At 71.7% G+C, this 110,896-nt stretch carries 107 protein-coding genes and 1 riboswitch (1 of these 108 cut by a window edge); of the genes, 58 read left to right on the top strand and 49 right to left on the bottom strand.

Annotation, left to right across the window (positions count from 1 at the left end; translation table 11 throughout):
• Positions 1-3,154 carry the 3' portion of an AfsR/SARP family transcriptional regulator gene (locus tag ACZ7LU_RS15320; RefSeq protein ID WP_471916908.1) on the top strand. The gene continues 185 nt to the left of window position 1, outside the view, so only the last 3,154 of its 3,339 coding nucleotides appear in the window; the start codon falls outside the window, past its left edge; the stop codon is at positions 3,152-3,154.
• Positions 3,155-3,190: 36 nt separating this feature from the next.
• On the opposite strand, the gene ACZ7LU_RS15315 is transcribed toward ACZ7LU_RS15320, so the two are convergent.
• Together ACZ7LU_RS15315 and rocD are read right to left on the bottom strand one after the other, a co-directional pair.
• Positions 3,191-4,426 (bottom strand): serine hydrolase domain-containing protein, encoded by a 1,236-nt coding sequence (locus ACZ7LU_RS15315; RefSeq protein ID WP_471916907.1) that lies wholly within the window; start codon positions 4,424-4,426, stop codon positions 3,191-3,193.
• A gap of 157 nt (positions 4,427-4,583) precedes the next feature.
• Positions 4,584-5,765 (bottom strand): ornithine--oxo-acid transaminase, encoded by a 1,182-nt coding sequence (rocD, locus tag ACZ7LU_RS15310; protein WP_471917080.1) that lies wholly within the window; start codon positions 5,763-5,765, stop codon positions 4,584-4,586.
• Here rocD and ACZ7LU_RS15305 point away from each other — a divergent pair.
• Together ACZ7LU_RS15305 and ACZ7LU_RS15300 are read left to right on the top strand one after the other, a co-directional pair.
• Complete coding sequence (locus ACZ7LU_RS15305) at positions 5,764-6,009, top strand: hypothetical protein (RefSeq protein WP_471917087.1); 246 nt, start codon at positions 5,764-5,766, stop codon at positions 6,007-6,009. The genes rocD and ACZ7LU_RS15305 overlap by 2 nt on opposite strands.
• 8 nt (positions 6,010-6,017) lie before the next feature.
• Positions 6,018-6,108: riboswitch (ZMP/ZTP riboswitch) on the top strand.
• Positions 6,109-6,148: 40 nt separating this feature from the next.
• Entirely contained in the window at positions 6,149-7,477 is a 1,329-nt protein-coding gene (locus ACZ7LU_RS15300) for a serine hydroxymethyltransferase (protein WP_470978574.1), read from the top strand.
• 30 nt (positions 7,478-7,507) lie between these two features.
• Here the strand turns inward: ACZ7LU_RS15300 and ACZ7LU_RS15295 are convergent, their stop codons facing one another.
• The 3 genes from ACZ7LU_RS15295 to ACZ7LU_RS15285 all read right to left on the bottom strand — a co-directional run bounded on the left by ACZ7LU_RS15295 (position 7,508) and on the right by ACZ7LU_RS15285 (position 9,784).
• Complete coding sequence (locus tag ACZ7LU_RS15295; RefSeq protein WP_471916906.1) at positions 7,508-8,281, bottom strand: hypothetical protein; 774 nt, start codon at positions 8,279-8,281, stop codon at positions 7,508-7,510.
• 71 nt (positions 8,282-8,352) lie between these two features.
• Positions 8,353-9,189: a hypothetical protein gene (locus ACZ7LU_RS15290; RefSeq protein ID WP_471916905.1), complete on the bottom strand. Its 837-nt coding sequence runs from the start codon at positions 9,187-9,189 to the stop codon at positions 8,353-8,355.
• The gene (locus ACZ7LU_RS15285) at positions 9,182-9,784 is read right to left on the bottom strand and encodes an RNA polymerase sigma factor (RefSeq protein WP_471916904.1); all 603 of its coding nucleotides are present in this window, start codon (positions 9,782-9,784) and stop codon (positions 9,182-9,184) included. The genes ACZ7LU_RS15290 and ACZ7LU_RS15285 overlap by 8 nt, the downstream gene beginning before the upstream one ends.
• Positions 9,785-9,873: 89 nt before the next feature.
• Here ACZ7LU_RS15285 and trpS point away from each other — a divergent pair, with 89 nt between their 5' ends.
• The 4 genes from trpS to ACZ7LU_RS15265 all read left to right on the top strand — a co-directional run bounded on the left by trpS (position 9,874) and on the right by ACZ7LU_RS15265 (position 14,018).
• Positions 9,874-10,887, top strand: a complete 1,014-nt coding sequence (gene trpS, locus ACZ7LU_RS15280; RefSeq protein WP_398300400.1) for a tryptophan--tRNA ligase — start codon at positions 9,874-9,876, stop codon at positions 10,885-10,887.
• 88 nt (positions 10,888-10,975) lie between these two features.
• Positions 10,976-11,557, top strand: a complete 582-nt coding sequence (locus ACZ7LU_RS15275; protein ID WP_398300402.1) for a 2'-5' RNA ligase family protein — start codon at positions 10,976-10,978, stop codon at positions 11,555-11,557.
• Between the two features lie 34 nt (positions 11,558-11,591).
• Positions 11,592-12,782: a hypothetical protein gene (locus ACZ7LU_RS15270; RefSeq protein ID WP_471916903.1), complete on the top strand. Its 1,191-nt coding sequence runs from the start codon at positions 11,592-11,594 to the stop codon at positions 12,780-12,782.
• 9 nt (positions 12,783-12,791) lie between these two features.
• On the top strand, positions 12,792-14,018 hold the full coding sequence (locus ACZ7LU_RS15265; protein ID WP_471916902.1) for a hypothetical protein: 1,227 nt from the start codon (positions 12,792-12,794) through the stop codon (positions 14,016-14,018).
• A gap of 53 nt (positions 14,019-14,071) precedes the next feature.
• Here ACZ7LU_RS15265 and ACZ7LU_RS15260 read toward each other — a convergent pair whose 3' ends face one another.
• Positions 14,072-14,827, bottom strand: a complete 756-nt coding sequence (locus tag ACZ7LU_RS15260) for a decaprenylphospho-beta-D-erythro-pentofuranosid-2-ulose 2-reductase (RefSeq protein WP_398300408.1) — start codon at positions 14,825-14,827, stop codon at positions 14,072-14,074.
• A gap of 13 nt (positions 14,828-14,840) precedes the next feature.
• Positions 14,841-16,241 carry an FAD-binding protein gene (locus ACZ7LU_RS15255; protein WP_471916901.1) on the bottom strand — a complete coding sequence of 467 codons (1,401 nt, stop codon included), beginning with the start codon at positions 16,239-16,241 and terminating at the stop codon, positions 14,841-14,843.
• Between the two features lie 165 nt (positions 16,242-16,406).
• Here ACZ7LU_RS15255 and ACZ7LU_RS15250 point away from each other — a divergent pair, with 165 nt between their 5' ends.
• Genes ACZ7LU_RS15250 through ACZ7LU_RS15235 form a run of 4 tightly spaced genes read left to right on the top strand, consistent with a single transcriptional unit; the run spans position 16,407 to position 19,276 of the window.
• Positions 16,407-16,925 carry a phosphatase PAP2 family protein gene (locus ACZ7LU_RS15250; RefSeq protein WP_468315840.1) on the top strand — a complete coding sequence of 173 codons (519 nt, stop codon included), beginning with the start codon at positions 16,407-16,409 and terminating at the stop codon, positions 16,923-16,925.
• Positions 16,918-17,868, top strand: coding sequence for a decaprenyl-phosphate phosphoribosyltransferase (locus tag ACZ7LU_RS15245; protein WP_471916900.1), 951 nt, complete (start codon positions 16,918-16,920; stop codon positions 17,866-17,868). The genes ACZ7LU_RS15250 and ACZ7LU_RS15245 overlap by 8 nt, the downstream gene beginning before the upstream one ends.
• A gap of 23 nt (positions 17,869-17,891) precedes the next feature.
• Positions 17,892-18,389, top strand: a complete 498-nt coding sequence (locus tag ACZ7LU_RS15240) for a GtrA family protein (protein ID WP_471916899.1) — start codon at positions 17,892-17,894, stop codon at positions 18,387-18,389.
• Complete coding sequence (locus ACZ7LU_RS15235; RefSeq protein ID WP_468315833.1) at positions 18,377-19,276, top strand: YihY/virulence factor BrkB family protein; 900 nt, start codon at positions 18,377-18,379, stop codon at positions 19,274-19,276. The genes ACZ7LU_RS15240 and ACZ7LU_RS15235 overlap by 13 nt, the downstream gene beginning before the upstream one ends.
• On the opposite strand, the gene ACZ7LU_RS15230 is transcribed toward ACZ7LU_RS15235, so the two are convergent.
• Positions 19,266-19,676 (bottom strand): SgcJ/EcaC family oxidoreductase, encoded by a 411-nt coding sequence (locus ACZ7LU_RS15230; RefSeq protein WP_471916898.1) that lies wholly within the window; start codon positions 19,674-19,676, stop codon positions 19,266-19,268. The two genes, ACZ7LU_RS15235 and ACZ7LU_RS15230, sit on opposite strands and share 11 nt — an antisense overlap.
• 115 nt (positions 19,677-19,791) lie before the next feature.
• Here ACZ7LU_RS15230 and ACZ7LU_RS15225 point away from each other — a divergent pair, with 115 nt between their 5' ends.
• Positions 19,792-20,451 carry a TetR/AcrR family transcriptional regulator gene (locus tag ACZ7LU_RS15225; RefSeq protein ID WP_398300420.1) on the top strand — a complete coding sequence of 220 codons (660 nt, stop codon included), beginning with the start codon at positions 19,792-19,794 and terminating at the stop codon, positions 20,449-20,451.
• Between the two features lie 141 nt (positions 20,452-20,592).
• Here the strand turns inward: ACZ7LU_RS15225 and ACZ7LU_RS15220 are convergent, their stop codons facing one another.
• On the bottom strand, positions 20,593-21,855 hold the full coding sequence (locus ACZ7LU_RS15220; RefSeq protein ID WP_398300422.1) for a D-alanyl-D-alanine carboxypeptidase family protein: 1,263 nt from the start codon (positions 21,853-21,855) through the stop codon (positions 20,593-20,595).
• Between the two features lie 109 nt (positions 21,856-21,964).
• Here ACZ7LU_RS15220 and ACZ7LU_RS15215 point away from each other — a divergent pair, with 109 nt between their 5' ends.
• The 5 genes from ACZ7LU_RS15215 to ACZ7LU_RS15195 all read left to right on the top strand — a co-directional run bounded on the left by ACZ7LU_RS15215 (position 21,965) and on the right by ACZ7LU_RS15195 (position 27,014).
• A complete protein-coding gene (locus ACZ7LU_RS15215; protein ID WP_062778448.1) occupies positions 21,965-22,207 on the top strand; it encodes an SCO4848 family membrane protein in 243 nt (80 codons plus the stop codon).
• Between the two features lie 2 nt (positions 22,208-22,209).
• Complete coding sequence (locus ACZ7LU_RS15210) at positions 22,210-23,520, top strand: metallophosphoesterase (protein WP_471916897.1); 1,311 nt, start codon at positions 22,210-22,212, stop codon at positions 23,518-23,520.
• A 142-nt stretch (positions 23,521-23,662) separates the two neighbouring features.
• Positions 23,663-24,061 (top strand): ATP-binding protein, encoded by a 399-nt coding sequence (locus ACZ7LU_RS15205; protein WP_398300426.1) that lies wholly within the window; start codon positions 23,663-23,665, stop codon positions 24,059-24,061.
• A gap of 71 nt (positions 24,062-24,132) precedes the next feature.
• A complete protein-coding gene (locus ACZ7LU_RS15200; protein WP_471916896.1) occupies positions 24,133-24,525 on the top strand; it encodes a hypothetical protein in 393 nt (130 codons plus the stop codon).
• Complete coding sequence (locus ACZ7LU_RS15195; RefSeq protein ID WP_471916895.1) at positions 24,525-27,014, top strand: DUF4132 domain-containing protein; 2,490 nt, start codon at positions 24,525-24,527, stop codon at positions 27,012-27,014. Before ACZ7LU_RS15200 ends, ACZ7LU_RS15195 begins: the two co-directional genes overlap by 1 nt.
• A gap of 155 nt (positions 27,015-27,169) precedes the next feature.
• Here ACZ7LU_RS15195 and ACZ7LU_RS15190 read toward each other — a convergent pair whose 3' ends face one another.
• The 8 genes from ACZ7LU_RS15190 to ACZ7LU_RS15155 all read right to left on the bottom strand — a co-directional run bounded on the left by ACZ7LU_RS15190 (position 27,170) and on the right by ACZ7LU_RS15155 (position 33,892).
• Positions 27,170-27,580 carry a VOC family protein gene (locus ACZ7LU_RS15190; RefSeq protein WP_398301400.1) on the bottom strand — a complete coding sequence of 137 codons (411 nt, stop codon included), beginning with the start codon at positions 27,578-27,580 and terminating at the stop codon, positions 27,170-27,172.
• A 98-nt stretch (positions 27,581-27,678) separates the two neighbouring features.
• Positions 27,679-28,764 carry a hypothetical protein gene (locus tag ACZ7LU_RS15185; RefSeq protein WP_471916894.1) on the bottom strand — a complete coding sequence of 362 codons (1,086 nt, stop codon included), beginning with the start codon at positions 28,762-28,764 and terminating at the stop codon, positions 27,679-27,681.
• Complete coding sequence (locus ACZ7LU_RS15180; protein WP_471916893.1) at positions 28,752-29,393, bottom strand: hypothetical protein; 642 nt, start codon at positions 29,391-29,393, stop codon at positions 28,752-28,754. The genes ACZ7LU_RS15185 and ACZ7LU_RS15180 overlap by 13 nt, the downstream gene beginning before the upstream one ends.
• Positions 29,394-29,708: 315 nt before the next feature.
• Positions 29,709-30,479, bottom strand: a complete 771-nt coding sequence (locus ACZ7LU_RS15175) for a succinate dehydrogenase iron-sulfur subunit (RefSeq protein WP_398300436.1) — start codon at positions 30,477-30,479, stop codon at positions 29,709-29,711.
• On the bottom strand, positions 30,479-32,233 hold the full coding sequence (gene sdhA / locus ACZ7LU_RS15170) for a succinate dehydrogenase flavoprotein subunit (protein WP_470978531.1): 1,755 nt from the start codon (positions 32,231-32,233) through the stop codon (positions 30,479-30,481). The genes ACZ7LU_RS15175 and sdhA overlap by 1 nt, the downstream gene beginning before the upstream one ends.
• Before the next feature lie 16 nt (positions 32,234-32,249).
• Positions 32,250-32,744, bottom strand: a complete 495-nt coding sequence (locus ACZ7LU_RS15165) for a succinate dehydrogenase hydrophobic membrane anchor subunit (RefSeq protein ID WP_398300438.1) — start codon at positions 32,742-32,744, stop codon at positions 32,250-32,252.
• An 8-nt stretch (positions 32,745-32,752) separates the two neighbouring features.
• The gene (sdhC, locus tag ACZ7LU_RS15160; RefSeq protein WP_369214962.1) at positions 32,753-33,133 is read right to left on the bottom strand and encodes a succinate dehydrogenase, cytochrome b556 subunit; all 381 of its coding nucleotides are present in this window, start codon (positions 33,131-33,133) and stop codon (positions 32,753-32,755) included.
• A 147-nt stretch (positions 33,134-33,280) separates the two neighbouring features.
• Positions 33,281-33,892: a 2-oxo-4-hydroxy-4-carboxy-5-ureidoimidazoline decarboxylase gene (locus ACZ7LU_RS15155; RefSeq protein ID WP_471917079.1), complete on the bottom strand. Its 612-nt coding sequence runs from the start codon at positions 33,890-33,892 to the stop codon at positions 33,281-33,283.
• Positions 33,893-34,126: 234 nt separating this feature from the next.
• Here ACZ7LU_RS15155 and ACZ7LU_RS15150 point away from each other — a divergent pair, with 234 nt between their 5' ends.
• The 5 genes from ACZ7LU_RS15150 to ACZ7LU_RS15130 all read left to right on the top strand — a co-directional run bounded on the left by ACZ7LU_RS15150 (position 34,127) and on the right by ACZ7LU_RS15130 (position 41,052).
• Positions 34,127-35,740 (top strand): beta-N-acetylhexosaminidase, encoded by a 1,614-nt coding sequence (locus ACZ7LU_RS15150; protein ID WP_471916892.1) that lies wholly within the window; start codon positions 34,127-34,129, stop codon positions 35,738-35,740.
• Between the two features lie 47 nt (positions 35,741-35,787).
• Positions 35,788-36,303 (top strand): hypothetical protein, encoded by a 516-nt coding sequence (locus ACZ7LU_RS15145; RefSeq protein WP_471916891.1) that lies wholly within the window; start codon positions 35,788-35,790, stop codon positions 36,301-36,303.
• A 64-nt stretch (positions 36,304-36,367) separates the two neighbouring features.
• Complete coding sequence (locus ACZ7LU_RS15140) at positions 36,368-36,952, top strand: hypothetical protein (RefSeq protein WP_471916890.1); 585 nt, start codon at positions 36,368-36,370, stop codon at positions 36,950-36,952.
• 259 nt (positions 36,953-37,211) lie between these two features.
• Complete coding sequence (locus ACZ7LU_RS15135; protein ID WP_471916889.1) at positions 37,212-39,431, top strand: hypothetical protein; 2,220 nt, start codon at positions 37,212-37,214, stop codon at positions 39,429-39,431.
• A gap of 28 nt (positions 39,432-39,459) precedes the next feature.
• Positions 39,460-41,052, top strand: coding sequence for a type 1 periplasmic-binding domain-containing protein (locus tag ACZ7LU_RS15130; protein ID WP_471916888.1), 1,593 nt, complete (start codon positions 39,460-39,462; stop codon positions 41,050-41,052).
• 55 nt (positions 41,053-41,107) lie between these two features.
• On the opposite strand, the gene ACZ7LU_RS15125 is transcribed toward ACZ7LU_RS15130, so the two are convergent.
• A complete protein-coding gene (locus tag ACZ7LU_RS15125) occupies positions 41,108-43,738 on the bottom strand; it encodes an FG-GAP-like repeat-containing protein (protein ID WP_471916887.1) in 2,631 nt (876 codons plus the stop codon).
• A 199-nt stretch (positions 43,739-43,937) separates the two neighbouring features.
• Here ACZ7LU_RS15125 and ACZ7LU_RS15120 point away from each other — a divergent pair, with 199 nt between their 5' ends.
• The 5 genes from ACZ7LU_RS15120 (at position 43,938) to ACZ7LU_RS15100 (ending at position 48,695) form a co-directional block, all read left to right on the top strand.
• Entirely contained in the window at positions 43,938-44,783 is an 846-nt protein-coding gene (locus ACZ7LU_RS15120) for a hypothetical protein (protein WP_398300450.1), read from the top strand.
• A gap of 117 nt (positions 44,784-44,900) precedes the next feature.
• Positions 44,901-45,542, top strand: coding sequence for an RNA polymerase sigma factor (locus tag ACZ7LU_RS15115; RefSeq protein WP_398300452.1), 642 nt, complete (start codon positions 44,901-44,903; stop codon positions 45,540-45,542).
• A complete protein-coding gene (locus ACZ7LU_RS15110) occupies positions 45,539-46,360 on the top strand; it encodes a hypothetical protein (protein WP_471916886.1) in 822 nt (273 codons plus the stop codon). The genes ACZ7LU_RS15115 and ACZ7LU_RS15110 overlap by 4 nt, the downstream gene beginning before the upstream one ends.
• A gap of 455 nt (positions 46,361-46,815) precedes the next feature.
• The gene (locus tag ACZ7LU_RS15105) at positions 46,816-47,481 is read left to right on the top strand and encodes an RNA polymerase sigma factor (RefSeq protein ID WP_398300456.1); all 666 of its coding nucleotides are present in this window, start codon (positions 46,816-46,818) and stop codon (positions 47,479-47,481) included.
• The gene (locus ACZ7LU_RS15100) at positions 47,481-48,695 is read left to right on the top strand and encodes a hypothetical protein (protein WP_471916885.1); all 1,215 of its coding nucleotides are present in this window, start codon (positions 47,481-47,483) and stop codon (positions 48,693-48,695) included. The genes ACZ7LU_RS15105 and ACZ7LU_RS15100 overlap by 1 nt, the downstream gene beginning before the upstream one ends.
• A 242-nt stretch (positions 48,696-48,937) precedes the next feature.
• Here ACZ7LU_RS15100 and ACZ7LU_RS15095 read toward each other — a convergent pair whose 3' ends face one another.
• Positions 48,938-49,786 carry a L,D-transpeptidase family protein gene (locus ACZ7LU_RS15095; RefSeq protein WP_471917078.1) on the bottom strand — a complete coding sequence of 283 codons (849 nt, stop codon included), beginning with the start codon at positions 49,784-49,786 and terminating at the stop codon, positions 48,938-48,940.
• A 108-nt stretch (positions 49,787-49,894) separates the two neighbouring features.
• On the opposite strand from ACZ7LU_RS15095, the gene ACZ7LU_RS15090 reads away from it, so the two are divergent.
• Both ACZ7LU_RS15090 and leuE read left to right on the top strand, forming a co-directional pair.
• Positions 49,895-51,478, top strand: a complete 1,584-nt coding sequence (locus ACZ7LU_RS15090) for an acyl-CoA mutase large subunit family protein (RefSeq protein ID WP_471151095.1) — start codon at positions 49,895-49,897, stop codon at positions 51,476-51,478.
• A gap of 111 nt (positions 51,479-51,589) precedes the next feature.
• Positions 51,590-52,252 (top strand): leucine efflux protein LeuE, encoded by a 663-nt coding sequence (gene leuE, locus ACZ7LU_RS15085; protein WP_468087775.1) that lies wholly within the window; start codon positions 51,590-51,592, stop codon positions 52,250-52,252.
• A gap of 38 nt (positions 52,253-52,290) precedes the next feature.
• On the opposite strand, the gene ACZ7LU_RS15080 is transcribed toward leuE, so the two are convergent.
• The gene (locus tag ACZ7LU_RS15080) at positions 52,291-52,692 is read right to left on the bottom strand and encodes a MerR family transcriptional regulator (RefSeq protein ID WP_398301408.1); all 402 of its coding nucleotides are present in this window, start codon (positions 52,690-52,692) and stop codon (positions 52,291-52,293) included.
• Between the two features lie 48 nt (positions 52,693-52,740).
• Between ACZ7LU_RS15080 and ACZ7LU_RS15075 the strand changes: the two genes are divergently transcribed.
• Positions 52,741-53,670, top strand: coding sequence for an NAD(P)-dependent oxidoreductase (locus tag ACZ7LU_RS15075; protein ID WP_471916884.1), 930 nt, complete (start codon positions 52,741-52,743; stop codon positions 53,668-53,670).
• 3 nt (positions 53,671-53,673) lie between these two features.
• Here ACZ7LU_RS15075 and ACZ7LU_RS15070 read toward each other — a convergent pair whose 3' ends face one another.
• Entirely contained in the window at positions 53,674-54,141 is a 468-nt protein-coding gene (locus ACZ7LU_RS15070; protein ID WP_468087771.1) for a MarR family winged helix-turn-helix transcriptional regulator, read from the bottom strand.
• 34 nt (positions 54,142-54,175) lie between these two features.
• On the bottom strand, positions 54,176-55,642 hold the full coding sequence (locus tag ACZ7LU_RS15065; RefSeq protein ID WP_471916883.1) for an FAD-dependent monooxygenase: 1,467 nt from the start codon (positions 55,640-55,642) through the stop codon (positions 54,176-54,178).
• A gap of 38 nt (positions 55,643-55,680) precedes the next feature.
• Between ACZ7LU_RS15065 and ACZ7LU_RS15060 the strand changes: the two genes are divergently transcribed.
• Positions 55,681-56,340 (top strand): TetR/AcrR family transcriptional regulator C-terminal domain-containing protein, encoded by a 660-nt coding sequence (locus ACZ7LU_RS15060; protein ID WP_468556897.1) that lies wholly within the window; start codon positions 55,681-55,683, stop codon positions 56,338-56,340.
• Here ACZ7LU_RS15060 and ACZ7LU_RS15055 read toward each other — a convergent pair.
• From ACZ7LU_RS15055 to ACZ7LU_RS15045, 3 genes are read right to left on the bottom strand one after another with little or no spacing between them, the layout of a single operon-like run.
• A complete protein-coding gene (locus ACZ7LU_RS15055; RefSeq protein ID WP_468556895.1) occupies positions 56,321-57,490 on the bottom strand; it encodes an acyltransferase family protein in 1,170 nt (389 codons plus the stop codon). The two genes, ACZ7LU_RS15060 and ACZ7LU_RS15055, sit on opposite strands and share 20 nt — an antisense overlap.
• On the bottom strand, positions 57,487-58,875 hold the full coding sequence (locus ACZ7LU_RS15050; RefSeq protein ID WP_471916882.1) for a polysialyltransferase family glycosyltransferase: 1,389 nt from the start codon (positions 58,873-58,875) through the stop codon (positions 57,487-57,489). Before ACZ7LU_RS15050 ends, ACZ7LU_RS15055 begins: the two co-directional genes overlap by 4 nt.
• A complete protein-coding gene (locus tag ACZ7LU_RS15045) occupies positions 58,875-59,852 on the bottom strand; it encodes a glycosyltransferase family 2 protein (protein ID WP_398300476.1) in 978 nt (325 codons plus the stop codon). The genes ACZ7LU_RS15050 and ACZ7LU_RS15045 overlap by 1 nt, the downstream gene beginning before the upstream one ends.
• Positions 59,853-60,050: 198 nt before the next feature.
• On the opposite strand from ACZ7LU_RS15045, the gene ACZ7LU_RS15040 reads away from it, so the two are divergent.
• From ACZ7LU_RS15040 to ACZ7LU_RS15025, 4 genes are read left to right on the top strand one after another with little or no spacing between them, the layout of a single operon-like run.
• Positions 60,051-61,382: a DUF6716 putative glycosyltransferase gene (locus ACZ7LU_RS15040; RefSeq protein WP_398300478.1), complete on the top strand. Its 1,332-nt coding sequence runs from the start codon at positions 60,051-60,053 to the stop codon at positions 61,380-61,382.
• A 44-nt stretch (positions 61,383-61,426) separates the two neighbouring features.
• Positions 61,427-62,740: a cytidylyltransferase domain-containing protein gene (locus ACZ7LU_RS15035; RefSeq protein WP_471916881.1), complete on the top strand. Its 1,314-nt coding sequence runs from the start codon at positions 61,427-61,429 to the stop codon at positions 62,738-62,740.
• Between the two features lie 13 nt (positions 62,741-62,753).
• Positions 62,754-63,707, top strand: coding sequence for an N-acetylneuraminate synthase family protein (locus ACZ7LU_RS15030; protein ID WP_398300482.1), 954 nt, complete (start codon positions 62,754-62,756; stop codon positions 63,705-63,707).
• A gap of 29 nt (positions 63,708-63,736) precedes the next feature.
• Complete coding sequence (locus ACZ7LU_RS15025; protein WP_398300484.1) at positions 63,737-64,849, top strand: hypothetical protein; 1,113 nt, start codon at positions 63,737-63,739, stop codon at positions 64,847-64,849.
• A gap of 25 nt (positions 64,850-64,874) precedes the next feature.
• On the opposite strand, the gene ACZ7LU_RS15020 is transcribed toward ACZ7LU_RS15025, so the two are convergent.
• The gene (locus ACZ7LU_RS15020; protein ID WP_471916880.1) at positions 64,875-65,327 is read right to left on the bottom strand and encodes a protein-tyrosine phosphatase family protein; all 453 of its coding nucleotides are present in this window, start codon (positions 65,325-65,327) and stop codon (positions 64,875-64,877) included.
• Positions 65,328-65,442: 115 nt separating this feature from the next.
• On the opposite strand from ACZ7LU_RS15020, the gene ACZ7LU_RS15015 reads away from it, so the two are divergent.
• Positions 65,443-66,411 carry an AraC-like ligand-binding domain-containing protein gene (locus ACZ7LU_RS15015; protein WP_471916879.1) on the top strand — a complete coding sequence of 323 codons (969 nt, stop codon included), beginning with the start codon at positions 65,443-65,445 and terminating at the stop codon, positions 66,409-66,411.
• On the opposite strand, the gene ACZ7LU_RS15010 is transcribed toward ACZ7LU_RS15015, so the two are convergent.
• Both ACZ7LU_RS15010 and ACZ7LU_RS15005 read right to left on the bottom strand, forming a co-directional pair.
• Positions 66,393-66,794: a hypothetical protein gene (locus ACZ7LU_RS15010; protein ID WP_468556883.1), complete on the bottom strand. Its 402-nt coding sequence runs from the start codon at positions 66,792-66,794 to the stop codon at positions 66,393-66,395. The genes ACZ7LU_RS15015 and ACZ7LU_RS15010 overlap by 19 nt on opposite strands.
• A gap of 178 nt (positions 66,795-66,972) precedes the next feature.
• The gene (locus tag ACZ7LU_RS15005; RefSeq protein WP_471916878.1) at positions 66,973-68,454 is read right to left on the bottom strand and encodes an MFS transporter; all 1,482 of its coding nucleotides are present in this window, start codon (positions 68,452-68,454) and stop codon (positions 66,973-66,975) included.
• A 99-nt stretch (positions 68,455-68,553) separates the two neighbouring features.
• On the opposite strand from ACZ7LU_RS15005, the gene ACZ7LU_RS15000 reads away from it, so the two are divergent.
• The 13 genes from ACZ7LU_RS15000 (at position 68,554) to ACZ7LU_RS14940 (ending at position 81,708) form a co-directional block, all read left to right on the top strand.
• Positions 68,554-69,441: a LysR family transcriptional regulator gene (locus ACZ7LU_RS15000; protein ID WP_471916877.1), complete on the top strand. Its 888-nt coding sequence runs from the start codon at positions 68,554-68,556 to the stop codon at positions 69,439-69,441.
• Between the two features lie 76 nt (positions 69,442-69,517).
• Positions 69,518-70,027 (top strand): carboxymuconolactone decarboxylase family protein, encoded by a 510-nt coding sequence (locus tag ACZ7LU_RS14995; protein ID WP_471916876.1) that lies wholly within the window; start codon positions 69,518-69,520, stop codon positions 70,025-70,027.
• 81 nt (positions 70,028-70,108) lie between these two features.
• Positions 70,109-70,630, top strand: a complete 522-nt coding sequence (locus ACZ7LU_RS14990; protein WP_471916875.1) for a hypothetical protein — start codon at positions 70,109-70,111, stop codon at positions 70,628-70,630.
• A gap of 131 nt (positions 70,631-70,761) precedes the next feature.
• Positions 70,762-72,042 carry an amidohydrolase gene (locus tag ACZ7LU_RS14985; RefSeq protein WP_398301409.1) on the top strand — a complete coding sequence of 427 codons (1,281 nt, stop codon included), beginning with the start codon at positions 70,762-70,764 and terminating at the stop codon, positions 72,040-72,042.
• Between the two features lie 200 nt (positions 72,043-72,242).
• Positions 72,243-73,343, top strand: a complete 1,101-nt coding sequence (locus ACZ7LU_RS14980; RefSeq protein ID WP_471916874.1) for a BMP family lipoprotein — start codon at positions 72,243-72,245, stop codon at positions 73,341-73,343.
• Positions 73,344-73,573: 230 nt separating this feature from the next.
• Positions 73,574-74,626, top strand: a complete 1,053-nt coding sequence (locus ACZ7LU_RS14975; protein WP_471916873.1) for a BMP family lipoprotein — start codon at positions 73,574-73,576, stop codon at positions 74,624-74,626.
• Positions 74,627-74,693: 67 nt separating this feature from the next.
• Positions 74,694-76,385: an ABC transporter ATP-binding protein gene (locus ACZ7LU_RS14970; RefSeq protein ID WP_398300503.1), complete on the top strand. Its 1,692-nt coding sequence runs from the start codon at positions 74,694-74,696 to the stop codon at positions 76,383-76,385.
• Positions 76,382-77,512 (top strand): ABC transporter permease, encoded by a 1,131-nt coding sequence (locus ACZ7LU_RS14965; protein WP_398300505.1) that lies wholly within the window; start codon positions 76,382-76,384, stop codon positions 77,510-77,512. Before ACZ7LU_RS14970 ends, ACZ7LU_RS14965 begins: the two co-directional genes overlap by 4 nt.
• Positions 77,509-78,771 carry an ABC transporter permease gene (locus tag ACZ7LU_RS14960; protein ID WP_398300507.1) on the top strand — a complete coding sequence of 421 codons (1,263 nt, stop codon included), beginning with the start codon at positions 77,509-77,511 and terminating at the stop codon, positions 78,769-78,771. The genes ACZ7LU_RS14965 and ACZ7LU_RS14960 overlap by 4 nt, the downstream gene beginning before the upstream one ends.
• Positions 78,768-79,169 (top strand): cytidine deaminase, encoded by a 402-nt coding sequence (locus ACZ7LU_RS14955; protein ID WP_471151116.1) that lies wholly within the window; start codon positions 78,768-78,770, stop codon positions 79,167-79,169. The genes ACZ7LU_RS14960 and ACZ7LU_RS14955 overlap by 4 nt, the downstream gene beginning before the upstream one ends.
• A gap of 100 nt (positions 79,170-79,269) precedes the next feature.
• Positions 79,270-80,547 carry a thymidine phosphorylase gene (locus ACZ7LU_RS14950; RefSeq protein WP_470978462.1) on the top strand — a complete coding sequence of 426 codons (1,278 nt, stop codon included), beginning with the start codon at positions 79,270-79,272 and terminating at the stop codon, positions 80,545-80,547.
• A 126-nt stretch (positions 80,548-80,673) separates the two neighbouring features.
• Positions 80,674-81,264, top strand: a complete 591-nt coding sequence (locus ACZ7LU_RS14945) for a Uma2 family endonuclease (RefSeq protein ID WP_471916872.1) — start codon at positions 80,674-80,676, stop codon at positions 81,262-81,264.
• Positions 81,265-81,327: 63 nt separating this feature from the next.
• Positions 81,328-81,708: an STAS domain-containing protein gene (locus ACZ7LU_RS14940; RefSeq protein ID WP_471916871.1), complete on the top strand. Its 381-nt coding sequence runs from the start codon at positions 81,328-81,330 to the stop codon at positions 81,706-81,708.
• Here ACZ7LU_RS14940 and ACZ7LU_RS14935 read toward each other — a convergent pair.
• Both ACZ7LU_RS14935 and ACZ7LU_RS14930 read right to left on the bottom strand, forming a co-directional pair.
• Positions 81,619-82,602, bottom strand: a complete 984-nt coding sequence (locus tag ACZ7LU_RS14935; RefSeq protein ID WP_471916870.1) for a sigma-70 family RNA polymerase sigma factor — start codon at positions 82,600-82,602, stop codon at positions 81,619-81,621. The genes ACZ7LU_RS14940 and ACZ7LU_RS14935 overlap by 90 nt on opposite strands.
• A gap of 110 nt (positions 82,603-82,712) precedes the next feature.
• Positions 82,713-83,999, bottom strand: coding sequence for an MFS transporter (locus tag ACZ7LU_RS14930; RefSeq protein ID WP_471916869.1), 1,287 nt, complete (start codon positions 83,997-83,999; stop codon positions 82,713-82,715).
• 62 nt (positions 84,000-84,061) lie between these two features.
• Between ACZ7LU_RS14930 and ACZ7LU_RS14925 the strand changes: the two genes are divergently transcribed.
• Positions 84,062-85,036 (top strand): LysR family transcriptional regulator, encoded by a 975-nt coding sequence (locus ACZ7LU_RS14925; RefSeq protein ID WP_471916868.1) that lies wholly within the window; start codon positions 84,062-84,064, stop codon positions 85,034-85,036.
• On the opposite strand, the gene ACZ7LU_RS14920 is transcribed toward ACZ7LU_RS14925, so the two are convergent.
• Entirely contained in the window at positions 85,022-85,786 is a 765-nt protein-coding gene (locus ACZ7LU_RS14920) for an alpha/beta hydrolase (RefSeq protein WP_468087731.1), read from the bottom strand. The genes ACZ7LU_RS14925 and ACZ7LU_RS14920 overlap by 15 nt on opposite strands.
• A gap of 102 nt (positions 85,787-85,888) precedes the next feature.
• On the opposite strand from ACZ7LU_RS14920, the gene ACZ7LU_RS14915 reads away from it, so the two are divergent.
• Entirely contained in the window at positions 85,889-87,058 is a 1,170-nt protein-coding gene (locus tag ACZ7LU_RS14915; RefSeq protein ID WP_468087729.1) for an adenosine deaminase, read from the top strand.
• A gap of 174 nt (positions 87,059-87,232) precedes the next feature.
• Positions 87,233-87,562, top strand: a complete 330-nt coding sequence (locus ACZ7LU_RS14910; RefSeq protein WP_468087727.1) for an ATP-binding protein — start codon at positions 87,233-87,235, stop codon at positions 87,560-87,562.
• Between the two features lie 61 nt (positions 87,563-87,623).
• Here the strand turns inward: ACZ7LU_RS14910 and ACZ7LU_RS14905 are convergent, their stop codons facing one another.
• The 5 genes from ACZ7LU_RS14905 to afsQ1 all read right to left on the bottom strand — a co-directional run bounded on the left by ACZ7LU_RS14905 (position 87,624) and on the right by afsQ1 (position 91,350).
• The gene (locus tag ACZ7LU_RS14905) at positions 87,624-87,824 is read right to left on the bottom strand and encodes a PspC domain-containing protein (RefSeq protein ID WP_268773123.1); all 201 of its coding nucleotides are present in this window, start codon (positions 87,822-87,824) and stop codon (positions 87,624-87,626) included.
• Between the two features lie 89 nt (positions 87,825-87,913).
• The gene (locus ACZ7LU_RS14900; protein ID WP_468315976.1) at positions 87,914-88,471 is read right to left on the bottom strand and encodes a VanZ family protein; all 558 of its coding nucleotides are present in this window, start codon (positions 88,469-88,471) and stop codon (positions 87,914-87,916) included.
• Between the two features lie 43 nt (positions 88,472-88,514).
• Positions 88,515-89,114: a hypothetical protein gene (locus tag ACZ7LU_RS14895; protein ID WP_471916867.1), complete on the bottom strand. Its 600-nt coding sequence runs from the start codon at positions 89,112-89,114 to the stop codon at positions 88,515-88,517.
• Positions 89,111-90,676: an ATP-binding protein gene (locus tag ACZ7LU_RS14890; RefSeq protein WP_468087724.1), complete on the bottom strand. Its 1,566-nt coding sequence runs from the start codon at positions 90,674-90,676 to the stop codon at positions 89,111-89,113. Before ACZ7LU_RS14890 ends, ACZ7LU_RS14895 begins: the two co-directional genes overlap by 4 nt.
• Positions 90,673-91,350, bottom strand: coding sequence for a two-component system response regulator AfsQ1 (gene afsQ1, locus ACZ7LU_RS14885; protein ID WP_398300534.1), 678 nt, complete (start codon positions 91,348-91,350; stop codon positions 90,673-90,675). Before afsQ1 ends, ACZ7LU_RS14890 begins: the two co-directional genes overlap by 4 nt.
• A gap of 224 nt (positions 91,351-91,574) precedes the next feature.
• Here afsQ1 and ACZ7LU_RS14880 point away from each other — a divergent pair, with 224 nt between their 5' ends.
• Positions 91,575-92,318, top strand: a complete 744-nt coding sequence (locus tag ACZ7LU_RS14880) for a SigE family RNA polymerase sigma factor (RefSeq protein WP_398300536.1) — start codon at positions 91,575-91,577, stop codon at positions 92,316-92,318.
• Between the two features lie 211 nt (positions 92,319-92,529).
• Here ACZ7LU_RS14880 and ACZ7LU_RS14875 read toward each other — a convergent pair whose 3' ends face one another.
• Positions 92,530-93,168 carry a uridine kinase family protein gene (locus tag ACZ7LU_RS14875; RefSeq protein ID WP_468087722.1) on the bottom strand — a complete coding sequence of 213 codons (639 nt, stop codon included), beginning with the start codon at positions 93,166-93,168 and terminating at the stop codon, positions 92,530-92,532.
• A gap of 193 nt (positions 93,169-93,361) precedes the next feature.
• Here ACZ7LU_RS14875 and ACZ7LU_RS14870 point away from each other — a divergent pair, with 193 nt between their 5' ends.
• Positions 93,362-93,748 carry a hypothetical protein gene (locus ACZ7LU_RS14870; protein ID WP_398300540.1) on the top strand — a complete coding sequence of 129 codons (387 nt, stop codon included), beginning with the start codon at positions 93,362-93,364 and terminating at the stop codon, positions 93,746-93,748.
• On the opposite strand, the gene ACZ7LU_RS14865 is transcribed toward ACZ7LU_RS14870, so the two are convergent.
• A complete protein-coding gene (locus tag ACZ7LU_RS14865; RefSeq protein WP_471916866.1) occupies positions 93,745-95,298 on the bottom strand; it encodes an MDR family MFS transporter in 1,554 nt (517 codons plus the stop codon). The genes ACZ7LU_RS14870 and ACZ7LU_RS14865 overlap by 4 nt on opposite strands.
• Before the next feature lie 37 nt (positions 95,299-95,335).
• The gene (locus tag ACZ7LU_RS14860) at positions 95,336-95,962 is read right to left on the bottom strand and encodes an NADPH-dependent FMN reductase (protein WP_471916865.1); all 627 of its coding nucleotides are present in this window, start codon (positions 95,960-95,962) and stop codon (positions 95,336-95,338) included.
• Positions 95,963-96,075: 113 nt separating this feature from the next.
• On the opposite strand from ACZ7LU_RS14860, the gene ACZ7LU_RS14855 reads away from it, so the two are divergent.
• Positions 96,076-96,810 carry a TetR/AcrR family transcriptional regulator gene (locus tag ACZ7LU_RS14855; RefSeq protein WP_398300546.1) on the top strand — a complete coding sequence of 245 codons (735 nt, stop codon included), beginning with the start codon at positions 96,076-96,078 and terminating at the stop codon, positions 96,808-96,810.
• A 103-nt stretch (positions 96,811-96,913) separates the two neighbouring features.
• Here ACZ7LU_RS14855 and ACZ7LU_RS14850 read toward each other — a convergent pair whose 3' ends face one another.
• From ACZ7LU_RS14850 to deoC, 3 genes are read right to left on the bottom strand one after another with little or no spacing between them, the layout of a single operon-like run.
• Positions 96,914-97,819: an aldehyde dehydrogenase family protein gene (locus tag ACZ7LU_RS14850; RefSeq protein ID WP_471916864.1), complete on the bottom strand. Its 906-nt coding sequence runs from the start codon at positions 97,817-97,819 to the stop codon at positions 96,914-96,916.
• Positions 97,812-99,251 (bottom strand): aldehyde dehydrogenase family protein, encoded by a 1,440-nt coding sequence (locus ACZ7LU_RS14845; RefSeq protein ID WP_468087713.1) that lies wholly within the window; start codon positions 99,249-99,251, stop codon positions 97,812-97,814. The genes ACZ7LU_RS14850 and ACZ7LU_RS14845 overlap by 8 nt, the downstream gene beginning before the upstream one ends.
• A 3-nt stretch (positions 99,252-99,254) precedes the next feature.
• Positions 99,255-100,193, bottom strand: coding sequence for a deoxyribose-phosphate aldolase (gene deoC, locus ACZ7LU_RS14840; protein ID WP_398301411.1), 939 nt, complete (start codon positions 100,191-100,193; stop codon positions 99,255-99,257).
• Positions 100,194-100,281: 88 nt separating this feature from the next.
• Between deoC and ACZ7LU_RS14835 the strand changes: the two genes are divergently transcribed.
• On the top strand, positions 100,282-100,917 hold the full coding sequence (locus ACZ7LU_RS14835) for a PH domain-containing protein (protein WP_471916863.1): 636 nt from the start codon (positions 100,282-100,284) through the stop codon (positions 100,915-100,917).
• 7 nt (positions 100,918-100,924) lie between these two features.
• Here ACZ7LU_RS14835 and ACZ7LU_RS14830 read toward each other — a convergent pair whose 3' ends face one another.
• The 4 genes from ACZ7LU_RS14830 to ACZ7LU_RS14815 form a co-directional block, all read right to left on the bottom strand.
• Complete coding sequence (locus tag ACZ7LU_RS14830; protein ID WP_471916862.1) at positions 100,925-102,145, bottom strand: hypothetical protein; 1,221 nt, start codon at positions 102,143-102,145, stop codon at positions 100,925-100,927.
• A 182-nt stretch (positions 102,146-102,327) separates the two neighbouring features.
• On the bottom strand, positions 102,328-103,998 hold the full coding sequence (locus tag ACZ7LU_RS14825; RefSeq protein ID WP_471916861.1) for a phospho-sugar mutase: 1,671 nt from the start codon (positions 103,996-103,998) through the stop codon (positions 102,328-102,330).
• Positions 103,999-104,841: 843 nt separating this feature from the next.
• On the bottom strand, positions 104,842-105,666 hold the full coding sequence (locus ACZ7LU_RS14820) for a purine-nucleoside phosphorylase (protein WP_398300556.1): 825 nt from the start codon (positions 105,664-105,666) through the stop codon (positions 104,842-104,844).
• Between the two features lie 113 nt (positions 105,667-105,779).
• Positions 105,780-106,217 (bottom strand): gamma-glutamylcyclotransferase family protein, encoded by a 438-nt coding sequence (locus ACZ7LU_RS14815; protein ID WP_362998771.1) that lies wholly within the window; start codon positions 106,215-106,217, stop codon positions 105,780-105,782.
• A gap of 121 nt (positions 106,218-106,338) precedes the next feature.
• Here ACZ7LU_RS14815 and ACZ7LU_RS14810 point away from each other — a divergent pair, with 121 nt between their 5' ends.
• Together ACZ7LU_RS14810 and ACZ7LU_RS14805 are read left to right on the top strand one after the other, a co-directional pair.
• Entirely contained in the window at positions 106,339-107,787 is a 1,449-nt protein-coding gene (locus ACZ7LU_RS14810; RefSeq protein ID WP_362998773.1) for an NAD(P)H-quinone dehydrogenase, read from the top strand.
• A 176-nt stretch (positions 107,788-107,963) separates the two neighbouring features.
• The gene (locus ACZ7LU_RS14805; RefSeq protein ID WP_398300560.1) at positions 107,964-108,935 is read left to right on the top strand and encodes a DeoR/GlpR family DNA-binding transcription regulator; all 972 of its coding nucleotides are present in this window, start codon (positions 107,964-107,966) and stop codon (positions 108,933-108,935) included.
• A gap of 35 nt (positions 108,936-108,970) precedes the next feature.
• Here the strand turns inward: ACZ7LU_RS14805 and ACZ7LU_RS14800 are convergent, their stop codons facing one another.
• From ACZ7LU_RS14800 to ACZ7LU_RS14790, 3 genes are all read right to left on the bottom strand, one after another.
• Positions 108,971-109,534, bottom strand: a complete 564-nt coding sequence (locus ACZ7LU_RS14800; RefSeq protein ID WP_398301413.1) for a TetR/AcrR family transcriptional regulator — start codon at positions 109,532-109,534, stop codon at positions 108,971-108,973.
• A gap of 132 nt (positions 109,535-109,666) precedes the next feature.
• Positions 109,667-109,846: a hypothetical protein gene (locus tag ACZ7LU_RS14795; protein WP_398300562.1), complete on the bottom strand. Its 180-nt coding sequence runs from the start codon at positions 109,844-109,846 to the stop codon at positions 109,667-109,669.
• Positions 109,846-110,694, bottom strand: a complete 849-nt coding sequence (locus tag ACZ7LU_RS14790) for a hypothetical protein (RefSeq protein WP_471916860.1) — start codon at positions 110,692-110,694, stop codon at positions 109,846-109,848. The genes ACZ7LU_RS14795 and ACZ7LU_RS14790 overlap by 1 nt, the downstream gene beginning before the upstream one ends.
• Between the last annotated feature and the right edge of the window lie 202 nt (positions 110,695-110,896).

The raw sequence follows: 110,896 nt of genomic DNA, 5'->3' as shown, positions 1-110,896 counted from the left end.
GCTCCAGACGAAGGTGTCCCAGCTGCGCCGCACGCTGGAGGCGGCCGAGCCCGGCGGCCGCGGCCTCGTCGTGCACGGACCCGCCGGATACGCGCTGCGCATACCGCCCGAGCACGTGGACGCCACCTCTTTCGAGACGCTGATCTCGCGCGCGTACGCGACCGACACGACCGACTCGACGGAAGCTGATACGCGTACGAAGGCATCGCTTCTGACCGACGCGCTGGCCCTGTGGCGCGGCCCTGCGTACGCCGACTTCCGTGACGCCGAGTTCGCGCGCGCGGCCGTCACGCGCCTGGAGGAGCAGCGCCTGACCGCGCAGGAGACGCTGGCCGAGCTGCGCCTCGCACACGGTGAACACGCCGTACTGGCGGACGACCTGGCCCCCTTGGTGGCGCGCGAGCCCCTGCGCGAACGCCTGCGGGCCAGCCACCTCCGGGCCCTGTACCGCTCCGGCCGCGTGGCCGAGGCCCTGGACTCCTACCGGGACCTCCGACTCCGTCTCGCCGAAGAACTCGGCATCGACCCGAGCCCCGAACTGGCCGAGCTGCACGAGGCGATGCTGCGGCAGGAAGAGGAGCGGGGCCCACGAGGCGCGGAAGCGGCTACAAGCCCCAAGGCGAGCACGGACGTCGCCGTGAACCGCCCGCTCACGAATCTGCCCGCGCAGGTGACGGGTCTCATCGGCCGCGACGGGGAGATCGCGCGCATACGCGACCTGATCGCCACGGAACGCCTGGTCACCCTCACGGGACCCGGCGGCGTAGGAAAGACGCGACTGGCCGTGCAGTCGGCGTCAGGCCTTACGGACGCCTTCCCCGACGGCATCTGGCTGGCCGAACTCGCCGGCACGAGGGGCGAGGTCGCCCCAACGGTCGCCGCTGCCCTGGACATCCGCGACGACGCACCGACGGAGCCGGGGGAGCCGGGGGAGGAGGTCGGGGAGGGGAAGGAGGCCCCGGCCTCGGCCGCCCGGACCCCCATCGCACGACTCGCGCGGGCACTCGCCGGACGTCGCCTTCTCCTCGTCCTCGACAACTGCGAACACGTCCTCGGCCCCGTCGCGGACCTGGTCGCCGGACTCCTGCGCCAAGCCCCCCACCTGCACATCCTCGCCACCAGCCAGGAACCCCTCGCCCTCACCGGCGAAACCGTGGAGGCCATCGCCCCGCTCGGCGAGGAGGACGCGGTGCGGCTCTTCGCCGCCCGCGCCGCGGCCACCGCCCCGGGCTTCGCCCTGGACGACGCGAACCGCGAGTCCGTCGCCCTCATCTGCCGCCGCCTCGACGGCATCCCGCTCGCCGTCGAACTCGCCGCCACCCGCGTACGCGCCCTCGGCGTGCACGCCCTCGCCGACCGGCTGCACGACCGCTTCCGCCTCCTCAACCAGGTACGCCGCGACGCCCCCGCCCGCCAGCGCACCCTGCGCGCGATGATCGACTGGAGCTGGGAGCTCCTGACGCCGCCCGAGCGGCGCGCCTTGCGCCAACTCGCCGTGTTCGACGGCGGTTTCACCCTCGCGCACGCAGAAGCCGTACTGGCACAGACCACCCCGCAGGCCCCACCACAACCGTCACCACAGACCCCACCACAACCGTCGCCACAGACCCCACCCGAGGGCGATGTTCTCGACCTGGTGACCAGGCTCGTGGACCGCTCCCTCCTCGCGCCGGCGACGACCGACGCCCCCGAGCTGCGCTACCGCATGCTCGAATCCGTCACCGCGTACGGCCTCGAACGCCTCGACGACGCGGCCGAGACCGCCGAGGTCCGCCGTCGGCACGCCCGTCACTTCGCCGCCTTCGCCGAATGCGCTGCCGCAGCCCTGCGCGGCCCCGACCAGCGGCTCTGGCTGCGCCGGCTCGACCACGAGACCGTGAACCTCCGTGCCGCGCTGAACTGGACGACCACGGACTCCGACACCCCGACGGCCCTGCGGCTGGTCAACGCCCTGACCTGGTACTGGTTCCTCCGAGGCCGCCTCCGCGAAGCCATGCGCTCCCTGGACCAGGCCTTGAACCTGCCCCTGAGTCCGCCCCCGAACCTTTCCCCGAGCCCGCCGCCGCCCACGGCGTCCCGGCACGACGAGGCCGGCCCCCTCCTCTCGGCCCGCACCGCCGCCGCGTCGGCCCACGCCGCCTTCGCCCTGCTGGCCGGGGAGCCCGCCTGCGCGCACCGCAACGCCTGTGAGCGCGCGGAGACCACCTCAGCCGACGCCCGTTCCCGCTGGCTGCTCGCCTTCGCGCGGTGCGGGTTCGACCACACGCCTCGCGAGGCCGCGCGGGTCGACGCGCTCCTCGCGGAGTTCCGGGCGGCGGGCGACCGCTGGGGCGAGGCCGCCACACTGTCCACCCGGGCCACCCGCGCCCTCTACCGCGGCGACCTCCCGGCCCTGCGCCGCGACGCCACACGCAGCGCCGAACTGTTCCACGAACTGGGCGACAGCTGGGGACAGTTGCAGTCGTCCGAACAGCTCGGCGTCCTCGCCGAGATCGCCGCCGACTACGAGGAAGCGGCCCGCCTCCAGCGCGACGGGATGCGCCGCGCCGAGGAACTCCAGCTCTGGACCGATCTCTCCTTCCGCCTCTCCCGCCTCGGCCGCATCGCTCTCCTCACCGGTGACGACCCCGCCGCCACCGCCTTCCACGAACGAGCCGCCGCCCTCGCCGCCCAGCAGTCGCACCGCCCCGCCCAGCAGTTCGCCGAGACCGGCCTCGCCATCGGCGCCCGCCGCCGCGGTGACCTGGACGCGGCCGAGCAACTCCTCCTGCCGTGGCTGGACTTCAACCGCCGCTTCGGCGTCGACTCCGGCACAGCCCTGATCCTGGCTCAACTCGGCTACGTCGCCGAACAACGCGGCGACGCGACGCGCGCGGAGACCCTCCACCGCGAGAGCCTGGCCATGGCCCGCACGACGGGCGACGAGCGCGCGGTGGCCCTGGCCCTGGAAGGCCTCGCGGGCGCCCGCTCCCTCGCCGGCGACCACACCCACGCCGCGGGCCTCCTCGGCACGGCCGCCCGCATCCGCGAGTCAGAGGGAGCACCCCTGCCTCCCGCGGAACGCACGGACGTCACCCGCGCTACCGACCGCACCCGCACCGCCCTCGGCGAGACCGCGTTCAGAACGGCATACGACCGGGGAGCCCACCCCTGACGAGCGCCCGGGGGAGGGCTCATTCCGGCGCGCGGTTCAGCGGCACAGAGCCTTGTCCACGACACCGTCCACCCGGGTCATGACCGTCTTGTCGTTCGGCTGCATGGTCACCGCGACGTTCGCGGCGCGGCCCTTGTCGGTGACTCCGCCCCGGGTCTCGTATCCCGGGTAGCTGCCGCCGTGACCCCAGTAGACGCCGCCGCACGACAGCGGCTTGCTCACGAGGCCCAGGCCGTAGCGGGCGCCAGGGCCGAAGTAGTCGGCGCGGACGGTGGTGCGCATCTGGTCGAGCTGCTTCTCGGGGAGGAGACGGCCGCGCAGGAGCTCGCCGTAGAACCGGTTGAGGTCGGAGTTGGTGGAGATCATCTGACCCGCCGCCCAGGTCCAGGACGGATCGAGCTCCGTGATGTCACGCAGGGGCGCACCCTTTCCTTCCTGCAGATATCCCTTGGGATGGGGTTCGCGGATCGTCGCGTCATGAGGGGCGGGGAAATAGGTGTGACGCAACCCGATCCTCTTGATGATGCGCTGATCGATCTCCTCCGCCACGGTGCGCTTGGTGACCTCCTCGATGATCAGCCCGGCCAGTACGTAGTTCGTGTTGCTGTACGCCCATCCCTTCCCCGGCTCGAACTCGGCCTTGTACTGCAGCGCGATGTCGAGCAGCTCACGAGGCTCGTAGTAACGCGGCTGGAGGTCGTGCTTCGTGTAGTTGGGCAGCCCGCTCGTCTGCTGCAGCAGGTGGCGGATGGTGATGCGGTTGCCGTCGATCCCCTCCCCGCGCACGACCCCCGGCAGATAGGTGTCGACCGAGTCGTCGAGACGGACCTTCCCCTCACCGACGAGCTGCAGCATGACCACCGCGGTGAACGCCTTGGTATTGCTGCCGATCCGCACCTGACCGTCCCGGGGCACCTTCGCCCCGGTGGCCAGATCACCGACCCCTGCCGTGTAGACACGGCTGTGTCCATCGCGCCCCTTGACGCTCGCCAGCGCGCCGGGCACGCCGTCGTCACGCACCAGCGCATCCAAGCCCCGCTGGACGGCGTCCGGCCTGGACGCGACGGATGCGGACGCGGATGTGGATGTGGATGTGGATGCGATTGTGGTCGAGGCGGGTGTCGCGGACGCCGCAGACGGCACCAGAGCACCCACCGTCATGGCGCCCACACCCACGCTGATGGCCACCGCGGTCGCGGTCGACACTGCTCTGCGCCGACCGCCCTGCTGTCGACCGGAAATACGGAACCTCTGCCATGCCTGCTCACGCACGAGCCAACTCCTGTGGAAGCGTCGGGAATCCGGCGGCACCCGCCGGACTCCACACTTCCGGATGAGAACACCCGCGACGATCCTGCCAACCGCCCACTCCAGGTGGGGGTAGCCCCCGCCCCGGCGCGGGGGTGCTTCACCCCCTCCCGGCCGGCCGCTAGCTCAGCACGGCCCGCAACTGATCCAGCCCCCAGTCCAGATCCTCCTTACTGATCACCAGCGGGGGAGCGATGCGGATCGTCGACCCGTGCGTGTCCTTGACCAGCACCCCCCTCTCCATCAACTTCTCGGAGATCTCCCGTCCCGTGCCGTACGACGGGGTGATGTCGACGCCCGCCCACAAGCCGCGTCCCCGCACCTCCGTCACCTTGCCCGCACCGGTCAGCAGCCCCAGCTCGGCGTGCAGGTGCTCACCCAGCTCCGTGGCGCGCTGCTGGTACTCACCCGTCGACAGCATCTCGACCACCTCGAGCCCCACCGCGCAGGCGAGAGGGTTGCCGCCGAACGTCGAACCGTGCTCACCCGGCTTGAACACCCCGAGCACATCGGCATCCGCCACCACGGCCGACACCGGCACCACGCCGCCTCCGAGCGCCTTGCCCAGCAGATACACGTCCGGCACCACGCCCTCGTGCTCGCACGCGAACGTACGCCCCGTTCTGCCGAGCCCCGACTGGATCTCGTCCGCGATGAAGAGGGCCCCGCGCTCCCGGGTCAACTCCTGCACCCCCGGCAGATAACCGGCCGGCGGCACGAGCACCCCGGCCTCGCCCTGGATCGGCTCGATCAGCACGGCCACCGTGTCGTCGGTGACCGCGGCCCGCAGCGCCTCCAGGTCGCCGTACGGCACGATCTCGAAGCCCGGTGTGTACGGACCGAAGTCCGCCCGCGCCTCGTCGTCCGTGGAGAAGCTGATGACAGTGGTGGTCCGGCCGTGGAAGTTGCCGGCCGCGACAACGATCTTCGCCCGCCCGTCCGGCACGCCCTTGACCTGATACCCCCACTTCCGGGCGGTCTTCACGGCCGTCTCCACGGCCTCCGCGCCCGTGTTCATGGGCAGCACCATCTCCTTGCCGCAGAGCCCGGCCAGGCGCGTACAGAACTCGGCGAACCGGTCGTGGTGAAACGCCCGCGACGTCAGCGTCACCCGGTCCAGCTGAGCCTTCGCGGCGTCGATCAGCCGGCGGTTGCCGTGCCCGAAGTTGAGCGCGGAGTACCCGGCGAGCATGTCGAGATAGCGGCGCCCCTCGACATCGGTCATCCACGCGCCCTCGGCGGAGGCGACCACGATGGGCAGCGGATGGTAGTTGTGCGCGCTGTGTGCCTCGGCCGAGGCGATGAGCCGCTCGCTGGTCGACGCGGTGCCGGAACCGGCGGCCGACGACGCGGACGAAGGCGACGGCGCGGATGAAGGCGACGACGCGGATGAAGGCGACGGCGATGACGACGATGACGTGCGGGGAGATGGCGTACTCGACACGGGGTCTCCGTTCGTCTTGCGGCGTGGGGCGGGTGTGGCGCCCAATTCCTATCGTCGCTCGCATCGCGGACGAAGAAACCTGCCGGATCGGCGCGCCCGCTAGGCTTGCCCTGACAGCACGGTGACTGGCGCACGGGGAACCGACCCCGATGGAGCCGTGCCAGGCAGAACCTTCGAGGTGCCGCCCGCCTGGGCACCCCGGGACCACGACCGGACACTGACCGCTCGCCCCGGAGGACGCCATGACTTCCACTTCCTCATCCCCTGCCTCTCCCTCTCGCCCTTCCGCTTCCGCTCAGCACCACCCCGCCCTCGCCGCCGAGGACCCCGAGCTCGCCGCCCTCGTCGGCGCCGAGGAACAGCTCCAGGCCGACACCCTGCGGCTGATCCCCAGCGAGAACTACGTGTCCACCGCGGTCCTCGAAGCCTCCGGCACCGTCCTCCAGAACAAGTACAGCGAGGGCTACCCCGGCCGCCGCTACTACGAGGGCCAGCAGAACATCGACCCCGTCGAACGCCTGGCCATCGCCCGCGCCAAGGCCGTCTTCGGCGTCGAGCACGCCAACGTCCAGCCCTACTCCGGCTCCCCGGCCAACCTCGCCGTCTACCTCGCCTTCGCCGAGCCCGGCGACACCGTGATGGGCATGGCCCTGCCGATGGGCGGCCACCTCACCCACGGCTGGGGCGTCTCCGCCACCGGCAAGTGGTTCCGCGGCGTGCAGTACGGCGTGCGCCGCACCACTGACCCCGAGACGAACGGCCGCGTCGACCTCGACGAGGTCCGCGACCTCGCGCTCAAGGAGCGCCCCAAGCTGATCTTCTGCGGTGGCACCGCCCTCCCTCGCACCATCGACTTCGCCGCCTTCGCCGAGATCGCCCGCGAGTCCGGCGCCGTCCTGGTGGCCGACATCGCGCACATCGCCGGTCTGATCGCGGGCGGCGCCCACCCCTCGCCGGTGCCGCACGCCGACGTGATCTCCACGACCACCCACAAGACCCTGCGCGGCCCGCGCGGCGCGATGCTGATGTCCCGCGAGGAGCACGCCAAGGCCATCGACAAGGCGGTCTTCCCCGGTCTGCAGGGCGGCCCCCACAACCAGACCACCGCGGCCATCGCGGTCGCCCTCCACGAGGCGTCCCGGCCCTCCTTCCGCGACTACGCCCACGCGATCGTCGACAACGCCAAGGCCCTCGCCGACGCCCTCCTCGCCCGAGGCTTCGACCTGGTCTCCGGCGGCACCGACAACCACCTGATCCTGATGGACCTGACCCCCAAGGACGTCCCGGGCAAGATCGCCGCGAAGGCCCTCGACCGGGCCGGAATCGTCGTGAACCACAACACCGTGCCGTACGACCCCAGGAAGCCGTTCGACCCGTCGGGCATCCGCATCGGCACCCCCTCGCTGACCTCTCGCGGACTCGGCACGGAGCACATGACAGCCGTCGCCGAATGGATCGACCGTGGTGTCGCCGCAGCGCGCACCGGGGACGAGGACGCCCTGACGAAGATCAGGTCCGAGGTCGCCGACCTGATGGCCGCCCACCCGGCACCGGGCCTGCCCACCGCCTGAGCGACCCCGTCACCTCACAGGTTGACAAGTTCACAGGTCCCGCAGCTCCTGCCGGGGCCCCGGCTCGTGCGGTCGCCGTCGCCACGCCGCCGCTGCCGCCCAGCGCTCGGTCACCGGGCGCCGGAGCAGCAGCGCGGCGACCGCACCGGCCCCGGCGCCCGGTATCGCCCACCACCACTCCGAGCCGGTCGTGCCCGGCCCGCCACCGCCCGCGGCGGCCTTCTGCTCGCCGCCGCTCTTCTCGGGGGCCGAGGGCTCCGGCACCGTCTCCGAGCCGGGCGCGACCCCGGAGGTGCCCCGGTCCGACGCCTTGCCCATCAGGCCGAGCTCCTTGAACAGGGACACCAGGCGCTCCGGCTCCTTCGCCCGGTGCCAGTCACCGGTCAGTGACTCGGTCTCCGTCGACCTGTGCACCCACACGTCCATGTCCTTCTTGCCACCGTCCCTCTTGTCGCCCTCCTTGTCGGAGAGCGGCGCATAGACCCGGTCGACACGCCACGGCGTCACGTCATGGACCATCCACGTGACATTGATCTGCCGGCTCTGGACACCCACACCGAGGCCCGGCGGGTCCTCGCTCGGCTTTCCGCCGGAGGTTGGGGGCTCCAGCCAGCTCTCCAGGTCGCCGTACTCCCCGTCGGTGTAGTACAGCGAGGCGCTCTGGGTGCTCTCCGGTGACACCAGCAGCACGCTCGTCGGCCCGCCCGCCACCGCCTGGGGCGCGCCCGCCACCATCAGCGCCGCCGTGACGCCCAGCCCGGCCGCCGCCCCGCACAGTCCCCTTGCCGTCCGCATGTCCGTCATGTCCGTCCCCCAGCCGCCCGCCGGCGCGGCCCCTCCGCACCGGTTCACTTCTGGTACACCGCCCGAGCCGGTCAGGTTCCCGATTCGGGGATCGACTCCGCGATCTCCAGGGCCCGCTCCTTCGACGCCACTCCTTCCAGCCGCAGCGTCAGCTCCTGCCCGCGTGTCCACAGCAGCGTCGGCCCCGCCGTCCGCTCGGACCGCCGCCAGCGGTCGCCGTCGCCCTCCACCAGCCAGAACGTGAGCCGGTGCGGCCGGGCGAACCAGAGCCCCGTCTCCCGGCCGACCTCGACCCAGTCGGGCTGCACCGGCACCGTCTTGGCGAAACCGGGGTCGAGCCGGGCCGCGTACTCATCGAGGCGTATCGTCCGGCCGTCCGCGCGCCAGCAGAGGCTGACCAGGACCCGGGCGCCCGGCTCCCGCGTCACCGACACCGCGTCCGGCGCGCCGAGCGACTTCGGCACCGCGGGCGAGAACCCGGCCAGGCGCCGAGCCTCCGCCGCCGTCACCGGATCACCGCACCCGGGCACGCCCGGCCCGGCCGAGGGCGTCGCCGACGGGTCGTACCGCACCTCGACTCCGCCGAAGTCGAACCATTCGAAGACCGCCGCCCGCACCGGAGGCGTGAGCACGAGGACCGCGAGCAGCCCGCACAGCGCGGCCGTCACCGCCCGCCACCGCATCCGCAGACCACGCCGCAGGCCGCGCAGCCGCTCGGCGGGGCCGGGCGGCTCGGCCACCGGCACCCCGGCTCTCTCCGCGAGTATCTGCGCGATGACCCGTTCGGCCATCGACTCCCCGCCGGCACCGCCCGCGCCGCCCGCGTCCATCGACCGGCCGAGCGCCCGCAGCTGCTCGCGGAGCCGCGCCGCCTCGGCCGCCTCGCCCGCGCGCTGCCGCTCACTCATCTCCCTCACCTCCCTCCCCGGGCAGCAGCCGGCCCAGCTTGCGCAGCGCGCGATTCAGCCGGGACTTCACCGTGCCCCGCGGCCAGCCGAGGGCCTGGGCCGTCTCCGCCTCGTCCATCTCCAGCAGATAGCGGTAGGTGACGACCAGGCGGTGATCTTCGCCCAGCTGGTCGAGGGCGGCGAGCAGCGCCGCCCTTCGCTCGTCCTCCAGGGCCGCCACCGCCGGGTCCGACGATTCCGGTATCAACGGCTCCGCTTCGGCGAGCGCGGCCTCCCGGCCGACGACGGACCGCTGCCGGACCGCCGAACGCACTGTGTTCCTCGTCTCATTGGCGACGATCGCGAGCAGCCACGGCTTGAACGCCGAGCCGTCCCTGAACCGTCCGAGTGAGCAGTAGGCCTTGAAGAAGGCCTGCTGCACCACGTCTTCCGCGTCCGCTCCCGCGCCGAGTGCCGCGGCCGCCCTGAGCGCGATGCCGGTGAAAGCGCGCACCAATTCCGCGTACGCCTCCGCTTCTCCGGCGCGCACTCGCGCGATCACCGCACGCTCGTCGACGACGCGGCCCCCCTCCAGGACCTCCCCCTGTGCCCTCACACCTTTGATACACCGGCCGTGGCCGATCGGTTCCCACCCGTCACACACCTGTTTCCGAGCTATGAGAGTCACCTGAGAGAATGGGCACCATGGCCTCTGAACGACCTCGTGTGCTCTCCGGAATCCAGCCCACCGCCGGCTCGTTCCACCTCGGCAATTACCTCGGCGCGGTCCGCCAGTGGGTGGCGCTGCAGGAGTCCCACGACGCCTTCTACATGGTGGTGGACCTGCACGCGATCACGGTTCCGCAGGACCCCGCCGAGCTGCGCGCCAACACCCGGCTCGCCGCCGCCCAGCTCCTCGCCGCGGGCCTCGACCCGGAGCGCTGCACGCTCTTCGTCCAGAGCCACGTCCCCGAGCACGCCCAGCTCGCCTGGGTGATGAACTGCCTCACCGGCTTCGGTGAGGCCTCCCGCATGACGCAGTTCAAGGACAAGTCCGCCAAGCAGGGCGCCGACCGCGCCTCCGTCGGCCTCTTCACGTACCCGGTCCTGCAGGTCGCGGACATCCTCCTGTACCAGGCGAACGAGGTGCCGGTCGGCGAGGACCAGCGTCAGCACATCGAGCTCACCCGTGACCTGGCCGAGCGTTTCAACGGCCGCTTCGGGGAGACGTTCACCGTGCCGTCGGCGTACATCCTCAAGGAGACGGCGAAGATCTACGACCTTCAGGACCCGTCGATCAAGATGAGCAAGTCGGCGTCCACGCCGAAGGGTCTGATCAACCTCCTGGACGAGCCCAAGGCCACCGCCAAGAAGGTCAAGAGCGCCGTCACCGACACCGACACGGTGATCCGCTACGACGTGGCGGAGAAGCCGGGCGTCAGCAACCTCCTCAGCATCTACTCCACGCTCACCGGCACCGGTATCGCCGAACTGGAGCAGAAGTACGTCGGCAAGGGCTACGGTGCGCTGAAGACCGACCTCGCCGAGGTCATGGTCGAGTTCGTGACCCCCTTCCGGGACCGCACCCAGCAGTATCTGGACGACCCGGAGACGCTCGACTCGATCCTGGCCAAGGGCGCGGAGAAGGCTCGAGCCGTCGCCGCCGAGACCCTCGCGCAGGCGTACGACAAGGTGGGCTTCCTGCCCGCCAAGCACTGAGTCACCGGACGACCGAGCACCACAGCTTGCACCGCGCTGCCCACCGGGCGGCGTCCCCTGCCCATGGACACGACGACAGGAGTACGACGTGGGGACCGTAACGATCGGCGTCTCGATCGCGGTCCCGGAGCCACACGGCAGCCTGCTCCAGGAGCGGCGTGCGGGCTTCGGGGACCCCGCGGCGCACGGCATCCCCACCCATGTGACCCTGCTGCCGCCCACCGAGGTGGACGCGTCGGCGCTGCCCGCGGTCGAGGCGCATCTGCTGTCGGTCGCGGCGGCGGGCCGCCCCTTCCCGATGCGCCTTTCGGGGACGGGCACCTTCCGTCCGCTGTCGCCCGTCGTCTTCGTACAGGTGGTGTCGGGCGCCTCGGCCTGCTCCTGGTTGCAGGAGCGGGTCCGGGACGCGTCCGGGCCGATGGCACGCGAACTGCAGTTCCCGTACCACCCGCATGTCACGGTGGCGCACGGCATCTCCGAAGAGGCCATGGACCGCGCGTACGAGGAGCTGTCGGAGTACGAGGCCGAGTGGCCGTGCACCGGCTTCGCCCTGTATGAGCAGGGTTCCGACGGTGTCTGGCGCAAGCTGCGCGACTTCGTTTTCGGTGGCCCTGTAGTGCCCCCTCAGGCCTCGGCCCCGTCGGAGCGGGGTACGCTGCCCGCTCGCTGACCGGGGGTGCCCCGGCCGACCGTGCTGGGGGATCATGCGCAACGCAGCGGCAGCCGTCGCCCTGCTCGCCTTCGTGGCGGCCGGCTGTGGGGCGCAGAAGTCCGACGGCGCGGCTGACACGCGTCCGTCCGAGTCGCGTGCGGCCGGGCTCTCCTGGACGTACGAGCGCATCGACGACGAGCCCGGGGAGCTGATCGCCGGGGCCGCCATGGCTCCGGACGACATCTGGGCTCTCGGGAGCGACGGCGCCCACACCGACGGGCGGTTCGCGAAGGGCCATCTGCTGCACTTCGACGGTGAGAAGTGGACGCGGCAGCCGATGCCGGTCGGCGGCGACCCCCACCTCTCCCGGCTGGAGTACCTCGGGTCGGCGGGCATCCGGCTGCGCACCGTGGAAGGCACCGCGTCGGACACGAGGAAGCCGCGTTACGCACTCTGGGACGGCACGCGCTGGGGCCCCGTGAAGGACGCTCCCGCCGGGCCGCTCACGGACATCGAGGTCATCACTCCGGATGACGTGTGGGTGCTCCGGGGCGATGGCGAGGTCACGCACTGGGACGGTGACCGCTGGACGGTGACGCCGATGCCCGCGGAGAAGGTCACCGCCCTCGCCGGTTCGGCGCGGGACGACGTGTGGGCGGTCGGCTCGCGTACGACAGGGCCGGTCGGCGGGCCGGGCGACGAGGTCGGGCAGCTCGCCGCGATGCACTTCGACGGCGAGAAGTGGACGCTCACCAAGACGCCGGCGTACCGCTTCCCCGACCCGGTGCCGCCCGAGCCGTTCGCCGAGTTCACCGGGGTCGACGTCGCGTCCAGGACGTACGTCCGCGCCTACGGAGGGCACTCCTACCGGGGGTACGACGGCGAAGAGGTCCGTGATCCGGAGCCGGAGAACGTCGAGTTGAGCTGGGACGGCTCCCGCTGGCAGGACGCGAAGCCCTTCCCCGGAGCGTGCGCGTACCGGAAACCCGTGGCCCGGGACGGCGACAGCGGCTTCTTCATGAACGGCAACTGGCACCTGACCACCGACGGCGCCTGCACCAAGATCAAGAAGCCGAGGCTGCCCGAGGGCGGAGGCGTACGCCCCGAGGCGCAGCAGCAGCTCTGGCTGAAGAGGATCATCACGGTGCCGGGCTCGGACGAGGTGCTGGGGTTCGGCACGGTCGACGTCCTGCAGAGCGGCTTTGCCCCGGACCGGGCGGTCGTCGTCTCCCTGAAGCGCTAGGAGAGGGCCATGAAGAAGACCGCCAAGACCGCCGCGATCCTGGCCGTCCTCGCTCTCGCCGCAGCCGGGTGCGGGAGCGACGGCGCCGGGCCCACCCGCACGACCTCCACCGGCCGCGCCTCGTCCGGTGCCGCCGCCGCGGGCGGGTCCTGGAAGCTGGAGTACGTCGACAAGACGGTCGACGGTGAACTGACCTCCGTCACCGCGTCGTCCGCCGACGACATCTGGGCGGCGGGGTACGAGCTGCGCAACGGCACCATGGACGACCCCGGCGGCCAGTTCCTGGTCCGCCACGACGGCAGCGGATGGCAGCGGCAGAAGGTGCCCGCGGAGCTCGACGGGAACCGCTTCCATCCGCTGCTCGGCTCGTCGGGCCCGGACAACGTATGGCTGTTCGGCTTCGGTCCCCGCGGCGGGGCGAGCGCGGCGCGCTGGGACGGCACCCGATGGCAGCGCGTGCCCCGGCCGCCGCTCCAGGGCATCGTCACCGAGATCAAGGTGTTCGCACCCGACGACGTGTGGGTGGTGGGCGGCCAGAAGCGGCTTCTGCACTGGGACGGCGCCCGCTGGAACACCCACACCCTGCCCGCCGCGCCGACCGCGCTCGACGGCACGTCGGGGGACGACCTGTGGGCGGTCGGCCACCGGGACAGCGGCTCCGGGGTCGGCGGTGACGGCGGTGAGCTCAGCCAGCCCGCCGCGATGCACTGGGACGGCAGGACATGGACGCTCACGCGGACGCCCGAGTACCGCTTCCCCGACCCCGTGCCGCCCGAGCCGGGAGCGTCGCTCGACGGCGTCGAGGTGGTCTCTCCGACCGAGGTGTGGGCGTACGGCTCGCACTCCTTCAACCACGGAGAGGTCGAGAAGGAGCCGTCCATCGAGCACATCCTGCTGCGCTGGGACGGTTCGCGCTGGCATCGGCAGAAGGCCGCCGACCGGGACCCGTGCCTCTCCAGAGGCATCGCCGCACACGGGGAGGACGGAGGCCTCCTCTCCGGAGTACGCCGTTATCGCACTCCGGAGGGACGCTGCGTCAGGCCGTCCTGGCCGAAGCTGCCCGCGAAGGGGGAGGTCACCGCCGGAGCCAAGCAACAGCTCTGGTTGGACCCGATCGCCCCTGTGCCCGGCACGAGGAAGTTCGTCGGCGTGGGCAAGGTCTATGTGCTGCAGAGAGGTGCCAGAACACTGACCCTGCCCACGGTCGCCACCTACGAGCCCCCGAAGGGCCGCTGAGTCCCCCGAAGGCCCGCTGAGTCCCCGAAGGGCTGCGGGCCCCCGACGGCCCGCTAGACCGGCAGGCGCCGGAACACCGACCGGGGCACGTGGCGCAGGGCCGACATGACCAGCCGCAGCGCCCCGGGCACCCACACCGTCTCCGAGCGCCGCCGCAGGCCGTTCTCGATGGCTTCCGCCACCGCCTCCGGAGTGGTCGCCATGGGCGCCTCCTCCAGCCCCGCGGTCATCTTCGAGCGGACGAAGCCGGGGCGGACGACCATCACGTGCACTCCGGTGCCGTGCAGCGCGTCGCCCAGGCCCTGGGCGAACGCGTCGAGTCCGGCCTTGCTGGAGCCGTAGATGAAGTTCGACCGGCGGGCGCGCTCGCCCGCCACCGAGGAGAGCACCACCAAGGAGCCGTGTCCCTGGGTCTGCAGCGACCGGGCGCAGACGAGTCCTGCGGAGACCGCGCCCGTGTAGTTGGTCTGGGCGACGCGTACCGCCGCGACGGGCTCGTCCTCGTCGCGTGCCTGGTCGCCGAGGATGCCGAAGGCGAGCAGCACCATGTCGATGTCGCCCTCGGTGAAGACCTTGCCGAGGGTCGCTTCGTGGGACTCGGGGTCGAGCGCGTCGAAGGCGACGGTCCGCACGTCCGCGCCCATGTCGCGCAGGCCGGCCGCGGCCTTCTCCAGGTCCGGGGACGGGCGGCCGGCCAGCCACACCGTGCGGGCGCGGCGGGCGACGAGGCGCCGCGCGGTGGCGAGGCCGATCTCGGAGGTGCCGCCGAGGACGAGCAGGGACTGGGGGGTGCCGAAGGCGTCTTTCATGAGTACCGGTCTCCTAGAGGGCGAGGCGGCGGGAGAGGTCCGAGCGGAACACTCCACGCGGGTCGAGATCGGCCCGCAGGGCGCGGAAGTCTTCGAGCCGGGGGTACATCGCGGCGAGCATCTCGGGCCGCAGGCGGGAGTCCTTGGCGAGGTAGATGCGCCCGTCGGCGGCGGCCACCTCCTCGTCGAGCTCGTCGAGGAAGGCGCCGAGCCCGGGGAGGTTCGCCGGGATGTCCAGGGCGAGGGTCCAGCCGGGCAGCGGGAAGGAGAGCCAGCCCGGATCGCCCTCTCCGAAGCGCTTCAGTACGGCGAGGAAGGACGGGCAGCCACGCTCCGAGATGCGCTGCACGATGCGGCGCAGGGCCTCCTCCTTGCCGTATCCGACGACGAATTGGTACTGCACGAAGCCGCCGCGGCCGTAGACGCGGTTCCAGTGCGGGACGCCGTCCAGGGGGTGGAAGAAGGTGGAGATCTTCTGGAGCTCGCCGGTGCGGGAGCGGGGTGCCTTGCGGTACCAGAGTTCGTTGAAGAGCCCCACGGAGGCCTTGCCGAGCAGTCCCTCCGGCAGGAAGGAGGGGGCGGCGGGCAGCCGGCCCGGGCGGAACGCGAGAGGGGCTCTACGCGCGCGTGCCCGCTCCGGAAGGGCGTCCAGGGGGGCGTGGTCGCCGCGGGTCAGGACCGAGCGGCCCATGGCGGCGCCGCGCGCGAGGAGGTCGATCCAGGCGACCGAGTAGCGGTAGCGGTGGTCGGTGGCGGTGAGGCGGGCCATCAAGTCGTCGAGGTCCGTGGCGCGTTCCGTGTCGACCGTCATCAAGGACGTCTCGACCGGCAGGAGTTGGACGGTCGCCGAAAGGATCACGCCGGTGAGGCCCATGCCGCCGGCCGTCGCGTCGAACAGCGGGCTGCCGGGTTCGACCGTGCGGACCGTGCCGTCGGCGGTCAGCAGGTCCATCGACAGGACGTGCCGGGAGAAGGAGCCCGAGACGTGGTGGTTCTTGCCGTGGATGTCGGCGCCGATCGCCCCGCCCACCGTCACGTAGCGGGTCCCCGGGGTCACCGGCACGAACCAGCCGAGGGGGAGCAGGACTTCCATCAGGCGGTGCAGTGAGACGCCCGCGTCGCAGACGACCGTGCCCGCGTCGGCGTCGATGACGCGCACCCGGTCGAGGCCCGTCATGTCGAAGACGGCGCCGCCCGCGTTCTGCGCGGCGTCTCCGTAGGCCCGGCCCAGGCCGCGGGCGATGCCGCCGCGCTCCCCGCAGTCGCGCACCGCTGCCGCCGCCTCCTCCTGCGTGCGGGGTCTCACCAGCCGGGCGGTGGTCGGTGCGGTGCGGCCCCAGCCGGAGACGGACACGGCGGACGCCGCGGGGATCGAGGCGCGGGCAGGGGAATCGGCGGGCGAGTCGGCAGGCATGAAGGTGACCGTATCGCCCGTATGTGGACCCTTCGCTCCAACAGTCCCGGTCCTCACCGAAATGGGTGATTGATGGAGTGTCATCCTACATTGACGGAATTATGAGCATGTTGTTTAGAAGAGTTGAGATGCCCGGCTCTCGAACGTCTTCGAAATAGAGGCGACATGCACGACATGGACCACCGGTTGCTGTCGGCCCTCCGCGACTGCGGCACCAACCCGCGTGTGGCGGCCGCCGCACGCGCCCTGTCACGGACCGGCGAGCACGGCGCGCTCTGGATCGCGGCCGGCCTCGCGGGCGCCGCCGTCGACCGTGAGCGCCGCGGCGCGTGGCTGCGCGGCACGGCGCTCACCGCCACCGCGCACCTGGCCAGCATGGGCGTCAAGCGGATCGTCCGCCGCCCGCGCCCGGGCAGCCACAACGGCGTCGAGCCCCTCGTGCGCACCGCAGGCCGGCACTCCTTCCCCAGCTCGCACGCCACGTCGGCCGCCGCGGCCACCGTCGCGTACGGCGCCCTGCGCCCCGTCGGCGCCCACCTCGTACCGCCGCTGGCCGCCGCGATGTGTGTCTCCCGGATGGTCGTCGGCGTCCACTACCCCTCGGACGTGGCCGCTGGCGCGGCGCTCGGCGCGCTCACCGCGCGCGTGGGCGCCGCCTGGATGAACGGAGGCAGCGATGCCTGAACGTATCTCCACCGTCCTGGAGCCGCCCCGCCCGGCGCGGCGCCCGGTCACCATCAGCCTGCCGCTCGGCCTCCTGAAGACCGCGCGCCCCCGTCAGTGGGTGAAGAACGTCCTGGTCGTCGCGGCCCCCGCGGCCGCCGGCGAGCTCTTCTCGCGGCACGCCCTCACTCAAGTCGCGATCGTCTTCGTGCTGTTCACGGCGGCCGCCTCCGCCGTCTACCTGATCAACGACGCGCGCGACGCGGACGCCGACCGCGCGCACCCCACCAAGTGCCGCAGGCCGGTCGCCGCCGGGCAGGTCCCGGTGCCCGTCGCATACGCCGTCGGAGGGCTCCTGGCCGTCCTCGCGCCCGCGGCGGCCGCCGTCCTGTGCACGCCGCTCACAGCGGCACTCCTGGCCGCGTACGTCGGCATGCAACTCGCCTACTGCATCAGCCTCAAGCACGTCCTCGTCGTCGACCTCACGATCGTCACGACCGGCTTCCTGATGCGCGCCATGATCGGCGGCCTCGCCCTGGAGATCCCGCTCTCGCGCTGGTTCCTGATCACCACCGGCTTCGGCGCGCTCTTCATGGTCTCCGCCAAGCGCTACTCCGAATCCGTCCAGATGTCGGCGAGCTCGGAGAAACTGGGCGCCACGCGCGCGTTGCTCACCGAATACACCACCGGCTACCTGCGCTTCGTCTGGCAACTGGCCGCGGGCGTCGCCGTCCTCGCCTACTGCCTGTGGGCCATGGAGGAGGGCGGCACCGCCAACGGAAGCCTGCTGCCCTGGCGCCAGCTGTCCATGGCGGCCTTCATCCTCGCGATCCTGCGCTACGCGGTCTTCGCCGACCGGGGCACGGCAGGCGAACCCGAGGACGTCGTCCTGCGGGACCGGGCGCTCGCTGTGATCGGCCTGGTGTGGCTCGCGATGTACGGACTCGCGGTCGCGGACTGGTGAGTTTGAATTCCCTACGCACGACGGTGCGTTCCCTGGGCACGGCGGTGCGTTCCCTGCGCGAACGGCTGCGGACGCTCTGGCCCGAACTGCTCGGCTTCGCAGCCGTCGGGATCTGCGCGTACGCCGCCGACCTCGGGCTGTTCATCTGGCTGCGCGGACCCGTGGGCCTGGACCCGCTGACCGCCAAAGCGCTCTCCTTCGTGGCGGGGTGCTCGGTCGCGTACGCCGGCAACGCGCTCGGCACCTACCGGAGCAGGGCCACGGAGGTCTCGCGGCTGCGCCAGTACGTGGTGTTCTTCGCCGTCAACATCGCGGGCGCCCTCGTCCAACTGCTGTGCATCGCCGTGTCCCACTACGGTCTCGGCCTCACCTCGCAGCGGGCGGACACCGTCTCGGGCGCCGGAATCGGTATGGCGCTCGCCACTGTCCTGCGGTTCTGGGGTACCCGGACGTTGGTCTTCCGCTCACCGGGCAGGACAACAGGCAGAACCACAGGCACGGAGGCGTCATGGACTGGCTGAAGAAACTCCCCGGAATCGGGCCCCTCGTCGAGAAGGGCATGCGCACGCACGCGTGGCAGGCGTACGACCGGCTCGACCACGTGCACTGGACGCGCCTCGCCGCCGCCATGACGTTCATCAGTTTCCTGGCGCTCTTCCCCCTGCTCACCGTCGCCGCCGCGATCGCCGCGGCCACCCTGACGAAGAAGCAGCAGAACACGCTGGAAGACAAGATCTCCGAACAGGTCCCCGGCATCTCCGACCAGCTGAACCTGGACGCGCTCGTCGCCAACGCCGGCACCGTCGGCCTCGTCGCGGGCGCTCTGCTGCTCTTCACCGGCATCGGCTGGGTCGGCTCGATCAGGGAGTGCCTGCGGGCCGTCTGGGAGCTGCCGGACGAGGAGGAGAACCCCGTCCTGCGCAAGGCCAAGGACGCCGGGGTGCTCATCGGGCTCGGCGGCGTCGGACTCGCGTCGTTCGCCGCGTCCGGGCTCGCATCGACCGCCGTCGGCTGGGCCGCCGACCTCATGGGCATCGACGAGAAGGGCTGGGGCACCGTGCTGCTCCAGGTCGTCGCGTTCGCCATCGCCGTCCTCGCGGACTTCCTGCTGCTGCTCTACGTCCTGACGCTGCTCCCTGGCGTACAGCCGCACCGGCGCGAGCTCGTCACCGCCGGGCTGATCGGCGCGGCCGGATTCGAACTCCTCAAGCTGCTCCTCGGCGGCTACATGAAGGGCGTCGCCGCGAAGAACATGTACGGCGCCTTCGGAGTGCCCGTCGCACTGCTCCTGTGGATCAACTTCACCGCCAAGCTGCTGCTCTTCTGCGCCGCCTGGACGGCGACGCGGAAGGCGGCACGTACGGAGGTACCTGCGGCGGACGACGAGGCGCCGGCACTCAAGACTTGAGGACCGGGGTGTTCTGGCCGGTGTGCAGGAGCCAGTTCCCGTCGCTCTCCTTGGTCATGACGTACAGCGGAGCGCCTTCGTCGCCGCCTTCCGCGGTGTGGTAGACCTGCCGGACCTTGACGGCCGCCACGTCGGGCCGCAGGAACTGCGTGTGGACGACCTCGTAGGTGACCTCGCCGTCCCACTCGGCGTTCGGCAGCACGGCCCGCGTGAAGTCGGCGATGGCGTCGAACCCGATCAGCACTTTGCCGTGGGCGGTCGTCCACACCGCCTCGGGCTGGAAGAGGGCCAGGAAGCCCTCGGCGTCCTTGGCGCGCTGGGTCCGCTCGACAGCGGCCACCACCTGCTCGATGGCTTTGACGTCGTCGGTGCTGGTGGTGTGGGCAGTTACGGCATTCATCGGATTACTCCCCTGCGCGGACGCTCTCACGTCGACCGTTGTGCGGAGCAATTCGCTCCGCACAACGGTCAATCTAGCGCGGAGTAAATTGCTCCGCAAGGTCTAGGATGGGCTCATGGGTGTCTCGAGACAGCAGCAAGCACGACAGGCCGAGGTCGCGCGCAATGACGCGGCGCTGTTGGAGGCGGCGCGGCGGGTGTTCGCCCGGGACGGGGCGCACGTATCCGTCAACGTCATCGCCGAGGCCGCCGGCGTGGGCACGGGCACGCTGTACCGGCGGTATCCGAGCAAGAAGGCGCTGTTCGAGCGGCTGTTGGTGCTGGCGAACGAGCAGTGGCTGGAGGCGGCGCGCCGGGCCGTTGCCCACCCCGATCCGTGGGAAGGGCTGGCGGGTCTGATCCTGGAGAGCGTCGAGTACGGCCAGGGGACACTCTCGCCGCTCGGGAAACTGGCCTCTGTCCCACCGGAGGTGGCCGAGCTCAGCGCTCAGGCGGACCGGGACTTCCAGGCACTGGTCGACCGCGCACACCGCTGCGGCGGGCTGCGTCACGACGTGACGGCGACCGACATCATCCTGCTGATCGAGCAACTCGGCCGCTCACCGATGGTCGAGCAGATCCACGACCTCGGCGATGCCGAACTCACCGCCGAGGCGCACGCCGCGCGGCGTCGGCTCATCGCGATCGCACTGGGCGGGATCGCCGCCGCGCCGCGTGCCGATCTGCCAGGGCCGCCGCCCGAGGAGCATCTCCTGAGTGCCCGCTGGAAAGCGTGACCTGCGTCACCTGTTCAACTGCGTCACCCGGGTCGCCCGCGTACCTCGTAGTGCTGGTGCGCGGGTGACACGGTCCACGCAGGCCCGGCGCGCGGGCTGATCCGTCGCGCCGGGCCGTTGGCCTCGGTGTCCGCCCCGCCGTCAGTCCTGACGCGACTGGCGGCCCGCCTGGCCCGGCAGCGGCATCCGGCGCCTGAGCACGAAGGCGCCCGCGGCGAGCACCGCGAGCACGCCACCGGCGATCCCGAGCGCGATGCCCATGCCGCTCGACCCGCCGTCGGAGGAGTGCGCCGCCTTCTCGACGGCACCCTCGCCGCCGCTGCCCGGGGCGCCCTTGCCGGCGCCACCCGTGGCGGCGCCCTTCGGAGCGACGAGCTCACCCACCGGGTCGACCTTGCCGACGGCCTTGAAGCCCCAGTCGAAGAGCCGCGCCGTCTCGTTGTAGACCGCGTGGGCCTCTCCGGAGGAGGGGTTCATGACGGTGACGAGGAGCACCTTGCCGTCGCGCTCGGCGACACCGGTGAAGGTGTTGCCCGCGTTCGACGTGTAGCCGTTCTTGACGCCCGCGATGCCCTTGTAGGGGGTGACTCCGGAGCCGCCGGTGAGCAGCTTGTTGGTGTTCTGGATCCCGAAGGACTCGCGCTTCGTCTTGCCCTTGTCCTTGCCCTTCTTGATCTTCTTCGTCTCACCGGGGAACTGGGCCGTGGCCGTCGCGCAGTACTCGCGGAAGTCCTTCTTCTGCAGCCCGGAGCGGGCGAACAGTGACAGGTCGTACGCCGAGGAGACCTGCCCCTTGGCGTCGTAACCGTCGGGGGAGACCACGTGCGTGTCGAGGGCCTGCAGCTCCTCGGCGTGCTTCTGCATGTCCTTGACGGTCTGCGGGATGCCGTCGTTCATCGCGGACAGGACGTGCACCGCGTCGTTGCCGGACCGCAGGAAGACGCCGAGCCACAGGTCGTGCACGGAGTACGTCTCGTTCTCCTTGATGCCGACCATGCTGCTGCCCGCGCCGATGCCCTCCAGGTCGGAGAGTGTGACCTTGTGCTTCTGCGACTTGGGGAACTTCGGCAGGACCGTGTCCGCGAACAGCATCTTCAGGGTGCTCGCCGGAGGCAGCCGCCAGTGCGCGTTGTGCGAGGCGAGGACCTCACCCGACTCGGCGTCCGAGACGATCCAGGAACGCCCCGTCAGGTCCTTGGGCAACACCGGGGCGCCTGCCTTGAGCTTCACCTGGGTGCCCGGCTCGCCGAGCTGCGCACCGCCCACGGTGGACATCCTGGAGGGCGGCTTCGGTTGGTCCTTGTCGTCTCCCGGCTTCCCGTCCGCCAGCGCGGGCGCCGCGGTCGACATGGTCAGCAATGCGGCGGAAGCGACCAACATGGCGGTCTTTTTTACGGCAGGCACGGACGAGAACGTACAGGGCGGGGCTGTGCGACTCGCTCCCGAGGTGCTCTGTGTCCCGTCGTCCCCACCCCGGCGGCGGTGCGGAAGGGGACCTCGCGATACTGAACGCATGAAGCTCAGCCGCCCTGTCTCCTGGTTCCTGCTCGCCTTCGGGGTGTGGAGCTGGTTCATCTGGATCACTTTCGTCAAGAACCTGTGGAAGGACGGCAGCGGGCTCGCCTTCGACGACGCGGACAACCCGACCGGGTACTTCTGGGTGCACCTGACGCTTGCCGTTGTCTCCTTTGTCTTGGGGACGGTGGTAGGGGTCATCGGGTTCCGTGGAGTCCGTGCTCTGCGTAGAACGTCATAGCCGTGGTCGTCCTCACGGTCCTTGTGGGCCTCGCCGTCCTCGCGGCCTTCGCTGCCCTCCACTGGTACGCGTGGCGCCGTCTGGTGCGGGACACCACGGCCGGGCCCGGACTCGCCCGGCGCGCCGGAACGGCCGTCTTCGTGGCGGGGCCCCTGCTGATGTTCGGGGCGCTCGTGGCCGAGCGCTCCGGAGCGCCGTTCCTGCTGCAGCAGGTGCTCGCCTGGCCCGGGTTCATGTGGCTGGCCGTCTCGCTCTACTTGTTGCTCGCGCTGCTCGTGGGGGAGCTGGTACGTCCCTTGCTGCGGCGGTGGGTGGGACGGGAGAGCGTTCCAGAGCCCGTATCCGTGTCCGCGGCCGCGGCGGACGTCACACCTGACGCGCCGCCCGAGCCCGAACCCAAGCCTGAACCAAAGCCCGAACCCGAGCCTGAATCAAAGCCCGAGCCCGAACCAAAACCCGAGACCGCGCCCGCGCGCCCCGCGCCCGCCCCCTCCCGCCGCCTCTTCGTCTCCCGTGTCGTCGGCGGTGCCGCCGCGGCCGTGGCGGCCGGAACCGTCGGCTACGGAACGTACGGCGTGCTCCGCGGCCCCAAGGTCAAGCGGGTCACCGTGCCCCTGGCGAAACTGCCGCGCGGGGCACACGGGTTCCGGATCGCCGTGGTCAGTGACATCCACCTCGGGCCCATCCTCGGCCGCGGCTTCTCGCAGCGCGTGGTCGACACCGTCAACGCCACGCAGCCCGATCTGATCGCCGTGGTCGGTGACCTGGTGGACGGCAGCGTCGAGGACCTGGGCCCCGCCGCCGCGCCGCTCGCCGGTCTGCGGGCGAAGCACGGCGCGTACTTCGTGACGGGCAACCACGAGTACTTCTCCGGTGCCGAGCAGTGGGTCGACCACGTACGCGAACTGGGCCTGCACCCGCTGCGGAACGCCCGCACCGAACTTCCCGGGTTCGATCTCGCGGGCGTCGACGACGTGGCGGGCGAGGACGAGGGCAAGGGCCCCGACTTCGCCAAGGCGCTCGGCGACCGGGACCGCTCGCGGGCCTCCGTGCTCCTCGCCCACCAGCCGGTCGTCATCCACGACGCCGTCGAGCACGGCGTGGACCTGCAGCTCTCCGGCCACACTCACGGCGGCCAGCTGTGGCCGGGCAACCTCGTCGCGGACATGGCCAATCCGACGCTCGCGGGCCTGGAACGGTACGGCGACACGCAGCTGTACGTGACACGCGGCGCGGGTGCCTGGGGGCCGCCCGTACGGGTCGGGGCACCGTCGGACATCACGGTCGTGGAACTCGCGTCGAGACAGGCCTGAGCCGCCCGCGGTGCCGCCAACGCGCTTCTTTCCTGGGGTATTTGGTTCAGAACTGGCCAGATATGGGTGAGCCCAGTGGTGCCGCGGTGACACCGCGCGGTTCCTCTGCGCAGCATTGAGGCGTCGGAGGGGGATTGGGGACTTGTTGAGACGGGACGCCTTCAGACTGCCGCCGCACCCCGCGTCGGTGCCGCTCGCCCGTACACGCGTGCGCGACCATCTCGCGGCCTGGGGGCAGACGGCGGATGACGGGGCGCTCGACGACACCGTGCTCCTCGTGTCGGAGCTGGCGACCAACGCGATCCTCCACGGCCTTGTGGTCGAGCGGGAGTTCGAGGTCGCGGTGACGGTGCTCGCCGACGGCTCGTGCTTCATCGAGGTGTCCGACGAGAGCCCGTCGGAGCCCGAGCTGCGCACGGCGGACGCCTGGGAGGACGAGAGCGGCCGCGGCATGCGGCTCCTCGACGCGGTCGCGGAGGCGTGGGGCGTGTGGCGGCGCGGCAGGTACGGCAAGACGGTGTGGGCGCTGGTGCGGGGCTGAGCGCGCCGGTGCGGGGCTGAGCGAGCCGGTGCCGACGGTCGTTGTCAGTGGTGGCCTCTACTGTCGAGGGCATGGGAATGGTGACGTTCGTCGATGAGACGACAGCGGGGGAGCGCCGTACCGGCGGGGGGCTCGATGTGGCGGAGGAGCGGCTCGCGCTGCGCGAGGTGATCCGGCGAAGGGTGTTCCAAGAGGTCGCGGAGTACAACGCGAGTACGCCCGGTGTCTTCCGCGGTCTCGTCCGGCCCACGGACGCGGAGCAGACACTGAACGGATACGCGCTGCGCACCCCGCGCCGCATAGACCCCGAGCGGCAGTTCCGGCAGGCCGTCGAGGCGTTCGGGCGCAACGGCTTCCTGGTGCTGGTCGGTGAGCGGCAGGTGGAGGACCTGGACGCGGAGGTCGACCTGGCACCCGGCACGGAGGTCACCTTCCTCAAGCTCGTCCCGCTGGCGGGGGGCTGATGACCATGTACTACCTGGAGCGCGTGCGGAACGTGGAGCGGTTCGCCGCCGCCGACGACATGCGGGGGCTCGCCGAGGAGCTCCTGAAGACGGCCATCACCAACGACAACGACTGGAGCCACCACGGCGAGAAGGTCCTCGCCGTCGTCCACGGGCTGCCCCAGGAACAGCGCCACCGGATCGCGGACTCCCTCATAGAGCTCAGCAATCCGTATCACCTGGAGTCGCCGACGCGGATCAACGCCCTCACGCTGCTCGCGATCATCGGCAAGGACCTGCCGGGCGACCCGCTCTCGGCGGAGCGTGCCCGGCGCCTGGAGGAGCTCGGCTCGGCGCACTGCGTGCGGTCGACGCGCGAGGCCCTCGCGCTCGTCGAGGCCGAGGCGGCGGCCGGCCGTACCCCGCCCGCGCTCGCCGTCGCGGCCCTGCGGCGCACCCTCCTCGTCCAGTACTGGCACGGCGATGCCCGCCTGAAGAAGGTGGTCGCCGCGCTGTCGGAGCCACTGCTCAACCCGGGCGAGCCCTGGTCCGACCGGGCATTGGAGGACCTCGCCGGCCTCGACGCCACCTGGCGCGCGCTCGTACGCCACGCGCTCACCGCCAAGAGCGCCAAGCCCACCCCCAAGTGGGAGCAGACGGCCCGCACCCTGGTCGAGTCCCTGGACCCCGACAAGGTGCGCCGCACGCTGGTGACATGGCTCGCGCTGGTCGGCGCGCCCCGCACCCAACCGCTCCTGACCTACGGCCACGGCATCACGCCGAACGACGAGTACGACCCGTTCAACGCCGACGCGATCCGCGGCCTCGCCTGGACCCTCGCGCTGCTCCCGCCCCACCCGGAGTCGGCCCGCACCCTCGGCGCCCTCGTCGAGACGTCCCTGCGCAAGATCCAGGGGCTCGGCCCCCGCAACCCCAAGGTGGCCAACGCCGGCGTCGTCGCGCTCGCCCGCGCCGACGGTGAGGAATCCCTCGCCGAACTGTCCCGCCTGGCCTCCCGGGTCACGTACAAGACCACGCTCAAGATGATCAATACCGGCCTGGAGGCGCGCGCCGAGGCGCTCGGGCTGAGCCGTGACGAGGTCGAGGAGCTGGCCGTCCCGGCGTACGGCCTGACGGAGGTCGGGCACACCGTGCGCCGGCTCGGCGACTGCGAGGCCGAGTTGACGATCACCGGGACGAAGGCCGCGCTCCAGTGGCGCAACGGCACGGGCAAGCAGGTCAAGGCGGTGCCCGCCGCCGTGAAGCGCGACCACCCGGACGACCTCAAGGAGCTGAGGGCCGCCGTCAAGGACATCGACAAGATGCTCTCGGCGCAGGCGGAGCGGCTCGACCGGCAGTTCCTGGCCCGCCGCGAGTGGACGTACGAAGCGTGGCGCGAGCGCCTCATCGACCACCCCCTGGTCGGCACGCTCGCCCGCCGCCTCCTGTGGACCGTCGACGGCACCGCCTGTGGGTACGCCGACGGGGAGCTGCGCACCCTCACCGACGACCCGGTGAAGGACGGCTCGACGGTCCGGCTCTGGCACCCCGTCGGCCACGAGCCCGCAGAGATCGTCGCCTGGCGCGACTGGCTGGAGCGGCACGGCATCACCCAGCCCTTCAAGCAGGCCCACCGCGAGGTGTACCTCCTCACCGACGCCGAGCGCACCACGGAGACGTACTCGAACCGCTTCGCCGCGCACGTCCTGCGCCAGCACCAGTTCAACTCCCTCGCCGCCGCGCGGGGCTGGCGGAACAAGCTGCGCCTGTGTGTGGACGACGAGTACCCGCCCGCGGTGCGGGAGCTGCCGAGGTGGGGGCTGCGCGCCGAGTACTGGATCGAGGGCATCGGCGGGGAGAACTGGACCGAGGACCTCACCGACGCGGGCAGCTATCTGCGGGTCCGCACCGACCAGGTCCGCTTCTACCCGATCGACGCCCCGGAGAACTCCGCGCACGCGGGCGGCGGCGAGTACCGCATGTGGCTCACCGACGGCCGGGAACCGGTCGACCCGCTGCCCCTGGAGGAGATACCGGAGCTGGTCCTGAGCGAAGTCCTGCGCGACGTCGACCTGTTCGTGGGCGTGGCCAGCGTGGGCAACGACCCCACATGGCAGGACGGCGGCCCCGCTGGACGCTTCCGCGAGTACTGGACGGCGTACGGATTCGGGGAGCTCGGGCCGGGTGCGGAGACACGCAGGGACCTGGTCGCCCGCCTGGTGCCGCGGCTCGCGATCGGCGACCGGTGCACGGTCGAGGGACGGTTCCTGCACGTGCGGGGCGAGTTGCACACGTACAAGATCCACCTGGGGTCGGGGAACATCCTGCGGACGCCTGCGGACCAGTACGTCTGCATAGTCCCCTCGGCGTCGGGTGCGGGGGCGCCCGTGAGCGGCACCGGATATCTGCCCTTCGAGGGCGACCGGACGCTGGCGGTCATCCTCAGCAAGGCGATGATGCTGGCCAGGGACGACAAGATCACGGACCCGACGATCCTCAGCCAGCTCTGACGGCGTCGTCCCCGCCCGCACGGGTGGTGTCCGGCTCGGCGACGGAGGCGGACGGCGGGGCGGGCCGGCGGTAACCCAGCGCCTCAGGAGCCGCGCGCCGGTCCCGGTCAGGAGCTGTGCCCCGGCCCCGGTCAGGAGCCGCGCGCCGGCCCCGGTCAGAAGCTGCGCGCGAGTTCCGGTCGCTTGAGGTAGTCGGCGAATCCGACGACGTTGCCCCACGGGTCGGCGATCTCCACGGTCCACCCGGTGGCCACGGAGAACGGCTCGGCGAGCAGCGGTACCCCGGCGGCCGCCAGTGCCTGCCCCTTCGCGCGGGCGTCCCTGACCTCCAGCCAGAGGCGGGGCGAGGGCCACGAGGGCGTGCGCGGGACGATGCCGTCCTCCACGCGCAGCAGCACGCCCGGTGTCTCCTTGCCCACCTTCAGGATGGCGAGCCCGATCTCGTCGAGGCGGAAGGCGACGGGGAACCCGGCCCGCTCGTAGAAGCCGACGGCCTCGCCCAGGTCGCCGACGGGAAACAGGACGTTGTCGAAGCCGAGAAGCTCTGCGGACTGGTCAGCGGACAGGCCGACCGACTGGTTGTCTGACATTCCGTCAGGGTAGGCCGGGGGCGGCCGCACCGGCGCAGGCGCGCCCCCCGGCGCCCAATGTCCCACCGTCGGTACTAGCGGTTGATCGACTGGACCTCCTGGACGGCGACGTCCTGCGTCCCGTCGAAGGTGCCGTCGGGCAGGTCGCCGCCGGCGCCGTCGTTGCCCTCCCAGGTGATCTGCCAGGTGATGGAGGCCTTCATCCGGAACGGTTCGCCGTTCGTGGGCCGCAGGTACCTGATGCCGCACGGCGGGTCCTCCTTAGCGGAGCCCTTCGTGTACGGGGTGCCGATGCTGCCGTCGTCTTCGACCGCGCACTCGCCGTCGGCGGGGAAGGTCTCGGCGTCCGACGTGCCGGGGTCCAGGTGCAGGCTGACGGGCTTGGCGGTGGTCTCGGCCCAGAGGCCCGTGCCGGGCAGCTCGGCGCGGACCTTCACCGGCTCGAACTTCCCCTTGTCCAGCCACACCCACGTCGGCAGGTTCACGGTCGACTTGCCCTCGGGCTTCAGTTCGACCTTGGTGTCGGGGACCTTGACCTTGTTGTAGGCGTAGCCGGCCAGGATCTCCGGGGTGGGCGCGTTCTTGATGTCGGGGATCGTGGCGGCGTCCTGCCAGAACAGGTTCGTCTCGCACTGCCGGGCCTCGAAGGTGTCCTCGACGTCGGGGTTCATGACCCCGCGCCAGAACTTGCCGTCCTTGCCCAGGTTGAAGTTCTTGTAGCCCTTGGCGCCGTCGGACTGTTCCTTGCCCTTTTCGTAGTGGTCCACCATGAGCTGTTCGCCCCAGCTGAGCGAGGGCGTCACATGGACCAGGTCGCCGCCCTTCTTGAGCTTCTCGACGCTGTCCTTCAACTCCTCGGGCGATGCCACGGGTTCGTACCAGCAGGAGGGCGGCTTCCAGTTCGGGTCGACCGCCACGATGGGCTTGTTCGACGAACCGCCCTTGCCGCCGCTGACCTGCCGCACAGTGACGCTGGTGCCGACGCCCGCCGTGAGCGAGTTGCCGGAAGCGCCGCCGGACGGTCCGCCGGGCCGTCCTGCGGGCGGGTGGTCCGCGTCCTCACCGAACGCGTACGCCGTCGCCGGGCAGGCGCCGAGCGCAAGAGCCGCCGTGACCAGCAGCGGGACAGACCGCTTCAGCGCCCCCGTCACTTGTCGCACCCCCCGCGCTCCGTCTCCAGGGAAACGGTGCTCCACACCCCTTCGGGCGTCTTCTTCAGAGTGGTGCGGTACTGGAGGACGGGGTTCACGTCGTCGGGTGTGCCCGTCCGCTTCTTCGTCTTGCGGTCCTCGGTGTAGCCCTTGCTCTCGTCCACGCAGTAGAAGAGCACGCCACCGGCGTCGGAGAGGCTCACCTGCGGGTTGAACACCCTCGCGGCGCCGACCAGCGTGTGGTTGTTGTCCACGTACCCCTTGATGTACGTCCTGGAGGACTTCAGGGCCTGCTGCGTGGTGTAGAAGCTCACCGCTCCGGCCTGCGGGTCGGCGTCGATGACGGCCGCGTACTCCGCCTTCAGGCGTTCCCTGCCGTCGTCCAGGATCGCCTGCTTCTTCGGGTCGCTGTTGTGCCACCCCACGAAGTCGGCCTTGAACGAGCCCGGCAGCTTCACCTCGGGCCGCTCGGCACCGTCCGGCCGGGCGCTCGGCGACGCCTTGGGCTGCCGGCCGCCGTCGGCCCCCTCGATCTTGTCGGAGGCCCCGCCGTCACCTCCTCCCGAACCACACGCGGTCAACAGCAGGGCTGCGGACACGGTCAGCGCGGCCGTCACGAGACGGGTGGGCCGGTTCACTCTGGACTCCTGATGATCGAATTCTGGATGTGGACGTCCGAGGAGACGCAAGAGGCGGAAGTTGCTTTGTGTGAACTCACGCTATCCGGGGGGCCGGTGGCAGCGCCAAGCCCGTTTCGCCTTGTCCGGGCGGGGTGTTGCGGGATTTGTGCGGACAAAAAAGGGCGGCAATCAGAGCGGGATGTGAGCTACGACATCGCCGCCCCCGCCGCCCCGCCGTCACCTCTTCACCCTGTTCACCATCGCGAGCCGAAACGCGACCGGGCCCCGCTCCCAGAAGGAGCGGGGCCCGGTCGGACCAGAAACGGTGCGAGATCAGTAGCGGCGCGTGATCAGCGCGCGCTTGACCTCCTGGATCGCCTTCGTGACCTCGATGCCGCGCGGGCACGCGTCCGTGCAGTTGAACGTCGTGCGGCAGCGCCACACGCCGTCCTTGTCGTTCAGGATCTCGAGGCGCTGCTCGCCCGCCTCGTCACGCGAGTCGAAGATGAAGCGGTGGGCGTTCACGATCGCCGCGGGGCCGAAGTACTGGCCGTCGTTCCAGAACACCGGGCACGACGACGTGCAGGCCGCGCAGAGGATGCACTTCGTCGTGTCGTCGAAGCGCTCGCGGTCCTCGGCGGACTGCAGACGCTCGCGCGTCGGCTCGTTGCCCTTCGTGACGAGGAAGGGCATCACGTCGCGGTACGCCTGGAAGAACGGGTCCATGTCGACGACCAGGTCCTTCAGGACCGTCAGACCCTTGATGGGCTCGACCGTGATCGGCTTGCCCGGGTTGATGTCCTTGATCAGGGTCTTGCAGGCGAGACGGTTCTTGCCGTTGATCCGCATGGCGTCCGAGCCGCAGATGCCGTGCGCGCAGGAGCGGCGGAACGTCAGCGTGCCGTCCAGGTCCCACTTGACCTTGTGGAGGGCGTCGAGGACACGCTCCTTGGGGTCGATCTCCAGCTGGAAGTCTTCCCAGGTGGCGTCCGCGGAGACCTCGGGGTTGAAACGGCGGACGCGCAGGGTGATCGTGATGTACGGGGAGTCGGCGAAGCCCGCCTCGGGCTTGGCGTCTTCCTTGTCGAGGGTCGGGGTAGCCATCAGTACTTACGCTCCATCGGCTGGTAGCGGGTCTGGACGACCGGCTTGTAGTCGAGACGGATCGTCTCCGTGCCGTCGTCGCCGACCTCGCGGTACGCCATGGTGTGGCGCATGAAGTTGACGTCGTCGCGGTTCGGGAAGTCCTCGCGGTAGTGACCGCCGCGGGATTCCTTGCGGGCGAGCGCGGACTGCGCCATGACCTCGGCGAGGTCGAGCAGGTTGCCCAGCTCGATGGCCTCCAGGAGGTCGGTGTTGAACCGCTTGCCCTTGTCCTGGATCGAGACGTTGAGGTAGCGCTCGCGGAGCTCCGCGATCTTCTCCACCGCCGTCTTGATCGTCTGCTCGGTGCGGAACACCATGACGTTGGCGTCCATGGTCTCCTGCAGCTCCTTGCGGAGCTCGGCGACCCGCTCGGTGCCCGTGGCGTCGCGCAGCCGCTCGACCTGGGAGACGACCAGCTCCTCCGGGTTCTCCGGGAGCTCGACGAAGTCGTTCTTCGCGGCGTACTCGGCGGCGGCGATGCCCGCGCGCTTGCCGAAGACGTTGATGTCGAGGAGCGAGTTGGTGCCGAGGCGGTTGGCGCCGTGCACGGAGACGCAGGCGACCTCGCCCGCGGCGTACAGACCCGGGACGACCGTGGTGTTGTCCGCGAGGACCTCACCCTCGACGTTCGTCGGGATGCCGCCCATGGCGTAGTGCGCGGTCGGCTGGATCGGGATCGGGTCCGTGTAGGGCTCGATGCCGAGGTAGGTGCGCGCGAACTCCGTGATGTCCGGGAGCTTCGCGTCCAGCTGCTCCGGCGGGAGGTGCGTGAGGTCGAGGTAGACGTGGTCGCCCTCGGGACCGCAGCCGCGGCCCTCACGGATCTCCGTGTAGATGGAGCGCGAGACGACGTCACGGGACGCGAGGTCCTTCATGACCGGCGCGTACTTCTCCATGAAGCGCTCGCCGTCCTTGTTGCGGAGGATGCCGCCCTCACCGCGGGCGCCCTCCGTCAGCAGGATGCCCATGCGCCAGATGCCGGTCGGGTGGAACTGGAAGAACTCCATGTCCTCCAGCGGGATCCCGCGCCGGTAGCAGGCCGCCTGGCCGTCACCGGTGAGCGTGTGCGCGTTCGACGTCACCTTGAAGAACTTGCCGGTGCCGCCGGACGCGTAGATCACGGACTTGGCCTGGAAGACGTGGATCTCGCCGGTGGCCAGTTCGTACGCGACGACGCCCGCGCTCTTCTTGACTCCGTCGACCTCGACGATGAGCTGGTCGAGGACGTAGAACTCGTTGAAGAACTCCACACCCTCCTTGACGCAGTTCTGGTAGAGCGTCTGGAGGATCATGTGGCCGGTGCGGTCCGCGGCGTAGCAGGAGCGGCGCACGGCGGCCTCGCCGTGGTTACGGGTGTGGCCGCCGAAGCGGCGCTGGTCGATGGTGCCGTCCGGGGTGCGGTTGAACGGCAGGCCCATCTTCTCCAGGTCGAGGACCGCGTCGATGGCCTCCTTCGCCAGGATCTCGGCGGCGTCCTGGTCGACCAGGTAGTCGCCGCCCTTGATCGTGTCGAAGGTGTGCCACTCCCAGTTGTCCTCCTCCACGTTGGCGAGCGCGGCGGCCATGCCGCCCTGCGCGGCGCCCGTGTGGGAACGCGTGGGGTAGAGCTTGGTGAGCACGGCGGTGCGGCTGCGCTTCGTCGCCTCGATGGCGGCGCGCATGCCGGCGCCGCCCGCGCCGACGATGACGGTGTCGTACTTGTGAATCTTCACGGAAGTCGCCTCGGCTTTAGCGGATGTTCGGGTCGAAGGTGAAGATCACCAGCGTGCCCAGAAGGATGGTGAACACCGTGGCGGTGTACAGCAGGCCCTTGAGCCACAGACGCGTGTTCGGGCGCTCCGCGTAGTCGTTGATGACCGTGCGCAGGCCGTTGGCGCCGTGCAGCATCGCGAGCCACAGCATCAGCAGGTCCCAGACCTGCCAGAACGGCGAGGCCCAGCGGCCGGCGACGAACGCGAAGCCGATCTTCGAGACACCGCCGTCGAGCACCAGCTGGATCAGCAGGTGGCCGAGGACGAGGACGACCAGGACGACGCCGGACAGACGCATGAAGAGCCATGCGGCCATCTCGAAGTTGCCGCGGGTCGAGCGCGGGGTCTTGCCGGTGCGCTTGCGGGGCGCCTCGATGACCGGTGCGGGGTTGTCGACGTCGTAGAGCGAGGCGCCCTCGACGGGGCCCACTCCGGACGTCGCGGACTTGTCGAGCGTGGTGTCAGCAGACATGTCTGGCGTCAGCTCCCGAAGACTTCGCGGACGGCGTGGCCGAGGACGGGGTAGAGCGCCCCCACCATCAGGACGAGCCAGATGCCGACGACGGTCCAGAGCATCTGCTTCTGGTAACGGGGACCCTTCGACCAGAAGTCGACGGCGATGACGCGCAGGCCGTTGAGGGCGTGGAAGAGGATGGCGGCGACCAGGCCGTACTCAAGGAGTGCGACGATCGGCGTCTTGTAGGTGCTGACGACATCGTCGTACGCCTCCGGGGAGACGCGGACGAGAGCGGTGTCGAGCACATGCACGAACAGGAAGAAGAAGATGAGGACGCCGGTGACTCGATGAGCCACCCAGGACCACATTCCTTCCCGGCCGCGGTACAGCGTTCCAGCCGGCACGGAAGTTCCTCCGGGAGCGGGGGTTGGGGCCGGCCGGCTTCGGCGTCGGACGAGCCCGGCCGGGTACGGTCCACCGGCCGCCCGTCATCGTATCGACGAGTTGTCGGTAGCCCTGCCCCGGGTCCGCAGGTGTGATCAAACAGGCAATCAAACAGGCACGTACGGGCTATCGGGGCGCGTTTGCGGGCGACTCTCCCGGGCGGCGTGTCGGACGGCGTGTCCTGCGGGTGTTTCCCGGGCCGGGCCCAGGGCGAGGCGGGCCAGCCGGCCGCGCGCGAGACGCCGCATTTCCTCGGCGGCGAGGGCGCGCTCGTCCTCCGGATCGTTGCCGAGGCGTGACCGGATGCCGGCGAGCAGGTGGTCGAGGGCCTCGTCCGGGGCGATGTCGTCGAGGCAGATGACGAAGGTGTGGCCGAAGCGGCTCTCGTACGCGGCGTGGGCGGCGCGCAGGGCGGTGTGGGCGGCCGCGGAAGTGGCGGGCGGCACGCTCTGGCGCGGGACGGCGGGATCGAGGGGCTCGCAGGCCAGGGCCTCGGTGAGGTCGGCGTGCGACAGGTCGTACGCCGCCTCGTCGGACGCCGCGAGCAGCGCGTCCACGTCGGGGTAGGGACGGTGGGCGGCGACCCGGCGGGCCCAGCGCCGACTGCCGCAGCAGGTGAGGAGCGCGGCCTCGGCGGCGGTCGGAGTGGCGGAGTTGAGCTCGTCGAGCCGGGTCGGCTGGTGCGGGGGCAGCGTGCGCTCCTGGGCAGGGGGCGGCAGGGGAGGGCGTGGGGGTGACGTAACGCTATCGAGACATGCGGAGAGGTGTCCGAAGGATGAGCGAATTTCACCCGAATAGGAGAGTTTCGCTTCACAGTGTGGACGAGCCGGGTGTGAGAACGCGTCGTAGCGTGGATCTATGGCTCTGGTTCTGACGCTGATTTCAGGTACGGCACCGAGGACATCGCCGCCGGAGGCACCACGGGGTGCGAGGGCGGCGCCGCGAGGTGCCCGGTGAGGCGCGGGCCGATAGCCGCGGCGGGCGGCGCGGCGGTCGCCGGAGCCGTCGTGCTGACCGTGGCGGTCTGGCCCGGCGGCGACGGCGGGAAGGCGGCCGACCGGCCTGCGGGCGGCAAGTCCGCCCCGTCCGTCGCTCCGAGCCCCAGCAAGAGCTACGAGCTCTCCAAGGCCCCCGCCACCATCCCCGCCGTGCGCGAGCACACCGCGGCCCGCGGCCCCGGCTGGCGCCCCGCCGAGAACAAGGGCCGTGTCGTCATACGGGACGACGGCCTGGCCGACGAGGGGCGGCTGCTCGCCGGTGAGCTGAAGCTGCGGTACGGGGGAGACGCGCGGCCCGGGAAGGGCGACGTGGAGCTGGCGCTCACGGACGGCGCCAAGGACGGGGCGAAGGACGCGTCGAAGGCGGGCGGCCCCGAGTCGTACACCCTCTCCGTCAAGGGGGAGCAGGTCCGGATCGCCGCGCCCGCCGAGGCCGGCGTCTTCTACGGGACCCGCACCCTCAAGCAGGAGGTGAGCGGCGGCAGGACCGCTCCCGAGGGCGTCGTGCGGGACCGGCCGGCCAAGCCGCAGCGCGGCTTCATGCTCGACATCGCCCGCAAGCACTTCGACGTGGAGTGGATCGAGGACCGCATACGCGAGCTCGGCGACCTCAAGTACAACCAGCTCGGCCTGCACTTCTCCGACGACCAGGCGTTCCGCATCGAGTCGGACTCGCACCCGGAGATCGTCTCCTCCGACCACCTCACCAAGGACCAGGTCCGGCGCATCCTGAAGCTGGCGGCGAGCCGGCACATCACCGTCGTGCCCGAGATCGACTCGCCAGGACACCTCGGCGCGGTCATCCGCGAGCACCCCTCCCTGCAGCTCCGCAACGCCCGCGGCGGCGCCACACGCGGCGCCGTCGACATCTCGAAGCCGGCGGCGGCGAAGATCGTCGACGAGTTGCTCGAGGAGTACGCGGAGCTGTTCCCCGGCGCGTACTGGCACCTCGGAGCCGATGAGTACCAGGCCCTCACGGTCAAGGACCCCGAGGCCTCCTATCCGCAGCTGGCCGCCGCCGCCCGCGAGCGCTACGGCCCCGGCGGCCGTGTGCAGGACCTGGCGACGGGCTGGCTGAACGACCGGGCCGACACCGTGCGCAAGCACGAGAAGAAGCCGAAGGCCTGGAACGACGGCTTCTTCCGGGGCGGCACTGCGGAGGCCGCCGCCGACCTGGAGGTCGCCTACTGGACGGGCAAGGAGATCGGCGCGCGCGAGCCCGACGAGTATCTGAAGGCCGGCCGCAAACTCGTCAACTACAACGACGAGTACCTCTACTACGTCCTCGGGCAGCCGAACGCCTTCCGCTACCCGACCGGGCAGCGGATCTACGAGGACTGGACCCCGCTGGTCGTCCGCGGCACGCGGCCGGTGAGCGAGAAGTACGACGACCAGATCCTCGGCGGCTCGTTCGCGGTGTGGGGCGACCTCGCGGGGGCGCAGAGCCAGGAGCAGGTCGCCCAGGGCATCCGCATGCCCCTGCGGGCCACCGTGCAGAAGCTCTGGGACCCCAGGAAACCCACCATGACCTGGTCCGACTTCGTGAAACTCGCCGATACGGTCGGTTAGCGACAAAATTGCGGTACGGAGCGGGCGGAACGCGTGGGGGGACGGGCATGGGCTACTGGGGGTACTACGTCGTCGGCAGGAGTGAGCGGCCGCTCGCGGAGCTCGCGGTGTTCTCGACGGGGGACGGCCTGCGGGACGAACTGACCCTCCTCGACCGGCGGCCCGACGGCTGGCAGGTGTGGGAGGTGCCGGGCGGTGACGGCGCGCGTGACGTCGGGAACATGAACACGCTGGCCCGGGAGACGGGCGCGCCCGCCCTCTTCGGTTACGTGATGGACAGCGCCTGCGTGATCGTCGAGGCGGCGGCGCCCGAGAGCGGCGCGTGGACCACGTGCCTGGCGCGGCGCGCGATGGCCGGATACCTCGGCGACAGCGAACTGACCGTGGAGGACTACTTCCTGGAGCCGCGCGACGCCGCGCACCGAGCCGTCGCCTGGGCCGCGGAATCGGGCAGGACGGTGCCCGCCGGTCCGCTGTTCGACGTACTGAACGCGAAGGCGGAACCCTCCGCGGAGCAGCTCTTCTTCCGCTTCCTCGACAGACTGGGTGTGGTCCCCCAGTGACGTTCCCGGGGCGGTGCACGCAGTAAGGGGCAGTGCAGGGTCCGTGACGGGGGAGACGTACAGCATGAGCCTGGTGGAGCTGATCGCTCAGGCCGACGAGAGAGGCCTGGCGGCGAGTGGGCTCGCCTGCCTGGACCGGTGTGTTCCGGTGCTCGGCGGGGACGACGACCTGCTGCGCCCGCTGTGGGCGAGGCTCGCCGACGGCGGCGACTGGGGCGGGCCGCTGGCCGACGCGCGCTCGGCGCTCGACGCCGCGGGCGGCCCGGCGGGGCAGGTGGGCACGTCCGGCGAGGCGGCCGCGCTCGCCCGGCGCATGCTCGACGCGGTGCCGCGGGCGCACTCGGGGGCCGATCTCCGGGAGTGGGCCGACGGCTGCTCCGTCGCCGCGCTCCAGGTCCACCGCCTGCTGGACACCGAGCCCACCGGCACCGGCTCGGTGGCGGCGCGCCGCGAGGGCCGCACGGACGGCATGTCCCCGCTGGTCGCGGCCGAACTCCGCCGCCAGATACGCATCCTGGAGCTTCTCGCCAACAAGGGCGCGGGCCCCGCGGGCGGCCTGCGCCAGGCGCTCGACGTCTCCACGGAGGGCCGCCGGGTGCTGCGGGCGGTGGTGTCGCGCCGGGCGCGGGGGCCGCGCCGAGGACTGTGATCGGCCCCGCTCGGATCTTCTGCTCCGGTGGCTTGGCCGCGGCCGCCGGGAAGGCTGACGGTCTTGTCGCTGACGCGGACACCGGCGGCCGGGGCCGGGCCCGACGAGACGGCGAACAGAGTGGCTGCCGCCGCTCCGACCACGGCGGGCGGAGCCCCGGAGAGGTGGCTGGTGGTGACTCTCCCCAAAACCCTTGCCGCGCAGCTAACCTGACGAGCCATCATTCGCAGACTTGGCCGTGCCGGCCGCGGAGAGGCCCGTGCCTGACGAACTCGGATTCGACGAGCTGCTGGACGACGACGGCTTGATCGCCCGGCTGCTCGGGAAAACCGCGGCCGGGCGGAAACGGGACCTGCTCTACGGCCCCGACCTCCCCGTCGTCCTTCTCGTCGGCGGCCCCGGCATGGGCAAAGGGCGCCTGTTGCGGTGCATCAGGCGGCAGTTCGGGCCGCGGGTCCCCGTCGCGCATCTGGACTGCGCCCTGACCGAGTACCGGGAGCAGGCCGAGGAGCGGCCCGGCAGCCGTTCGGAAGTGACCGAGGTGCTGCGCAAGATCGCCCTGCAGTACGGCGACTGGAGCGGCGACGGCGGCGGGATCACCGTGCCGCGGCTGTACGCGGGCCTCGCCGCCGTGGCGGCCAGCGACCGGCTCGCCCGGGCGGCGCCGCTGGTGGACGAGGTGAGCCGCCTCGACGGGATCCTGCCGCCCGGCTCCTTCTGGCGCGGTGTGCTGAAGGGCACGGCCAGGAACTACCTGGGATATCTGGCGGGGCTCGTCACCAGCCCGCTGGCCGGCCCCTTCCTCAACGCCCTGCTCGACGGGCTGTTCGCCCGCGCCTCGACGGAGGGCAGGGCCGTCCTCACGGCCTGCTACGGCGAATATCCGGGCGCCGGCGGGGGCGCGCAGGCCGGGCTGCGCGCGCTGGGCGAGGACTTCCAGCAGGGCGGCGAGGCCCGGCGGATCGCCGAGGGCTTCCTGTTCCGGGCGTTGCGGCAGGACATCGACGCCGCCTATCACGGGGTGCGCGGGCGCATGTCGCGGGTGGGGCGGCCCGCCCTGCTCCTCGACCACGCGGACGGCGCCCTCGGCCGATGGCTGGTGAAACCGGCCCTGGAGGACCGGGAGCGGGGGCACCACGACCGCCTGGTGATCTTCGCGACGGCCCGGCGCGAGGACGGCGGCCGCTTCCTCCACCGGGCGGGCAGCAGCCACGACGGCATGGTCAGCTGGCAGCCCTTCACGGGCGTCCTGCCCGAGTGGCGCCGCCCGCCGGGCGGAGTCCCCGACCACGCGCCGCTGTGGCGCGGCGTCCTCCTCGTCCGCATGCCCGTGCTCACCCGCGACCGGCAGAAGGACGAGCTCAGCCGGTTGCGGGGCAGCAACGAGCAGCCGGACAACGCGGTCCGGCTCCGTATCCACAGCGGTGTGCACCGGCTGAGCGGGGGCCGCCCGCTGTTCGTGACCCGGCTCGGTCAGGCGACCGCGGCGGCGGTGTCGACGGCCTTCCCGACGCCGGAGGAGTGCACCGACTGGGCGCTCCTCGACGCCCGGGTGCCCGCGGCCGAGGACGAGCACGGCCGCCCCGTCGCCGACCGCCCGGTGGCCGACGTACTCATCGACGAACTCGTCGTACGCCAGCGCCCCGAGGAACTGCCGCCGGAGCACCGCGGCCACTGGCTCGACCTGCTCACCCACCTGTCGGTCGCGCACGACGTGGAGTGCGCCCAGACCCTGATGCGCGCGGTGCAGGAGGGGCGGACCGAGCAGCTCAACGCCTACCGCATCGTCGAACTCCTGGAGGACACCGGCTGGCCCCGCTGCCCCCGGCACTTCATCGGCGACCTCGGCCTGCGCCGCCTGCTGACGCGCCGCCTTTACCGGCTGCGCCCCGGCGGCGCCGCCTGGCACGCCGACCACGCGCTGCTGCAGGGCCACTACCGGGACCTCGGCGACCGCCACCCCGACCCGCTGTTCGTCACCGCCGGCGCGCACCGGATGCACCACCTCCTCGCCTCCGACGGCGCGGACCTCGTCACCCGCTATCTGGCCGACGCCTTCCACACCCGGCCCGCCGACGAGTGGTGCGAGGAACTGCTCGCCATCGCGGACGCCGCGCTGATCGGCGCCGACGACGACCGGTACGCCCGGGCCCTCGGCGAGACCCATGTGCACGGCGACACCCTGCGGCGCCGGATCGACCGGCTGCTGCACGCGGTGTGGCTGACCGAGGACCGCACGCGGCCCCTGGAGGAGATCGTGCCCGGCGTCCTGCGCGGGCCCCTGCGGGAGCTCAGCGAGGAGCTGGCGAAGACCGCCGACGAGGCGGTGCGCGACCAGGGGCCCGAGGGCGCCGACGTGGCCAGGGCGGCGGAGGGGGCCGCGCTCCTCATCCGGATGGCCCGCGACTGGGGGGACCGGGCCGAGGACAAGCAGCCGCTGAAGCGGTGCGTGTGCACGGAGCACATCGGGTTCGGCTGACGTGACGGGACGCAAGGGGAGGGCAGCGGTGAGACAGTTCGGAAACTGGCTGTACAACACGTTCCTGGCCAACTGGACGCGCAGGATCCTTACGCTGGCCGGCGTCGCGGCCGCCGCCGCGCTCCTGTACTGGCTGCTGCCGCCGATCGGCGAACCCGAGAACTGCGCCAAGGGCGTCGAGCGCCACGGCGGCGAGTGCATCGGCGTCAACGGCACGGGATACGCCTTCGGCACGCCGGAGATCGACGCCGTGGCCCGGGCCATCGCCAAGGAGAACGAGGAGTTCGTCGGCGACAAGCCGCACGTCACCGTCGCGCTCATGCTGCCGCTCCAGCCCGACCTCGCCGCTGAGCGCGTACAGCTCCGCAGCGAGGTGCAGGGCGCCTACCTGGCCCAGTACCGGGCCAACCGCGACGAGACCACCCCGCTGCTGCGCCTCGTCCTCGCCAACCCCGGTGACGGATACGCCCAGCAGGAGAGGGTCGTCGACCAGCTGGCGGCCATGGCGGCCGACAAGCGCGACAACCTCCGTGCCGTCACCGGCTTCAACCTCAGCCTGGAGGCGACGAAGAAGGCCATCGCGCGTCTGACCAACGAGCTGCACATCCCCGTCCTCGCCGCCCGCGTCAGCGCCGACGAGCTCGCCAACCCCGAGAACAGCACCGGCAAGGACCCCTATCCCGGCCTCGCCCGCATCATCCCGACCAACCGCCAGCAGGCCGACGCGCTGGCCAGCTTCCACGGCAGGCTCAAGGACGAGGAGACCGTCCTGGTCAGGGACAAACGCCCGCACGACATCTACAACGACTCGCTCGCCGCGGCCTTCAGCCGCGACGAGGACGGGCGGCCGGGACCCAAGGAGCAGCCCTTCGAGTCCCCCTCGATCACCGACCCGGGGGACACGGGGAACGACTTCACCCTCATCGCCCAGAACATCTGCCAGTCCACCGCACGGTACGTCTACTTCGCGGGCCGCCCAGTGCACCTGCGGCTCTTCGCCCTGAAGCTGGCGGACGTGCAGTGCGAGGGGAAGAAGTACACGATCGTCAGCGGATCGGGCGCGGCCACGCTCAACCGGTACATGAAGGACGACGACTGGGACCGGCTGCGCGGCGGCGGGAAGGAACCCGTCATCAAGGTGCAGTACGCGGCTCCGGGCCACCCCGACGCCTGGGACCGGGAACTGAGGAAACAGGGCGGGGCCAAGGAGCGGAAGGCCCATCTCACCGAGCCCCGGGCGGAGCTGGAAGCGCTGCGCGCGCTGGTCCGGCGCGGGCGCGCCGGGGACATCGGCGAGGTCCGCCTGGAGGACTCCCGCACCATGCTGGTGCACGACGGCGTACGCACCATCGCCAAGGCCGTGGTGCTGGCGAACGCCCAGACCGAGGGCACGGTGTCGCCGCTGAAACGGGTCGCCGACATGTGGCAGCGCCTCGAAGCCGTCAACCGCGTCCGCGGGACCAGCGGCTGGATCTGTCTGACCAACGCGGGCAACGCCTACAACAAGCCGGTGGCCGTGGTGGAGCTGGACCCGCGCACCGAAAGGCTGGAGTTCGTCGGCATCGGCTGGCCCAAGGGCAAGCCGCAGCCCGAGGGGTGCAGGGTGCCCAGCGAAACGTGAGGCGCCGCCCCCCGGCCTGCCCGGGGAGCGGCACCACGCGTCGAATGCCGGACCGCTACGGCGTCAGTGCCTGGCCCAGCTTGGCGCCGGCCGGGGTCCCCAGCAACGTACGCCCGTAATAGACGCCGCTCCCGCCGGGGACGCCCGAAGCGGTGCTGTCCAGCTGGAGGATCGTGCCGTCGCCGGAGTCCTCGCCCTCGGCGCCGATGGCCAGGTCGGCGCGGCCGGAGCCGGACAGGTCGGCCAGCGTCACCGAGGTGCCGAGCCGGTCGCCCGTCTCCGTGGACCCCGGCACGTCGGGCTCGTCCTGCGAGAAGGCCTTCGCGCCCGTGCCGGTGAGGCCGGACGCGGAGCCCTTGAGGAGGAGCGAGGTGCCCGCGTCCTTGCGGTTGGTGCCGGCGCGGGTGATGTCCTCGCCGGGCGCGCCGGTGAGGACGTCCGCGTAACCGTCGGCGTTGTAGTCGCCCGCCGCGACCGACCAGCCCATCGCGTCGCCCGCCTCGGCCGCGCCGACGACGCCGGACGTCGCCTGGTGGACCGTCTTCATGCCGGTCGTCGTGAAGCCCGTCGACGTGCCGGGGACCACCGTGACCTGGCCGCCCGCGTGGGCGCCCGACTCGGAGGTGTACGGCTGGCCGATGACCAGGTCGTCGTAGCCGTTGCCGTTGACGTCGCCCACGGCGACCGAGCGACCACCGGGCACGGAGAGCACGCCGACCCGGCTCAGCCCCGACCTGCCGCCCCTGAACCAGGCGACCTTGCCCTTGCCCGCCTGGTCGCGGTAGGTCAGCGCCACGTCCGCGTAACCGTCGCGGTTGAAGTCGCCGGACGCGGCGTCGGGGTAGGCGATCGCGGTGTCGCCCGGGGTGAGGCTGCCGCCCGAGGCGTGGTCGGCGTCGAGCCGGGCGGCCCACGAGCCGCCGGTGCCGGTCGCCGCGGCGAAGACGTCCGCCTTGCCGTCGGCGTTGAAGTCGCCGGACGCGACCGCCGCGCCGAACCGGGCGCCGGGGTAGTGGAAGTCGGCGGAGAGCTGCATGTCCGTGCCGGACGTGAACTTCGGGCCGTACAGCATCGTGACCGCGCCGCGGTCCTTGTGGCCCGACGAGTCGTCCTCGCCGGGGGCGCCGATGACGAGGTCCGCGTGACCGTCGCCGTTCAGATCGCCCCACGCCGTGGCCGCGCCCCAGTCGTCGCCGGCCTCGGAGTTGCCGGGGACACCGGGACTGGTCTGCGTCAGCGAGATCTTCGACGCGCCCACCGGGCCGTCCACGCCGCCGGGCACGACCGTCACGCGGCCGCGGTTCGACGACGCCTTCGGGGTGCCGGCGATCAGGTCCGTGATGCCGTCGCGGTTGTAGTCGCCCGTCGGTACGGCGGAGTTGCGGCCCGCGCTGCCCGCGTACCGGCGTATCTCACCGAGCTTGGCGTACAGGTTCTTGCCGGGGCAGGCGGTCGTGGCGCCGTCGCGGTGGCCCGAGATGGCGTTGAGCGAGGCCCGCTCGTCCTTCTTCCACACGCCGGTGTCCTCGGACGCGGTCAGCGTGACCTTGCCGGCCGGGTCGCCCGCGTACTGGCCGAGCTTCCAGGCCGCCACGCGCGCCACCGACTCCAGGGCGGCGCGGGTCGGCCGGCCCGCGGCCCTGCCCGTCGCCGGGTCGCCCTCGAAGTCGCCGAGGACAGCGATGCCCGTCGAGTCGCCGTCGAAGCCGACGGTGTGGGCGCCGCGGACGGGCACGTCGATGCCACCGCCGCGGCCCTCGAATATCTGCCCGCACTTGTCCACGAGGAAGTTGTAGCCGAGGTCGTTCTGGCCCTCGGTCTCCACCTGGTACGTCATGAGGCCGCGCACCAGCGACGCGGACTCGGCGCAGCTGTAGTCGTTCGTGCCGGCCGTGTGGTGGACGAAGACGGCCTTGACCTTGTCGATGTACTCCGGCGGGTCCGTGACGGCGGACTCGTCGGCGCCCCAGGCCGCCCGGCTGATCACGGGCGGCCGGGTGACCGTGGACGGCGGGGGTGTCGGCCCGGCGGCGGGGGCGCGGGTGTCGGCGTCGGCCGCGAAGGCGGCGGGGGTCATCGCGGTGGCGGTGCCCTTCGCCGCGGTGCCGCCGCCGAGTGACGGGTTCCGCGCCTCCTTGGGCGTCACGCCCGGGTCCACGAGGTTGACCTCAAGCCCCTTGGGCAGTCCGGCACTCGACGAACCGTCGGCCGCGACGACGCGGGCCTCCACGCCGTCCGACGGGCCGACCCAGAGCGGGTCGGACGCGACCCGCGCGCCCGCCTTGCTCCTTTGCGGAGGATGCGGCTCCAGATCGAGCGACCGCCAGCCGCTCCACACGCCGGACCCGATGGCGCGCGTGCGCACCTGCGCCGTGCCCGCCGGCTCCTTGGCGGCACCGCTCCAGGAGACGCCGAGGAGCGAGAACTGCTCGGTCGACGTGCGCGGCAGTGCGCGCTTCGTCGCGCCGTCGGCCGTCAGCGCCAGGTCGTGCACGCTCGCCGGGCGCTCGGCACGCGGATCGGCCCCGGGGCCCTCCCCGTTGCTCGGGCCGGCCGTCGCGTACGTCACCGCACCTGCGCCGCCCAGCACGACGGCCCCGATCGTCAGCCACGCCCTGCGCTTGTGACTCAGCGGCCTGTACGCATGGGTGGTACGGGCCTTTTCACGCGGTTTGCGCGGGATCAATTGCCCCACTCCTCAACGAATTTCAGGTGAACCAAGTCCGTACGACCGGCGGAGGGGCCAAAGGGTTGTAGCGGGGCGGGTGATTTGTCGCGTGATGTATCCCGCATGCGGAGGGTGTGACATCGGGGCGGGCGGGCGCGCTGGGGGATGTGACAGTTGTGACATGGGGACATGGGTGGGGGATCGGGTGGGAGAACGCATGGCGGGCCGTGCCGGGACCGGCGGACGGTGGGTGCGGGGTGCCGCGCTCTGCGTCGCGGTGGGCGCGGTCGCGGGCGGGCTCACGTCCTGCGGCACGGAACGCGAAGTGACGTACTCCGGAGGCACCTTGGAGGACGTCGTGCCCGCCGACGAGGCACGCGGCAAGGAGCTCTCCGGCGAGGCCATGAAGCTGCTCCGCGACGCGGAATCGGTGCGCATCGCCGTCGACATGCCCACCCCGCGGGGCCGTCAGAAGGTGTCGCTGCACATGGACCGCGACAACAACTGCACGGGCTCCTTCGACGCGGGCCCGATGCAGCGCGGCGACCTCATCATGATCGGGGGCGGCTCGACCTACGTCCGCTTCAGCGACGAGTCGCTGCAGGCGATCCGTGAGATGGCGGCGAGCCGGGGTCCCGAGACCGCGGCGCGCGTCCAGGAGCGGACGGCGCTGGCGCGCGGAAAGTACCTGAAGATACCGACGGGCGCCGCCGCCGGCCCCTCGATGCCGGTGAACAGCTGCGACCTCGACAAGATCACCAGCGCGATGCCCGGCAGCCCCGGCCCGGACGACGTCGTCAAGGCACAGCCGAAGACCCGGCGTTACGGCGAGGACGTCACCCCGCTCGTCGAGCACGAGGACGACAGCGAGACGGCCGTGTACGTGGCCGCGGAAGGCAAGCCGTACCTCCTCGGCCTGGAGGCGGAGAAGGACGGCGGGACGATGCGGATGCGGCTGTCCGAGTACGGCGAGCCGGTCGCGGCGGTGGCCCCGGCGCCGGGGCAGACGATCGACATCTCGGAGATCGGTCCCGGGGGCGGCGGAGGCCTCTTCGAGGTGTGAGGTCTCCGGCAGGTGGCCGTCCGCCGACGCGCTGTGACATTTCCGCGCCCGGCGACGCTGGTGACCGTGGAGGCACGGGCGCGGTGCACCGTGCCGAGACGGGCGGATGGGAGCGGGTTGGGCCAGGGTGGGGGACCCCGTCGAGCACAGGCGTACGACGAGGAGCTGGGCAGGGCCGTAGCAGCGGCCCAGGAGGGCGACGAGGCCGCGTTCGCGGTCGCGTACCGCCTTGTCCAGCCAGGACTCGTGGGCTATCTGCGCGGCCTCGTCGGCACGGACGGCGAGACCGCGGAGGACGTCGCCGCCGAGGCGTGGCTGGAGATCGCCAGGGACCTCGGGCGGTTCCGCGGGGACGGGGCGGGTTTCCGCGGCTGGACCGCGACGATCGCCCGGCACCGGGCCTTCGACCATCTGCGCCGCCAGAAAGCGCGGCCGCGCCCCACCGCGCTGGAACAGGACGTGCTCGAACTGCCGGGCCCGCACAGCACGCCGGCGTCCGCCCTGGAGGCGATCTCGACGGAACGGGTGCTCGCCCTGGTCGCCACGCTGCCGCGCGACCAGGCGGAAGCGGTGCTGCTGCGGGTGGTCGTCGGGCTCGACGGCCCGACGGCGGCGCGCGTCCTCGGCAAGCGCCCGGGGGCGGTGCGGACGGCCGCGTACCGGGGGCTGCGGAAGCTGGGGGAGCGGCTCGGGATCGACGGTGCGACGCCCGACGGTGTGACGGATGACGGCTCCGGCACGCTGGGGGAGTCGAGATGAACGCAGACGACGCCGCCGGCCCCGGCGGCAAGCCGCCCCCGCCCCCTTCCCTCACCGCCACACACGAGCTGCTCGAGGCGGCCGTGCGGGCCGGCGCGTACGCCGAGGTCGACACGGACGCGCAGCGCGAGGCGGTCGCGGCGTTCCGGGCGGCCCGCGACGAGGGCGCGCACCGCCGGGCGAGGACCCGTCGCCGCGACGACTGGCGCCCGCGCGAGGACCGCCGGAGCCGGATGTCGCTGCGGGCGGCCGGGGGTGTGGTGCTGGCGGGCGGCCTGCTCGGCGGGGTGGCCCTCGCAGGCGCGGGCACGATCTCCGACCCCCCGCCCCCACACGACCACCCCACCCCGGCCCCGTCGTCCCCCCACTCCCCGACCTCCGAGGGAGGCACCCGCCCCGGGCTCCTCCCCGGCACGGCTGACACCGGTGAGAAGCCGAGGACGAAACCGAAGAGCAAGGACGACAGCACGGAAAGGCCCCCCGCTCCCGGCAGGTCCCGGGACAAGGACAAGGGCAAGCACCCGGGCAAGGACCACACCGAGAAGAGGGACAAGAAGCCCACCACCCCGGACACCGGGACCAAAAAGACCAGCAACCCGAAGGGCAAGCCCCAGGCGGGGGAGAAGCCCGGGGGCAAGGCGAAGGCTGAGGCCGGCCGCAAGGCGAAGTCCGAGGGCGGGCGCAAGGCGAAGGCCAAGGCTGGGGATAAGGCGGAAGCTAAGGCCCGGGGCAAGACGGAAGCCGGGGCCGGGCACAAGGCGATGCCCGGGGCCGGGGGGCGAGGCGGCGCCCGGGGCCGGTCGCAAGGCGGAAACTGAGGCCGGGGGCTAGGCGAACGCCGAGGTTGGGCACAAGGCGAAGCCCGGGGCCGAGGGCGAGGGGAAGCCGCTCGCGGAAGAAGGGTGAGGGCGGGGCAGCGGTACGAGGTGGGCGGGGTGGCTGGTGTTGGGCGTTGGCGGGGGCGACCGTGCCTCGGGTGTGGTCACCCGTGCGTTGTGGCGGACAGCGCGCGTGGTTGCTGATCGCGCCCCGCGAGAAGAACGTGCCCGGCCGGGGCCGCCACCCCCCACAGGAGAGGCCCCGGCCGGCACACGGTACGAACCGCGTGCGGTCCGTACTTCCTTCAGCGCCGCGGGTGCGTTTTCTGTCACACCGCGTTCTGTCACCTGGTAGTTGCACGTTGTACAAACATGGACGTAGGCCTGTCCGAGCCCGTAGCGTGCTGCTTCGCGCCGGGGCCGGGCGCAGATCTCCGAGTGGCAGGATTGAGAGAGTGCTGGGGGACGACGCGGAGCTGACCGCCGCGGTGCTTGCGGCGCAGGACGGGGACGAGACCGCTTTCCGGACTGTGTACCGCGCCGTGCACCCACGGCTGTTGGGATACGTACGCACGCTGGTCGCCGACCCGGACGCCGAGGACGTCGCCTCCGAGGCCTGGCTGCAGATAGCGCGCGACCTCGACCGGTTCAGCGGTGACGCGGACCGGTTCCGGGGCTGGGCGGCGCGCATCGCGCGAAACCGCGCCCTCGATCACATACGCATGCGGGGCCGCCGCCCCGCTGTGGGCGGCGACGAGTCGGAGCTGACCGGCAAGCCGGGCGACGCGGACACCGCGGGCGAGGCGATGGAGTCCCTCGCCACCGGCGACGCGCTCGCCCTGATAGCCCGGCTCCCGCAGGACCAGGCGGAGGCCGTCGTGCTCCGCGTCGTCGTCGGTCTCGACGCGAAGAGCGCCGCGCAGACCCTCGGCAAGCGCCCCGGAGCCGTCCGCACGGCGGCGCACCGGGGCCTCAAGCGCCTCGCCGAGCTGCTCGGTTCGGAGGGCGCGGACCCCAAGGACGCGCTCGACGCCGTACCGCCTCAGAGAGAGCCGCGCGGCTGCGCGGTGACGTCCGCCGGTGTGACGCAATGGCGTTCGCGGACGCAGAAGGACATGTGATGGCCGACGAGCAGCACCAGTGGCTGGACCGCGACGCGGCGGAGCGTTTGCTGCGCGGGGAGCCCCTCGAAGGCATCGGCCCTCACGACCGCGCGGAGGCCGACCGACTGGCCCGGGCGCTCGCCGCGCTGGCCGCGCAGGACGGTGTCGGCGAGGTGGGGCGCGGGACGGAAGCCGTTGCCGGGTCCGTCGCCGGGTCCGGCGCCGAGTCGACCGCAGGGGTCGGCGCGGGGTCCGACATCGTTGCCGGTGAACTTCCGGGCGAGGCCGCGGCGTTGGCCGCGTTCCGGACCGCTCGGGATGCCCGGGCCGCCCAGGACGCCCGCGTCGAGAGCGCGGGGGCCGTACGGGGCGGCGGTTTCAGGACCGCGCCGTACGCGACGGCCGCCCACGAGGCGGCCGCCGGCGAGACCGTACGTCTGGGACGTGCCGGAAACCGTCCCAGCCCCAGCCGCTGGGGCCGCCCCGTCCGGTTCGGGATCGCCGCGGCCCTCGCGGCCTGCATGGCCGGCGGTGTCGCCGTGGCCGCGGGCACGGGCGTGCTGCCCTCGCCGTTCGGTACGCACGGTGACCCGGGCCCCGCCGCCTCCGTGTCGCCGGCCACCACACCGGAGGAGGCGACGGCCTCCCCCTCTCCGTCGGACGACGCGGGTGAGCCGTCCGAGGACGTGGTTCCGGACGCGAGCACGGCGCCCGACGACGAGCCGACGTCACGGGAGCCGGCGTCGACTCCGCCGCCGGAGGCCGAGGCGGGCGGCGCGCACACCGACGTCCCGAGGCAGCCGAGCGGTGACAGGACGCCGCGCGGCGACGAGGCGAGGACGTGGTACCGCAAGGTGGTGACTGCCTGCCGCGCCTACCGCAGCGGTGAGCTCCAGGGAGACAAGCGCCGCCGCCTGGAGGAGGCCGCCAAGGGGCCGGCGCGCGTGGAGGCGTTCTGCGGCCGGATTCTGGGCGGCCCGGGCAGCGGCGGCCACCAAGGCGGCGGCCATCAGGGTGACGGGAACGGCGACGGCGGCGGCCAGGGCGGTGGCGGCCACCAGGGTGGTGGCGGCGGAGAGAACGGCGACGGAGAGAACGGTTCGGGCGGCGACGAGGACGGCGGCTCGGGCGGTGACACCGGGGGCGTCCCGGTCCCGCCCCCCATGTCCACGCCCTCAGCCCCTCACCAGACCCCCAAGCCGTCCCGCAGCGCCCTCCCGCACCTTCCGTAGCCCGGGTCTCCCGCAACCAGGACCTCCCGTGACCCGGGCGTGACCCGGGCTTCCCGCAGGGGTGTGACGTTTTTCGAGCAGGAGACGCAGTAAGTAGTGAGCCGACTGGTCATCGGCCCACGCACGAGCCGGGGGTTCCCCCCGTACCTTCGGCTCCGTGCCCTCGGCGTGGGCGGGATACGTTCCCCCGATCCCGCCCACGCCGCTTTTCCCGGAGCACCCGGAGAGCCCGGAAAACCCGATCACTTGTAGATGACGACCCGGTCGCCGTTCCGTACCTGCGCGAACAAGCTCGCGATCTTCTTCTCGTCCCGCACGTTCACGCAGCCGTGCGACGCGCCCGCGTACCCCGTGGCCGCGAAGTCCGACGAGTAGTGGACGGCCTGGCCGCCGCTGAAGAACATCGCGTGCGGCATGGCCGTGTCGTAGAGCGTCGAGACGTGGTGCCGCGACTTCCAGTAGACGGTGAAGGCGCCCTCGCGGGTCGGCGTGTACTGCGAGCCGAACCGCACGTCCATCGTCGACACCGCCCTGCCGTCGACCATCCACGTCAGGGTGCGGCTGCTCTTGGCGATGCACAGGACCCGGCCGGTCAGGCACCGCTTGTCCGGCGCGGCCGCCGGGATGCCGCCGCCCGGGTACCGCTCGTACCGCGTCGGCTCGCGCGTCATGGCGAGCAGCCGCCGCCAGGTGACCGTGTCCGTGTCACCCGTGGCGGGCAGCCCCCGCTTGGCCTGGAAGCCCTTGACTGCGCCGACCGTGCGGGCCCCGTACATCCCCGTCGGGTTCTCGTGGAACCAGGCGATCTGCCGCAGCCTGGCCTGCAGCTCCCGCACCTGCCCGGACCTGTCGCCCGCCCGCATGAGCGTCCTGGGAGGGACGGCGGGCGCGGCGGGCGCGGCCGATGAGGCGGGCGGGGCGGACGCGGCGTCGGGAGGGGCGGACGGGGCTGACGTCGCCGGGTGCGTCGGTCTTCCCGCTCCGGCGTCCGCGCCGCCCGGCTTCCCCTCCGTGTCCACCGCGACCGCCTTGCACCCCGCCGTCAGCACCAGCACCGCCACGGCCCCCACCGCTATCGCGCTCCTGCCCATCACGCCCCCGCGTTCCTAGACGACTCACGGCACACGACTCATGACTCTGGAAGTGTTTCCCGGTTTGCCGCGAGTGACGCGTCCCGCGCGCGGGCGCAAGCTGGAGGCATGACACACGAGTCGGAGTCAGGACTGCCCATCGAACCCGTGTACGGCCCCGAGGCCCTGTCGGGCTGGGACCCGGCGGAGCAGCTCGGCGCCCCCGGCGCGTACCCCTACACGCGCGGCGTCTACCCCACGATGTACACCGGCCGCCCCTGGACGATGCGCCAGTACGCGGGCTTCGGCACCGCCGCCGAGTCCAACGCCCGCTACCGGCAGCTGATCGAGCACGGCACGACCGGCCTCTCCGTCGCCTTCGACCTGCCGACGCAGATGGGCCACGACTCCGACGCCCCGATCGCGAGCGGCGAGGTCGGCAAGGTCGGTGTCGCGGTCGACTCGGTCGAGGACATGCGCGTCCTGTTCGGCGGGATTCCGCTGGACAAGGTCTCCACGTCGATGACGATCAACGCCCCCGCCGCGCCGCTGCTCCTCCTGTACCAACTGGTCGCCGAGGAACAGGGCATCCCGTCCGACAGGCTGACCGGCACGATCCAGAACGACGTGCTGAAGGAGTACATCGCCCGCGGCACGTACATCTTCCCGCCGCAGCCCTCGCTGCGCCTGGTCGCGGACACCTTCCGGTACTGCGGGGCCGAGATCCCGAAGTGGAACACCATCTCCATCTCCGGCTACCACATGGCGGAGGCGGGTGCCTCGCCCGCGCAGGAGATCGCCTTCACCCTCGCCGACGGCATCGAGTACGTCCGCACGGCGGTCGCGGCCGGCCTGGACGTGGACGACTTCGCGCCGCGCCTCTCCTTCTTCTTCGTGGCGCGTACGACGTTCCTGGAGGAGGTCGCCAAGTTCCGCGCGGCCAGGCGCATGTGGGCCAGGATCATGCGGGAGGAGTTCGGCGCGCGGAACCCCAAGTCGCTGATGCTCCGCTTCCACACGCAGACGGCCGGCGTCCAGCTCACCGCCCAGCAGCCGGAGCTGAACCTCGTCCGGGTCGCCGTCCAGGGCCTCGGCGCGGTCCTCGGCGGCACGCAGTCGCTCCACACCAACTCCTTCGACGAGGCCATCGCCCTCCCCACCGACAAGTCGGCCCGGCTCGCGCTGCGCACCCAGCAGGTCCTCGCGTACGAGACGGACGTGACGGCGACCGTCGACCCCTTCGCCGGGTCGTACGTCATGGAGAGGATGACCGACGACGTGGAGGAGGCGGCCCTCGCCCTCATGCGGCGCGTCGAGGACCTCGGCGGGGCGGTGCACGCCATCGAGCAGGGTTTCCAGAAGGGCGAGATCGAGCGCAACGCGTACCGCATCGCGCAGGAGACGGACAGCGGCGACCGCGTCGTGGTCGGCGTCAACCGCTACCGGCTCGACGAGGAGGAGCCGTACGAACCGCTGCGCGTCGACCCCGCCATCGAGGCCCAGCAGGCCGCCCGCCTGGCCCGGCTCCGCGCGGAGCGGGACGGCGCGGCGGTGAGCGCCGCCCTCGCCGCGCTCCAGGAGGCGGCGAAGGGGGAGGGCGCCAATGTGCTGTACCCGATGAAGGAGGCGCTCCGGGCGCGGGCCACCGTGGGCGAGGTGTGCGACGCGCTGCGGGAGGTGTGGGGGGCGTATGTCCCGACGGACGCGTTCTGACGTACGGGCACGTTGTGGCGGCCTGGAGGCGGTTCTGAAGCCTGAAATCACGGCCGTCCGTCACACGGACACCCCTGTCCCCGTCCCGCACACCCGTGCGAGACTCCCGCCATGCTGGGTGTCACCGATCTTCCGACCTATCTCGCGGGCCTCGTCCTGATCATCCTCCTGCCGGGGCCGAACTCGCTGTACGTGCTCTCGGTCGCCGCACGCCGCGGCGTCCGCACCGGCTACACCGCGGCCGCCGGCGTCTGGTGCGGCGACGCCGTCCTGATGACGCTGTCGGCGGCCGGCGTGGCCTCGCTGCTCCAGGCCAACGCCGTGCTGTTCGGGATCGTGAAGTACGCCGGTGCCGGCTATCTGACCTGGCTGGCGGTCGGCATGCTGCGGGCGGCGTGGGGCATGTGGCGGGCGCGGCGGGACCAGGCGGCCGAAGGGGGCCGGGCGGCGGACGGCGGGGAAGCGGCCGCGGGGGAGCGGCCGTTCCGCAGGGCCCTGGTGATCAGTCTGCTCAACCCCAAGGCGATCCTCTTCTTCATCGCCTTCTTCGTGCAGTTCGTCGATCCGGGGTACGCCTATCCCGCACTGTCCTTCGTCGTGCTCGGCGTCCTGGCCCAGCTGGCGAGCTTCCTCTATCTGACGGCCCTGATCTTCAGCGGTACCAAGCTGGCGGCCGCCTTCCGCAGCCGCAAGCGGCTCTCGGCCGGGGCCACGTCGGCGGCGGGCGCGCTGTTCCTCGGGTTCGCGGTGAAGCTGTCGGTCAGCAGCGTGTGACGGTCGCCGCCGTCACGTCCCGGTGACGGTCGCCGCCGTCACTGCCCTGTGACGGCGGCACCCGTCAAGGGCGCGTAGCTGTCGCCGCCCATCCGGTCGGCCGCGTCGATGTACGTGGCGAGGGCTTCGCGGGACCGCGCGATCTTCTCCATCTGGTCGTCGAGGCGGCGCAGCCGCCCCCGCATCGCGGCCAGCAGCTCGGGGCACGCGGGCAGCCGCGGGGCCTCTCCGTCCGCGCAGGGCAGCACGTACGCGATGTCCTCGGAGGACAGCCCGGCGCCCAGCAGGTGCCGGATCTGCGTCACCCGGAGCACGGCACTCTCGTCGTACTCGCGGTATCCGTTCGCGCCGCGCTCCGCCTCCAGGAGGCCCTGGGCCTCGTAGTAGCGCAACTGGTGGGCGTTGACGCCCGTCCGGCGACCCAATTCCCCGATCCGCATCGCACCTCGCTTGACCTTCATACCGGTATCAACGTTGACGATGCTGTCATGAACAACGAACCCGAGATCAACAATTCCGCCGCACGCACATCCGCGCCCTCGTCCGCGCCCGCGCCCGTGACCGTCATCGGGCTCGGCCTCATGGGCCGGGCCCTCGCCGCCGCGTTCCTGAGAGCCGGGCACCCCACCACCGTGTGGAACCGCACCGCCGCCAAGGCCGACCAACTCGTCGCGGACGGAGCGCACTTGGCGCCGACCGTCGGTGACGCGCTCAGGGCGAGCCCGCTGACGGTCATCTGTCTCACCGACTACGACGCCGTGCGCGAACTGCTCGGCGCGGCCGAACCCGACCTCGAAGGACGGACGTTGGTCAATCTGACCTCGGGCTCCTCCGCCCAGGCCAGGGAGGCCGCGCGGTGGGCCGGGAAGTGGGGCGCCCGCTATCTCGACGGCGCCATCATGGCTGTCCCGCCGGTCATCGGCACCGCCGACGCGGTGATCCTGCACAGCGGCCCCGCGGCGGACTTCGCGGCGCACGAGCCGGCCCTCGCCGCGCTCGGCACCGTCACCCACCTCGGCGAGGACCACGGCCTCGCGGCCCTGTACGACGTGGCCGGGCTCGCCATGATGTGGAGCGTCCTGAACGCCTGGCTCCAGGGCACCGCCCTGCTCAGGACGGCCGGCGTCGACGCCGCGACGTACGCGCCCTTCGCACGGCAGATCGCCGCCGGCGTGGCCGAATGGCTGCCCGGGTACGCCGGGCAGATCGACGCCGGCGCCTTCCCCGCCGAGGTGTCGGCCCTGGAGACCGATGCGCGGGCCATGGCGCACATGGTCGAGGAGAGCGAGGCCGCGGGCGTCAATGCCGAACTGCCGAAGCTGATCCAGGCGATGGCAGCCCGCGCGATCGCCGCCGGGCACGGCGCGGAGCAGTACCCCGTGCTGATCGAGGAGTTCAGCAGGCCCCGCGCCGACTGACCGTCAGTGGTGCCAGGCCGAGCCGCCCACGTTGTGGATCATCCGCTGGAGGACCTTCAGCGTGCGCACGTAGTCCTCGTCGGTGATGCCCTCGTGGATCTCCGCGCGGACGGCCTTCTGCCGCTCGGCCACGCGGGCCTGGAGTGCGCGGCCGTCCTCGGTGAGGGCGATGCGGCCCGCGGAGTCCTCGGTGATCAGGCCGCGGTCGTGCAGGGCGTTGATGTTGTGGTGCAGGGCGCCCTCGCCGATCTCCAGGTAGCCCTTCAGCACCCCCACGACCTCGTCCCGCGGGCGGCCGTCCGGCGCGGTGACGAGCTGGCTGAGGACCCACCACTGGGGCTGGGTGAGGCCCATCTCGGCAAGCATGGTGCGGATGTGGTTGACGACGGCCGCACCGGCCGCCGAACTCCAGTAGCCGACGGGCTGGTTGACGAGGTCCTGGTCGCTGTGCGAGTACGCGAATGCTGTCATGTTCTTGAACGTAAAACCTCAAGTCTGCTTGAGGTCAAGCAGGAAAATGGGCTCGGGAGGGGGCGCCGCACCGGGCCAGGTACGCGGCGAGGCCGTCCCGGGCGTCCGTCCCCGCCCAGCCCACGTACCCGTCGGGGCGGACGAGGAAGAGCCCCTTCCCGTACGGCTCGTACGCGGGAATGCCGTGCACGTGGACCAACTCCTCGTCCATCGGCGGCACTTCCGCGTCCGTGCCCACCGCGAGCAGCGTCCAGTGCGGGCCGCGGAACACGTCGAACAGCGTCCCGGTGCCGCACGGCCCGTCCGGCGCCCGGTCGCCCGCCCGCAGCGCCTCCTCGGGCAGGCTCTCGCGCGTCTCCAGCGCCAGTGACGCGTCGCGGTAGCCGATGCCGAGCTGCCGGGTGGCCGCCCCGCGTCGCGCCTCGCCGCGGTGGATGCGGGTGGACAGGCCCAGCATCCGCGCGGCATTGGGCCGCCGCTCTTCCTCGTACGTGTCGAGGAGTGCCGCGGGCGCGCCGCGCCGGAGCACCGCGGCCAGCTTCCAGCCCAGGTTGTAGGCGTCCTGGACGCTGGTGTTCAGGCCCTGGCCGCCCGCGGGCGAGTGGATGTGCGCCGCGTCGCCGGCCAGGAAGACGCGGCCCTCGCGGAAGCGGTCCGCCAGCGCCGCGCGTGGCCGGAAGTCCGAGGACCAGCGGATCTCTGTCACGTCGTCGGCGCTCAGGTGCGTCCGGGCGGCGACGAGGTCGCGTACGCCCTGAGGGGAGAGGTCGGGCGTCACCCCGGCCGGGAACTGGGCCGTCAGCTGGAAGCCATCGGTGCCGGCCAGCGGGCAGATCGCCGTGTAGAGGCCGGTGCCGTCGACGGCCGGGAACATGTGCCAGTTGTCGCGGTCGAGCGCGGGGACGCGGATGTCCGCGACCAGGACCGGGTTCGGGTCCACGGTCTCGCCCGTCATCGTGATGCCCAGCGCCCCGCGGAGGGTGGAGCGGCCGCCGTCGGCCGCCACCGCGTACGCCGCCCGTACGGCCGCGCCCGTGGACAGCCGGGCGGTGACCCCGTCGGCCTCCTGCGTCAGCTCCGTCACCTCCGCGTCGAAGGTCACGTCGCCGCCGAGCTCCCGCAGGCGCGCCAGCAGGATCTCCTGGGTGCGCCACTGGGGCAGCATCCACGGCGTGGTGTACGGGGCGGTCTCCGTGGGCTCGGGTTCGTCGAACATCCGGTGCTCGCCCTGCCGTTCGCCGTCCCGCCACACCATCCCGACCGGGATGGGGCCGCCCGCCGCGAGCACCGCGCCGACCACGCCGAGGTCGTCGAAGACCTCCATGGTGCGGGGCTGAAGCCCCTTGCCGCGCGAGCCGGGGAAGAGGGCCGGGGCCCGCTCGACGACGCGGGCGGGCACGCCGCGCCGTGCGAGGTCACAGGCGAGGGCGAGCCCGGTGGGGCCCGCGCCCACGACGAGCACGCCGGTCGTGTCGATTTCCTTAACGTCGTTAAGTGCCATGCCGACGAGGGTGCGCTTAACGGTGTTAAATTGTCAAGGTGGCTACGACGAAACTGGACCGGACCCGCGTGGCGCGCACCGCGCTCGACCTGCTGAACGAGACGGGACTCGAAGGGCTCACCCTGCGCGGCATCGCCCAGCGACTCGACGTGAAGGCGCCCGCTCTGTACTGGCACTTCAAGGACAAGCAGGCGCTGCTCGACGAGATGGCGACCGAGATGATGCGGCGCATGGCCGAGGACTTCCTGTCCACCCCCGCCGCCGACTGGCGCACGGCGCTCACCGCCGCGATGCGCGGCCTCCGCGCCCACCTGCTGCGCTACCGCGACGGCGCCAAGGTGTTCAGCGGCACGCGCTACACGGACCTGTCGTACGCGGCCCCCCTCGAAACCCATCTGCGGGCGCTCGGCGAGGCGGGATTCGCGCCGGCCGCGGCGACACGGGCCTGGTTCACCGTGTACAGCTACACGATCGGATACGTCATAGAGGAGCAGGCCACGGGCCCGACCCGAGGCGGTGACGGCGAAAGCGACGACGGCTACGACCTCGCGGCCCGCGCCGAGCGCCTCGCCGCGTACCCGCTGGCCGCCGCGGCGGGCGAGGAGATGTTCCGCTCGCACGACCGCGGCTTCGAGGAGGGTCTGGCCGCGGTCGTGGCGGGGATCGGGGCGACGCTCGCTACTTCGGGCGAGCGGTAGCGGTGGTCAGGCTGCGGTTGAGACCCTTGCGGATCAACGGGGTCAGCCGCTCCTCCACGTACCGGTTGAGGAGCCACGCGAGGACCAGCATCGCGGCGATCGTCAGGCCGAGCGTCGCGTACGACGGCAGCCCCAGGTGGCGGTGGAGCACCTCCACCGTCACCCAGCCCAGGTGCTCGTGCACCAGGTAGAAGGGGTACGTCAGCGCGCCGGCCACGGTCAGCCAGCGCCAGTTCGCCCGGTCCAGGCGGCCGAGCGCGATCAGCAGCACCGCGGCGAAGCCCGCCGTCACCACCGCCATGATCCCGGCCGATGAGCGGTACGAGAAGAAGTCCGGGTTCGGGGCGTGCCACAGCTGGTCGACTGCGTAGTGCTGGCCGGTCAGCCAGCTCACACCCGTGATGCCCCACGCCGTCAGGTCGCGGCGGTCGCGGTGGAGCAGGTAGATGCCGATGCCGCCGACGAAGAACGGCGCGTACTCCGGCATCAGGATCAGGTCGAGCAGCGGCTGGTCCGCGGCCTCCGCGACGGCCGCGGACAGGGTCCACACCGCGCAGAACAGGACGACGCGCGCGCGGGTCGCGCCCGGCATGACGACACACAGCGCGAACAGCGCGTAGAAGCGCAGCTCGGCCCAGAGCGTCCAGCAGACGCCGAGCACCCGGTCCGCGCCGAGGGGCTGCTGCAGCATGGTGAGGTTGACCAGCGCGTCGCTGGGCGAGACGGCCTCGTACGCGACGGCGGGCAGCGCGAAGACGGCCGTCACCAGGACGATCGCCGCCCAGTACGAGGGCAGCAGGCGGGACGCCCGGGAGGCGAAGAACGAGCGCAGGGGCCTGCCCCAGCCGCTCATGCAGATGACGAAGCCGCTGATCACGAAGAAGATCTGGACGCCCAGGCAGCCGTACGCGAACCACTCACTGGCCGTCGGGAACTGCTGCTTCGGCGAGCTGCCCCAGGCCTCGGCTATCTCGCCGTCGCGGCCGCCGTAGTGGTACGCGGCGACCATGAGAGCGGCGACGAGCCGCAGCCCGTCGAGGGCGCGCAGCCGGGGCTTCCCGCGGGCGGGCCGCGGGGCCTGAAGGGTGGGCGGCGCGGCGGATTCCGCCCCCGGTGAGAGCTTCGGGAGCGTTATGTCGGGGGAGGTCATCCGAGCGCGGTCCGCTTGAGCGAGCGCTGGACGGAACGGGCGCGGCGGGCGACGCGGCGGACGGCCGCGTTGCGCGGGATGAAGGCCAGCTGCGCGGGGACGGCACCGGGCAGCGCGAGCGCGGTGAGGCGGCGCCGCTTGAAATAGCGCCAGGTGGCGGCCGAGAGGTGCCGCGCGAGGTAGCGCTCGGCGTCGGGGCGGAGCCGGGGGTAGATCTGCGGCTGCATCGCGAAGCCGACGGCCTTGAGGAGGTTCGTCAGCTCGCCGGTGCCGAGGCCCGGTTCCTGCGCGGAGACGGCAGCTTGGTCGGTGAGTTCGGGCAGCAGGGCGTCGACGATCGTGACGGGGACGCGGTTGCTGTTCTGGTAGGGCGCGAGGCGCTCCAGGAGGAGGTCCGTGCCGGTGCGGGCGGCGGGCAGGCCGTAGAGCGCGGACGCCGTGATCAGGGCGGTGGAGAAGCAGCCGACGACGAGCGCGGGCCGCATCCGCTGGTAGAGAACCTCGGCGAGCACGGGGGTGTCGAGCACCGTCAGCTCGACGCCGATCGCCTGCGCCTCCTTCTCCAGGGCGCGCGACCAGCGGGCCGGCGCGGTGGGGTGGGGCTTGAACACCACGCGCGTGTGGCCGAGTTCCGCGGCGCCGCGCACCATGCGGATGTGCAGCTCCTCCTCTTCCTCGGGGGTGAGGATGGAGAGGGCGGAGAGGTACTGGCCGAGGACGAGGGCGGGCGCCTCGATGTCCGGCAGCTGCACGGTGTTCTCGTCGTCCTCGTCCGCTTCGGCGAGTTCACCGAGCACCTTGGCGAACGCCTCGGTCGGCACCACCTCCGGCTCCACCCCGAACTCGGTGAGGAGCAGCGGCGTGAGGCCCGGCACCAGGTCCAGGTGCAGCAGGCGCCGCACGCGGGTGCCGACCAGCGGGTCGAGCTTGTTGCGGGTCGGGCCGTAACTCATCAGGCCGTCGGCGTAGACGTCGACGGGGACGCCGGTGAAGATCTGCGCGAGGGCGAGCGCCGGGTTGACCTGGATCGACTCGACGGCCAGCTCGACGGCGTCGTCACCGAGGCCCCAGAGCAGCCGGACGTAACGCTCCCACAGCACGACGTCGTCGCCGCGCGGGGCCCAGCCGCCCGGGTGGAAGGGGGCGATGGTCTCGTTCCAGGACCGCACTTCGTCGAACCGGCCGCGCAGCCGCTCGAACCCGGGCATCTCGTCGAGGGGCGTCGTCGTCTCGGGCGTCGCCGCGTTGTTGCTGACCAGGAGGATGCGGCGGTCGGCGGGGCCGAAGCGGTCGGCGTCCAGGGCCGCGGCCAGCGTCGCGGCGCCGTACAGCGTGGACGCCAGGAAGATCTGCGTCGTACGGCGCGACGCCTGCGGGGTCGCCATTACGCGGCCACCTCCGCCGACGCCGGCCGCCGGCGCAGCCTGCGCAGCCGGGTCGCCCGCTGGACGTCCATGGAGTCGAGCGCGTCGTCCAGAACGCCCTGCGGCATCCGCTTCAGCGCGGCCGCACTCATTGACTTCAATTTCCGCGCCACGGATGGCTCGAACCTTTCGATGGATCCCAAATGGTGGGAGATGATCGCGCAGTAGGTGCGCACGGCCTTCGGCAGGAGTTCGTCCGCGTCCCGGTCCGCCGCTGTTTCCCGTACGACCTGGTCGAATGCCTTGATGAAATCGAGCTGGCGTACGTCGCCGATCTGTGTCAGTGACGAGGCGACCCCGCGGCGGTAGAACACCCCGAGAAGACCGACCGCGGCGAAGGATTCCGCCTCCCGGTGCAGTCGCCAGATCCAGGGGCGGTCCTCCGCGGTGCGCAGGCCGTCGGTGAAGTGCAGCAGGCCGGCGTCGGCGAGCCTGCGGTGGTAGATGCCCGCCCACGCGTACGCGTAGTCGACGGACGTCGAGCGGTCGGCGGGCAGTATGACGTCGCGCGGATTCAGCACGACGCCGCGCCTGCCGTGCGGGACACGGTGCACGGTGCGGGCCCGCGCGGTGCACTGCACATGGTCGGTGCGCACGAAGTCGCAGCCCAACTGCTCGATGGCAGCGACGAGTTGGGAGAAGTAGCCGGGCGCGAGCCAGTCGTCACCGTCCAGGAAGGTGAGGTACTCGCCACGCGCCGCGTCGAGGCCCGTGTTGCGGGCGGTCGCGAGACCGCCGTTCGTCTCATGTCTGAGGTGAACGGCGCCGGGAAGCTCGCGCGCCGCACGCTCCAGGATGTCCGGAGTCTCGTCGCGCGAGCAGTCGTCGACGAGAATGAATTCGAAGTCGTCACGTGCGTTCGCACGCAGACTCCTCAAGGTGTCGGGCGCGTATTGCTGCACGTTGTAGAACGGCACGATGACGGAGAGCTTAACCACGTGGGTGACGTTAGGTGTCGGCCCGTGATTCGTGTCGACCCGCAGCGGTATGCCAGGTGAACGACGCGTGGCGGAATGGTTAACCAGGCTGCCGTACGGGCTTTTCCAGGGCCGATTCGCCATTCGTCGGCGTGCTGTTAACCGTTTGTTGCACCTGAGTTGGGCCGCGAATCGAAATCCCTTCCTAGCGTCTGGGACGTGCAAGGAAGTCATCGAAACCCGCTGCGGGTCGCCGTGCTCGCCGACTCCGACACGCGATGGAAATGGGGCGCTCTCACAGCGAACCGCATCGTGTCGGACGGTCGGCTGAGCGGCTTCCTGCTCCGCGGCCGGGCCACTCCCACCCCCCGGCAGCTCGACGAAGTGGGCGTCAGCGCGGATTCGCTGCGCGAGGTCACCGCCGTCGAGTTCCTGCGCGAGATGGAGCGGGACGCACCCGACGTGATCGTGCTCGCCCTGGTGGGCGGGGCGGTCCAGGCGGTGCTGCACGGACTCGCCCGCGTCACGCAGGACGCCCGCCTCACCGGCGCAGGCAGGAAGCGGCCCGTCGTCGTCACCGGCTACGTCGGCGTCGTCTACGAGAAGCTCGCCGACGGCCTCCTCCTGCGGCACGGCGCGGACGTCGTCCTCGCCAACTCCCGCCAGGACGCGGAGCGCTTCCGCGCGGTGTACGAAGGAGTGGGCGCCGACGCGTCGGCGGTGACCGAGGCCGCGCTGCCGTTCCTCGGCGGCGCGCCCTACACGAAGCACGACCCGTACACCGTCGTCTTCGCCGCCCAGCCCTCCGTGCCGGAGACCGCCGCCCACCGCACCTACCTGCTGCGCCGCCTCGCCGAGCACGCCAGGCTGCACCCCGACCGCGAGGTCCTGCTCAAGCTGCGCAGCAAGCCCGGCGAGCACACCACACACATCGAGGAGCTGCCCTACCAGAAGCTGGCGCAGCGGATCGACGGCGGCCTGCCCGCCAACTGCCGCCTCGTCTACGGCCACATGGGCGAGGTCCTCGACCGCACCGACCTCCTCGTCACCGTCAGCTCCACGGCCGCCCTCGAATCGCTGCACCGCCGCATCCCCACCGCCGTCCTCACCGACCTCGGGGTGCGCGAGGCACTCGGCAACCACCACTTCACCGGCTCCGGCTGCCTCGCCTCCTGGGACCAGCTGGACGCGGGCCACCTGCCCGAGCCCGACGAGAGGTGGCTGGCCCGGCAGGGCGTCGCCGCCGACGGGGCGTACGAGAACGCCTTCGACGCGGCACGCGAGCGCGTCACGGAGCTGCTCGCCGACGCGGCCGCCGGCGGGCTCCCGCCCATCGAGCCCTACTACAGCCTCACCACCGCCCGCGGCTATCTGCCCGGCATCCTCGCCCGCCACCACCTCGGCCCCGACGGCGCCCCGCTGCCGGGCGCCCCCACGCCCGGCAAGGACCCCGGCCCCGTACGGCAGATCGTGCGCCGCGCGGCCCGCGGCGCCTACCGCCACGGAGTGCAGCGCGTGGCCCCCGTCATCCGGCGGATGGGCGAGCTGTGAGCCCCCGGCGAGCCGTGCGCACCCACCCCCTCCAAGGAGCCCCCATGCCCCTCCCCGACCCCGCGAGCGCACAGGACCGCCGCGTGCTCGCCGTCATCCCCGCGCGCGGCGGCTCCAAGGGCGTGCCCGCCAAGAACCTCGCACCGGTCGGCGGCGTGCCCCTGGTGGCCCGCGCCATCCGTGAGTGCCTCGCCGCCCGGCTCGTCACCGACGTCGTCGTCTCCACCGACGACCACGTGATCGCCGAGGCCGCCCGCGCCGCCGGCGCCGAAGTGGTCCTGCGTCCCGCCGCGATCGCCGGGGACACCGCGACCAGCGAGGCCGCCGTGCTGCACGCGATGGACGCCCACGAGGCGCTGCACGGCGCGGCCGTCGACATCGTCCTGCTCGTGCAGTGCACCAGCCCCTTCCTCACCCACGAGGACATCGACGGGGTGGCGTCGGCCGTCGCCGAGCACGGCGCCGACACCGCTGTCACGGTGGCGCCCTTCCACGGCTTCATCTGGCGCGACGCGGCGGACGACGCCGACAGCCAGGCCGAGGTCCCCCCGCAGCGCACGGACACCCGGGGCGGCACGGCGACCCTCGCCAACTCCACCCGGATCCGCGGCGGTTACGGCGTCAACCACGACAAGTCGTTCCGCCCGCGCCGCCAGGACCGCCCCCAGGACCTCCTGGAGACCGGCGCCGCCTACGCGATGGACGCGGCGGGCTTCCGTACCGAGAAGCACCGTTTCTTCGGCCGCACCGAGCCCGTCCGCACCGACCCCGCGCGCGTCCTGGAGGTCGACGACCCGCACGACCTCGCCCGCGCCCGCGCGCTCGCCCCCCTCTTCGACGCGGCCCGTCCCGGGGACGAGGCCGCCCTCCCGACCGCCGCCGACATCGACGCGGTCGTCCTCGACTTCGACGGCACCCAGACCGACGACAGGGTGCTGATCGACTCCGAAGGACGGGAGTTCGTCTCCGTGCACCGCGGGGACGGCCTCGGCATCGCGGCCCTCCGCAGGAGCGGCCTGCACATGCTGATCCTGTCCACGGAACAGAACGCGGTCGTCGCCGCGCGCGCCAGGAAGCTCAAGCTTCCCGTCCTGCACGGCATCGACCGCAAGGACCTCGCACTGAAGCAGTGGTGCGAGGAACAGGGCATCGCTCCCGAGCGCGTGCTCTACGTCGGCAACGACGTCAATGACCTCCCGTGCTTCGCCCTCGTGGGCTGGCCCGTGGCGGTCGCGAGCGCCCACGACGTCGTACGCGGCGCCGCACGCGCGGTCACCACCCTCCCCGGCGGTGAAGGCGCGATCCGAGAGATCGCCACCTGGATCCTCGGCCCCTCTCTCGACTCCCTCCACAATTAAGGACTGTTCCCACATGAGCAACATCACCTCCATCGGCGCCAACTCCCGTCTCCGCCGCTTCGGTTCGAAGACGGCCGGTCCCGGTCAGCCCGTGTACATCACCGGTGAGATCGGCATCAACCACAACGGCGACCTGGAGAACGCGTTCAAGCTGATCGACGTGGCCGCCGAGGCCGGCTGCGACGCGGTGAAGTTCCAGAAGCGCACCCCGGAGATCTGCACCCCGCGCGACCAGTGGGACATCGAGCGCGACACCCCCTGGGGCCGCATGACGTACATCGACTACCGCCACCGCGTGGAGTTCGGCGAGGCCGAGTACCAGGCCATCAGCGAGCACTGCGCCAAGCGCGGCATCGACTGGTTCGCATCCCCGTGGGACACCGAGGCCGTCGCCTTCCTGGAGAAGTTCGACCTGCCCGCCCACAAGGTCGCCTCCGCCTCCCTCACCGACGACGAGCTGCTCCGCGCCCTGCGCGCCACCGGCCGCACGATCATCCTCTCCACGGGCATGTCGACCCCGAAGCAGATCCGCCACGCGGTGGAGGTGCTCGGCTCCGACAACATCCTGATGTGCCACGCCACGTCGACGTACCCGGCGCAGGCCGAGGAGCTCAACCTCCGCGTCATCAACACCCTCCAGGCCGAGTACCCGAACGTCCCGATCGGCTACTCCGGCCACGAGACCGGCCTCCAGACCACCCTCGCGGCGGTCGCCCTCGGCGCCACCTTCGTCGAGCGCCACATCACCCTCGACCGCGCCATGTGGGGCTCCGACCAGGCCGCCTCCGTCGAGCCGCAGGGCCTCACCCGCCTCGTCCGCGACATCCGCACCATCGAGGCGTCCCTCGGCGACGGCGTCAAGAAGGTCTACGAGTCGGAGCTCGGCCCCATGAAGAAGCTCCGCCGCGTCGCCGGCGTCGTCGCCGAGAGCGAGAACTCCTCGGACGCCGAGCCGGTCGCGGTCTGAACCTCTTACCGGGAGACGGACATACGACGATGAGCCCCCGAGTCGGCCGAGCCGACGACACCACGGCCCCGGCCGGGGCCGCCACGACGCTCGCGTTCGTGGAGAGCCCGGTCCAGCTGCTGAACGTCCTGGAGTGGGCGCACTCCGCGGCCGCCACCGGCCCGACCGGGGGCCTCACCGTCGTCGTCCTGTCCCCGAACGACCCCATGACCCGCGGTCAGTTGCGCCGCATGGCGCAGCTCGCCCGCGAAGAGGGCGTCGAGGTCCGCTGGGAGGAGGCGCGCGGCGGCGCGTCGGCGCCCTTCCAGACCATCGGGGGCCTCGCGGGACCCCTGCGCAGGGCCGACCGGATCGTCATCGGCGACCCGTTCTCCCGCTACGTACAGCTCCTCCTCACCATCACCAGGGCCCGCTCCCTGGTCGTGGTCGACGACGGCACGGCCACGATGGAGTTCATCTCCCAGCTGGCCCACGGCGAACGGCTGCAGCGCTGGCACCGCAAGGGCGGCCGGCCAGGCCCCCGCGACCTGGTCTTCGCCCCGGTCTCGGCCTCGGCGCGGCGCCGCCTCACCCCCGGCGCCACCCGCAGCGTGGAGGTCTTCTCCGCCATGCCGATCGACAGCGCCCCCGACGGCGTGACCGTCTCCGTCAACACCTTCGCCTGGACCAGGGAACGCTTCGGCCCGCCCCGCATCACGCGCGGCGCCGACCTGGTCGGCACCTCACTGGTGGAGACGGGAGTGGTCGACCCGGACCGCTACGTCGAAGCGGTCCGCACCCTCTCCCGCACCCACGGCGCCAACCGCTACTTCGCCCACCGCCGCGAGAGCTCCGAGAAGCTCCACCGGCTCGCGGTCGAGACGGGCCTCCAGGTGGTCCGCCCCGACCTCCCCCTCGAACTCATCGCCCGCCGCGGCCCCGTCGGCCGCACCATCCTCAGCTTCCCCTCCACCGTCGTCCACACCCTGCCGCTCGCCCTGGCGGGCACGGAGGTGAAGGTGGCGGTCTGCGACATCGACCCGGCCTGGCTCACGGAGACGGCGTCGCCACGCGCCCAGGGCTTCCTGTCCGGCGTGACGGGCACGGCCCGGGACGTGCACCGCCTGTCGTCGGTATGGCCCGGGGCGGCAGCCACCGGCTGAAGTTCCGAATGGCCCGGGGCGGCCGCTACCGGCTGAAGTTCCGCACGTACCGCCGCTGCCACGGAGTCTCCACCGCGTGCCGGTCGTAATGCGCGCGTACATAGGCGACGGCCTCGTCCGCGGGCACCCCGTCGAGGACGGCGACGCACGCCAGCGCCGTACCGGTCCTGCCGCGCCCACCCCCGCACGCGACCTCGACGCGCTCCCCGGCGGCCCGCTCCCACGCCTCGCGCAGCACCTGCCGCGCGAGCTCCCGGTCCGCGGGAAGCCGGAAGTCGGGCCACCGCAGCCACCGCGCCTCCCAGGGGACGCCGGGCGGCTCCTTGCCGAGCAGATACACGCCGAAGCCGGGCACGTCCCCGTCCGGCAACGGATGCCGCAGCCCCCGCCCCCGGATCAGCCGCCCGGAGGGCAACCGGAGAACGCCGGGGTCAGCGGCCTGCCAACCGGCTGTCGTCACGCCACGGTTCTCGTCCATGACCCCAGTCTCACGCGCGCGTGGGTTGACGCGGAAGCGTCTTTCGTAATCAACAGGAGGGAGCGGAGAGTGCTTGTGACCACCGAGTAACACCGTTGACCTCATGGGGAAGTGCATGATCACTGTGCTGGACACCGTGTGTCTGCCGCCTGCCGAGAAGACGACTGGATGGGCGGAGATCACCGCGCAGGCCCTGGTGACGACCCGCTTCCGGTTCCCCGACCCCGCGAGATTCGAGGCACGGATAGCAGCCACCGCGCTGGGACCGCTGCAGCTGTCCGCGATCTCGTACGCACAGTTGGTCTCGTCCCGCACCTCGCGCCTGATACGCCAGTCGGATCCCGAGCTGTACCAGATCGGCGTGATCACCTCGGGACAGCAGGGCATAGAGCAGGCACGGCACAGCACTCTGGTGACGCCCGGTGAGATCGTGCTGTACGACAGCTCCCGGCCTTTCGTGGCATCGGCCGGCGGCCCGGGCAGCTGCGGCTCCCTGGTCCTCCAGTTCCCACGGAGCCTCATGCCGCTTCCCGACCGTATGGTCGCTCCCCTGTGCGGGACGTCCCTCGGAGCGGCCGATGGCATGGGGCAGGTGCTGCGCCAGACCCTGGAGAGCCTGACGCAGACAGGTTCCGACCTGACCGCCGCGGACCGGCAGAGGCTCGGCACGATCGTCCTCGACCTGGCAGCGGCTGTCGTCGCCCGGCGCGCCGACCGGGCCTCGGCGCTGCCTCCCGAGAGCCGCAGCGAGGTCCTGTATCAGCAGATCACGGCATTCATCCACCGGCATCTGCGCGATCCCGACCTCAAGCCGGCCGTGGTCGCGGCGGCGCACAGCATCTCCGTGCGCCTCCTGCACCGGATCTTCCAGCGGCACGGAACCACCGTGAACGGCTACATCCGGCAGGAACGGATCACGCGCTGCCGCCGGGATCTCGCGGACCCCCTGCTCCATGCCACCCCTGTCAGCGCGATCGGTGCCCGCTGGGGCTATCTGCGGCCCTCCGACTTCACCCGGGCCTTCCGAGCGGCGACAGGGATGGCCCCGACGGAGTACCGGAGACGTCAGCAGGCGTCGATGTAGCGGATGCCCGTCCAGTCGCCGGAGGGGTCGCCGTACGGGGCGCCCGGGGTCGTGTAGACGAGCTGCTTGTTGGCGTTGTACATCCTGGCCTTGGTGCCGTTGGACTGGTTGTTGTACCAGGAACCGCCGGTCCTGGCCGCGATCTGCTGCAAGTAGCAGTCCTTGAACTTGAAGACCAGGTTCGTGTAGTTCCGCCCCGCGTAGCCGCAGAAGTAGTACTTCGGGCAGTCGCTGGGCGCCGCCGTGATGCGGGCGCCCGAACCCTGCTGCGCCGTGGGCGAGGCGGTGGCCTGGGTGGTGCCGGCGGTCGCGGCCATGGCGAGCAGGGCGCCGGTCACGAGGGCGGTGCGACGGAGCCGGGTACGGCTGGTGGTCTGCCTCATCGGTCTCTTTCTCCTTCTGTCGATCCGGTGCTCCTTGGCTGTCACCGGACGCACCACCCACGGTTCCCGATGCCTCGGACGAAGTCCTTAGCGCTCAGCGCCCGGCCCTTGGCTCACAGCGCCGCAGCGCGCCCTGTGTTCCGGACGGCGCACATGAGTGCGCCGGGGCGGCTGAGGGTCAGAGCGGCGCCGGGACGTCGGCGGGGGCACGGTCCTCGACGGACGGCCCGCCCGACGCCGCCACCGGCTCCCCCCGCTTCGTACGGAGTCCGAACGCGCTGACCAGCGCGGCGAGCAGAGCGGCCGCCAGGGGCACCCAGAACGCGGCCCGATAGCCGTCGAGAAGCGCCGCAGGAGAAGTCGACGCCGTCGCCGCGACGTTGACCGCCGTGACCGTCGACAGGCCGACCGCCGCGCCGAACTGGAAGGACGTGTAGAGCAGCGCGCCCGCCAGCCCCTGCTCCTCCTCCGCCACGCCTTCCGTGGCGACGATCGTGAGCGGGCCGTACGCGAGCGAGAACGCGACACCGAGGAGGATCAGGCTCGGGAACATCGTCGCGTACGTCCAGTCGGCGCCGACCGGCAGGAACAGGGCGTACGCCAGCGCGGCGAGCAGCAGGCCGCCGAAGATCACCCGGGCGTTGCCGAAGCGGGCCACGAGGCGGGGCGTGAGGGCGGGGGAGAGGACCGCGTCGACCCCGATGACGATCATCGCGAAGCTGGTCTGCAGCGTCGACCAGTCCCGCAGCTCCTGGAGATAGAGGACGACCAGGAACTGGAAGCCGAAGAAGCCCGCGGCGAAGAGCAGCCCCGCGAGGTTGGCGCGGACCAGCGGGCCGTTCCGCAGGATGCCGAGGCGGACCAGCGGGGCCGGCGCGCGGCGCTCGACGGCGACGAACACGGCCAGCAGGGCGAGCCCGGCGCCGACCGTGAGCGCCGTCCACCCGAAGGCGGTGTGCGCGGCGCGCTCCACGCCGAGGACCAGCAGCACGATGGCGGCGGTGATCGTGAGCCCGCCCGCCAGGTCGACGCTCTGCCCGGCGCGGTCCGGCCGCGGCGAGCGGGGCACCAGCGCGAGGGCGGCGAGCAGGATCACCGCGGACAGCACGACGGGCGCGAAGAACACCCAACGCCAGCCGAGCTGGGTGAGCAGCCCGCCGACGACCAGACCGATGGAGAAGCCCCCGGCGGCCGTGCCGGAGTAGAAGAGCAGCGCCTTGTTGCGCCGCGGCCCCTCCTCGAACCCGGTGGTGATGACGGACAGCCCCGCGGGCGTCATGAACGCCGCGGCGATCCCCGTGACGAAGCGGGCGACGATCAGCATCCAGCCCTCGGTGGCGAGGCCGCCGAGCCCGGAGAAGACGAGGAAGACGGCGAGCCAGAGGACGAACATCCGGCGGCGCCCGAAGAGGTCGGCGGCCCGGCCGCCGAGCAGCATGAACCCGCCGTACCCGAGGACGTAGGCGCTCATGACCCACTGCAGCGAGCCGGTGGACAGGCCGAGGTCGGCACGGATGGCGGGGAGGGCGACGTTGAGCATCGCGACGTCGATGCCCTCCAGGAAGATCGCACCGCAGAGGACGAGGAGGACGCCCCACTCGCGGCCGGTGAGGGGTCTGTCGGGGGACTGGTGCGCGTGCGGCGCGAGGTTCTGACTCATGCCGCCACCCTCGGCCGGGCACGATCACGGAACAACGGCGAACATCGCAACGTTCGTTCAGCCAGGCTGACCGATGCGGACCGACCTGGGGGTACGGCGATGGAACGCGACGAACTGGAGTGCTTCCTGCTCCTCGCCGAGGAACTGCACTTCGGCCGCACCGCCGAGCGGATGCGGCTGTCCAGGGCCCGGGTGAGCCAGCTCGTGCAGCGCCTCGAACGGCGCGTCGGGGCGCCGCTGTTCGTCCGCACCAGCCGCCGCGTGGCCCTCACCTCGCTCGGCCGCCAACTGCGCGCCGACCTCGAACCGCACCACCGCGCCATCGAGGACGCCCTGGCCCGGGCCGTGGCGACGGCCCGCGGCATCGACTCCGTCCTGCACGTGGGCTTCGACAACCCCCTCACCGGCGAGATCGTGATGAGGACGACGGAGGCCCTGCGCGTCAGCCACCCCGGCCTGGCCGTGGAGGTGTGCGAGGTGCCGCTCGGCGATCCGTACGGACAGTTGCGCAAGGGCGAGTTCGACGTGCAGCTGACGGAGTTGCCGGTACGGGAGGAGGACCTGCGCGGAGGCTCGGTGCTGCTCGCGGAGGGCCGGGTCCTGGCCCTGCCCGCGAGCCACCCCCTGGCGGCCCGTGCCTCCGTGACCCTGGAGGACCTGGCCGACGTCCCCCTCCTCACCATCGCCGGCGAGGTCCCCGACTACTGGCTCGACCACCACGTCCCGTCCACCACCCCGAGCGGCCGCCCCATCGGCCGCGGCCCCGGCGTGACGAACATGCAGGAGGCCCTGACGCTGGTGGCCGGGGGCAAGGGCGCCCTCCTGGCCCCCGCCCACACCGCCACGTACTTCGCCCGCCCCCGCATCGCCTACGTCCCCCTCACGGACGCGGCCCCGACGGGCTACGGCCTGGTCTGGCGCAGGGACCAGGAGACGGGGGCGGTGGCGGCGTTCGCGCGGACGGCACGAGAAATTTCCGTTTCCTAGCGCGCAACCGGTCACATCTCCCCGACGGGCTCCGTCAGTGGACCGAGAGCAGGCACCACGACACGAGGAGATGACCATGGAAACGCGTTCGATCACGGCAGAGGTCCCGATGGCGCCCCGGATGGCCGAGGACCCCGCGAAGCTCGTGCCCGAGCTGGCGGACGTCTCGGCGGCGCTGTTCAGGGTCACCGGCAACGGCTCGGTGCCGCGCCCGACGATCGGCCTGGTGCAGCTGCGTGCCGGGCAGATCGTCGGCAGCACCTACCTGACCGTGCTGCACACGGGCTTCCTGCGGAAGGGCGGCGTGTCGGAGGAGAAGATCACGTCGGTCGCGTCCTGGCGGGACTCGCCGTACTTCACCGGCGCCGAGCGTGCCGCGCTGGCGCTCGTGGAGGCCGTGCTCCAGCCCGCCGCCCACGGCGAGCAGCGGGTCTCCGACGAGCTGTACGCCGAGGTGGCCGAGTACTACGACGCCAAGGCGCTCGCCACCCTGATGTTCGCGATCGGCCAGGTCAACTTCTTCATCGCCGTGGCCCTGGTGGCCAAGCCGGTGCCGGGGCGGTCGTTCTCCGACCCGTGGGGGTGAGTCCGGCTCCCCCGGACGGCGGAGGCACCCGGGCCCCGATGGGGACGTGGGGCGCCCGTGACCGGCGGGAGCATCGGACGCATGCTGAAAGTGACCGCTCTTCCCGACGTCCCCCGCTGGGCCGCCCTCGCCGCGCACGCCGTGCCGCTCGTCACCCTGCCCTCGGGGCTGTGGCGGGTGGCCCTCGTCGCCGGGCTCCCGGTGGCCGCCCAGCCGCAGCGAGGGGCGGGGGAGGCCGTGTACATCCTGCTGCTCAGCGTCGTGTCCGAGGGGCTGGCCCTGCTCACGCTCGGTCTGGTGCGTGAGTGGGGTGAGGTCGTCCCGGCGTGGGTACCCGTGCTCGGCGGGCGGCAGATCCGGCCGTCGGCCGCCGTCGTACCGGCCCTGCTCGGCGCGGCCGGGCTCTTCGCACTCCTGGGCTGGGCCTGCTACGCCCAGGCCGCCGGACTGGGGAGCGAAAAGGGTGTGACGGGCGGAACAGCGCAAACCGCCCTACTCGTGTTCTGCTATATACCGCTGATCGCGTGGCCGCCCTTGCTGACAGCGGTCGCCCTCGCCTACTACAGGCGCCGGACGACTTACGCATCCTCCGAGGCGGCGTAAATCTCTACCCATCCCGATCGGCGGCCATGCGCCACGAGGCCAGTAATTCTTCCCCTATCGGGCTGAACTTTTGTTGATCGTGGGTTAGTTGGCCGTTGCATCGCCTTACCCTTCAGAGGGTGAACCAACTGATGTCCCGTGCGTCCGAAGAGGTGTCCGACGGCGTGTCCGGAACGGAGTCCGCACCTGCGGAAACACTCCCCGGCACGCTGCCCGAAGCGCTGCGTGCCGAACTGGTCGCTTTCCGTCGCGACCTGCACATGCACCCCGAGCTCGGCAACCAGGAGTTCCGTACCACCGCGGCCATCAAGGCCCGCCTCGAGGAGGCGGGCCTCGAGCCCCGTGTGCTCCCCACCGGCACGGGGCTCGTCTGTGACATCGGCGCGCACCCCGTGGCGGCGGAAGGACCCGCCGGGGGCGGCGCGCGCGGCGTGCGCCCCATGCTCGCCCTGCGCGCCGACATCGACGCGCTGCCCATCCCGGACACCAAGCTCGGGGTGCCGTACCGCTCCACCGTGCCCGACCGCGCCCACGCCTGCGGGCACGACGTGCACACCACCGTCGTCCTCGGCGCCGGACTCGTCCTCGCCGATCTCGCGAGGAAGGGGCAGCTGCCCTTTCCGGTGCGGTTGATCTTCCAGCCCGCCGAGGAGGTCCTGCCGGGCGGCGCCACCGAGGTCATCGCGTCGGGCGCCCTGGACGGCGTCGGCAAGATCATCGCCGTGCACTGCGACCCCCGGGTCGACGCGGGCCGCATCGGGCTGCGGCACGGCCCCATCACCTCCGCCTGCGACCGCCTGGAGGTCTCGCTCGACGGACCCGGCGGCCACACGGCGCGGCCGCACCTCACCACGGACCTCGTCACCGCCGCCGCCAAGGTCGCCACCGAGGTGCCCGCCCTGGTCGCCCGCCGCGTCGACGCCCGCTCCGGCCTCTCCGTGACCTGGGGCCGCATCGAGGCGGGCCACGCGCCGAACGTCATCCCGCAGCACGCCGAGCTCTCCGGCACCGTGCGCTGCCTCGACCTCAGGGCCTGGCGGGAGGCGCCGGACCTGCTGCACAGCGCCGTGCAGGAGGTCGCTGACATGTACCGCGCCAAGTCCGGGATCAACTACATCCGCGGCGTGCCCCCCGTCGTCAACGACGGCGCGGTCGCCGACCTGCTGCGCGACGCGATGTCCGAGCGGCGCGGCCCGCACTCCGTCGAGGACACCGAACAGAGCCTCGGCGGCGAGGACTTCTCCTGGTACCTGGAGCACGTGCCCGGCGCCATGGCCCGGCTCGGTGTGCGCGTCCCGGGGGAGCCCACCGTCCGCGACCTCCACCAGGGCGACTTCGACGTGGACGAGGCGGCGATCACGGCGGGCGTCGAACTCTTCACCGCCGCCGCGCTGTTGGACGCGTTGAGCTAGCGGCACGGCACGGCATGACGGCGGGGCCGGTTGCGCGGGGCGTGAGCCCGTCGGCGTAACCGGCCCCCGTCGCGTGGAGCACGAAAAGCACGAAGGGGTAACGGCATCGCGAAAACCCGTTCCCCTCCCTTTCTACGCGCGTTAATGTGCGCCGAAATCAGCGCCATACACGGCGCGTTGGCGATCAAGGGGTGCTTCCTGTGCGTCGTCTCTCTTCGAAATCCCGTAAATCTCGCGCCACTCACATCACCGCCGCCTTCGCGGTCCTCGCCCTCGCCGCGGCCGGCTGTGGCGAGACGAGCAACGAAGCCTCGCGGGACGACAACGGCAAGGACAAGGGCTCCGCAGGTTCCTCGTACAAGGGCAAGGGCATCGGACTCGCGTACGACATCGGCGGGCAGGGCGACCAGTCCTTCAACGACGCCGCCTACGCGGGCTATTCGAAGGCCCGCAAGGAGTTCAAGATCGGCGGTGTGGACATGGAGCCGGGCGATGGCGAGTCCAGCGCCGACAAGGTCCAGCGCCTCGAACAGCTCGCCAGGCAGGGCTACGACCCGGTGGTCGGCGTCGGCTTCGTCTACGCGCCCGCGGTGGAGGCGGCGGCCAAGAAGTTCCCCGACACCACCTTCGGGATCATCGACGACAACACCGTGAAGGCGGACAACGTCGCCGACCTGGTCTTCCACGAGGAACAGGGCTCCTATCTGGCGGGCGTCGCCGCCGCCAAGGCGACCAAGGCCAAACACGTCGGATTCGTGGGAGGCGTGGACATTCCGCTGATCCACAAATTCGAGGCCGGATTCGTGCAGGGCGTGAAATCCGTCGACCCCAAGATCAAAATCGAGAAGCGGTATCTGACCGAGAAGCCCGAAGAGGGCGGATTCTCCAGCCCGGACCGCGGGCAGAACGCGGCGAGCGGTCAGATCGAGGCCGGCGCGGACGTGATCTACCACGCGGCGGGACTCTCGGGGCAGGGCGTCATCCAGGAGGCCGGCTCGCAGAAGAAGTGGGCCATCGGCGTCGACTCGGACCAGTACAAGCAGAAGGCCCTCACCAAGTACAAGGACTACATCCTCGGCTCGGCGTTCAAGGACGTCGGCGGCGCGGTCTACGACCTGACGAAGTCGGTCGTCGAGGGCAAGCCGATGAAGGGCGAGCAGCGCTACGACCTCAAGTCGGGCCGCGTCGGCTTCTCCGACTCGAATCCGAAATACCGGGAGATGAAGGACGTCGTCGCCGCCGTGGAGAAGGCCGAGAAGGACATCATCAGCGGCAAGGTCGAGGTGAAGATCGTTCCGTAGCGCACGGTCCGGGACGTTTTACGTAGTACTGCGTGTGGCGACTGGGCGTCCCCATCAAGGGGGCGCCCACTCGTCGTTCGGCTGTCCGACACCCGGTGGCCACAGCTCGATAACGGACCGGACAGAAGGGTTCTTATGTCAGGTCTACGCGCGTTACGCTGCGGCGAAATCAGCGCCGGGTGAGGCGCTCGAACGTGCTTGTGCTTGCTTGTACTAAGGAGTTCGTCTCTATGCGCCGGGTGTCTCGAATAGCTGTCGCGGGCGCCGCGACCGCCGCTCTTGCCGTAACCGTCTCCGCCTGTGGTGGCACGTCCAGCGACGCCGCCTCGAGCAAGGACGACAAGAACAAGGGCGTCGCCATCGCCTACGACGTCGGCGGCGCCGGCGACCAGTCCTTCAACGACGCCGCGACCGTCGGCATGAAGAAGGCCGCCAAGGAGTTCAACACCGGCGAGAAGGCCGTCGAGCCGGTCGACGGCGAGTCCGACGCCGACAAGACGCAGCGCCTGACGCAGCTCGCCAAGCAGGGCTACAACCCGGTCATCGGCGTCGGCTACGCGTACGCGCCCGCCATCAAGGAGGTCTCGGAGCAGTTCCCGAAGACCACCTTCGGCATCGTCGACGACGAGACGGTCAAGGCCGACAACGTCTCCGACCTGGTCTTCAGCGAGCAGGAGGCGTCCTACCTCGCGGGCGTCGTGGCCGCCAAGGCCACCAAGTCCAAGACCGTCGGCTTCGTCGGCGGCGTGGACGTCCCGCTGATCCACAAGTTCGAGGCGGGCTTCGCGCAGGGCGTCAAGGACACGAACCCCAAGGTCAAGGTCGTCAAGCAGTACCTGACCGAGAAGGCCGAGGACGGCGGCTTCTCCAGCCCCGACAAGGGCAAGACCGCCGCGCAGGGCCAGATCGAGAAGGGCGCCGACGTGGTCTACCACGCCGCGGGCCTGTCCGGTCAGGGCGTCATCGAGGCCGCGGCCGCCAAGAAGGTCTGGGCGATCGGTGTCGACTCCGACCAGTACAAGCAGGACGCCCTCGCCAAGTACAAGAAGTACATCCTGACCTCGGCGACCAAGGACGTCGCGGGCTCGGTGTACAACCTGGCGAAGGCCGTCGAGGACGGCACCGCCAAGGGTGGCGTCGTCCGCGCCGACCTGAAGTCGGGCGGTGTCGCGCTCGCCGACTCGAACCCCGAGTTCATGAAGATGAAGGACGTCCAGGCGGCCCTGAAGAAGGCCGAAGAGGGCATCAAGGGCGGCAAGATCAAGGTCAAGACCACGCCGTGAGGCGGGAGTTGATCCGACGACTGCCGTAACGGCAGCGTGATTCTCGTGCGACGGGGTGTGGGGGACGATGGTTCACCCGCGCCCCGTTCGCGCGAGCCACATTCAGCAGCAGGGGCACTGCGCGCGTAGGCGGCCCCTTTCCTTCAGGCCCTTCAGGCCTTCCGGCCCCCGAGGAGAGTGCGCCATCGACGCGTCCACCAACCCTCCGCCCATCGCCGTCGAACTCGTCGGCATCACCAAGCGCTTCCCCGGAGTCGTCGCCAACCACGACATCCACCTGACCGTCCGCAAGGGCACCGTGCACGCCCTCGTCGGTGAGAACGGCGCGGGCAAGTCGACCCTGATGAAGATCCTCTACGGCATGCAGAAGCCGGACGAGGGCACCATCACCGTCGACGGCGAGCAGGTCGCCTTCGGCAGCCCCGCCGACGCCATCGCCCGCGGCATCGGCATGGTGCACCAGCACTTCATGCTCGCCGACCAGCTGACCGTCCTGGAGAACATCGTTCTCGGCAGCGAGAAGCTGCACGGCATCGGCGCCGCCGCCCGCCGCACGATCCTCGACCTCTCCGACCGCTACGGCCTCGGCGTGCGCCCCGACGCGTACGTGGAGGACCTCGGTGTCGCCGACCGGCAGCGCGTGGAGATCCTCAAGGTCCTCTACCGCGGCGCCACCACGCTGATCCTCGACGAGCCGACGGCCGTGCTCGTGCCGCAGGAGGTCGACGCGCTCTTCGACAACCTCCGCGAGCTCAAGGCCGAGGGCCTGTCCGTCATCTTCATCTCGCACAAGCTCGGTGAAGTCCTGTCCGTCGCCGACGACATCACCGTCATCCGGCGCGGCACGACGGTCGGCACGGCGATCCCGGCCGAGACGACCCCGCGCCAGCTCGCCGAGCTGATGGTGGGCAGCGAACTGCCCACCCCCGAGACGGCGGAGTCGACGGTCACCGACCGCCCGATGATCCAGGTCGAGGGCCTCAAGCTGCTCGCCGAGGGCGACTCGGGCCGCGCGCTGCTCGACGACATCTCCTTCACGATCCACGAGGGCGAGGTCCTCGGCATCGCGGGCGTCGAGGGCAACGGCCAGACCGAGCTGATCGACGCGCTCATCGGCCTCAAGCACGCCGACTCCGGCGTCATCCGCATGGCCGGCGAGGACATCACCGGCACGGCGACCCGCAAGCGGCGCGAGGACGGCATCGGGTACATCCCCGAGGACCGCCACCGCCACGGCCTCCTCCTGGAGTCCCCGCTGTGGGAGAACCGCATCCTCGGCCACGTCACCGAGAAGCCCAACGCACGCGGCTTCTGGCTCGACCCCAAGGGCGCGCAGGCCGACACCCGCCGCATCGTCGAGGAGTACGACGTCCGTACGCCCGGCATCGACGTGACGGCGGCCTCCCTCTCCGGCGGCAACCAGCAGAAGCTGATCGTCGGCCGCGAGATGAGCCACAACCCGCGCTTCCTGATCGCCGCCCACCCCACCCGCGGTGTGGACGTCGGCGCGCAGGCGCAGATCTGGGACCAGATCCGCGAGGCCCGCCGCGAGGGCCTGGCCGTGCTGCTGATCTCCGCCGACCTGGACGAGCTGATCGGCCTCTCCGACACGCTCCGCGTGATCTACCGCGGCCGGCTCGTGGCGGACGCCGACCCGTCCACCATCACGCCGGAGGAGCTCGGCTCGGCGATGACCGGTGCCGCCTCGGGTCACTTGGAGCACGTGGAAGAAGACGCCCCGGAGGACGAGGCCCGATGAAGAAGTTCGACAAGGAGCGCGTGCTCCTCGCGGTGGCCGGACCGGTCATCGCGCTGATCGCGGCCGTGGCGCTGACCTCGGTCGTGCTGCTCGCGTCGGGCAAGAGCCCGATCGAGCCGTACAGCCTGATGCTGGAGCAGGCCACCTTCTCCGACGTCCAGGTGCTGATCCTCAACCAGGCCGGCATGTACTACCTGGCGGCGCTCGCGGTGGCCATCGGCTTCCGCATGAACCTGTTCAACATCGGCGTGGACGGCCAGTACCGGCTCGCCGCGATGATCACCGCGGTCGTCGGCACGCACCTCGCGCTGCCGTCGTTCCTGCAGATCCCCGTGCTCATGCTGGTCGCCATGCTCACCGGCGCCTTCTGGGCCGGCATCGCGGGCGTCCTCAAGACCACCCGCGGCGTCAGCGAGGTGGTCGCCACGATCATGCTCAACGCCATCGCGACGAGCGTCATCGCCTACCTCACCCTCACCGAGAACTTCGGCGTCCCGGTCGGCAACAACCAGACCACCGGCGTGATGGAGAAGTCCGGCTGGTTCCCCGGCATCAAGGTGGCGGGCGGCGAGATCTACGGCTTCGTGGTCATCGCGGTCCTCGCCGGAGTCCTGTACTGGCTGGTCCTCAACCGCACCCGGTTCGGCTTCGACCTGCGCGCCACCGGCGCCTCCGAGTCGGCCGCCGCGGCCTCCGGCGTCAACGCCAAGCGCATGGTGCTCAGCGCCATGCTGATCTCCGGCGCGGTGTCGGGCCTCGCGGGCCTGCCGATCCTGCTCGGCGACACCCACACGTACAGCCTCTCCTTCCCCGCGGGCCTCGGCTTCACCGCCATCGGCATCGCGCTCCTCGGCCGCAACAACCCCGTCGGCATCGCCTTCGCGGCGCTGCTGTGGGCCTTCCTCGACAAGGCCTCGCCCGCCCTCGACTACGCCCAGCCCGAGGCGTACGACAAGGAGATCGCGGTGATCATGCAGGGCCTCATCGTGATCGCGGTCGTCGTCTCCTACGAGGAGGTGCGCCGCTGGGGCCTGCGCCGCCAGCAGCGCCGCGTCGGTGAGGAACTGGCCGCCGCCGCCCGGGCGAACGGCAACAACGACTCCGTGAAGGAGGTGGCTGCCCGATGAGCTCGGCAACCGTCGCCAAGCCCCCGGCCAAGCAGCCCGCGCCGGGCCGCCGCCGCATCTCGCTCCCCGTCCTCCTGCTGGTCATCGCGGGCGTCCTGGTGCTGACCTCCGTGGTCCGCATGATCACCGGCGCCGACGGCATCACGTCCACCGGCCAGATGTCCACGGCGCTCAAGCTCGCCGTGCCGATCGGCCTCGCGGGCCTCGGCGGCCTGTGGGCCGAGCGCGCGGGCGTCGTCAACATCGGCCTCGAGGGCATGCTGATCCTCGGCACCTGGTTCGGCGCCTGGGCCGGCTTCCAGTGGGGCCCGTGGGTGGGCGTCCTGTTCGGCATCGTCGGCGGCGCGCTCGGCGGCCTGCTGCACGCGATCGTCACGATCACCTTCAACGTCAACCACATCGTCTCCGGTGTGGCCCTCAACATCCTGGCCCTCGGCGCCACCCGCTACCTCGCGACCTTCGCCTTCGAGGGCGAGGAGGGCGGTACGTCGAAGCAGTCGCCGCCCGTCGAATCGCTCGGGAACTTCTCCGTGCCGGGCCTCTCCGACTGGCTCGCCGACCTCAACGGCAAGCACTGGTTCCTGGTCTCCGACCTCGCGGGCCTGTTCGGCGGCCTGTTCACCGACCTGTCGCCGCTCACGGTCGTCGCGGTCGCCATGGTCCCGCTGAGCTGGTGGATCCTGTGGCGCACGGCGTTCGGCCTGCGCCTGCGCTCCTGCGGCGAGAACCCGATCGCCGCCGAGTCGCTCGGCGTCAACGTCTACAAGTACAAGTACCTGGCCGTGGTCATCTCCGGCGGCCTCGCGGGCCTAGGCGGCGCCTTCCTCTCGCTGGTCGCCTCCAACATCTACCTGGAGGGCCAGACCGGCGGCCGCGGCTACATCGGCCTCGCCGCGATGATCTTCGGCAACTGGATGCCGGGCGGACTCGCGCTCGGCGCGGGCCTGTTCGGTTACACCGACAGCCTGAAGCTCCGGGGTGGCGGCACCAACGTCCACGCGCTGCTCCTGCTCATCGCGATCCTGCTGGTCATCGGCGCGGTCTACCTCGCATGGCGCAAGCGGTACGTCCCCGCGGTGATCACCGCGGCCGTCTCCGCGCTGATGTTCCTGTGGTACGGCTTGACCGACGAGGTGCCCAACCAGGTCGTCACCGCCACTCCGTACGTGGTGACCCTGCTGGTCCTCTCGCTCTCCGCCCAGCGGCTGCGGATGCCGAAGGCGGACGGAATGCCGTACCGGAAGGGCCAAGGAAAGTGACGACTGCCGCCACGGACACCGACTGGGACGCCCTGCGGGAGGCCGCGCGCGAGGCCATGTCCCGCGCGTACGCCCCCTACTCGGGCTTCCCGGTCGGCGCCGCGGCCCTGGTCGACGACGGCAGGACCGTCTCCGGCTGCAACGTGGAGAACGCCTCGTACGGACTCGGCCTCTGCGCCGAGTGCGGCCTGGTCTCGCAGCTCCAGCTGACCGGTGGCGGCCGCCTCACGCACTTCACCTGCGTGGACGGCAAGGGCGAGATCCTGATGCCGTGCGGCCGCTGCCGCCAGCTGCTCTACGAGTTCGGGGGCGCCGAACTCGTCATGGAGACACCGTCGGGCGTGCGGACGCTGGGTGACATGCTCCCTGACGCGTTCGGTCCGCAGCACCTCAACTGAAGCCTGGCCCCCGTCTGTTGGCGGGGGCCTTCTTCGCGGTCGGGCTCTATGCGCGTAGAGTCTGGCCGGTACGACGCCGTAACTGCTGGAAGGACATGCCATGGACGTCATCTCCGTCATCCGCACCAAGCGCGACCGGGGCGAGCTCAGCGACGAGCAGATCGACTGGGTCATCGACGCCTACACCCGCGGCGCGGTCGCCGACGAGCAGATGTCGTCCCTCGCGATGGCGATCCTGCTCAACGGCATGAACCGCAAGGAGATCGCCCGCTGGACCGCCGCGATGATCGCGTCCGGCGAGCGCATGGACTTCTCCTCGCTGTCCCGCCCGACCGCCGACAAGCACTCCACCGGCGGCGTCGGCGACAAGATCACGCTGCCGCTCGCCCCGCTGGTCGCCGCGTGCGGCGCGGCCGTCCCGCAGCTTTCGGGCCGCGGCCTCGGCCACACCGGCGGCACCCTCGACAAGCTGGAGGCCGTCCCCGGCTGGCGCGCACTGCTCTCCAACGAGGAGATGCTGAGCGTCCTCGACGGCGTCGGCTCGGTCATCTGCGCGGCGGGCGACGGCCTGGCCCCCGCCGACAAGAAGCTGTACGCGCTGCGCGACGTCACTGGCACGGTGGAGGCGATCCCGCTGATCGCCTCGTCCATCATGTCGAAGAAGATCGCCGAGGGCACGGGTTCGCTGGTCCTTGACGTGAAGGTCGGCACCGGCGCGTTCATGAAGAACCTGGACGACGCGCGCGAACTGGCTTCCACGATGGTGGAGTTGGGCACGGACAGCGGTGTCCGTACGGTGGCCCTGCTCACGGACATGTCGACGCCGCTGGGCCTCACGGCGGGCAACGCCCTCGAGGTCCGCGAGTCGGTCGAGGTCCTCGCGGGCGGCGGCCCGGCGGACGTCGTCGAGCTCACCCTCGCGCTGGCCCGCGAGATGCTGGACGCGGCGGGCCTGAAGGACGCCGACCCGGCGAAGGCGCTGGCCGACGGCTCGGCGATGGACGTATGGCGCCGCATGATCGCGGCGCAGGGCGGCGACCCGGACGCGAAGCTGCCGGTGGCACGCGAGCGGCATGTGGTCACCGCGCCGTCGTCGGGCGTGCTGACCCGCCTCGACGCGTACGACGTCGGCGTCGCCGCCTGGCGTCTCGGCGCGGGCCGTGCGCGCAAGGAGGACGTGGTCCAGGCGGGCGCGGGCGTCGAACTCCACGCCAAGCCGGGCGACTCCGTCGAGGCGGGCGCGCCCCTGATGACCCTGCACACGGACACGCCGGAGCGGTTCGCGTACGCGCTGGAGTCCGTCGAGGGTTCGTACGACATCGCTCCGGCGGGGGCGGACTTCTCGCCGGGGGCGATCGTGCTGGACCGGATCGGCTGAGAGCTCGGCGGGCCCCTGGCGGGGCCCTGACCAGGGCGTACTCGTACGGGTGAACGGGATCGGTGGACCGCCGCCGGTCCCGTTCGGCATGCTGGGATCGGTGACGCACCGAAAGAGGAGACCGCCATGAGCGCACTCACCGTCGGCCATCCAGCGGGCTACGGCCCTGGATGGGACGATCTTGTCCGGATCTGGCAAGAGACGGACGTACCCGAGGGCTGCAAGGTGGAGATCATTGAAGGGGTCATCACCGTGTCGCCCAGCCCTGCCAAGCAGCACAACCTCATCGCAGCCAAAGTTGCCCGCAGGCTGCTGGCCGTCATCCCGGACGACTGGAACGTTTTCCAGACACAGGCAGTGTCGCTTCCCTCCAGGCTTGGCATGTTCATCCCTGACCTCGTCGTGGCGGCCGAAGCAGAGCTCGACGGGCCCGGCACGGACATGCCGGCCGGCGCCGCCGAGCTCGTCGTCGAGGTGACTTCGCCCTCCAACGCCCGACACGACCGCATCAGCAAGCCCGCCGCCTATGCCACCGCAGGCATCCCCCTCTACCTCCTCATCGACCGCTGGGCCCCCGGCGGCCCCACCATCACCCTCTACGGCGAACCCCGAGGCGACGTCTACCGCGTCCTGAGCGCCTGCAAGTTCGGTGAGCCCATCAAGCTCCCCGAGCCCTTCGACCTGGAGATCGACACCAGCGCGTTCCCCGTGGACTGATGCGGACAGGCCCATTCGGCGGCCCCACCGATGAATTCCGTCGCCCGCGCCGGTCAATCCTGCGTGGCCGATTCCCGAGAGCACCTCATCCGCATCGCCGGGCCCCTGCGCGCCGGCGACATCCCGTCCCTGTGCGAACAGGTCGCCGCCGCCCGGCACGGACCCGGCGACGGCACGACGAGTGACGTGATCTGCGACGTCTCCGCCGTCACCACCGCCGACCTCACCACCGTCGACGCGATCGCCCGCCTGCACCTGGCCGCCCGCAGGGCCGGGAGCCGCATCCGGCTCAGGAATCCCAGCCCCGGACTGCTGGCGCTGATCGGTCTCGTCGGGCTCGTCGAACTCTGCGGCCTAGTCGTCGAGATGGAGGGGCACCCCGAAGAGCGGGAACCACCGCTGGGTGTCGAGGAAGCAGTGGAAGCCGGCGATACGGCCCTCTGAGATCTCCACGACCTGGATCGACCAGGGCATGAAGCCGCCGTTGTCGGGGTCGGGCTTGTACTGCGCGAAGCCCGGTGTGCCGTTCACCTGCACCGGCAGGAGGCGGCCGTTGGCACAGGCGGCGCCCATCGTGGACATGAAGCCCGTGATGTCCGCCGTGCCGCGCAGCCACAGGTCGAACGGCGGCATCGTCATGACGGCGTCCTCGGCGAGCAGCGCGGTGAGCGCCGCCATGTCATACCCCTCGAAGGCCGCCACATAGCGGTCGAGGAGCTTCTGCTGCTCCTCGTCGAGCGGATCGGAGACGGCCGTGTCGTCCGCGGGCCGCTCGGCGAGGGTGGCGCGGGCCCGCTGCAGCGCGCTGTTCACCGAGGCGACGGAGGTGTCGATCAGCTCGGCGACCTCGCCGGCCTTCCAGGCGAGGACCTCACGCAGGATCAGCACCGCACGCTGCTTGGGCGGCAGGCTCTGCAGCGCGGCGACGAACGCGAGGCGCACGGACTCCTTGGCGACCGCCGCCTCCGCGGGGTCGTGCAGGGACGGCAGGACGCGGGCGTCGGGCATCGGCTCGAGCCAGGTGTTGTCCGGGCGGGGGTTGAGCGCGGCCTGGGCCAGCGGGGCGGCGGCCGTCAGGTCCATGGGACGGGCGCGGCGATTGCCGGCGTTCAGCATGTCCAGGCAGACGTTCGTCGCGATGCGGTAGAGCCAGGAGCGGATGCTGGAGCGGCCCTCGAACTTGTCGAAGCTGCGCCAGGCGCGCACCATCGTGTCCTGCACGGCGTCCTCGGCCTCGAAGGCCGAGCCCAGCATCCGATAGCAGTACCCGGTCAGCTCGACCCGGTGTTTCTCCAGCGTGACGTCCAGCTCGGTCGTCGTCCCTGTGCTGTCGCTCATCCCCACCCACCCCTGGCTTCCGGGCGGAGCCCGATGTGAGGCCCCACACATCGGAAGCTACCTCAGCCCACTGACAACGGCCCCCGGAGTGGGAAAACCCGCAGGTGAAATCAGCAGGAGCGGGCCACGAGGTTGCGCCGCCGCTCCGTCCGCGCCGCGTGCGAGCCCCACACCGTCACCGACACGACGCCGAGCACCGCGAGGACGCCGAGCCCGACGGTCCCGGCCCAGCCGCCCGCGTGGAAGGCGACCGCGCCGAGCGTGCCGCCCGCGCTGGAACCCAGGTAGTACGCGGACTGGTAGAGCGCCGACGCCTGCGCCCGCCCGGTCGTGGCCGTACGGCTCACCGAAGAGGACGCGACCGCGTGGCCCGCGAAGAAACCGGCGGTGATCAGCACGAGGCCGAGCAGGACGAGGACCAGCGAGGAGGAGAGGGAGAGCAGCAGCCCGCCGGCCGTCGTGCTCACCGCCAGATACAGCGCCCCGCGCCGCCCGAGCCGGGCCACCAGCTTCCCCGCGGCCGCCGACGAGACCGTACCGACGAGGTAGACCAGGAAGATCGAGCCGATGACGCCCTGCGGGAGCGAGAACGGCGCCTCGGTCAGCCGGTATCCGATCACCGTGTAGACCGCCCCGAAGACGGTCATGAACAGCGCCCCGATCGCGTACAGCCTGCACAGGAGCGGGTTCGACAGATGCGTACGCACCGTGCGGGCAAGGGACTTGGGGCTGAGCGTGCCCGCGGTGAAGTGCCGCGGCGCGGGCAGCAGCACCCGGAAGGCGACCGCGCACAGCAGCGCCATGACACCGACCACGCCGACCGCCGCACGCCAGCCCCAGGCCTGCGCGACCCAGCCGGTCACGATCCGCCCGCTCATGCCGCCGATGGAGTTGCCCGCCACGAACATGCCGATCGCGGCGACCAGCGCCTTCGGCCGCACCTCCTCGGCGAGGAACGCCATCGCGGAGGCGGGGAGCCCGGCGAGTGCCGCGCCCTGCACGGCGCGCAGCGCGATCAGCACCTCGACCGAGGGGGCGAAGGGGACGATGAGTCCCACGGCGACGGCGACGGTCAGCGAGGCCGTCATCACCGCGCGCCGCCCGTAGCGCTCGCTGAGCGCGCTCAGCGGAAGGACGAAGAGGGCCAGTGCGCCCGTGGCCGCCGACACCGTCCAGCTCGCCGTGCTCGCGCTCACGCCGAAGTCCGTGGAGACGAGCGGCAGGAGGGCCTGCGTGGAGTAGAGGAGGGCGAAGGTGGCGACGCCCGCGAGGAAGAGCGCGAAGCTCATCCGGCGGTAGCCGGGTCCGCCCGGGGTCAGACGGGAATCGGCGGCGGGGGACGACGAGGGGAGGGCGGCCGCGTGGGTGGCGGTCGCCCCGCTACTGGCAGGAGGCATGCCACGAACGTACGGCCGGTTTTTTGATGCGTCCAATGCATGGAATCGCCATAATCGTTCCCATGCAGCATCAGCAGAGGTCACAGCCGCGCGTGTCACAGAACAGTGACGTGGAGGACATCGTGGCGCTGCTCGCGCCTCGCCTCGCGTACTTCGCGGGGGCCGCCAGGACCGAGCACGTCACGCGCGCCGCCCAGCAGATGCGCATCCCCCAGTCGACGCTCTCCCGCGCCCTCGTCCGGCTCGAACGGGACCTCGGCGTCGACCTGTTCGCGCGCCGCGGCCGCACCGTCTCGCTCACTCCGGCGGGCCGCACCTTCCTCGCCTCGGTCGAGCGGGCGCTCGGCGAGGTCGAGCGGGCCGCCGAGTCGGTGCGCGCCGACGCCGACCCGGAGACCGGCAAGGTCGCCTTCGGCTTCCTGCACACCATGGGCTCCGAGACGGTGCCCGGACTGATCCGCGCCTTCCGCGCCGACCACCCGCGCGTGCGCTTCAGCCTGGTCCAGAACTACGGCGAGGCGATGATCGAGCGGCTGCGCGCCGGCGAGCTCGACCTCTGCCTCACCTCACCCGTGCCCGACGCCCCGGACCTGGTCGCCCGCCGCCTCGACGAACAGCGCCTGCGCCTGGTCGTCCCCGACGACCACCGCTTGGCCTCCCGCAAGCGGATCCGCCTCGCCGAGGCCGCCGAAGAGGCCTTCGTCACCCTGGAGCCGGGCTACGGCCTGCGCCGCATCACGGACGACCTCTGCCGGGACGCGGGCTTCAAGCCCCGCGTCGCCTTCGAGGGCGAGGAGGCGGAGACGCTGCGCGGCCTGGTCGCGGCGGGCCTCGGCGTGGCCCTGCTGCCGCCGCCCGCCGTGCCCCGGCCCGGGGTCGTGGAGCTGACGGTGACCGGGCAGCGGGCGGTGCGCGAGATCGGCGTGGCCTGGCTGGGCGGCCACCCGGACACCCCGCCGGTGGCGGCGTTCAAGGAGTTCCTGCTGAGCAGGAAGGGAAAGCTGCTGCAGCAGCAGAGCCTCTCAGTGCCTGAGTGACTGCCCGAAACCGGAGGCCAACGGCATCCGCAGCCCGAGCGGCGGAGGAGCGGCCAACGCGTCCTCCAGGGGACGGGCGAAGCCCGTCCCGAACAGTGCACCCAGCACGAAGTCCGAGGCCAGCGCGAGGACTTCGGACTGGTGCTGCTGGAGCCGGTGCCCGTCGGAGTGCACCTCGAACCGGCACACGTCGCGGTTCGCCTTCTTCGCCCGCTCGGCGAACCGGAACGACAGCTCCGGGTCGGTCCGCTCGTCGTTCGTGCCGTGCACGATGAGGACCCGCCGCCCCGCGAGGTGCTTCACCGGTTCGGGTGGCGCGGCCACGTCGTCCTCCGGCAGCCAGGGCGCCATCGCGAGGACGGAGTTGACGGCCTCGTGCCCGCCCGCGCGGAGCGCGGCACGGCCGCCCATGTCCACTCCGGCGAGACAGACGGGGACGTCGCCGTAGAGACGTACGATCTCGTCCGCCGCCCAGGCCGTGTCGCGGGCCAGCTCCGCCTGCGCGCCGTTCCAGCCCCGGCAGCGGTAGTGCACGACGTGCGTGACGAGGCCGGCCTCGCGCCCGTCGTGGGCCAGTCTGCGGCCCAGCGCGCGCACGCCGGCGGCCGCCAGCGGCGACGGTCTGCGGGTGGAGGTCTCGGTGCCGCCGGGCAGCAGGAGCACCGCTCCGCCCACCGCCGAGGGCGCCGTCCCGATCGCGCGCCCGAGCCTGGCCGCGCCCGCCGGCCCCGCGGTCCCTTGCTGTGCCATGACAGAACAGTGTCAGAAGCCATGGTGTACGCCACCCGTCCGCAGGGTCACTGTTACGTATCGACCAGTGAGTTCTACGCGCGTAGGCGCTAGAGTGCCGAAATGACGAGCCAGACACACACGACCGGTCACACGGACCGTGAAACGCCCAGCGTCGAGCAGATCCGCCGTGCCCCCAAGGTGCTTCTGCACGACCACCTCGACGGCGGCCTGCGCCCCGGCACGATCGTCGACCTCGCCCGCGACTGCGGCTACGAGAACCTCCCCGAGACCGACCCCGACAAGCTCGGGATCTGGTTCCGCGAGGCGGCCGACTCCGGCTCCCTCGAGCGGTACCTGGAGACCTTCGCCCACACCTGCGCGGTGATGCAGACGAAGGACGCCCTCAAGCGCGTCGCCGCCGAGTGCGCCGAGGACCTCGCCGAGGACGGCGTGGTCTACGCCGAGATCAGGTACGCCCCCGAGCAGCACCTGGAGCAGGGCCTCACCCTCGAAGAGGTCGTCGAGGCGGTCAACGAAGGCTTCCGCGAGGGCGAGCGCCGCGCCAAGGCCAACGGCCACCGCATCCGCGTCGGCGCGCTGCTCACCGCCATGCGGCACGCGGCCCGCGCCCTGGAGATCGCCGAACTCGCCAACCGCTACCGCGACTTCGGAGTGGTCGGCTTCGACATCGCGGGCGCCGAGGCGGGCTTCCCTCCCACCCGCCACCTCGACGCCTTCGAGTTCCTCAAGCGCGAGAACAACCACTTCACGATCCACGCGGGCGAGGCCTTCGGCCTGCCGTCGATCTGGCAGGCCCTGCAGTGGTGCGGCGCCGACCGGCTCGGCCACGGCGTGCGCATCATCGACGACATCGAGATCGCCGACGACGGCACGGTGAAGCTCGGCCGCCTCGCGTCGTACGTCAGGGACAAGCGGATCCCGCTGGAGCTCTGCCCGACGTCCAACCTCCAGACGGGCGCCGCGTCCTCCTACGCCGAGCACCCCATCGGGCTGCTGCGCAAGCTGCACTTCCGCGCGACGGTGAACACCGACAACCGCCTGATGTCGGGCACCAGCATGAGCCGCGAATTCGAGCACCTGGTCGGCACGTTCGGCTACACGCTCGACGACATGCAGTGGTTCACAGTCAATGCGATGAAATCAGCATTCATTCCTTTCGATGAACGACTGGCCATGATCAACGACGTGATCAAGCCCGGCTATGCCGAGCTGAAGTCCGAATGGCTGTTCCGTCAGACCGTCTCGACCAGCGCTTCTGCCGCCGGCTGACGCGATGTGTCCGCGTCCGCGCGGCGGGTGGGCGGCCGGGAGATCTCTCTCCCGGCCGCTTTTCCTTTGCCCCTGAACCGTGATCGGGGCTGCTTACGGTCGTTGAACCGCGCAACCCCCCTCCCCGATCCGCCGCTCGAATCCCTGAGCAGAAGACGCAAGGACGCATAGAAGATGAAGCAGCAGTCAGCCGCCAAGACCCTCGGTGTCGCCGCTCTGGGCGCCGCCTTCGCCGCCGCGGGCGCCGGCGCCGCGAACGCCGCTCCCGCCGTCGCCGACCCGGCCGCCGCCCTCGGCCCCGTCTCCTCCGTGGTCCCCGCCGCCGGCGCCACCGAGTCCCTGTCCGCCGGGCAGAACGCCCTCGGCAGCGGCCTGAACGCCACCAAGCCCGCGCTCGACAAGACCGCGGGCCCCAAGCCGGGCGGCCCGACCTCCCCGGTCTCGGGCCTCCTCGGCGGCCTGCCGCTCGGCGGCACCGGCATCAACGGCCTGCCGCTCGGCTGACCCGCCTCCGCGTACGCCGATGGGGCGCCCCTCCGAAGAGGGGCGCCCCATCGTGCTGTCGTCACCAGGCCTGGCGGGCCTTGCTCTCCGAGGGCAGCAGGATCCACATCGCGATGTAGAGCAGGAACTGCGGGCCCGGCAGCAGGCACGAGACCACGAAGATCACGCGCATGGTCGTGGCGGAGGTGCCGAAGCGCTTGGCCAGGGCAGCGCACACTCCGCCGATCATCCGGCCGTGGGTGGGGCGGGCAAGGGCGGTCATGTCGGGCTCCTTCGCGAACGTCGGTACGAGGCTTCTCGTGTGCCCCGATACTTCGACAGTACGTTCGCGAAGCGGGTCAAAGCGTCGCTCTACGGTGCGATACCGACCCTGGGAATCGTCGGGGTCGACCCCTGAGACACGTCCTCCCGGGGGAGGGGCGCACGGCTCCCGCCGTCCTCACCGCGACGGAGCCTGGCCCGGACCGCGGGCACGACCGCGAGGTGCGCCACCGCCACCCCGAGCGTGTTCAGGAGCAGCGAGTCGATGTCGACGACCTGACCTGGGACCCCGGTCTGCAGCAGCTCGATGCCGAGCGAGAGCAGTGCCCCGGCGGCGACCGTGCGGACCAGCGAACCCCACGGCGAGACCGCGACACGGCCGCCGGCCAGCGGCAGCAGCACCCCGAGCGGGGCGAGCAGCAGCACGCTCTCACCGATCCGGCGGGCGGCCTGGAGACCGCCGAGCGCCAGATCCGCCTTGATCCCGGCGAGTGGCCGCAGATTCGCGGCGCTCACCCAGGGGACGTCCAGCGGACGCAGCGTGATCCACCCGACGAGCAGAAGATGTGCGACGAGGAGGAATCCCCCCGCCGCACGGAAGCGGATGGCGGCACCGTGGCCGCCCGAGCCTTGACGCACACCCCCCAGGACGTCAGAGGCGGCAGGATCGGTTCCGCGTACCCGCCGACGGCTACTGGACGGTTTTCACGGGCGGCGCCACCGTGCCCGGCCGGGACCGGACCTCGGCGGTGCACTCGTAGCTCCGCAGGGGGATGTCCCCTGGGCCGCCCATGACCACCGCGTGATCGCCCGACGCCGCGTTGCCCGCGAGCGTGCACACGATCTGGGCCAGCGCGAACGCGGACAGGTCCTCCGGCCGGGAGCTCAGGCGCAGCGCCTCCTCAGGGTCGCCCGCGCGCGGCCCGGAGACGGTGGTGCCGCCCCGCACGTCGGTGGCGAAGCCCGCCTGCTTCTCCGGCTCCGAGGGCGGCGCCGCCAGCTCGTCGAGGAGCGCCTGGGCGATACGGACCCGGTCGGTGGTCGCCTTGTCCGTGCGCAGCTGCAGCTCGCGGTCGACGTTCACCAGCTGGGCCGCGCACACCAGGTAGACCTCCACCGGCACGCCGCTGCCCGACCGCGAGGCGATGCCGGAGCCCGACATGACGCACGGCACCCGCGACGGCGCGGCGCCGTAGTCGGTCGGCACCTCGGTCGACCTGATCCCGCACCCGGCGAGCACGGCGGTCAGCCCCGCCGCGGCGGCGAAGGACCGCATCCGGCGCCCGTTCATGCCTGGCCCCCTTCGGCGCGCTCGTCGTCCTCGGCGGCTGCTTCGTCGTCGGCTTCGTCGTGCTGTGGCAGCCACAGCGTGAAGACCGCGCCGCCCTCCGGAGAGTTGGCCGCGGTGATCTCGCCGCCGTGGATGTGCGCGTTCTCCAGGGCGATGGAGAGGCCGAGGCCGCTGCCCTCGGACCGCGGCCGGGACGCGCTCGCCTTGTAGAACCGGTCGAAGACGTGCGGCAGCACGTCCTCCGGGATGCCGGGGCCGTGGTCGCGTACGGAGATGACCAGCTTGGTGTCCGCCAGCCGCACCGACACCTCGACCGGGGAGCCGCCGTGCTTGAGGGCGTTGCCGATGAGGTTCGCCAGGATCACGTCGAGGCGGCGCGGGTCGAGCCGGACGGTGATGCCGCGCTCGGCGTCCAGCTCGACCGCGTCGAGCCAGGCGCGCGCGTCGATGCACGCGGTGATCTGGTCGGCGATGTCGACGTCGTCCAGGACGAGGCGCGCGGTGCCCGCGTCGAAGCGGGTGACCTCCATGAGGTTCTCCACGAGGTCGTTCAGGCGGCGGGTCTCGCTCACCACGAGCCGGACGGCCGGCTCGATCATCGGGTCCACGGAACCGGTCTCCGCGTCGAGCTCCTCCTCCAGGACCTCCGTCACCGCGGTGATCGCGGTCAGCGGGGTGCGCAGCTCGTGCGACATGTCGGCGACGAAGCGCCGGGACGCCTCCTCGCGGGCGCTCATGTCGGCGACCTTCTTCTCCAGGTTCTCCGCGGTCTTGTTGAACGTACGGGACAGGTCGGCGAGTTCGTCCGTACCGGACACCCGGAGGCGGGTGTCCAGCTTGCCCTCGCCGAGCCGCCGCGCGGCGACGCCGAGCCGGTGCACGGGTTTCAGGACGGTCGTCGCCGCGGCCTGCGCGAGCAGCGCGGAGCCGATCAGCGCGAGCCCCGTGGCGATGGCGAGGGACCAGCCGAGCGAACTGAGGTCCTTCGCCTCCGGCTCCAGCGACTTGAGCATGTAACCGGTCGGGCCGCCGCCGATCACCGTGGCGCCGCCCACCAGGTACGGGGTGCCGTGGTTGACGGTCCGCTGCCAGTACAGGTGGTAGGGGCTCTTGTTGCCTGAGGTGAGCGGCTGCTTCTCGGTCACGGCCTCCTGCAGCGACTGCGGCACCTTGGCGAGCGTGAACGCGTCCAGGTCGCTGTAGCCGACGATCTGGCCGCCGCCCTTCTTCTCGCCGACCAGGAGCACGCTGTAACGCTGGCCGCTGTTCGCCATCTGCTCGGCGGTCGCCTGCAGTTCGTCCTGCGAGGCATCGGCGGGCAGCGCGCCCGCGCGGTTCTGCATCTGCTGCCGGAAGTCCTTGAGCGCCGCGTCCTGCGCGCGCGTCAGCACGGCCTCGCGGTTGAGCCAGTACGCGATGCCGGACGCGGAGACGGCGGCGGTGAGCGCCACCAGACCGAACACCACGACGAGCCTGAGCCGCAGGCTCGTGAAGCGCAGCCCCGCCAGTATGGCCTTGCGTGCCGCGGCCCAGCCGCGGAGCTTGTCCTGCGGTTTGGTCACTGAGGGGAGTCCAGCCGGTAACCGACGCCGCGCACCGTACGGATCAGGGTCGGCGACGACGGTACGTCCTCGACCTTGGCGCGCAGCCGCTGCACGCACGCGTCGACGAGCCGCGAGTCGCCGAGGTAGTCGTGCTCCCACACCAGACGCAGCAGCTGCTGCCGCGACAGGGCCTGGCCGGGCCTGCGGCTCAGCTCCAGGAGCAGCCGCAGCTCGGTCGGCGTGAGCTGCAGGTCCTCGCCGTTCTTCGTCACGGTCATCGCGGCCCGGTCGATGACGAGCGAACCGAACGTCGCCGCGTCGTTGGCCTCCCGCTCGCCGCGCCGCAGCACCGCGCGGATCCGCGCGTCCAGGACCCGCCCCTGCACGGGCTTGACCACATAGTCGTCGGCGCCGGACTCCAGGCCCACGACCACGTCGATGTCGTCGTTGCGCGCGGTCAGCAGGATGATCGGCAGCTGGTCGGTGCGCCGGATGCGACGGCACACCTCGAAGCCGTCGATGCCCGGCAGCATCACATCCAGCACGATCAGGTCCGGCCGCTGCTCACCGAGCAGTTTCAGGCCGTCCTCGCCGGTGGCAGCAGTGGCCACCCGGTGCCCCTGGCGCGTCAGCGAAAGCTCCAGGGCCGTCCGGATGGCGTCGTCGTCCTCGATCAGCAACAGGGAAGGCACGGACGTCATTCTGTCCCATGTCACGGCCCCAGTACGACTGCTGGAGCTTCCCCGGGTCCTCATTGAGCGGCAGAACCCCGCACCCACACGTGACCTTCACAGGTGGAAGGCGTCCCCGGCCCCTGTGACAGGCCTGTGACAGTCGGCGGACACCGTCATGAAGTGGGTCCGGCAGAGTTCTGGTCACACGCAAGAAGCGGGACTCCACCGACGGGGGGCGCAAGATGAACACGCTGCACAGCACCAGCTCAAGCGCAGTTGTCACGCGTCTTCACGACGTCGGGCGGGGGTCTGAGAAGTCCGGTGCCGTGAGCGGGCGGGGGTGCGCTCGCGGCACCGGGCGTCAGCACGCCGCGTACATGACGGTGGTCGACACCTGTCAGGGCGGGCACGGGGCTCACGGGGGAGCCGCGTACGGGGAGGGCTCGGGGGAGCGGAAGTCCCTGTCGGAGGCGGAGTTCACCGCCTACGTCCAGGAGCGCCGCGCCTCCCTGTACGCGACCGCCTACCACCTGACCGGCGACCGCTTCGAGGCCGAGGACCTGCTGCAGAGCGCCCTCTTCTCGACGTACCGGGCGTGGGACAGGATCAGCGACAAGGCCGCGGTCGGGGGCTACCTCCGCCGCACCATGACCAATCTGCACATCAGCGCGTGGCGCCGCCGCAAGCTGAACGAGTACCCGACCGAGGAGCTGCCGGAGACGGTGGGCGACACGGACGCGATGCGCGGCACGGAGCTGCGCGCGGTTCTCTGGCAGGCCCTGGCCCGCCTCCCCGAACTGCAGCGGACGATGCTCGTGCTCCGCTACTACGAGGGTCGTACGGACCCCGAGATCGCGGACATCCTCGACATCAGCGTGGGCACGGTGAAGTCCAGCATCTGGCGGTCGCTCCGCCGGCTGCGCGAGGACGAGGTCCTCAGCTTCGGCCGTGACCAGGAGGAGTCCTTCGGCGAGTTGGTCGCCTGAGGATCGGGGCCCGCGGCGTCAGCCGCGCACGGGCTCCACGGGGGGAGTACGGGGGCCGTCGCTCCGGGGGGACGCGGCGGAGCACGGGGGAAAGCACGGGGGGATCAAGTGGAGGACCGGAAGGCCGGGGGGTCTTTCCGGTCCTTCTGCTTTTCCGGCCCTGCTGCTTTCCGGTCCTCCTGCGCTGTTTTCCGGGAGCTGCCCCCGCCGGCTACGAGGCCCCGGCCCGTGCCTGCACGCAGCGGCCCGCCGCGGCGGCCGCGACCCGGCCCAGTGCCTCGTCCTTCCCGCAGGGGTGCGCCCCCAGCGCGGCCTGCCGGGTCACGATGGCGCGCTCGGCCCGCATCAGCCGCCACCCCCGCCGCAGCAGGAACGGCACGGACTTGCGGCCCTCCCGCAGGTCCCGCAGCAGCCGCCGCCGGAAGGTGGTCGAGGGACGGCCCCGCAGACAGATGGCGTCGGCCAGCACGTCGAGCTCCCGGCACCGCTCCACGATGTCCGCCGCGAAGATGCCCTCCGCGATGAACAGCGGCGTGCGCTGGATGTCCAGCACCTCCTGGCCGACGCGCGAGCTGGTCGCGATGTCGTACACCGGAACCTTCGTGTGCCCCGTCCGGCACAGCTCCTCGATGGCGGCGACCGCCACGTCCGCGTCCCAGGAGGCCGGGGAGTCCCAGTCGATGTCGGCGCTGCCAGGGACCTGAGGCAGCGTCGGATCGCCGGCTTCCTTGTAGAAGTCGTCGAGGCACAGGACGGGCAGCCCGGAGCGGGCGGCGAACGACGACTTCCCCGAGCCTGAGGGGCCCGTGAGCAGCACGACGCGGGTCGGTATCGGGGGATGGGAGCCCAATTCTGTGAACCTTTGCACCTGGGGTGGACCGCATCTCCCGACACGGCTCGTCAGCGTGGTCGGGAGTCATTATCAACCGGAACGGGAAGTTGCGGAGCCCACGCGGCGAGTCGGCCTTTGGTACGCACGCCACCACTCAACTACGCTACGTGCTCGCCTGATTACTCGACACCTACGGATGTGGGCGCTACCCATGGCACGACACTCAGTGAACAAGTCCCCCCGGGCCCGCTCGCGCGCACTGCTGCGCGTCGGCCTCACCGTCACCGCCGCGGGAGCCGCCCTCGGTGTCGGCGGCACGGGGGTCGCCGGTGCCGCGCCGCTCGAGGACATCGACGCGGGCAGCCCGGTGAAGGGCCTCGTGACGGCGCTCGAGCACTCGACGAAGGGCGGGCTCGCCCCGGTCAGGGACCTCCAGCTCGACCCGCTGGCCAACACCAGCGTCGACCCGCTCAGCAACACGCTCGGCACGCAGGTCGCCGACTTCAAGCCGGTCAGCACCGCGATCGCCACCGGTCCGCTGGCCAGCGGCGCGTCCCTCGGCGAGCTTCCTGTGGTGGGCCCGCTGCTGCCCCGCTAGGAGCCGGTCGGCCGCGAGCGCAGCGGCACCTCGCGGATCAGCCAGGCGGCCGCGAAGGTGGCCGCACAGAGCGCGGCCGTGCCGATCATGACGCCGTGCAGGCCGCTGGTGACCCCGGCCCGGAAGGCGTCGCGCGCCGGCTCGGGGAGGGTGCCGAGCACCGCGGGGGTCAGCTCGTGGCCGCCCGCGAGACGCTCCCCGTCCGGGCCGAGCCGGTCCGTGAGGGTGTCGGTCAGGCGGCCGGTGAAGACCGAGCCGAGGACCGCGACGCCGAGCGAGCCGCCGATGGTGCGCAGCAGCGTGTTCGTGCCGCTGGCCGCCCCCATGTCACGGAGCTCTGCGCTGTTCATGGTGATCAGCAGCGACGGCTGCAGCAGACAGCCGAGGCCCGCACCGAGGACGAACGTCAGCGCGGACGCCACCGCCGTGGCCGTGTCCACGCCGACCGCAAGGAGAGCCAGGGCACCCGCCGTGGCGACGACGCCGCCCACGATCGGATACGCCCGGTACCCGCCGCCGTTCCCCACCGCCCGGCCGATGTACAGCTGCGCGCCCATCATGCCCAGCATCAGCGGCAGCAGCAGGAGGCCGCTCTCCGTCGACGACATGCCGCGCACGAACTGCATGTACTGCGGCAGATAGCTGGCCGCGCCCAGCATCGCCGCGCCCGCGAGGAAGGTGAGTATCTGCGCGAGCGTGAAGTTGCGGTCGCGGAACAGGCGGGGCGGGACGATCGGTTCGGGCGCGCGCCGCTCCACCCGTACGAAGGCGGCGAGCGCGGCCGCCGCGAGCAGCGCGAGACCGGCGATTTGCGGGGAGAGCCAGTCGTACGTCGATCCGGCCCACGTCCCGAGCAGCGTCAGCGCCAGGATGCCGGCCGTCAGGAAGGCGGTGCCCGCGTAGTCGATCCGGGCCGTGCGGCGCTCGCCGCGCAGCTTGACGAGGACACCGACGAGCAGCAGCGCGGCGATGCCGACGGGCACGTTGACGTAGAAGACCCAGCGCCAGTCCAGCTGGTCGGTGAGGAAGCCGCCGAGGAGCGGGCCGCCGATCATCGCGACCGGCAGCAGCACGCCGATCATCGACTGCGCGCGCCCGGCCTGCGCGGGCGGGAGCAGCGTCCCGATGAGGGAGAGCGCGCCCACGAAGAGGCCGCCCGCGCCGAGCCCCTGGAGGGCGCGGAACGCGATCAACTGCTCCATGTTCTGGGCGAGTCCGCAGAGCACGGAGCCGACCAGGAAGACCATGATCGAGGTCAGATAGCTGCCCTTGCGGCCGTACAGGTCGCCGGCCTTGCCCCAGATCGGGGTGGAGACGGCGGTGGTGAGGAGATAGGCCGTCACCACCCAGGAGAAGTGGCCGAGGCCGCCGAGGTCCCCGACGATCGTCGGGAGCGCGGTTCCGACGATCGTGCCGTCGAGCGTCGCCAGGATGATGCCGAGCAGGAGTCCGAGGACGGCGAGGCGGGACGGGAGTTCGGGGGTGTCCGGCTGGTGTGTCGGGGCGGGCGTCGGGGCGGGTTCTGCGTGCTGGTTCGTGGGCTGGGTCATCGGTCCCCCCGGATTCTGGGCGTGGCGTGGCGTGGCGTCAGGCGGCGTACGGGCGGGTGGCCCTGGCGTCGCGGAGTGCCAGGGCCCACCAGGCGAGCTGGTCGAGCATGACCTTGACGGCGGCGTCGCTCGCGGGCTCCGTCATGCGCTGCTCGTCGTCGAACAGGCCCCACGCGTTGTGCAGGCTGACCGTGTTGCGGATGGTCGTCGCGTTCAGCTCGGCCATCACGACGCGGAGGTGCTCGACCGCGCGCAGGCCGCCGGAGATGGCGCCGTAGGAGACGAAGCCGATCGGCTTGGCGTGCCACTCCTTGTTGTGCCAGTCGATGGCGTTCTTCAGGGACGCGGGATAGCTGTGGTTGTACTCCGGCGTGATGAAGACGAAGGCGTCGGCCGCCGCCAGGCACGGGGAGACCAGCGCGAGGGCTTCCTCGGTGCCGGGCGCGGGCGGCTGGCCGAAGGCCGGGAGGACCGTGGGGAGCGGGGTCTCGGCCAGGTCGACGACGTCGACGGTCATGTCGGCGCGCTGGTCGATATGGCCCTTGATCCATTGGGTGACGACGGGGGCGAAGCGGCCTTCGCGGGTGCTGCCGACGAGGACGGCGACGCGGAGCGGGGCCGGGGCCGGGGCCGGGGTCGGTGCGGCAGAGAGGTTCACGGTCATGGGGGTGTCCCTGGGGTGTGCGCGTTGCGGGCGGACGGAATGTGTACGGCGTATCCTGTGCGTACAACGTACACATCGATGTGTACGGCGTCTACTGGGGATACGGTGTACGCATGGCCACACAGAAGAAGAGCGAACCCGACGTCTCGCTCTGGGAGCGCATGGAGCGCCCGGCAGCCACGCAGCGTGCCGCGCTGACGCCACAGAAGATCGCGGAAGTCGCCGTGAAGGTCGCCGACGCCGAAGGCTTCGCCGCCGTCACCATGCGCCGCCTCGCCACCGAGCTGGGCGTCGCGCCCATGGCCGCCTACCGCCACGTCTCCGGCAAGGACGACCTGTGGGCGCTCATGGTCGACCGGGTGACGGCCGAGATCGTCGTGCCCGCGGAGGTGACCGGCTGGCGGGAGGTGCTGCGCGCGTACGCCGTCGCGAGCCGGCTCCTGATGCTGGACCACCCCTGGCTCGCCCAGCTCCCCACGCCGCACTTCGCCCTGACGCCCAACCGGATGGCGATGGCGGAGCGGCAGCTCGCCGCGCTGGAGCGGCACGGCCTCGACGCCGACACGATCATGGCGGCCTTCCGCACCGTCGGCGCCTATGTGCACGGCGTCAGCCAGTCGGAGGTGGCGCTGCGCCAGTACATGGAGGAGAACGGCTGGACCAGCGGCGACGACGCGCGCCAAGGGCTCGCGCCGCAGATGACGTACCTGATGGAGACCGGCCGCTACCCGGCCTACCGGCGCTACGCGCTGGCGGCGGGCCGCAAGGACGACGCGGCCTGGCAGTTCGAGACGGGCCTCGACTGCGTCCTGGACGGCATCGCGGTCCGGCTCGGCCTCGCCCCCTGAACCGGCCTCGCACGCCGGACGTGACGAAGTCCAGGTCTCCTGGACATGACGAAGCCCCGGCCTCCTGGACGGAGGAGGCCAGGGCTTCGCTGTGCGGCAGTGGTTAGTAGGCCGAGCCGGACGCGCCCAGCGAACCCGTGGGGTGCCAGACCGTCTTGGTCTCGAGGAAGGCCGTCAGGCGGCGCGTGCCGGGGTCGGCGGTCCAGTCCGTGTCCACAGGCTGTGGACGCAGGACGCGCTTGAGGTTGTCCGCGGCCGCGATCTCCAGCTCCCGGGCGAGCTCCGGGCCCGCGCCGGTCAGGTCGATCGCGTTGACGTCCTGGTGGGCGGCGAGCGGGGCCGCGATCTCGGCGGTCTTGCCGGTGAGGATGTTGACCACACCGCCCGGGACGTCCGAGGTCGCAAGGACCTCGCCCAGCGAGAGGGCCGGGAGCGGGGACTTCTCGGCGGCGACGACCACGGCGGTGTTGCCCGTGGCGATCACCGGGGCGATCACCGAGACCAGGCCGAGGAGCGACGACTCCTGGGGCGCGAGGACCGCGACCACACCGGTCGGCTCCGGCGTCGACAGGTTGAAGAACGGGCCGGCGACCGGGTTGGCGCCGCCCACGACCTGGGTGATCTTGTCGGTCCAGCCCGCGTACCAGACCCAGCGGTCGATCGCCGCGTCGACCTGGGCGGCGGCCTTCGACTTGGAGACGCCCTCGGCGTCGGCGACCTCGCGCGCGAACTGGTCGCGGCGGCCCTCCAGCATCTCGGCGACGCGGTAGAGCACCTGGCCGCGGTTGTACGCGGTCGCGCCGGCCCAGCCGCCCTGCGCCTTGCGGGCGGCCACCACGGCGTCACGGGCGTCCTTGCGGGACGACAGCGGCGCGTTGGCCAGCCACGTGTTCTTCGTGTCGGTCACCTCGTACACCCGGCCGCTCTCGCTGCGGGGGAACTTGCCCCCCACGTACAGCTTGTAGGTCTTGAAGACGCCAAGTCGCCGCTGCTCGGACTTGTCAGACATCGAGGTACGCCTCCAGACCGTGGCGGCCGCCCTCGCGGCCGAAGCCCGACTCCTTGTAGCCGCCGAAGGGCGAGGTCGGGTCGAACTTGTTGAACGTGTTGGCCCAGACGACGCCCGCCCGGAGCTTGTTCGCGACCGCGAGGATGCGGGAGCCCTTCTCCGTCCAGATGCCGGCGGAGAGCCCGTACTGCGTGTTGTTGGCCTTGGCGACGGCCTCGTCCGGCGTGCGGAAGCTGAGCACGGAAAGGACCGGGCCGAAGATCTCGTCGCGGGCGATGGTGTGCGCCTGCGTCACGTTCGTGAAGAGGGTCGGCGCGAACCAGTAGCCGGACGTGGGGAGCTCGCACGCCGGCGACCAGCGCTCGGCGCCCTCCGCCTCACCGGTCTCGGCGAGCGCGGTGATGCGGGCCAGCTGCTCGGCGGAGTTGATCGCGCCGATGTCGGTGTTCTTGTCGAGCGGGTCGCCGAGGCGCAGCGTCGACAGGCGGCGCTTGAGCGAGTCGAGCAGCTCCTCCTGGATCGACTCCTGTACGAGGAGGCGCGAACCGGCGCAGCAGACCTGGCCCTGGTTGAAGAAGATGCCGGTGACGATGCCCTCGACGGCCTGGTCGATGGGGGCGTCGTCGAAGACGATGTTCGCGCCCTTGCCGCCCAGTTCGAGCGTGACCTTCTTGTCGGTGCCCGCGACCTGGCGGGCGATCGCCTTGCCGACGGCGGTGGAGCCGGTGAAGGCCACCTTGTTGACGTCGGGGTGGGCGGTCAGGGCCGCGCCCGCGTCGCCGTACCCGGGGAGGATGTTGACGACGCCCTTGGGCAGGCCCGCCTGGCGGCAGATGTCCGCGAAGAAGAGCGCGGACAGCGGGGTCGTCTCGGCGGGCTTCAGGACGACCGTGTTGCCGGTGGCGAGCGCCGGGGCGATCTTCCAGGCCAGCATCAGGAGCGGGAAGTTCCACGGGATGACCTGGCCCGCGACGCCGAGCGGCCGGGGGTTCGCGCCGTACCCCGCGTGGTCGAGCTTGTCGGCCCAGCCCGCGTAGTAGAAGAAGTGCGCGGCGACCAGGGGGAGGTCCGCGTCGCGGGTCTCCTTGATCGGCTTTCCGTTGTCCAGCGTCTCCAGGACGGCCAGTTCGCGGCTGCGCTCCTGGATGATCCGGGCGATGCGGAAGAGGTACTTGGCGCGCTCGGCGCCCGGCAGCGCCGACCACTTCTCGAAGGCCCTGCGGGCGGCCTGCACCGCGCGGTCGACGTCTTCGGAGGAGGCCTGCGCGACTTCGGAGAGGACCTCTTCGGTGGACGGCGAGACGGTCTTGAAGACCTTGCCGTCGGCGGCCTCGGTGAACTCGCCGTCGATGAACAGGCCGTACGACGGGGCGATGTCGACGACGGAGCGGGACTCCGGCGCCGGTGCGTACTCGAAAGGAGTGGAGGTCATGGGTCAGTCCACCGTCACGTAGTCAGGGCCGGAGTAGCGGCCGGTGGCCAGCTTCTGGCGCTGCATCAGCAGGTCGTTGAGGAGCGACGAGGCGCCGAAGCGGAACCAGTGGTTGTCCAGCCAGTCCGGGCCCGCCGTCTCGTTCACCAGGACGAGGAACTTCACCGCGTCCTTGGTCGAGCGGATGCCGCCCGCGGGCTTCACGCCGATCTGCACCCCGGTCTGCGCGCGGAAGTCGCGGACGGCCTCCAGCATCAGCAGGGTGTTCGAAGGGGTGGCGTTGACGCCGACCTTGCCGGTCGAGGTCTTGATGAAGTCGGCGCCCGCGATCATGCCGATCCAGCTGGCGCGCTTGATGTTGTCGTACGTCGAGAGCTCACCGGTCTCGAAGATGACCTTCAGGCGGGCGGTGCCGCAGGCCTCCTTCACGGCGCGGATCTGCTCGAACACCGTCATGTAGTCGCCGGAGAGGAAGGCTCCACGGTCGATGACCATGTCGATCTCGTCGGCACCGGCCGCGACCGCCTCGCGCACGTCGCCGAGCTTCACCTCGATGGCCGCGCGGCCCGCGGGGAAGGCGGTCGCGACGGACGCGACCTTCACGCCGCTGCCCGCGACGGCCTCCTTGGCGGTGGCGACCATGTCCGGATAGACGCAGACGGCCGCGGTGCGCGGCGTGCCACGGTCCGTGGGGTCCGGGTTCACGGCCTTCGCGCCGAGCGCCCGGACCTTGCCCGGGGTGTCGGCGCCCTCCAGCGTCGTCAGGTCGATCATGGAGATGGCCAGGTCGATGGCGTACGCCTTCGCCGTGGTCTTGATCGAACGGGTACCGAGCGAGGCGGCACGCGCCTCCAGGCCGACCGCGTCGACGCCGGGCAGTCCGTGCAGGAAGCGGCGGAGCGTGCTCTCGGACGCGGTCACGTCAGCGAATGCAGTGGGCATGGTCACGAGGGGAGCATATCTACGCGCGTAGCTGCTGTACAGGGGTGGGGGCCGGACCCCGCTACGGGGCTTCAGGCAGAATCAGGGTATGAGCGACCCTCAAGACCCCGTGGCGGAGCCCGCCTACAAGGACCGCACCTTCCGGTCCCCGGCCGGTATCGCCGGCGGTGTCCTGCTGCTCGCCCTGGGCGCCTGGCTCGGCATCGACGCCGTGATCCGCGGCGAGGGCCGCACCCCCTGGCTCGCGCTCGCCGGGCTGCTCTTCGCCGTGCCGCTCGTCGTCGCCTTCACCGTGCGGCCCGCCGTGTACGCCAACGACGACCGGCTCCGCGTCCGGAACCCCTTCAGGACCATCACGCTGCCCTGGGCGTCCGTCGCGACGCTCCGCTCCGGTTACTCGAACGAGGTCCTCACCACCACCGGAGCCAAGTTCCAGCTCTGGGCGATCCCCGTCTCGCTGCGCGGCCGCAAGAAGGCGGCGCGCCGGCAGTCGCAGGCCGCCGCGTCCGGCGACCCCACGGGCGGCCGCCCCTTCCTCGACCCCCACGCACCGTCCACCCGCGCCTCGGGCGACCAGTCCATGGACGAGCTCCGCGAACTCGCCGAGCAGCGCGCCGCCTCAGAGTCCGCACAGGGCGAGCCCGCGGTGCGCTGGGCGTACGAGATCGTCGCGCCGTGCGTGGCGGGGGCCGTGCTGCTCGCGGTGGTGCTGGCGGTGGCCTGAGGGCCATCTACGGAGGGCCGTGCCAGCCCAGGAGCATGTGGCCGCCGAACACGGCTGACATGAGCGCCGCCGAGGCCAGCAGCGTCACGAGCACGTGCGTCCTCGCGCGCGCCAGCGCCACGGCGACGGGCAGCAGCAGCGGGAAGCCGGGCAGCAGGAAGCGGGCCCGCGGGAAATAGACCCCGCTGCTGCCGAGCACGATCAGGAGCAGCAGGCCGCTGAAGACCAGCAGGGGCAGCGGCTGCCGGTCGCCCGCCGACAGGACGAAGAGGACGACCGAGCCCAGCAGGACCACTGTCACCATCGCCACGAACAGCGCGGGGCGCTCGGTCACGAACAGGTCCCGCATCCGCCGCAGCGTCCCGACACCGCCGTCCCACTCGTTGCGCCACAGCTTCTGTACGGCGAAGTAGCCGTCCCAGCGGCCCAGGCGCAGGCCCACCCAGCCGACGTACGAGAGCCAGCCGAGGGGGGCGATGACGGCGGCCAGGAGCGGCCGTACGGAGGCTTGTGCGGAGAAGGCCTTGCGCAGGGCGAGCAGCGCCGTCACGGATACCGCCGCGGCCACCGCCACCCCCGTGGGGCGGGTGAGCCCCGCCAGAGCGGCCAGGGAGCCCGCCCACAGCCAGCGGCCGCTGAGCACCGCGTACAGCGACCAGGCGCAGACCGCGGTGAACAGGGACTCCGTGTAGCCCATCCACTGCACGAGAGCGACCGGCAGGCTGCCCCAGAGGACCGCGAGGACGATCCCGGCCCGGCGGCCGTACAGCCGGTCGCCCACCGCGAAGATGCCCCACGCCGCGAGCAGCGAGGCGGCCACCGAGACCGACAGGCCCGCCGCGCCGCGCGGCAGCCAGGGCAGCAGGGCGTCGCCCGCCCTGATGAGCAGCGGGTACAGCGGGAAGAAGGCGAGGTTGTTCCCGTCGACGCGGGTGCCGAGCTCGTGGGCGTAGCCGTCGCTCGCGATCCGCAGGTACCAGTCGCAGTCCCAGGACTCCATGAGCAGATGCCGCACCCCGCGGCCGTCGCGGTGCGCCCACAGGGTGAACACGAGCAGGCCGAGCCCGCGTACGGCCGTGTACGCGGCGAGGGCGGGCGCGGCGTGGCGCAGGGCGCGGGCCGCGCCCGCCAACGGCCCCTGGGGCACGCGCGGCTCGCCCTCCGGGCTCCTGGACGCGGGGACGCGGGACGGGACGGCGGTCGAGGGCTCGGAGAATCCGTACGGCACTGCGGCGGCTCCCGGAACGTGAAAGTGCGCTACCGGTCCTCCCTTCCTGGGGGACCGGCAGCGCACCGGGTCACTGCGGCAGGTGCGTCAGCGGAACCACTCGGACGGGTGATCAGGCCCTCTCGTGGAGTCCGGCCGGGCTCACGGGTCGCGTCGGAACGGGCCGCGTCAGACGGCCGGCGTCAGATGCCCGCCGCCGCCGCGAGGTCGCGCTTGATCGCGGCGAGGGTGTCCGTCGCACGGGTGCGGGCCGCGGGAAGGTCCGTCCTGGACTCCACCGGGACCACGACCTCCAGGTAGCACTTCAGCTTCGGCTCGGTGCCGCTCGGGCGGACGATGACGCGGGCGCCGTCGAGGGTGTAGCGCAGGCCGTCCGTGGGCGGCAGCGTGTCCGTGCCCCGCGTCAGGTCCTCCGCCTTCGTCACGGGCAGGCCCGCGAGCTCCGTCGGCGGCTGCTCACGCAGGCGGCGCATCGCGTCCGCGATCACGGACAGGTCCTCCACGCGGACCGACAGCTGGTCGGTGGCGTGCAGGCCGTGTTCCAGGGCCAGGTCGTCGAGGAGGTCGAGGAACGTGCGGCCCCGCTCCTTGAGCTCGGAGGCCAGCTCGGTCAGGAGCAGCGCCGCCGTGATGCCGTCCTTGTCGCGTACGCCCTCGGGGTCGACGCAGTAGCCGAGCGCCTCCTCGTAGCCGTAGCGCAGGCCGTCGACGCGGGCGATCCACTTGAAGCCGGTCAGGGTCTCCTCGTACGCGAGGCCCGCCTTCTCGGCGATCCGGCCGAGGAGCGAGGAGGAGACGATCGACTCAGCGAACGTGCCCTGCGCTCCCCGCTCGACCAGGTGCGCGGCGAGGAGGGCGCCCACCTCGTCGCCGCGGAGCATCCGCCACTCGGTGCCCTCCTTGACGGCGGCGGCACAGCGGTCCGCGTCCGGGTCGTTGGCGATGATCAGGTCGGGGGCGGGGGTGGTGCGGGCCGCCGTCGCGAAGGCCAGGTCCATCGCGCCCGGCTCCTCCGGGTTCGGGAACGCGACCGTGGGGAAGTCCGGGTCCGGCTCGGCCTGCTCGGCGACGAGCGCGGGGGCGGGGAAGCCGGCGCGGGCGAAGGCGGCGAGGAGGGTGTCCTTGCCGACGCCGTGCATCGCCGTGTAGACGGCGCGGGCGGTGCGGGGGGAGTCCGGGGCGAGGACGGCGTCCGTGCGGGCCAGGTAGGCGTCGAGGACGTCGTCGCCGAGGGTCTCCCAGCCGGTCTCCGGGCGGGGGACGTCGTGGAGGCTCGCGATCGCGTCGATCTGCGCCGCGATCTCCGCGTCGGCGGGCGGCACGATCTGGGAGCCGTCGCCGAGGTAGACCTTGTAGCCGTTGTCGCGCGGCGGGTTGTGGCTGGCCGTCACCTCCACGCCCGCCACCGCGCCCAGGTGCCTTATGGCGAAGGCGAGGACGGGGGTGGGGAGGGGGCGGGGGAGGACGGCGGCGCGGAGGCCCGCGCCGGTCATCACGGCGGCGGTGTCGCGGGCGAAGTCGGCGGACTTGTGGCGGGCGTCGTAGCCGATGACTACGAGGCCGGCGGTGTCGCCGGTGTCGCCGGTGTCGCCGGTGCCGCTCTGGGCCTTCAGGTACGCGGCGAGGCCGGCGGCGGCGCGGATCACGACGGAGCGGTTCATCCGCATGGGGCCCGCGCCGAGTTCGCCGCGGAGGCCGGCGGTGCCGAACTGGAGGGTGCCGGCGAAGCGTGCGGTCAGCTCGTCGACGTCCTGGGCGTCGATGAGCTTGCCGAGCTCCTCGCGGGTCTCGGGGTCCGGGTCCTCGGCCAGCCAGGCCTGGGCCCGCGCGATGAGTTCAGAGGTGTCCTGCACGATTTCTTCAGCCTCTCGTGTACGCGTTGTCTGGCGGGGCGCCTTGGGCGGGCCGTCTCGCCTTTGCTTCGTCTGTGGGCCGGGCGGGTTCTGGCGGGGGCGCCTTGTGCGGGGGGCGCCTTTGCTTCGTCTGTGGGGCGGGGCCGCGGGGGTATGTGCGTACTCGCCATCCCTGCGCCGCGCCTCAAGTCCAAAGACGCCAGAGTGTGCTCGGTGCTCCGTTCGCACATACCCCCACGTCCCCTCGGGCGCGCTCGCGGCTGCGGCCCGGTGGGGCCCGGCCCTGTGCGGCTCGTCGTCGGTGTCCATCGCCTCTGGGCGGCCGTGGGGCGGCCCGGGCGACTCGCACGCCCGCCACACCGCCGCCTCCTCTGGTCCCACAGAAGGACTGGCATTAAACGCAAGCGGTTTGTGGGGGTGGCTGGGCTTCGTGGGGCCTCCCGGGTTCTCTCCGCTGGGCGCCCTGGGGCTCCCAGCCCCTGCCGGGCGTCCCGGGGTCGGCCCTTCGGTCGGCCTCTTCCCCCCCCGCCGGGCGTCTGGGGGCCGCCCCCTTTCCCTGCCGGGCGTCCGGGGCCGCCCCCTCCCCCCGCCGGGCGTTCGGGGGCCGCCCCCTTCCCCCGGCCGGGCGTCCCGGGTGCCCCCTCCCGCCCACCCCTACTGCCCCCTGAACGTCCCGGGAGCCCCCACCCACCCACCCGCCCCTACCCCGCTGGACGTCGCGGGGCAAACGGGTGGGTGGGTGGGAGGTATCCGCCGCGAAGCGGCGGGCTAGTCCGGGGCACGCACGGAGGCGGTGCGGGGAGGTCGACCAGGGGACCGCCCCCGGTCAAGGCGCCCCGCCCGTCAGATGCGGTTGAGGACCTTGCCCAGGAGCTCGCCCATCCGGGTGGCACTGTCGCGGCCCGCCTGGAGGACCTCCTCGTGGTTGAGGGGCTCACCCGTCATGCCCGCGGCGAGGTTCGTGACCAGGGAGATGCCGAGGACCTCCGCACCCGCCTCGCGCGCGGCGATGGCCTCGAGAACCGTGGACATGCCGACCAGGTCCGCACCGATCGTGCGGGCCATGCGGATCTCCGCAGGGGTCTCGTAGTGCGGGCCGGGGAACTGGGCGTAGACGCCCTCTTCGAGGGAGGGGTCGATCTCCTTGCACAGGGCGCGCAGCCGCGGCGAGTACAGGTCCGTGAGGTCGACGAAGTTCGCGCCGATGATCGGGGACGTCGCCGTCAGGTTGAGGTGGTCGCTGATCAGCACCGGCTGGCCGGGGCGCATGCCCTCGCGGAGGCCACCGCAGCCGTTGGTCAGCACGATGGTCTTGCAGCCGGCGGCCACGGCGGTGCGGACACCGTGCGAGACGGCGGCCACGCCACGGCCCTCGTAATAGTGGGTGCGGCCCAGGAAGACCAGGGCGCGCTTGTCGCCGATCTGGAAGGAGCGGATGCGGCCGCCGTGTCCCTCGACCGCCGGCGGCGGGAAGCCGGGCAGCTCGGTGACGGCGAAGTCGGCCTCGGGCTCGCCCAGCGCGTCGACGGCCGGCGCCCAGCCGGAGCCCATCACGAGCGCGACGTCGTGGGTCTCGGCGCCCGTCAGCTCGCGCAGGCGCGCGGCGGCGGCGTCGGCGGAGGCGTAAGGGTCGCCCTGGATGTCGTCCGGAATAACTGAAGCGTTCACGCGGACGAGAGTAGCCGTTTATGGCCTACGCGCGTAGATGACGATGCTCACGGGATTCCGATCGTTGTCTTGTCGTTTCCGACGAGAGTGACGAACGGAGATGAGCGGTGACCTCAGCAGGGGCGCTTGCGGAGTTCCATCACATAGTCGTGGGGGGCTCCGGCCGATTCGGCGGCGTCCGCGAGCTCGCCCAGGTAGCGCGCCGAGGGAAGCCCGCCCTCGTATCCGTTGAGGACGTACACCCAGGCCGGTTCCTCGCCCTCCAGCGTGTGGACGCGGACCCGCATGCGCCGGTAGATGTCGAGCCCGACGCCTTCCCAGCGGTCCATGGAGTCCTCGTCCATGGGGGCGATGTCGTAGAGCGTGACGAAGACCTGGGAGCGGGGGGCCTCGACGAGGGTGGCGAGCGCGCCTTCCCAGCCCATGTGCTCCCCGCCGAAGGTGAGCCGCCAGCCGTTCAGCCAGCCGGTCGCGCGCAGCGGTGAGTGCGGGGCGCGGCGTGACATGAGCCGCGGATCCAGATTGCCGGCGTACGCGGCGTAGAGCGACATGACGTCGAGGGTACGGCAGCAATCAAGTACGCCCCTCCTGAAGTGGAAGGACCGCCCGGACGGGGGGTCCTCGCACGGACGGAGGGCCCCGGCGCGTGACCACCTTGAAGCGTGCGGGACAATGGAGTACGTGACTCGGATCGTGATCATTGGTGGCGGACCCGGCGGATATGAGGCGGCTCTCGTGGCCGCCCAGCTCGGCGCGGAGGTGACCGTCGTCGATTGCGACGGTCTGGGCGGGGCGTCGGTGCTCACCGACTGCGTGCCGTCGAAGACTCTGATCGCCACGGCCGAGGTGATGACCACCTTCGACTCCTCGTACGAGGAGCTCGGGATCATCGTCGCGGACGACACCCCCCACATCGACAGCCCCGCGCGCGTGGTGGGCGTCGACCTGGGCAAGGTCAACCGCCGTGTGAAGCGGCTCGCGCTCGCGCAGTCCCACGACATCACCGCGTCCGTCACGCGTGCGGGCGCGCGCGTGCTGCGCGGTCGCGGGCGGCTCGAAGGGCAGCAGGACACCGACGGGTCGCGGAAGGTCGTGGTGCGGGCCGCCGACGGGAGCGAGGAGACCCTCGTAGCCGACGCCGTGCTGATCGCGACCGGCGGTCACCCGCGCGAGGTCCCCGACGCGCAGCCCGACGGCGAGCGGATCCTGAACTGGACGCAGGTGTACGACCTCGACGAGCTGCCCGAGGAGCTCATCGTGGTCGGCTCGGGCGTGACGGGTGCCGAGTTCGCCGGCGCCTATCAGGCCCTCGGGTCGAACGTCACCCTCGTGTCGAGCCGGGACCGGGTGCTTCCGGGGGAGGACCCCGATGCCGCCGCCGTCCTGGAGGACGTCTTCCGGCGGCGCGGGATGAACGTGATGTCCCGTTCGCGTGCCGCTTCCGCCAAGCGGGTCGGGGACCGGGTCGAGGTCACGCTCGCCGACGGACGCGTCATCTCCGGCACGCACTGCCTGATGGCCGTCGGCGCCATTCCGAACAGCAGCGGCATGGGTCTGGAGGAGGCCGGGGTCAAGCTGAAGGACTCCGGGCACATCTGGACCGACAAGGTGTCGCGCACGTCCGCGCCGGGCGTGTACGCGGCCGGTGACGTGACCGGGATCTTCGCGCTGGCCTCCGTCGCCGCCATGCAGGGGCGCATCGCGATGTACCACTTCCTGGGCGACGCGGTGCAGCCGCTGAATCTGAAGGCCGTGTCGGCGAACGTCTTCACCGACCCCGAGATCGCGACCGTCGGCTACAGCCAGGCCGACGTCGACGGCGGCAAGATCGACGCCCGCGTCGTCAAACTGCCGCTGCTGCGGAATCCGCGCGCGAAGATGCAGGGCATCCGCGACGGATTCGTCAAGATCTTCTGCCGGCCGGGAACGGGCATCGTGGTCGGCGGTGTGGTCGTCGCACCGCGCGCTTCGGAACTGATCCATCCCATCTCGATCGCGGTCGACAACAATCTGACGGTCGAGCAGATCGCGAATGCGTTCACCGTGTACCCGTCGCTTTCGGGGTCGATCGCCGAGGTGGCGCGTCAGCTCCACACCCGGAAGACGGCGGGCGAGGGCTGATCCGCGCGGCGGGCCGAATCAACTCTCCGCAGGTCACGCACTGTTGTCGCGCATTCGCGCGGCATAGGCACTCAGAGTAAGCACCTATACCACTTCCCACCCTGCGGTGCGCACAACTTCTGTAATTCGGCGCAAACTGCTGAAAGCAGACGGTCGTTGGGGTTACTGTCAGTTTCGTGTTCGCTGCAGAACGTCGCCAATTGATCCTCGAAATGGTGCGGGCCAACGGGGCGGTATCGCTCCGTGAGCTCGCCCGCGTCGTCCAGACCTCCGAAGTGACCGTACGGCGGGACGTGCGCGCGCTGGAGGCAGAAGGACTCCTCGATCGCCGACATGGCGGTGCGGTATTGCCGGGCGGATTCACGCGGGAGTCCGGCTTTCCGCAGAAATCACATCTCGCGACCGCCGAGAAGACGGCCATCGCCGATCTCGCGGCGGGTCTCGTCGCAGAAGGCGAAGCCATCGTCGTCGGGGCGGGTACGACCACGCAGGAGCTGGCCCGCCGGCTCGCGCGGGTGCCCGGCCTGACCGTCGTCACCAATTCCCTTCTGGTGGCACAGGCGTTGGCCCACGCCAACCGGGTGGAGGTCGTCATGACCGGCGGCACCCTGCGCGGTTCGAACTACGCCCTCGTGGGCAGCGGCGCCGAGCAGTCCCTCCAGGGGCTGCGGGTGTCCCGCGCGTTCCTCTCGGGCAGTGGTCTGACCGCCGAGCGCGGCCTCTCCACGTCCAACATGCTCTCCGCGAGCGTGGACCGCGCGCTGGTCCAGGCGGCGGCCGAGGTCGTGGTCCTCGCCGACCACACCAAGCTCGGCACCGACACGATGTTCCAGACGGTGCCGACGGACGTCATCACCCGCCTGGTCACGGACGAGCCGCCGGGGCACGACGACCGTGCCGCCACGGAGCTGCAGGCGCTGGCCGACCAGGGCGTGCAGATCACGGTGGCCGGCGGTGCCGTCGGCCCTGACGCCGGGCCCGGCGTCGACTCCGTCCCCGCGGGGCGCCAGCCGCGCCGGGACGTGCCCCTGCCGGGTCAGCGGCGTACCCACGGGGCGGGCCCCGGCCAGCCGCTGCGCAGCGCGATCCTCGGGGAGCAGCCGCCCGGGGAGCGGGCGGCGCGCGTCGCGGACCTGCGCCGCCGCTGAGCCGGGCGGGGCCGGGAGCGGACGGGAGCGCGGTGTTACGCCGCGGTCTGCCCGTCGGCCTTCAGGCCCCGCAGGGTCAGCGTGAGCAGGCGGTCGGCCAGCTCCGGATCGTCCGGGGTCTCCTCGGCCGCCAGCGAGATCGCGTTGGTCAGCTGGAGCAGGTCGGAGATGGAGACGTCGGGGCGCACCGCCCCCGCCTCCTGCGCGCGGACGAGCAGCGCCGCGCCCGCCTCGCGCATCGGCTTGCTGCACCGCGCGAGCGCCGAAGTGTCGTCGTGCGACGCCGACATGAGGGCGCTCGACAGGCCGCGGTACTCACCCGCATGAGTGATGATGGCGCGCAGCCATGCCACGAGTGCCGAACACGGCTGCGGGTCGTCGAGCAGCGCGCGCGAGCGCGCGAGCAGGTCGCTCACCGCGTCCTCCCAGACCGCGCTCACCAGCGCGTGCCGGTTGGGGAAGTGCCGGTAGAGCGTGCCGATGCCGACGCCCGCGCGGCGGGCCACGTCCTCCAGGGAGGCGCCCGTGCCGTGCTCGGCGAAGGCGGCGCGGCCCTCGGCGAGCAGTCTGTCGTAGTTGCGGCGGGCGTCGGCCCGCATGGTGCGCGCCGACTGTGCCGCCTGCCGCGGCGTTCTCGCCTGCTGGCTCATGCCGGTCGTCATCCCCGCACCCTTCGTGAACGTACGCGTCCCTCAAGGATGCCACTGCCCGCGGTGCGCGACCGGCCCAGGTCAGGACTCCTGGCGGGCGAAGAAGGCGTCCAGCTCCGCCCTGGCCCTGCGTTCGCGCCGGTGCGGCGGCAGGGCGCCGCCGCGCAGGTTCCGTGCCAGCCAGAGCACCAGCGGATACGTGACGCAGGTGCCGACGGCGACTCCGGTCAGCACCCCGGCGACCAGTTCCCCCATGATCATCAACCCACCTTCGTACGGTGCTTCGCGGGGCTCGGACGGAAGCCGTCGCGGGCCGCGGCGATCATCGCGGCGCCGTTGTCCGGCGTCACCGCGCCGTAGCCGAGCAGCCGCCAGCGCCGGTCGACGGCGTCGCTTTCGTAGTACGGAACCGGGCCCGCCGCCGACGGCACCAGGAGCGGCACGGGCTCCTTCGCACAGCCGTGGCAGGCGGCGACCTCCCCGGCGGGGACGGCCACGCGCGCGTGGCCGCGCTCGTGCAGCGGGTTGAAGTAGCAGGGCGGGTCGGGCCGCAGCGGCTCCTCCGTCACCAGGGCCTCCAGGGCGCGCATCCCGACACGGCTGAACTCGACGCCCGCCACGAGCTCCCCGAGCGCGTGCGCGGCGTCGTACGCCGGGTCCGGGCTCAGCGGTTCTTCGCAGGGCGGGAGAATCACCGAGTTGCTCGCCTGGATGGCCGCCGTGACGGCGAACAGGGCCAGTTCGGCGCGGAGTCGCGGCGGCAGCGAGCAGGTGTGGTCCAGCTTGTCGCCGAGTGCGGACGCGTCGCTGAGCAGCGCGGCGCGGCGCTCGGCGTGCGGGCGCAGCGCCTCGGGGTTGCCGCCCGGGTCCGGCAGCGGGGCGCGCCAGTCGGGTGCGGGCAGCGGCAGGGCGAAGGTGTAGGGGCGGCGACGCCCCAGGGGCAGGCGGGTGAAGCGGCGCAGGAGCGCCACGGAGAGTCCTGCCGCAAGGCCCAGGACGAGTCCCGCCTCGTAGCGCTGTCCGGTGTCGGCGGTGGCCGCGAGCCAGCCGGTTGCCGATATGACGCCTGCCGCGGCCAGCAGGCACAGTACGTCCCCCGTACGTGTCACTGAAGTCCCCCCGTGGTCTTCGGCTCTACGGAAGGAGAGACGCGGTCCTGGCAGGGGCGGTTGCGGTGGCGAGTACGCCGTCGGGGCGGGGCGGGAGAGGCGGGGCGGGCCGACGGGGCGGCACTCCCCTGTTGCGGCTCCGTCCTTTATCTCCCAAACCACCCCACCAGAGGTCAGGGTCGCGCCCCCCCCCTCGGTGAGG

This window comes from Streptomyces sp. NPDC039462, from assembly GCF_055639375.1.
The sequence above is the reverse complement of the archived record's forward strand: the minus strand, read 5'-3'. Positions and strand labels throughout refer to the sequence as shown.

What these genes read in the sequence shown, in the direction of transcription:
- ACZ7LU_RS15305 (WP_471917087.1), top strand. Translation starts at nt 5,764, where the DNA reads ATGAGCCGCTCGCTGGTCGACGCGGTGCCGGAACCGGCGGCCGACGAC.
- ACZ7LU_RS15300 (WP_470978574.1), top strand. Translation starts at nt 6,149, where the DNA reads ATGACTTCCACTTCCTCATCCCCTGCCTCTCCCTCTCGCCCTTCCGCT.
- ACZ7LU_RS15295 (WP_471916906.1), bottom strand. Translation starts at nt 8,281, where the DNA reads ATGACGGACATGCGGACGGCAAGGGGACTGTGCGGGGCGGCGGCCGGG.
- ACZ7LU_RS15290 (WP_471916905.1), bottom strand. Translation starts at nt 9,189, where the DNA reads ATGAGTGAGCGGCAGCGCGCGGGCGAGGCGGCCGAGGCGGCGCGGCTC.
- trpS (WP_398300400.1), top strand. Translation starts at nt 9,874, where the DNA reads ATGGCCTCTGAACGACCTCGTGTGCTCTCCGGAATCCAGCCCACCGCC.
- ACZ7LU_RS15270 (WP_471916903.1), top strand. Translation starts at nt 11,592, where the DNA reads ATGCGCAACGCAGCGGCAGCCGTCGCCCTGCTCGCCTTCGTGGCGGCC.
- ACZ7LU_RS15265 (WP_471916902.1), top strand. Translation starts at nt 12,792, where the DNA reads ATGAAGAAGACCGCCAAGACCGCCGCGATCCTGGCCGTCCTCGCTCTC.
- ACZ7LU_RS15260 (WP_398300408.1), bottom strand. Translation starts at nt 14,827, where the DNA reads ATGAAAGACGCCTTCGGCACCCCCCAGTCCCTGCTCGTCCTCGGCGGC.
- ACZ7LU_RS15255 (WP_471916901.1), bottom strand. Translation starts at nt 16,241, where the DNA reads ATGCCTGCCGACTCGCCCGCCGATTCCCCTGCCCGCGCCTCGATCCCC.
- ACZ7LU_RS15250 (WP_468315840.1), top strand. Translation starts at nt 16,407, where the DNA reads ATGCACGACATGGACCACCGGTTGCTGTCGGCCCTCCGCGACTGCGGC.
- ACZ7LU_RS15245 (WP_471916900.1), top strand. Translation starts at nt 16,918, where the DNA reads ATGCCTGAACGTATCTCCACCGTCCTGGAGCCGCCCCGCCCGGCGCGG.
- ACZ7LU_RS15235 (WP_468315833.1), top strand. Translation starts at nt 18,377, where the DNA reads ATGGACTGGCTGAAGAAACTCCCCGGAATCGGGCCCCTCGTCGAGAAG.
- ACZ7LU_RS15230 (WP_471916898.1), bottom strand. Translation starts at nt 19,676, where the DNA reads ATGAATGCCGTAACTGCCCACACCACCAGCACCGACGACGTCAAAGCC.
- ACZ7LU_RS15225 (WP_398300420.1), top strand. Translation starts at nt 19,792, where the DNA reads ATGGGTGTCTCGAGACAGCAGCAAGCACGACAGGCCGAGGTCGCGCGC.
- ACZ7LU_RS15215 (WP_062778448.1), top strand. Translation starts at nt 21,965, where the DNA reads ATGAAGCTCAGCCGCCCTGTCTCCTGGTTCCTGCTCGCCTTCGGGGTG.
- ACZ7LU_RS15200 (WP_471916896.1), top strand. Translation starts at nt 24,133, where the DNA reads ATGGGAATGGTGACGTTCGTCGATGAGACGACAGCGGGGGAGCGCCGT.
- ACZ7LU_RS15195 (WP_471916895.1), top strand. Translation starts at nt 24,525, where the DNA reads ATGACCATGTACTACCTGGAGCGCGTGCGGAACGTGGAGCGGTTCGCC.
- ACZ7LU_RS15175 (WP_398300436.1), bottom strand. Translation starts at nt 30,479, where the DNA reads ATGGCTACCCCGACCCTCGACAAGGAAGACGCCAAGCCCGAGGCGGGC.
- ACZ7LU_RS15165 (WP_398300438.1), bottom strand. Translation starts at nt 32,744, where the DNA reads ATGTCTGCTGACACCACGCTCGACAAGTCCGCGACGTCCGGAGTGGGC.
- ACZ7LU_RS15145 (WP_471916891.1), top strand. Translation starts at nt 35,788, where the DNA reads ATGGGCTACTGGGGGTACTACGTCGTCGGCAGGAGTGAGCGGCCGCTC.
- ACZ7LU_RS15140 (WP_471916890.1), top strand. Translation starts at nt 36,368, where the DNA reads ATGAGCCTGGTGGAGCTGATCGCTCAGGCCGACGAGAGAGGCCTGGCG.
- ACZ7LU_RS15120 (WP_398300450.1), top strand. Translation starts at nt 43,938, where the DNA reads ATGGCGGGCCGTGCCGGGACCGGCGGACGGTGGGTGCGGGGTGCCGCG.
- ACZ7LU_RS15110 (WP_471916886.1), top strand. Translation starts at nt 45,539, where the DNA reads ATGAACGCAGACGACGCCGCCGGCCCCGGCGGCAAGCCGCCCCCGCCC.
- ACZ7LU_RS15100 (WP_471916885.1), top strand. Translation starts at nt 47,481, where the DNA reads ATGGCCGACGAGCAGCACCAGTGGCTGGACCGCGACGCGGCGGAGCGT.
- ACZ7LU_RS15095 (WP_471917078.1), bottom strand. Translation starts at nt 49,786, where the DNA reads ATGGGCAGGAGCGCGATAGCGGTGGGGGCCGTGGCGGTGCTGGTGCTG.
- ACZ7LU_RS15090 (WP_471151095.1), top strand. Translation starts at nt 49,895, where the DNA reads ATGACACACGAGTCGGAGTCAGGACTGCCCATCGAACCCGTGTACGGC.
- leuE (WP_468087775.1), top strand. Translation starts at nt 51,590, where the DNA reads ATGCTGGGTGTCACCGATCTTCCGACCTATCTCGCGGGCCTCGTCCTG.
- ACZ7LU_RS15080 (WP_398301408.1), bottom strand. Translation starts at nt 52,692, where the DNA reads ATGCGGATCGGGGAATTGGGTCGCCGGACGGGCGTCAACGCCCACCAG.
- ACZ7LU_RS15075 (WP_471916884.1), top strand. Translation starts at nt 52,741, where the DNA reads ATGAACAACGAACCCGAGATCAACAATTCCGCCGCACGCACATCCGCG.
- ACZ7LU_RS15070 (WP_468087771.1), bottom strand. Translation starts at nt 54,141, where the DNA reads ATGACAGCATTCGCGTACTCGCACAGCGACCAGGACCTCGTCAACCAG.
- ACZ7LU_RS15065 (WP_471916883.1), bottom strand. Translation starts at nt 55,642, where the DNA reads ATGGCACTTAACGACGTTAAGGAAATCGACACGACCGGCGTGCTCGTC.
- ACZ7LU_RS15055 (WP_468556895.1), bottom strand. Translation starts at nt 57,490, where the DNA reads ATGACCTCCCCCGACATAACGCTCCCGAAGCTCTCACCGGGGGCGGAA.
- ACZ7LU_RS15050 (WP_471916882.1), bottom strand. Translation starts at nt 58,875, where the DNA reads ATGGCGACCCCGCAGGCGTCGCGCCGTACGACGCAGATCTTCCTGGCG.
- ACZ7LU_RS15035 (WP_471916881.1), top strand. Translation starts at nt 61,427, where the DNA reads ATGCCCCTCCCCGACCCCGCGAGCGCACAGGACCGCCGCGTGCTCGCC.
- ACZ7LU_RS15030 (WP_398300482.1), top strand. Translation starts at nt 62,754, where the DNA reads ATGAGCAACATCACCTCCATCGGCGCCAACTCCCGTCTCCGCCGCTTC.
- ACZ7LU_RS15025 (WP_398300484.1), top strand. Translation starts at nt 63,737, where the DNA reads ATGAGCCCCCGAGTCGGCCGAGCCGACGACACCACGGCCCCGGCCGGG.
- ACZ7LU_RS15020 (WP_471916880.1), bottom strand. Translation starts at nt 65,327, where the DNA reads ATGGACGAGAACCGTGGCGTGACGACAGCCGGTTGGCAGGCCGCTGAC.
- ACZ7LU_RS15015 (WP_471916879.1), top strand. Translation starts at nt 65,443, where the DNA reads ATGATCACTGTGCTGGACACCGTGTGTCTGCCGCCTGCCGAGAAGACG.
- ACZ7LU_RS15010 (WP_468556883.1), bottom strand. Translation starts at nt 66,794, where the DNA reads ATGAGGCAGACCACCAGCCGTACCCGGCTCCGTCGCACCGCCCTCGTG.
- ACZ7LU_RS15005 (WP_471916878.1), bottom strand. Translation starts at nt 68,454, where the DNA reads ATGAGTCAGAACCTCGCGCCGCACGCGCACCAGTCCCCCGACAGACCC.
- ACZ7LU_RS15000 (WP_471916877.1), top strand. Translation starts at nt 68,554, where the DNA reads ATGGAACGCGACGAACTGGAGTGCTTCCTGCTCCTCGCCGAGGAACTG.
- ACZ7LU_RS14995 (WP_471916876.1), top strand. Translation starts at nt 69,518, where the DNA reads ATGGAAACGCGTTCGATCACGGCAGAGGTCCCGATGGCGCCCCGGATG.
- ACZ7LU_RS14990 (WP_471916875.1), top strand. Translation starts at nt 70,109, where the DNA reads ATGCTGAAAGTGACCGCTCTTCCCGACGTCCCCCGCTGGGCCGCCCTC.
- ACZ7LU_RS14985 (WP_398301409.1), top strand. Translation starts at nt 70,762, where the DNA reads ATGTCCCGTGCGTCCGAAGAGGTGTCCGACGGCGTGTCCGGAACGGAG.
- ACZ7LU_RS14975 (WP_471916873.1), top strand. Translation starts at nt 73,574, where the DNA reads ATGCGCCGGGTGTCTCGAATAGCTGTCGCGGGCGCCGCGACCGCCGCT.
- ACZ7LU_RS14970 (WP_398300503.1), top strand. Translation starts at nt 74,694, where the DNA reads ATGGTTCACCCGCGCCCCGTTCGCGCGAGCCACATTCAGCAGCAGGGG.
- ACZ7LU_RS14965 (WP_398300505.1), top strand. Translation starts at nt 76,382, where the DNA reads ATGAAGAAGTTCGACAAGGAGCGCGTGCTCCTCGCGGTGGCCGGACCG.
- ACZ7LU_RS14960 (WP_398300507.1), top strand. Translation starts at nt 77,509, where the DNA reads ATGAGCTCGGCAACCGTCGCCAAGCCCCCGGCCAAGCAGCCCGCGCCG.
- ACZ7LU_RS14950 (WP_470978462.1), top strand. Translation starts at nt 79,270, where the DNA reads ATGGACGTCATCTCCGTCATCCGCACCAAGCGCGACCGGGGCGAGCTC.
- ACZ7LU_RS14945 (WP_471916872.1), top strand. Translation starts at nt 80,674, where the DNA reads ATGAGCGCACTCACCGTCGGCCATCCAGCGGGCTACGGCCCTGGATGG.
- ACZ7LU_RS14935 (WP_471916870.1), bottom strand. Translation starts at nt 82,602, where the DNA reads ATGAGCGACAGCACAGGGACGACGACCGAGCTGGACGTCACGCTGGAG.
- ACZ7LU_RS14930 (WP_471916869.1), bottom strand. Translation starts at nt 83,999, where the DNA reads ATGCCTCCTGCCAGTAGCGGGGCGACCGCCACCCACGCGGCCGCCCTC.
- ACZ7LU_RS14925 (WP_471916868.1), top strand. Translation starts at nt 84,062, where the DNA reads ATGCAGCATCAGCAGAGGTCACAGCCGCGCGTGTCACAGAACAGTGAC.
- ACZ7LU_RS14920 (WP_468087731.1), bottom strand. Translation starts at nt 85,786, where the DNA reads ATGGCACAGCAAGGGACCGCGGGGCCGGCGGGCGCGGCCAGGCTCGGG.
- ACZ7LU_RS14915 (WP_468087729.1), top strand. Translation starts at nt 85,889, where the DNA reads ATGACGAGCCAGACACACACGACCGGTCACACGGACCGTGAAACGCCC.
- ACZ7LU_RS14910 (WP_468087727.1), top strand. Translation starts at nt 87,233, where the DNA reads ATGAAGCAGCAGTCAGCCGCCAAGACCCTCGGTGTCGCCGCTCTGGGC.
- ACZ7LU_RS14905 (WP_268773123.1), bottom strand. Translation starts at nt 87,824, where the DNA reads ATGACCGCCCTTGCCCGCCCCACCCACGGCCGGATGATCGGCGGAGTG.
- ACZ7LU_RS14895 (WP_471916867.1), bottom strand. Translation starts at nt 89,114, where the DNA reads ATGAACGGGCGCCGGATGCGGTCCTTCGCCGCCGCGGCGGGGCTGACC.
- ACZ7LU_RS14880 (WP_398300536.1), top strand. Translation starts at nt 91,575, where the DNA reads ATGAACACGCTGCACAGCACCAGCTCAAGCGCAGTTGTCACGCGTCTT.
- ACZ7LU_RS14870 (WP_398300540.1), top strand. Translation starts at nt 93,362, where the DNA reads ATGGCACGACACTCAGTGAACAAGTCCCCCCGGGCCCGCTCGCGCGCA.
- ACZ7LU_RS14865 (WP_471916866.1), bottom strand. Translation starts at nt 95,298, where the DNA reads ATGACCCAGCCCACGAACCAGCACGCAGAACCCGCCCCGACGCCCGCC.
- ACZ7LU_RS14860 (WP_471916865.1), bottom strand. Translation starts at nt 95,962, where the DNA reads ATGACCGTGAACCTCTCTGCCGCACCGACCCCGGCCCCGGCCCCGGCC.
- ACZ7LU_RS14855 (WP_398300546.1), top strand. Translation starts at nt 96,076, where the DNA reads ATGGCCACACAGAAGAAGAGCGAACCCGACGTCTCGCTCTGGGAGCGC.
- ACZ7LU_RS14850 (WP_471916864.1), bottom strand. Translation starts at nt 97,819, where the DNA reads ATGTCTGACAAGTCCGAGCAGCGGCGACTTGGCGTCTTCAAGACCTAC.
- ACZ7LU_RS14845 (WP_468087713.1), bottom strand. Translation starts at nt 99,251, where the DNA reads ATGACCTCCACTCCTTTCGAGTACGCACCGGCGCCGGAGTCCCGCTCC.
- deoC (WP_398301411.1), bottom strand. Translation starts at nt 100,193, where the DNA reads ATGCCCACTGCATTCGCTGACGTGACCGCGTCCGAGAGCACGCTCCGC.
- ACZ7LU_RS14835 (WP_471916863.1), top strand. Translation starts at nt 100,282, where the DNA reads ATGAGCGACCCTCAAGACCCCGTGGCGGAGCCCGCCTACAAGGACCGC.
- ACZ7LU_RS14815 (WP_362998771.1), bottom strand. Translation starts at nt 106,217, where the DNA reads ATGTCGCTCTACGCCGCGTACGCCGGCAATCTGGATCCGCGGCTCATG.
- ACZ7LU_RS14810 (WP_362998773.1), top strand. Translation starts at nt 106,339, where the DNA reads ATGGAGTACGTGACTCGGATCGTGATCATTGGTGGCGGACCCGGCGGA.
- ACZ7LU_RS14800 (WP_398301413.1), bottom strand. Translation starts at nt 109,534, where the DNA reads ATGCGGGCCGACGCCCGCCGCAACTACGACAGACTGCTCGCCGAGGGC.
- ACZ7LU_RS14795 (WP_398300562.1), bottom strand. Translation starts at nt 109,846, where the DNA reads ATGATCATGGGGGAACTGGTCGCCGGGGTGCTGACCGGAGTCGCCGTC.